Source organism: Pseudomonas sp. S2_C03 (genome assembly GCF_054668405.1).
The window spans coordinates 1040888-1154525 of sequence record NZ_CP162766.1 but is presented as its reverse complement, the minus strand read 5'-3'; the positions used below and the strand labels follow the sequence as shown (position 1 = coordinate 1154525).

The 113638-nt window shown below is 61.2% G+C and carries 103 protein-coding genes, 4 tRNA genes and 3 pseudogenes (2 of these 110 cut by a window edge); 61 read left to right on the top strand and 49 right to left on the bottom strand.

The annotated features are described in order from the left end of the window. On the top strand, positions 1-378 hold the final stretch of the coding sequence (locus AB4N64_RS05180; RefSeq protein ID WP_460122563.1) for a protein kinase. Its footprint begins 924 nt before the window's first position; only the last 378 of its 1302 coding nucleotides appear in the window; its start codon lies beyond the left edge, outside the window; the stop codon is at positions 376-378. 92 nt (positions 379-470) lie between these two features. Here the strand turns inward: AB4N64_RS05180 and AB4N64_RS05175 are convergent, their stop codons facing one another. Next, the gene (locus AB4N64_RS05175; protein WP_460122561.1) at positions 471-1175 is read right to left on the bottom strand and encodes a YebC/PmpR family DNA-binding transcriptional regulator; all 705 of its coding nucleotides are present in this window, start codon (positions 1173-1175) and stop codon (positions 471-473) included. Positions 1176-1394: 219 nt separating this feature from the next. On the opposite strand from AB4N64_RS05175, the gene AB4N64_RS05170 reads away from it, so the two are divergent. Further along, entirely contained in the window at positions 1395-2726 is a 1332-nt protein-coding gene (locus AB4N64_RS05170; protein ID WP_460122559.1) for a type VI secretion system Vgr family protein, read from the top strand. A 41-nt stretch (positions 2727-2767) separates the two neighbouring features. On the opposite strand, the gene AB4N64_RS05165 is transcribed toward AB4N64_RS05170, so the two are convergent. Beyond that, a complete protein-coding gene (locus tag AB4N64_RS05165) occupies positions 2768-3628 on the bottom strand; it encodes a LysR substrate-binding domain-containing protein (protein WP_460122557.1) in 861 nt (286 codons plus the stop codon). 109 nt (positions 3629-3737) lie between these two features. Between AB4N64_RS05165 and AB4N64_RS05160 the strand changes: the two genes are divergently transcribed. From AB4N64_RS05160 to AB4N64_RS05150, 3 genes are all read left to right on the top strand, one after another. Beyond that, positions 3738-4847, top strand: a complete 1110-nt coding sequence (locus AB4N64_RS05160; protein ID WP_460122555.1) for a 2-aminoethylphosphonate--pyruvate transaminase — start codon at positions 3738-3740, stop codon at positions 4845-4847. A 141-nt stretch (positions 4848-4988) separates the two neighbouring features. Next, positions 4989-5816, top strand: a complete 828-nt coding sequence (gene phnX / locus AB4N64_RS05155; RefSeq protein WP_460122553.1) for a phosphonoacetaldehyde hydrolase — start codon at positions 4989-4991, stop codon at positions 5814-5816. A gap of 119 nt (positions 5817-5935) precedes the next feature. Beyond that, entirely contained in the window at positions 5936-6484 is a 549-nt protein-coding gene (locus AB4N64_RS05150) for a cytochrome b (RefSeq protein ID WP_460122552.1), read from the top strand. 7 nt (positions 6485-6491) lie between these two features. On the opposite strand, the gene AB4N64_RS05145 is transcribed toward AB4N64_RS05150, so the two are convergent. Beyond that, on the bottom strand, positions 6492-7388 hold the full coding sequence (locus AB4N64_RS05145) for a 1-aminocyclopropane-1-carboxylate deaminase/D-cysteine desulfhydrase (protein WP_460122550.1): 897 nt from the start codon (positions 7386-7388) through the stop codon (positions 6492-6494). Between the two features lie 170 nt (positions 7389-7558). Further along, entirely contained in the window at positions 7559-9598 is a 2040-nt protein-coding gene (locus AB4N64_RS05140) for an oxidoreductase (RefSeq protein WP_460122548.1), read from the bottom strand. 224 nt (positions 9599-9822) lie between these two features. On the opposite strand from AB4N64_RS05140, the gene AB4N64_RS05135 reads away from it, so the two are divergent. The 16 genes and pseudogenes from AB4N64_RS05135 (at position 9823) to AB4N64_RS05060 (ending at position 27087) form a co-directional block, all read left to right on the top strand. Continuing rightward, positions 9823-10494: a GntR family transcriptional regulator gene (locus AB4N64_RS05135; RefSeq protein ID WP_460122546.1), complete on the top strand. Its 672-nt coding sequence runs from the start codon at positions 9823-9825 to the stop codon at positions 10492-10494. 115 nt (positions 10495-10609) lie between these two features. Then, a complete protein-coding gene (locus AB4N64_RS05130; protein ID WP_460122544.1) occupies positions 10610-11542 on the top strand; it encodes a 4-hydroxyproline epimerase in 933 nt (310 codons plus the stop codon). After that, complete coding sequence (locus AB4N64_RS05125) at positions 11539-12654, top strand: NAD(P)/FAD-dependent oxidoreductase (RefSeq protein ID WP_460122542.1); 1116 nt, start codon at positions 11539-11541, stop codon at positions 12652-12654. The genes AB4N64_RS05130 and AB4N64_RS05125 overlap by 4 nt, the downstream gene beginning before the upstream one ends. After that, positions 12647-12883, top strand: a complete 237-nt coding sequence (locus AB4N64_RS05120) for a 2Fe-2S iron-sulfur cluster-binding protein (protein WP_460122540.1) — start codon at positions 12647-12649, stop codon at positions 12881-12883. Before AB4N64_RS05125 ends, AB4N64_RS05120 begins: the two co-directional genes overlap by 8 nt. Next, complete coding sequence (locus tag AB4N64_RS05115; RefSeq protein ID WP_460122539.1) at positions 12880-14136, top strand: FAD-dependent oxidoreductase; 1257 nt, start codon at positions 12880-12882, stop codon at positions 14134-14136. Before AB4N64_RS05120 ends, AB4N64_RS05115 begins: the two co-directional genes overlap by 4 nt. Positions 14137-15120: 984 nt before the next feature. Then, entirely contained in the window at positions 15121-15423 is a 303-nt protein-coding gene (locus tag AB4N64_RS05110) for a DUF3077 domain-containing protein (RefSeq protein ID WP_460122538.1), read from the top strand. A 706-nt stretch (positions 15424-16129) separates the two neighbouring features. Continuing rightward, the gene (locus AB4N64_RS05105; protein ID WP_460122536.1) at positions 16130-16882 is read left to right on the top strand and encodes a helix-turn-helix domain-containing protein; all 753 of its coding nucleotides are present in this window, start codon (positions 16130-16132) and stop codon (positions 16880-16882) included. Positions 16883-17112: 230 nt separating this feature from the next. Further along, positions 17113-17931 carry an ABC transporter substrate-binding protein gene (locus tag AB4N64_RS05100; protein WP_460122535.1) on the top strand — a complete coding sequence of 273 codons (819 nt, stop codon included), beginning with the start codon at positions 17113-17115 and terminating at the stop codon, positions 17929-17931. A 10-nt stretch (positions 17932-17941) separates the two neighbouring features. Then, positions 17942-19714: a cis-3-hydroxy-L-proline dehydratase gene (gene lhpI, locus AB4N64_RS05095; RefSeq protein WP_460122534.1), complete on the top strand. Its 1773-nt coding sequence runs from the start codon at positions 17942-17944 to the stop codon at positions 19712-19714. Next, entirely contained in the window at positions 19707-20372 is a 666-nt protein-coding gene (locus AB4N64_RS05090) for an amino acid ABC transporter permease (RefSeq protein WP_460122532.1), read from the top strand. Before lhpI ends, AB4N64_RS05090 begins: the two co-directional genes overlap by 8 nt. A gap of 10 nt (positions 20373-20382) precedes the next feature. After that, on the top strand, positions 20383-21033 hold the full coding sequence (locus AB4N64_RS05085; RefSeq protein ID WP_460122530.1) for an amino acid ABC transporter permease: 651 nt from the start codon (positions 20383-20385) through the stop codon (positions 21031-21033). Continuing rightward, a complete protein-coding gene (locus AB4N64_RS05080) occupies positions 21026-21748 on the top strand; it encodes an amino acid ABC transporter ATP-binding protein (RefSeq protein WP_460122528.1) in 723 nt (240 codons plus the stop codon). The genes AB4N64_RS05085 and AB4N64_RS05080 overlap by 8 nt, the downstream gene beginning before the upstream one ends. Before the next feature lie 154 nt (positions 21749-21902). Next, entirely contained in the window at positions 21903-22931 is a 1029-nt protein-coding gene (locus tag AB4N64_RS05075; RefSeq protein ID WP_460122526.1) for a trans-3-hydroxy-L-proline dehydratase, read from the top strand. 127 nt (positions 22932-23058) lie between these two features. Further along, positions 23059-23976, top strand: a complete 918-nt coding sequence (locus AB4N64_RS05070) for a dihydrodipicolinate synthase family protein (protein WP_460122524.1) — start codon at positions 23059-23061, stop codon at positions 23974-23976. Positions 23977-24049: 73 nt separating this feature from the next. Continuing rightward, complete coding sequence (abaF, locus tag AB4N64_RS05065; RefSeq protein ID WP_460122522.1) at positions 24050-25438, top strand: fosfomycin efflux MFS transporter AbaF; 1389 nt, start codon at positions 24050-24052, stop codon at positions 25436-25438. A 69-nt stretch (positions 25439-25507) separates the two neighbouring features. Next, positions 25508-27087: pseudogene (locus AB4N64_RS05060) on the top strand (aldehyde dehydrogenase (NADP(+))). 36 nt (positions 27088-27123) lie between these two features. Here the strand turns inward: AB4N64_RS05060 and AB4N64_RS05055 are convergent. Together AB4N64_RS05055 and AB4N64_RS05050 are read right to left on the bottom strand one after the other, a co-directional pair. After that, complete coding sequence (locus tag AB4N64_RS05055) at positions 27124-28131, bottom strand: Ldh family oxidoreductase (RefSeq protein ID WP_460126615.1); 1008 nt, start codon at positions 28129-28131, stop codon at positions 27124-27126. 273 nt (positions 28132-28404) lie between these two features. Beyond that, positions 28405-28725 (bottom strand): DUF6124 family protein, encoded by a 321-nt coding sequence (locus AB4N64_RS05050; RefSeq protein WP_460122520.1) that lies wholly within the window; start codon positions 28723-28725, stop codon positions 28405-28407. 976 nt (positions 28726-29701) lie between these two features. Here AB4N64_RS05050 and AB4N64_RS05045 point away from each other — a divergent pair. The 5 genes and pseudogenes from AB4N64_RS05045 (at position 29702) to AB4N64_RS05025 (ending at position 37094) form a co-directional block, all read left to right on the top strand. After that, positions 29702-30829, top strand: a complete 1128-nt coding sequence (locus tag AB4N64_RS05045) for a carbon-nitrogen hydrolase family protein (protein ID WP_460122518.1) — start codon at positions 29702-29704, stop codon at positions 30827-30829. Positions 30830-30832: 3 nt separating this feature from the next. Further along, positions 30833-31873 (top strand): AraC family transcriptional regulator, encoded by a 1041-nt coding sequence (locus AB4N64_RS05040; RefSeq protein WP_460122516.1) that lies wholly within the window; start codon positions 30833-30835, stop codon positions 31871-31873. A 596-nt stretch (positions 31874-32469) separates the two neighbouring features. Next, positions 32470-34926: pseudogene (locus tag AB4N64_RS05035) on the top strand (type VI secretion system Vgr family protein); the annotation flags it as partial. Between the two features lie 444 nt (positions 34927-35370). Beyond that, positions 35371-36459, top strand: coding sequence for a T6SS phospholipase effector Tle1-like catalytic domain-containing protein (locus AB4N64_RS05030; protein ID WP_460126613.1), 1089 nt, complete (start codon positions 35371-35373; stop codon positions 36457-36459). After that, the gene (locus AB4N64_RS05025) at positions 36456-37094 is read left to right on the top strand and encodes a DUF2931 family protein (protein ID WP_460122514.1); all 639 of its coding nucleotides are present in this window, start codon (positions 36456-36458) and stop codon (positions 37092-37094) included. The genes AB4N64_RS05030 and AB4N64_RS05025 overlap by 4 nt, the downstream gene beginning before the upstream one ends. 120 nt (positions 37095-37214) lie before the next feature. On the opposite strand, the gene AB4N64_RS05020 is transcribed toward AB4N64_RS05025, so the two are convergent. From AB4N64_RS05020 to AB4N64_RS04970, 11 genes are all read right to left on the bottom strand, one after another. After that, entirely contained in the window at positions 37215-38021 is an 807-nt protein-coding gene (locus AB4N64_RS05020) for a DUF2242 domain-containing protein (protein ID WP_460122512.1), read from the bottom strand. 230 nt (positions 38022-38251) lie between these two features. Further along, on the bottom strand, positions 38252-40123 hold the full coding sequence (locus AB4N64_RS05015) for a SurA N-terminal domain-containing protein (protein WP_460122510.1): 1872 nt from the start codon (positions 40121-40123) through the stop codon (positions 38252-38254). A 235-nt stretch (positions 40124-40358) separates the two neighbouring features. Continuing rightward, entirely contained in the window at positions 40359-40631 is a 273-nt protein-coding gene (locus AB4N64_RS05010) for an HU family DNA-binding protein (protein WP_460122508.1), read from the bottom strand. Positions 40632-40780: 149 nt separating this feature from the next. Continuing rightward, complete coding sequence (gene lon / locus AB4N64_RS05005) at positions 40781-43177, bottom strand: endopeptidase La (protein WP_460122507.1); 2397 nt, start codon at positions 43175-43177, stop codon at positions 40781-40783. A gap of 161 nt (positions 43178-43338) precedes the next feature. Continuing rightward, positions 43339-44622, bottom strand: a complete 1284-nt coding sequence (clpX, locus tag AB4N64_RS05000; RefSeq protein ID WP_460122505.1) for an ATP-dependent Clp protease ATP-binding subunit ClpX — start codon at positions 44620-44622, stop codon at positions 43339-43341. A gap of 113 nt (positions 44623-44735) precedes the next feature. After that, positions 44736-45371 (bottom strand): ATP-dependent Clp endopeptidase proteolytic subunit ClpP, encoded by a 636-nt coding sequence (gene clpP / locus AB4N64_RS04995; RefSeq protein ID WP_460122503.1) that lies wholly within the window; start codon positions 45369-45371, stop codon positions 44736-44738. A gap of 92 nt (positions 45372-45463) precedes the next feature. After that, positions 45464-46774: a trigger factor gene (tig, locus tag AB4N64_RS04990; RefSeq protein ID WP_460122501.1), complete on the bottom strand. Its 1311-nt coding sequence runs from the start codon at positions 46772-46774 to the stop codon at positions 45464-45466. A 374-nt stretch (positions 46775-47148) separates the two neighbouring features. Further along, a tRNA-His gene (locus AB4N64_RS04985) sits at positions 47149-47224 on the bottom strand. Positions 47225-47300: 76 nt separating this feature from the next. Further along, positions 47301-47385 (bottom strand) — tRNA-Leu (locus AB4N64_RS04980). Positions 47386-47441: 56 nt separating this feature from the next. Beyond that, positions 47442-47517: transfer RNA gene (locus tag AB4N64_RS04975), tRNA-His, on the bottom strand. A 32-nt stretch (positions 47518-47549) separates the two neighbouring features. Beyond that, positions 47550-47626, bottom strand: a tRNA-Arg gene (locus AB4N64_RS04970). 275 nt (positions 47627-47901) lie between these two features. Here AB4N64_RS04970 and folD point away from each other — a divergent pair. Next, positions 47902-48756: a bifunctional methylenetetrahydrofolate dehydrogenase/methenyltetrahydrofolate cyclohydrolase FolD gene (gene folD / locus AB4N64_RS04965; protein WP_460122499.1), complete on the top strand. Its 855-nt coding sequence runs from the start codon at positions 47902-47904 to the stop codon at positions 48754-48756. A gap of 237 nt (positions 48757-48993) precedes the next feature. Then, on the top strand, positions 48994-49932 hold the full coding sequence (gene pbpG, locus AB4N64_RS04960) for a D-alanyl-D-alanine endopeptidase (RefSeq protein ID WP_460122497.1): 939 nt from the start codon (positions 48994-48996) through the stop codon (positions 49930-49932). Positions 49933-49982: 50 nt separating this feature from the next. Here pbpG and AB4N64_RS04955 read toward each other — a convergent pair whose 3' ends face one another. The 3 genes from AB4N64_RS04955 to AB4N64_RS04945 form a co-directional block, all read right to left on the bottom strand. Continuing rightward, positions 49983-50180 carry a hypothetical protein gene (locus AB4N64_RS04955; RefSeq protein ID WP_460122495.1) on the bottom strand — a complete coding sequence of 66 codons (198 nt, stop codon included), beginning with the start codon at positions 50178-50180 and terminating at the stop codon, positions 49983-49985. Between the two features lie 18 nt (positions 50181-50198). Then, complete coding sequence (locus AB4N64_RS04950) at positions 50199-50405, bottom strand: DUF6021 family protein (RefSeq protein WP_460122493.1); 207 nt, start codon at positions 50403-50405, stop codon at positions 50199-50201. Positions 50406-50500: 95 nt separating this feature from the next. After that, positions 50501-51169 (bottom strand): peptidase C39 family protein, encoded by a 669-nt coding sequence (locus AB4N64_RS04945; RefSeq protein ID WP_460126611.1) that lies wholly within the window; start codon positions 51167-51169, stop codon positions 50501-50503. 204 nt (positions 51170-51373) lie between these two features. Here AB4N64_RS04945 and AB4N64_RS04940 point away from each other — a divergent pair, with 204 nt between their 5' ends. Next, the gene (locus tag AB4N64_RS04940; RefSeq protein WP_460122491.1) at positions 51374-51538 is read left to right on the top strand and encodes a hypothetical protein; all 165 of its coding nucleotides are present in this window, start codon (positions 51374-51376) and stop codon (positions 51536-51538) included. A 77-nt stretch (positions 51539-51615) separates the two neighbouring features. On the opposite strand, the gene AB4N64_RS04935 is transcribed toward AB4N64_RS04940, so the two are convergent. Beyond that, positions 51616-52365 (bottom strand): TerC family protein, encoded by a 750-nt coding sequence (locus tag AB4N64_RS04935; protein ID WP_460122489.1) that lies wholly within the window; start codon positions 52363-52365, stop codon positions 51616-51618. Between the two features lie 28 nt (positions 52366-52393). Then, a complete protein-coding gene (locus AB4N64_RS04930; RefSeq protein WP_460122487.1) occupies positions 52394-52633 on the bottom strand; it encodes a hypothetical protein in 240 nt (79 codons plus the stop codon). A gap of 135 nt (positions 52634-52768) precedes the next feature. Here AB4N64_RS04930 and nhaR point away from each other — a divergent pair, with 135 nt between their 5' ends. Continuing rightward, entirely contained in the window at positions 52769-53668 is a 900-nt protein-coding gene (nhaR, locus tag AB4N64_RS04925; protein ID WP_460122485.1) for a transcriptional activator NhaR, read from the top strand. A 4-nt stretch (positions 53669-53672) separates the two neighbouring features. Here the strand turns inward: nhaR and AB4N64_RS04920 are convergent, their stop codons facing one another. Further along, positions 53673-54827, bottom strand: a complete 1155-nt coding sequence (locus AB4N64_RS04920) for an MFS transporter (RefSeq protein WP_460122483.1) — start codon at positions 54825-54827, stop codon at positions 53673-53675. 275 nt (positions 54828-55102) lie between these two features. Between AB4N64_RS04920 and sstT the strand changes: the two genes are divergently transcribed. Then, entirely contained in the window at positions 55103-56323 is a 1221-nt protein-coding gene (gene sstT, locus AB4N64_RS04915; RefSeq protein ID WP_460122481.1) for a serine/threonine transporter SstT, read from the top strand. A 178-nt stretch (positions 56324-56501) separates the two neighbouring features. Here sstT and AB4N64_RS04910 read toward each other — a convergent pair whose 3' ends face one another. Further along, positions 56502-57011 (bottom strand): DUF1993 domain-containing protein, encoded by a 510-nt coding sequence (locus tag AB4N64_RS04910; RefSeq protein WP_460122479.1) that lies wholly within the window; start codon positions 57009-57011, stop codon positions 56502-56504. A gap of 208 nt (positions 57012-57219) precedes the next feature. Between AB4N64_RS04910 and AB4N64_RS04905 the strand changes: the two genes are divergently transcribed. Beyond that, positions 57220-57864, top strand: a complete 645-nt coding sequence (locus AB4N64_RS04905; RefSeq protein WP_460122477.1) for a YceH family protein — start codon at positions 57220-57222, stop codon at positions 57862-57864. Between the two features lie 119 nt (positions 57865-57983). On the opposite strand, the gene AB4N64_RS04900 is transcribed toward AB4N64_RS04905, so the two are convergent. Further along, positions 57984-58802 (bottom strand): shikimate 5-dehydrogenase, encoded by an 819-nt coding sequence (locus AB4N64_RS04900; protein WP_460122475.1) that lies wholly within the window; start codon positions 58800-58802, stop codon positions 57984-57986. A 190-nt stretch (positions 58803-58992) separates the two neighbouring features. On the opposite strand from AB4N64_RS04900, the gene AB4N64_RS04895 reads away from it, so the two are divergent. The 3 genes from AB4N64_RS04895 (at position 58993) to AB4N64_RS04885 (ending at position 60089) form a co-directional block, all read left to right on the top strand. Next, positions 58993-59364: a hypothetical protein gene (locus tag AB4N64_RS04895; RefSeq protein WP_460122473.1), complete on the top strand. Its 372-nt coding sequence runs from the start codon at positions 58993-58995 to the stop codon at positions 59362-59364. Between the two features lie 235 nt (positions 59365-59599). After that, positions 59600-59794, top strand: a complete 195-nt coding sequence (locus tag AB4N64_RS04890) for a hypothetical protein (RefSeq protein WP_460122471.1) — start codon at positions 59600-59602, stop codon at positions 59792-59794. A 112-nt stretch (positions 59795-59906) separates the two neighbouring features. Beyond that, entirely contained in the window at positions 59907-60089 is a 183-nt protein-coding gene (locus tag AB4N64_RS04885) for a hypothetical protein (RefSeq protein ID WP_460122469.1), read from the top strand. Here AB4N64_RS04885 and AB4N64_RS04880 read toward each other — a convergent pair. Beyond that, a complete protein-coding gene (locus AB4N64_RS04880; RefSeq protein ID WP_460122467.1) occupies positions 60086-61147 on the bottom strand; it encodes an AI-2E family transporter in 1062 nt (353 codons plus the stop codon). The genes AB4N64_RS04885 and AB4N64_RS04880 overlap by 4 nt on opposite strands. Before the next feature lie 162 nt (positions 61148-61309). On the opposite strand from AB4N64_RS04880, the gene trhP reads away from it, so the two are divergent. Beyond that, complete coding sequence (gene trhP / locus AB4N64_RS04875) at positions 61310-62635, top strand: prephenate-dependent tRNA uridine(34) hydroxylase TrhP (RefSeq protein WP_460122465.1); 1326 nt, start codon at positions 61310-61312, stop codon at positions 62633-62635. 10 nt (positions 62636-62645) lie between these two features. On the opposite strand, the gene AB4N64_RS04870 is transcribed toward trhP, so the two are convergent. Further along, entirely contained in the window at positions 62646-63509 is an 864-nt protein-coding gene (locus tag AB4N64_RS04870) for a LysR family transcriptional regulator (RefSeq protein WP_460122463.1), read from the bottom strand. A 96-nt stretch (positions 63510-63605) separates the two neighbouring features. On the opposite strand from AB4N64_RS04870, the gene AB4N64_RS04865 reads away from it, so the two are divergent. Both AB4N64_RS04865 and AB4N64_RS04860 read left to right on the top strand, forming a co-directional pair. Next, complete coding sequence (locus AB4N64_RS04865) at positions 63606-64520, top strand: DMT family transporter (RefSeq protein ID WP_460122461.1); 915 nt, start codon at positions 63606-63608, stop codon at positions 64518-64520. 281 nt (positions 64521-64801) lie between these two features. Beyond that, positions 64802-65563: pseudogene (locus AB4N64_RS04860) on the top strand (methyl-accepting chemotaxis protein); the annotation flags it as partial. A 13-nt stretch (positions 65564-65576) separates the two neighbouring features. On the opposite strand, the gene AB4N64_RS04855 reads toward AB4N64_RS04860, so the two are convergent. Beyond that, entirely contained in the window at positions 65577-66293 is a 717-nt protein-coding gene (locus AB4N64_RS04855; protein ID WP_460122459.1) for a FadR/GntR family transcriptional regulator, read from the bottom strand. 300 nt (positions 66294-66593) lie between these two features. On the opposite strand from AB4N64_RS04855, the gene AB4N64_RS04850 reads away from it, so the two are divergent. Then, the gene (locus AB4N64_RS04850; RefSeq protein ID WP_460126609.1) at positions 66594-67919 is read left to right on the top strand and encodes an MFS transporter; all 1326 of its coding nucleotides are present in this window, start codon (positions 66594-66596) and stop codon (positions 67917-67919) included. Positions 67920-67944: 25 nt separating this feature from the next. Continuing rightward, positions 67945-69288 carry a glucarate dehydratase gene (gene gudD, locus AB4N64_RS04845; protein WP_460122457.1) on the top strand — a complete coding sequence of 448 codons (1344 nt, stop codon included), beginning with the start codon at positions 67945-67947 and terminating at the stop codon, positions 69286-69288. 63 nt (positions 69289-69351) lie between these two features. Here gudD and AB4N64_RS04840 read toward each other — a convergent pair whose 3' ends face one another. Beyond that, positions 69352-70227 (bottom strand): LysR family transcriptional regulator, encoded by an 876-nt coding sequence (locus AB4N64_RS04840; RefSeq protein WP_460122455.1) that lies wholly within the window; start codon positions 70225-70227, stop codon positions 69352-69354. Positions 70228-70387: 160 nt separating this feature from the next. Between AB4N64_RS04840 and ampC the strand changes: the two genes are divergently transcribed. Further along, positions 70388-71554 carry a class C beta-lactamase gene (ampC, locus tag AB4N64_RS04835; protein ID WP_460122453.1) on the top strand — a complete coding sequence of 389 codons (1167 nt, stop codon included), beginning with the start codon at positions 70388-70390 and terminating at the stop codon, positions 71552-71554. A gap of 93 nt (positions 71555-71647) precedes the next feature. Here the strand turns inward: ampC and AB4N64_RS04830 are convergent, their stop codons facing one another. Further along, on the bottom strand, positions 71648-72211 hold the full coding sequence (locus AB4N64_RS04830; RefSeq protein WP_460122451.1) for a DUF4174 domain-containing protein: 564 nt from the start codon (positions 72209-72211) through the stop codon (positions 71648-71650). Positions 72212-72516: 305 nt separating this feature from the next. Here AB4N64_RS04830 and AB4N64_RS04825 point away from each other — a divergent pair, with 305 nt between their 5' ends. The 5 genes from AB4N64_RS04825 to AB4N64_RS04805 all read left to right on the top strand — a co-directional run bounded on the left by AB4N64_RS04825 (position 72517) and on the right by AB4N64_RS04805 (position 80194). Next, on the top strand, positions 72517-74124 hold the full coding sequence (locus AB4N64_RS04825; protein ID WP_460122449.1) for an ABC-F family ATP-binding cassette domain-containing protein: 1608 nt from the start codon (positions 72517-72519) through the stop codon (positions 74122-74124). A gap of 1297 nt (positions 74125-75421) precedes the next feature. Beyond that, positions 75422-76171, top strand: a complete 750-nt coding sequence (locus AB4N64_RS04820) for a creatininase family protein (RefSeq protein WP_460122447.1) — start codon at positions 75422-75424, stop codon at positions 76169-76171. A 167-nt stretch (positions 76172-76338) separates the two neighbouring features. Next, the gene (locus AB4N64_RS04815) at positions 76339-76737 is read left to right on the top strand and encodes a sigma factor (protein ID WP_460122445.1); all 399 of its coding nucleotides are present in this window, start codon (positions 76339-76341) and stop codon (positions 76735-76737) included. A gap of 42 nt (positions 76738-76779) precedes the next feature. Next, entirely contained in the window at positions 76780-77196 is a 417-nt protein-coding gene (locus AB4N64_RS04810; protein WP_460122443.1) for an organic hydroperoxide resistance protein, read from the top strand. A gap of 106 nt (positions 77197-77302) precedes the next feature. Further along, positions 77303-80194, top strand: a complete 2892-nt coding sequence (locus tag AB4N64_RS04805) for an ATP-binding protein (RefSeq protein WP_460122441.1) — start codon at positions 77303-77305, stop codon at positions 80192-80194. Between the two features lie 13 nt (positions 80195-80207). Here AB4N64_RS04805 and AB4N64_RS04800 read toward each other — a convergent pair whose 3' ends face one another. Genes AB4N64_RS04800 through AB4N64_RS04790 form a run of 3 tightly spaced genes read right to left on the bottom strand, consistent with a single transcriptional unit; the run spans position 80208 to position 84096 of the window. Then, the gene (locus AB4N64_RS04800; RefSeq protein ID WP_460122439.1) at positions 80208-80858 is read right to left on the bottom strand and encodes a response regulator transcription factor; all 651 of its coding nucleotides are present in this window, start codon (positions 80856-80858) and stop codon (positions 80208-80210) included. A gap of 29 nt (positions 80859-80887) precedes the next feature. Next, positions 80888-81259, bottom strand: a complete 372-nt coding sequence (locus tag AB4N64_RS04795; RefSeq protein ID WP_460126606.1) for a response regulator — start codon at positions 81257-81259, stop codon at positions 80888-80890. Beyond that, the gene (locus AB4N64_RS04790) at positions 81259-84096 is read right to left on the bottom strand and encodes a PAS domain-containing protein (protein ID WP_460122437.1); all 2838 of its coding nucleotides are present in this window, start codon (positions 84094-84096) and stop codon (positions 81259-81261) included. Before AB4N64_RS04790 ends, AB4N64_RS04795 begins: the two co-directional genes overlap by 1 nt. A gap of 222 nt (positions 84097-84318) precedes the next feature. On the opposite strand from AB4N64_RS04790, the gene AB4N64_RS04785 reads away from it, so the two are divergent. Next, on the top strand, positions 84319-84744 hold the full coding sequence (locus AB4N64_RS04785; protein ID WP_460122435.1) for an organic hydroperoxide resistance protein: 426 nt from the start codon (positions 84319-84321) through the stop codon (positions 84742-84744). Between the two features lie 75 nt (positions 84745-84819). Further along, positions 84820-86253: a catalase gene (locus AB4N64_RS04780; RefSeq protein WP_460122433.1), complete on the top strand. Its 1434-nt coding sequence runs from the start codon at positions 84820-84822 to the stop codon at positions 86251-86253. Positions 86254-86369: 116 nt separating this feature from the next. Here AB4N64_RS04780 and AB4N64_RS04775 read toward each other — a convergent pair whose 3' ends face one another. Continuing rightward, on the bottom strand, positions 86370-87185 hold the full coding sequence (locus AB4N64_RS04775) for an AraC family transcriptional regulator (protein WP_460122431.1): 816 nt from the start codon (positions 87183-87185) through the stop codon (positions 86370-86372). Between the two features lie 142 nt (positions 87186-87327). Here AB4N64_RS04775 and AB4N64_RS04770 point away from each other — a divergent pair, with 142 nt between their 5' ends. After that, positions 87328-88542 carry an MFS transporter gene (locus AB4N64_RS04770; protein ID WP_460122430.1) on the top strand — a complete coding sequence of 405 codons (1215 nt, stop codon included), beginning with the start codon at positions 87328-87330 and terminating at the stop codon, positions 88540-88542. Between the two features lie 49 nt (positions 88543-88591). Here AB4N64_RS04770 and AB4N64_RS04765 read toward each other — a convergent pair whose 3' ends face one another. From AB4N64_RS04765 to AB4N64_RS04745, 5 genes are read right to left on the bottom strand one after another with little or no spacing between them, the layout of a single operon-like run. Next, positions 88592-89344, bottom strand: a complete 753-nt coding sequence (locus AB4N64_RS04765; RefSeq protein WP_460122428.1) for a 3-oxoacyl-ACP reductase family protein — start codon at positions 89342-89344, stop codon at positions 88592-88594. Positions 89345-89374: 30 nt separating this feature from the next. Next, positions 89375-90154, bottom strand: coding sequence for an alpha/beta fold hydrolase (locus tag AB4N64_RS04760; RefSeq protein WP_460122427.1), 780 nt, complete (start codon positions 90152-90154; stop codon positions 89375-89377). A gap of 18 nt (positions 90155-90172) precedes the next feature. Next, complete coding sequence (locus AB4N64_RS04755; protein WP_460122425.1) at positions 90173-90676, bottom strand: cytochrome P460 family protein; 504 nt, start codon at positions 90674-90676, stop codon at positions 90173-90175. Positions 90677-90698: 22 nt separating this feature from the next. After that, positions 90699-91769, bottom strand: coding sequence for an alpha/beta fold hydrolase (locus AB4N64_RS04750; RefSeq protein ID WP_460122423.1), 1071 nt, complete (start codon positions 91767-91769; stop codon positions 90699-90701). 49 nt (positions 91770-91818) lie between these two features. Beyond that, positions 91819-93168 carry an epoxide hydrolase family protein gene (locus tag AB4N64_RS04745; protein ID WP_460122421.1) on the bottom strand — a complete coding sequence of 450 codons (1350 nt, stop codon included), beginning with the start codon at positions 93166-93168 and terminating at the stop codon, positions 91819-91821. Between the two features lie 309 nt (positions 93169-93477). Here AB4N64_RS04745 and AB4N64_RS04740 point away from each other — a divergent pair, with 309 nt between their 5' ends. Beyond that, entirely contained in the window at positions 93478-94692 is a 1215-nt protein-coding gene (locus tag AB4N64_RS04740) for an MFS transporter (protein WP_460122419.1), read from the top strand. Here the strand turns inward: AB4N64_RS04740 and AB4N64_RS04735 are convergent. Next, the gene (locus AB4N64_RS04735; protein WP_460122417.1) at positions 94689-95474 is read right to left on the bottom strand and encodes a sulfite exporter TauE/SafE family protein; all 786 of its coding nucleotides are present in this window, start codon (positions 95472-95474) and stop codon (positions 94689-94691) included. The two genes, AB4N64_RS04740 and AB4N64_RS04735, sit on opposite strands and share 4 nt — an antisense overlap. 132 nt (positions 95475-95606) lie before the next feature. Further along, on the bottom strand, positions 95607-96356 hold the full coding sequence (locus AB4N64_RS04730; RefSeq protein WP_460122415.1) for a hypothetical protein: 750 nt from the start codon (positions 96354-96356) through the stop codon (positions 95607-95609). A gap of 238 nt (positions 96357-96594) precedes the next feature. On the opposite strand from AB4N64_RS04730, the gene AB4N64_RS04725 reads away from it, so the two are divergent. The 3 genes from AB4N64_RS04725 (at position 96595) to AB4N64_RS04715 (ending at position 99167) form a co-directional block, all read left to right on the top strand. Then, complete coding sequence (locus AB4N64_RS04725) at positions 96595-97743, top strand: aldose epimerase family protein (protein WP_460122413.1); 1149 nt, start codon at positions 96595-96597, stop codon at positions 97741-97743. 102 nt (positions 97744-97845) lie between these two features. Then, positions 97846-98667: an aldo/keto reductase gene (locus AB4N64_RS04720; RefSeq protein ID WP_460122411.1), complete on the top strand. Its 822-nt coding sequence runs from the start codon at positions 97846-97848 to the stop codon at positions 98665-98667. 29 nt (positions 98668-98696) lie between these two features. Further along, a complete protein-coding gene (locus tag AB4N64_RS04715; protein ID WP_460122409.1) occupies positions 98697-99167 on the top strand; it encodes a DUF1810 domain-containing protein in 471 nt (156 codons plus the stop codon). On the opposite strand, the gene AB4N64_RS04710 is transcribed toward AB4N64_RS04715, so the two are convergent. Then, the gene (locus AB4N64_RS04710) at positions 99132-101492 is read right to left on the bottom strand and encodes a DNA polymerase II (RefSeq protein WP_460122407.1); all 2361 of its coding nucleotides are present in this window, start codon (positions 101490-101492) and stop codon (positions 99132-99134) included. The genes AB4N64_RS04715 and AB4N64_RS04710 overlap by 36 nt on opposite strands. 152 nt (positions 101493-101644) lie before the next feature. On the opposite strand from AB4N64_RS04710, the gene AB4N64_RS04705 reads away from it, so the two are divergent. Further along, a complete protein-coding gene (locus tag AB4N64_RS04705) occupies positions 101645-102085 on the top strand; it encodes a CBS domain-containing protein (RefSeq protein WP_460122405.1) in 441 nt (146 codons plus the stop codon). A gap of 129 nt (positions 102086-102214) precedes the next feature. Here AB4N64_RS04705 and AB4N64_RS04700 read toward each other — a convergent pair whose 3' ends face one another. Continuing rightward, on the bottom strand, positions 102215-102835 hold the full coding sequence (locus AB4N64_RS04700) for a glutathione S-transferase (protein ID WP_460122403.1): 621 nt from the start codon (positions 102833-102835) through the stop codon (positions 102215-102217). Positions 102836-102992: 157 nt separating this feature from the next. Here AB4N64_RS04700 and AB4N64_RS04695 point away from each other — a divergent pair, with 157 nt between their 5' ends. From AB4N64_RS04695 to AB4N64_RS04685, 3 genes are all read left to right on the top strand, one after another. Continuing rightward, on the top strand, positions 102993-103514 hold the full coding sequence (locus AB4N64_RS04695; RefSeq protein ID WP_460122401.1) for a DUF3455 domain-containing protein: 522 nt from the start codon (positions 102993-102995) through the stop codon (positions 103512-103514). A 169-nt stretch (positions 103515-103683) separates the two neighbouring features. Next, positions 103684-104211 (top strand): sigma-70 family RNA polymerase sigma factor, encoded by a 528-nt coding sequence (locus AB4N64_RS04690; protein ID WP_460126602.1) that lies wholly within the window; start codon positions 103684-103686, stop codon positions 104209-104211. Further along, on the top strand, positions 104208-104921 hold the full coding sequence (locus tag AB4N64_RS04685; protein ID WP_460122399.1) for an anti-sigma factor: 714 nt from the start codon (positions 104208-104210) through the stop codon (positions 104919-104921). The genes AB4N64_RS04690 and AB4N64_RS04685 overlap by 4 nt, the downstream gene beginning before the upstream one ends. Before the next feature lie 23 nt (positions 104922-104944). Here the strand turns inward: AB4N64_RS04685 and AB4N64_RS04680 are convergent, their stop codons facing one another. Continuing rightward, entirely contained in the window at positions 104945-106039 is a 1095-nt protein-coding gene (locus AB4N64_RS04680; RefSeq protein WP_460122397.1) for a DUF1615 domain-containing protein, read from the bottom strand. Positions 106040-106194: 155 nt separating this feature from the next. Here AB4N64_RS04680 and AB4N64_RS04675 point away from each other — a divergent pair, with 155 nt between their 5' ends. Continuing rightward, positions 106195-107730 carry an FAD-dependent monooxygenase gene (locus AB4N64_RS04675; protein ID WP_460122395.1) on the top strand — a complete coding sequence of 512 codons (1536 nt, stop codon included), beginning with the start codon at positions 106195-106197 and terminating at the stop codon, positions 107728-107730. Between the two features lie 44 nt (positions 107731-107774). On the opposite strand, the gene hemB is transcribed toward AB4N64_RS04675, so the two are convergent. Together hemB and AB4N64_RS04665 are read right to left on the bottom strand one after the other, a co-directional pair. Continuing rightward, on the bottom strand, positions 107775-108749 hold the full coding sequence (gene hemB / locus AB4N64_RS04670) for a porphobilinogen synthase (RefSeq protein ID WP_460122393.1): 975 nt from the start codon (positions 108747-108749) through the stop codon (positions 107775-107777). Positions 108750-109005: 256 nt separating this feature from the next. Further along, complete coding sequence (locus tag AB4N64_RS04665) at positions 109006-109713, bottom strand: glutathione binding-like protein (protein ID WP_460122392.1); 708 nt, start codon at positions 109711-109713, stop codon at positions 109006-109008. 359 nt (positions 109714-110072) lie between these two features. Between AB4N64_RS04665 and AB4N64_RS04660 the strand changes: the two genes are divergently transcribed. Next, positions 110073-110747, top strand: coding sequence for a histidine phosphatase family protein (locus AB4N64_RS04660; RefSeq protein ID WP_460122390.1), 675 nt, complete (start codon positions 110073-110075; stop codon positions 110745-110747). Positions 110748-110809: 62 nt separating this feature from the next. Here AB4N64_RS04660 and AB4N64_RS04655 read toward each other — a convergent pair whose 3' ends face one another. The 3 genes from AB4N64_RS04655 to AB4N64_RS04645 form a co-directional block, all read right to left on the bottom strand. Beyond that, complete coding sequence (locus tag AB4N64_RS04655) at positions 110810-111766, bottom strand: quinone oxidoreductase family protein (RefSeq protein WP_460122388.1); 957 nt, start codon at positions 111764-111766, stop codon at positions 110810-110812. Between the two features lie 31 nt (positions 111767-111797). Beyond that, a complete protein-coding gene (locus AB4N64_RS04650; RefSeq protein ID WP_460122387.1) occupies positions 111798-111971 on the bottom strand; it encodes a DUF1427 family protein in 174 nt (57 codons plus the stop codon). Between the two features lie 206 nt (positions 111972-112177). Further along, positions 112178-112963, bottom strand: coding sequence for an AraC family transcriptional regulator (locus tag AB4N64_RS04645; protein WP_460122385.1), 786 nt, complete (start codon positions 112961-112963; stop codon positions 112178-112180). 147 nt (positions 112964-113110) lie between these two features. Between AB4N64_RS04645 and AB4N64_RS04640 the strand changes: the two genes are divergently transcribed. Together AB4N64_RS04640 and AB4N64_RS04635 are read left to right on the top strand one after the other, a co-directional pair. Then, a complete protein-coding gene (locus tag AB4N64_RS04640) occupies positions 113111-113338 on the top strand; it encodes a DUF6555 family protein (protein WP_460122383.1) in 228 nt (75 codons plus the stop codon). 25 nt (positions 113339-113363) lie between these two features. Further along, positions 113364-113638, top strand: the 5' portion of a protein-coding gene (locus tag AB4N64_RS04635; protein ID WP_460122381.1) for a hypothetical protein. Its footprint extends 4 nt past the window's final position; the window shows 275 of its 279 coding nt (coding positions 1-275); the start codon lies at positions 113364-113366; the stop codon falls past the right edge of the window.

Here is a 113638-nt window from a genome sequence, read left to right as displayed (position 1 = left end):
CGATTCAGTGCGGATGTGGCGCTGCGCATCGCCCGTGGCATCGCCTCGGTGGGTGAGCACTTGCACCGTCAGGGCATCACCCACGGTGACCTTTACGGCCACAACATCCTGTGGAACGAGCACGGTGATTGCCTGCTGGGGGACTTTGGCGCGGCGTCATTCCATGCCACGCAGGACAGTTTCGAGAGCCGTGCCCTGCAGCGCATCGAAGTGCGCGCGTTTGGGGTGCTGTTGGGGGAGTTGCTGGAGCGGATCGACTCGGGGTTGAGCGATCAGGCGCGAGAGCGGTTGGAGGACTTGCAGCGCCGCTGCTGTCAGGGCGACGTGCTGGCGCGGCCGGGGTTCAGCGAGATAGTGATCGAGTTGGATCGTTTTTGAGCGCATTTCATTGTGGGAGCGGCCTGCCCCGGGCGGCGTGCCGACGATGAGGGCCTGCCAGACGGCAAAGCCCTCACCAATGACTCAATACATCAACCCGCCAACCCGACAAACATGTCCTGCACATCATCGTGGTTATCGAGGCCTTCGAGGAAGGCTTCGACTTCAGCCATCTGCTCATCGCTCAGGCCGGTGACCGGGTTCTTCGGTTTGTAGCCCAGCTTCGCCGACAACACGGTGAAACCCTGCTCAGGCAAAGCCTTCTGCACCGAATCCAGATCGGTCGCTTCAGTGATGAACAGCGTTGCGCCCTCTTCACCTGGCTCGAAATCCTGGGCGCCGGCCTCGATGGCGGCCAGTTCCGGATCGGCGTCGGGGCTGTCCGGGGACGCCTCGATCAAGCCGACGTGGTCGAAGTCCCAGGCCACGGAACCGGAGGCGCCCAGCTGCCCCTTGCGGAACGCAACGCGAATCTCGGCAACGGTACGGTTGATGTTGTCGGTCACACACTCAACGATCAACGGCACCTGGTGCGGCGCGAACCCTTCATAGGTCACGCGATGGTATTGCACGGTTTCGCCGAGCTGACCCGAGCCTTTCTTGATCGCACGTTCCAGGGTTTCGCGGGGCATCGAGGCTTTCTTGGCCTGTTCAACCACCAGGCGCAGGTGTGCGTTGGTGGCGACATCGGCGCCGTTGCGCGCAGCAATGGTGATTTCCTTCACCAGTTTGCCGAAGATTTTCCCCTTGGCGTTGGCTGCCGCTTCTTTGTGTTTAACCTTCCACTGTGCGCCCATTACTCACTCTCTTGGTCTATGGCGCCGAAACATCTATTGGCCGACGCATCGCGCAAGTTTATACGGCCTAAAGGTGGCAATCGACCAAAAATTCCATCGTGCCGAATCGACATCTTCACCTCTTGTTGTAGGGCAATTCGGAAATCTGCTTTGCGATGACTCTAAACGGCTGTGGTTTCGTACCCTCTGCGCCTGTACTTCCTGGCCGAGGCGCGTTCGATGCATAACGATAAGGAAACCCCCTACACCCTGACCCTGCTCAATGGTGATCTCAGCCTGCAGGTCTTGCAGTTCAATGGTCGAGAAGCGCTCAACCAGCCCTTTCGGTTCGAGATCGAAGTGATCGGCCTGGCGCCCGCCATCAACCTCGATCGCCTGCTGCAACAACCGGTTTTTTTCAGCTTCGCCGATGGCCTGGGCGTGCACGGCATCATTCACAGCGCCAGCCGCGAACACCGGGGCACGCAACGGATCGACTATCGGCTGGTGCTGGTGCCCTGGCTTCAAAACCTCGACCGGCAACCCTCGCGTCGGGTCTTTTATCAACGGAGTGTTCCCGCGATCCTGCGCCAGTTGCTGGAAGAAAACGGCCTGCCCGAAAACAGCTATCGTATTGAACTGCAGGACGGGCACTATCCTGCCAAGCCGTTCTGCATCCAGTTCGACGAAAGCGACCTGGCCTTTCTGCAACGGCTGTGCGAAGAGGAAGGTATCCACTTTCACTTCGAGCACGAGCGCGAGCGCCATGTACTGGTGCTGGCGGATGACAGCCAGAGTTTCCCTGCAGAGCCGCTGTTGATGCGTTTCAACGGCGACGCGACGCAAGACCAACAGGCTCCGGTGATCAGCGAATTGTTCCAGCGCCACACTTCGCCACCGCAGGCCTCGCATCCCACTGCGCCACCGCTCGATCAGGAACGGCTCAGCCGCCGGATACTCGAGCGCCTGCGTTGCCGACACGGCCAGTTGCAGGGTCGCAGCAACCAGTGTGCCCTGCGCACCGGCGCCATTCTCCAGGTGTCGGAACACCCGTTGGCGCACTTCAACGACCAGTGGCTGTTGATCGAAATCCGCCATCAGGGCCAGCAGCCTTCGATTCTCGAACGCCGTGATACCGAGCGGGCACGTCAATACGGCAATCAATTCACCGCCATTGTCTGGTCAACGGTGTTTCGCCCCGCGCTGACCCAGGCCCGTCCCGCGATTCCGGGGTTTCAACCGGCGAGAGTGCTGGGCCCGGTGGGCGAACCCGCTCAGTTGGACGATCAAGGTCGGGTGAAGGTGCGGTTATGGCCAACGGCGCAGGCCGATGAGGATCAACACAGCGGATTGTGGTTACCCATGGTGGTCACCACCCCCGATGGCCGAGTGGACCCTTCTCGCGTGCCGCTTGCGGGCAGCGAAGTGCTCGTCAGTTTTCTCGACAGCGACCCGGACCGCCCGGTGCTGTACGCCACGGCGAGCCATCCGCCTACGCCGCGGCCAGCCCGGCAGTCCAGATGCGATGACCGGTTGTTGCTCGACTGGCTGATCCGGCCGATGGACACATAAATGGCGGGCGGGCGGCTTGCCCGCGGACGCTGCAACGCGGCTTACCGCTCAGGCGCCAACCCAAAAAAGGCCTGAATCAAGCGTAAATCTCGCCGCCGTTCCATGCACCCCATCATGTGGCAGTTCACCAAGCCCTCCCCCATGATCGGCACCGCCGCCACCCGCGGGTCATGGCTGACTTCCACCGACGACACCACGCCAACCCCCAGTTGAGCCGCCACCGCCTCGGTCACGGCTTCGCGGCTATCCAGTTCCAGCAGCACCCGAGGGTTCACATTGGCCTGGTTGCAGGCTTGATCGAAGGTCCGCCGAGTGATCGAACCGGGTTCGCGCAGCACCATGATCACCTGATCCAGATCCTCGAGCGAAACGCCCCGGGTCTTCGCCCATGGATGGCCGGCCGGCACCAAGGCACACAGGCGTGACTCGCAGAGCGCCTGCAAATGCAGCCCCTTGCGCGGCTCGACCTCGGTCAGCACCGCCACGTCGGCATGCTCGGACAACAGCGCCGCGAGGGTTTCCTGGGCGTTGCCCAGGCGCAGGTTCACGGTGATCCCCGGATAACGGACGCGCAAGCTCGCCAGCATCGGCATGACCAAGTGCGGTCCGTCCGCCGCGACTTCCAGGCGCCCGGTGAGCAACTGCCGGTTCGCCTCCAGCATCACCTGCGCTTCCTCGGCGAGCCCGAACATCGCCCGGGTGATCGCCGCCAGCCTGGTGCCCTCTTCCGTCAATTCCACCCGTCGCGCGGTTCGGCGCAACAGCGTGACCTGGTAATGCTCCTCGAGGGCCTTGATGTGCCCGGTCACGGCCGGCTGACTGATGAACAGGCGCGCAGCCGCCCGGGTAAAGCTGCCCTCGCGGGCCACCGCATCGAAGGCACGCAACTGAAACAGGTTCATGAATAATTCCTACTGATGGCTCGCATAACAACAAACAATTTGATTGATAAGTCGGCAAATTGCAATTTAGGCCCCGTAGCTTCACCCCATCGATTGCGAGGACACGAGATTGAGTACCGCCGCACCCATCCTGCTCACCCCCGGCCCATTGACCACGTCCACCCGCACGCGCCAGGCGATGATGGTCGATTGGGGTTCATGGGATGACCGCTTCAACCAACTGACCGCCAACCTGTGCGAGCAACTGCTGACAATCATCAATGGCGGCGCCAGTCACCATTGCGTGCCCCTGCAAGGCAGCGGCACCTTTGCGGTAGAAGCGGCAATCGGCACGCTGGTGCCCCGTGACGGTAAAGTTCTGGTGTTGATCAATGGCGCCTACGGCAAGCGCCTGGCGAAAATCTGCGAAGTGCTCGGTCGCGCATTCAGCACCTTCGAAACCGCCGAAGACGAACCGGTCACCGCCGCCAACGTCGACCGCCTGTTGCGCGGCGATACCGGCATCAGCCACGTTGCGCTGATCCATTGCGAAACCAGCACGGGCATCCTCAATCCCTTGGCGGACATTGCCCAGGTGGTGCATCGACAGGGCAAGCGCCTGATCATCGACGCCATGAGTTCCTTCGGTGCCCTGCCGATCAATGCGCAGCAGATCCCGTTCGACGCGCTGATCGCGGCCTCGGGCAAATGCCTGGAAGGCGCCCCGGGCATGGGTTTCGTGTTTGCCCGAAAGGAAGCGCTGGCCACTGCCGCCGGCCATTCGCATTCGTTGGCGATGGATCTGCACGACCAGCACGCCTACATGATGAAGACCGGCCAATGGCGCTTCACCCCGCCAACCCACGTGGTCGCGGCGCTGCACGAGGCCTTGCTGCAATACGTCGAAGAAGGCGGCCTGCCGGCGCGGCATGCGCGTTATGCCGCCAACTGCCAGGCGCTGATGGAAGAGACGAGCAGGCTGGGCTTGCGCAGCTTTCTGCCCGCATCCATACAGGCGCCGATCATCGCCACCTTCCATGCACCGAAGGACCCGCGTTACCAGTTCAAGGAATTTTATGAACGGGTCAAGGCCAAGGGTTACATCCTCTATCCCGGAAAATTGACCCAGGTCGAAACCTTCCGCGTCGGCTGCATCGGCCACGTGCAACCGGCCGACATCCGTGCCGCCGTGGCGGCAATCGGCGAAGTGCTGCAAGAGATGGAAGTGACAGTCATCTAGACCCCAACCCATTCCCCCTGTAGGAGCGAGCATGCTCGCGATAGCAGTGTGTCAGGCAACATCCATGCTGAATGACAGACAGCAATCGCGAGCATGCTCGCTCCTACAGAGCGCTCAAACTCACCACAGGACTCGACCACCATGAACTACACCCACCCCACACAACTCCAGGCTGCCATCCTCGACTGGGCCGGCACCGTGGTCGACTTCGGCTCGTTTGCGCCGACGCAGATTTTCGTCGAAGCCTTCGCCGAGTTTGACGTTCAGATTTGCATCGAAGAAGCCCGGGGCCCGATGGGCATGGGCAAGTGGGACCATATCCGCACACTGTGCAATCTGCCGGAGGTTGCCGAACGCTATCGCAAGGTATTCGGTCGCACGCCGAACGACGATGACGTCACCGCGATCTATCAACGCTTCATGCCGCTGCAAATCGAAAAAATCGCCGAGCACTCGGCGTTGATTCCAGGCGCCCTGGACACCATCGCCCACCTGCGCCAGCAAGGGATCAAGATCGGCTCCTGCTCCGGCTACCCGAAGCAGGTCATGGACAAGGTCGTGGAACTGGCCGCCCACAACGGTTACGTCGCCGACCATGTGGTGGCCACCGATGAAGTCCCCAACGGCCGACCATGGCCAGCCCAGGCACTGGCCAACGTGATCGCACTGGGTATCGAGGACGTGGCGGCGTGCGTGAAGATCGATGACACCGTGCCTGGCATCCTTGAAGGTCGCCGTGCCGGGATGTGGACCGTCGCTCTGCTCTGCTCGGGCAATGCGCTGGGCCTTGACTACGAAGGTTATCGAGCCCTCAACGGCGAGCAACTGGCCAGCGAACGCAAGCGCATCCAGGCCCTGTTCGCAAACTCACGCCCGCACTACATGATCGACACCATCGTCGAATTGCCGTCCGTGATCGCCGACATCAACCGGCGCCTGGCCAATGGTGAGATGCCGCAGAGCGCGTGATTCTGTGGGGGCGGGGTTTGTTGACCTGGCGCACAGGCAAAGACGCTTAAACAGGATTACAGTTAAGGCACACCGTCGCCCAAGAACGGTGGCTTGAGTTAACCCGTGAGGAACGTCGCATGCCCTGGAAAAACTCCGAGTCCCGCTACAGCACGGTCTCGATCACACTGCACTGGTTGATGCTGGTCCTGCTGGCACTGGTTTACGCCTGCATCGAATTTCGCGGAATCTTTCCCAAAGGCAGCGGCGGTCGAACGTTGATCGTCGAGTCGCACTTCATGCTCGGCCTCACGGTGTTCGTACTGGTGTGGCTCAGGTTGTTGGCCCGCAGCCTGGGCCCTGCACCGCAGATCTTCCCTGCCTCGCCGAAGTGGCAAACCACCCTCGCCCGGTTGATGCACTGGGCGCTGTACCTGTTCATGATCGTAATGCCGATTCTCGGGTGGCTGGTCACCAGTGCCAAAGGCAATCAAGTGATGTTCTACGGTTTTGACCTGCCGATGCTGGTCTCTGAAGACAAAGCACTGGCCAGGCAGATCCAGAACTGGCATGAACTGGGTGGCACCCTCGGCTACTGGCTGATCGGCCTGCATGCACTGGCGGGGCTTTATCATCACTATGTGGTGCGTGATAACACGTTGCTGCGCATGATGCCCAAGCGTAACTGATCACCTATCAGGCAAACCCTCGGCGGCCCTGCAAGCCGCCGGTGTGGATGAAGATCAAACGCATCCCTGTCTTGAATCGCCCAGCTTCGACTTGTTGCTTGAGCGCCAGCAGTGCCTTGCCGGTGTACAGCGGTTCGAGGGGAATGCCGCTGGCCGCTTCGGTCTGGGCGATAAACTCCAGCAACCCTGGATCAACGTTGCCGAAGCCTCCCCGGCTGGCGTCGAACAACTCATAGTGCGCTGGCGGCACTTGCGCCTCTCGGGCAATGGCTTCGACCTGCTGCGCCACACCATGATCATCAGGCACCGCCAGGGCTCCGTACACCGGATGCTCACCGGCTTCAGCCAGCATCAACCCTGCCAGCGTGGTGCCGGTGCCACACGCCAGCCACGAGCCGTCATAGTCGCTCCAGCCCAGGCCCTTCAGTTGCGCGCCGACCATCGCCTTCAGCGGCATGCAGCCAATGGCGCCCGGCAAACCGCCGCCCCCTTCGGGCACCGGCCACAGGTCGGGGTACTGCGTCTGCCAGGGTTCCCAAAAACCCGGCTGATGCCGCGCGCGATAACCGCCGTAGCCCAACCAGTGCAACTGCATGCCCATCGCCTGCAAGTCGTTGACCGTTGGCGTGTCCTGCGCATGGCCGCGCAACAGCCCCACGGTGCGAAAACCCAGGCGTTGACCGGCGGCAGCCAATGCGTGCAAATGATTGGAATGGGCACCGCCCAGGCTGATGATGCCCTTTGCACCGGCGCGCTCAGCGGCCTTGAGGTGTTCGGTGAGCTTGAACCATTTATTGCCGCTGATGAGCGGGTCGATCTGGTCGAGGCGCAGGATGGCGAGTTCGATGTTGGCGGGGGTGAGCCAGTCCAGGTGGAGGCGTTCCAGGGGGGGTGGGGGAAACATGAGGCTGGCTCTGGGTTAAGAGCCGGCATTTTAACAGTCTTCAAGGACTGCCATCGTCGGAACGCCGCCCGGAGCAAGCCCGCTCCTACAATGGTCAGGTGATCCCTGTAGGAGCGGGCTTGCCCCGGGCGGCGTTCCGACGATAGCCATTGGCAGGAAGACCCTGCCTGTTACAACTCAGCCGCCAACCGCGACCCCTGATTGATCGCCCGCTTGGCATCCAACTCCGCCGCCACGTCCGCGCCGCCGATCAGGTGCACATTTTGCCCCGCCGCCACCAGGCCGTCGTGCAGCTCACGCAACGGGTCCTGCCCGGCGCAGATGACGACGTTGTCCACCGCCAGCACCTGCGGTTCGCCGCTTTCGCCGATGCGAATGTGCAGGCCTTCGTCGTCGATCTTCAAGTATTCGACGCTGTTGAGCATCTGCACCTGCTTGTTCTTCAGCCCCGTGCGGTGGATCCAGCCGGTGGTCTTGCCAAGGCCGTCACCGACCTTGGATTTCTTGCGTTGCAGCAGGAACACTTCACGGGCCGGGGCATGGGGCTGGGCCTTGACGCCGGCCACGCCGCCGCGCGCCTCAAGGTGGGTATCAATGCCCCACTCCTTCCAGAACGCCTCACGGTCCAGGCTGGTCGCCACGCCCTGGTGCACCAGGAACTCCGACACGTCGAAGCCAATGCCACCGGCACCGATGACCGCAACGCGCTTGCCAACCGGCTTGCGCTCCAGGATCACGTCCAGGTAGCTAAGCACCTTGGCATTGTCGACCCCTTCAATCGCCGGGGTACGCGGGGCGATACCGGTGGCCAGGATGATTTCGTCATAACCGCCTTCGACCAGTTGCGCGACGTCGACGCGGGTGTTCAGGCACACCTCGACGTTGCTGGTCTGCAACTTGCGGTTGAAGTAGCGCAGGGTTTCATAGAACTCTTCCTTGCCCGGCACACGCTTGGCCACGTTGAACTGGCCGCCGATCTCGCTGGCCGAATCGAACAGCGTCACCTGATGGCCACGCTCGGCGGCCACGGTGGCGGCCGACAAGCCCGCCGGGCCTGCACCGACCACGGCGATCTTCTTCAGGGTTTGCACCGGCAGGTAGTTGAGTTCGGTTTCGTGGCAGGCACGCGGGTTGACCAGGCAGCTGGTCAGCTTGCCGCCGAAGGTGTGGTCCAGGCACGCCTGGTTGCAACCGATGCAGGTGTTGATTTCATCGGCGCGGCCAGCGGCGGCCTTGTTCACGAAGTCCGGGTCGGCGAGGAACGGCCGCGCCATCGACACCATGTCAGCGTCGCCTTCGGCAAGAATCTGCTCGGCCACTTCCGGGGTATTGATGCGGTTGGTGGTGATCAGCGGAATGCTCACCGAACCGCGCAGTTTGGCCGTGACCTTGCTGAACGCCGCACGCGGCACCTTGGTGGCGATGGTCGGAATGCGCGCTTCGTGCCAGCCGATACCGGTGTTGATGAGGGTCGCGCCAGCCTGTTCGATGGCCTTGGCCAGGGTGACGATTTCTTCCCAGGCGCTGCCGCCTTCCACCAGATCGAGCATCGACAGGCGGAAGATAATGATGAAATTCGGCCCCACCGCCTCACGCACCCGGCGCACGATTTCCACCGGCAGGCGCATGCGGTTTTCGTAGCTGCCGCCCCAACGGTCGGTGCGGTGGTTGGTGTGCGCGGCGAGGAACTGGTTAATGAAATACCCTTCCGAGCCCATGATCTCGACGCCGTCGTATTCGGCTTTCTGCGCCAGCACGGAGCAGGTGACGAAATCGCTGATTTGCTTCTCGATGCCTTCCTCGTCCAGCTCTTTAGGCTTGAACGGGTTGATCGGCGCCTGGATGGCGCTGGGCGCGACCTGCTTGGGACTGTAGGCATAACGGCCAGCGTGGAGGATCTGCATGCAGATCTTGCCGCCCGCCTCGTGCACCGCACGGGTGACGATCTGGTGCTTGAGCGCCTCTTCCTCGGTGGTCAGCTTGGCCGCACCCGAGTACACCCCGCCCTCGTCGTTCGGGCCGATGCCGCCGGTCACCATCAGGCCCACACCGCCACGGGCGCGCTCGGCAAAATACGCCGCCATGCGTTCGAAGCCACCCGGCTTTTCTTCAAGGCCCGTATGCATCGAGCCCATCAGGGTGCGGTTGCGCAGCGTGGTGAAGCCCAGGTCCAGCGGGGCCAGCAGGTGCGGGTAATGAGCGGCGGTCATCGGAAACTCCACGTCGAGCGATCACGGATAAAGTGGGGGTGTTCTTTGGCACCCCTCTGTCATGAGCAACAGATTATGGGCACTCAGGTGACGGCTCAATGACCATAACTGACAACTTGATGACCTAATCGTGCAGCTAATGGTCGCATGGCGTCTCAGGCGCAGTGAGTCCTGCACCTGAATTCGTATACCATATGCGCAAATCAGTCCGAACGATCGCCACCGTGACCCAACCCAAATTCAACGCTCCCGACCTGGGCAACGCGCCCTCGACCTCGGAAATCATTACCCGCCACCTGCGTGACGCCATCGTCGCCGGGCATTTCGCCGAGGACGAACCGATTCGCCAGGACGACATCGCCCGCCAGTTCAATGTCAGCAAGATTCCCGTGCGCGAAGCACTCAAGCGCCTGGAAGCTGAAGGCCTGGTGATGTTCCAGCGCAATCGCGGCGCGATGGTTACGCGGGTGTCGGATGCCGAATTGGCGCAAATGTTCGAAGTGCGCATGCTGCTCGAAGACAAGGTGCTGCGCCTGGCCATTCCCAACATGACCGAGGCTACCTTCGCCCGGGCCGAGCGCATCTGTCAGGAGTTTGTCGGCGAGGATGACGTCGGGCGCTGGGCCGAGCTCAACTGGGAACTGCACGCCTGCCTGTATGAGCCGGCGCAACGGCCGTTTTTGGTGAACCTGATCCGCTCGGTCAATGACAAGCTCGAGCGTTACCTGCGCATGCAGATGAGCCTGTCCGCCGGCAAGGAACGCGCCGACCACGAACACCGCGAGATCATTGCCGCCTGCCGTGCCGGTGATGTCGACCGCGCGGTTAGCCTGCTCGACGAACACATCGCCGGGGTGTGCCAAACCCTGTTCGAGCACCTGCCCCACCATCATTGACGGCTGGCTGTCCTGTGCCGATTTCGTCATCGGTGCAGAATAAATCCATCAAGCCGCCACGCCTCATACACGCCACGCTTGCGTTCATCTATCCGAACGCGAGAGTGGTCCCTTCATGAAACGCATCAGCGTGATCGACTCCCACACCGGCGGCGAACCCACCCGCCTGGTGACCGCCGGTTTTCCCGACCTGGGCAACGGCAGCATGGCCGAACGCCGCCAGCTTCTGGCCGAACAACACGACGACTGGCGCACCGCCTGCGTACTCGAACCACGGGGCAGCGACGTGCTGGTGGGCGCGCTGCTGTGCGAGCCGGTCGACCCCAGCGCCTGTGCCGGGGTGATCTTCTTCAACAACACCGGTTACCTGGGCATGTGCGGCCACGGCACCATCGGCCTGGTGGCTTCGCTGGCGCACCTGGGCAAAATCGGTCCGGGCGTGCATAGCATCGAGACGCCGGTGGGCACGGTGCAGGCTACCCTGCACGCCGACCACAGCGTCAGCGTGCGCAACGTGCCGGCCTACCGTTATCGTAAGGCGGTGACGTTGCAGGTGCCGGGCATCGGTGAGGTGACAGGAGACATCGCCTGGGGCGGCAACTGGTTTTTCCTCATCGCCGAGCATGGCCTGCGGGTGGCCGGGGACAATCTCGATGCGCTGACGGCTTACACCTACGCTGTGCAACAGGCGCTGGACGTGCAAGGCATTCGCGGTGAAGACGGCGGCTTGATCGACCACGTCGAGTTGTTCGCCGACGACGCCCAGGCCGACAGCCGCAACTTCGTGCTCTGCCCCGGCAAGGCCTACGACCGCTCCCCCTGCGGCACCGGCACCAGCGCCAAGCTGGCGTGCCTGGCCGCCGACGACAAATTGCAGCCGGGACAGATCTGGCGCCAGGCCAGCGTGATCGGCAGCGAGTTCGAAGGCTCCTACGAGTGGCAAGGCGAGCGCATCGTCCCGACGATTCGTGGCCGTGCGTTCATCAGCGCCGAGGCGAGCCTCATCATCGAGCAGGACGATCCGTTCGCCTGGGGCATTCGTCCATGAGCCAAAGCCAGGTGGCCGATGTGATCGTGATCGGCGCCGGCATCATCGGCGCCGCCTGCGCCCAGGCCCTGGCCCGGCGTGGCCTGCGCGTGCTGGTGCTCGACGCCGGCCTGCACGGGGCCACCGCGGCCGGCATGGGCCACTTGCTGGTGCTGGACGACAACCCGGCCGAACTGGCCCTGAGCCAATACTCATTGCAACGCTGGCGCGAACAGGCGCCGCAATTGCCCGACGACTGCGCCTACCGCAGCAACGGCACCCTGTGGCTGGCGGCCAACCCCGAAGAAATGGCCGTGGCCGAAAGCAAATGCCTCAACCTGCAAGCCCAGGGCGTGGCCTGCGAATTGGTTCCGCGCCACGCCTTGCGCGAACGCGAACCGGCCCTGCGCGAAGGCCTGGAAGGCGGCTTGCTGATCAATGGCGACGGCATTCTATACGCGCCAGCCACCGCCCGCTGGATGCTCGACCACGCCAACATCGAACAACGGCGGGCACGGGTCAGCGAGGTGGACGGCAATCGCGTACGCCTCGAAGACGGCCAGTGGCTGCACGCCGAAGCGGTCATCCTGGCCAACGGCATCCAGGCTAACGAGCTGTGCCCGGAGTTGCCCATCGAACCGAAAAAGGGCCATCTGCTGATCACCGACCGCTACCCCGGCACCGTCACCCACACGCTGGTGGAACTGGGTTATGTCACCAGCGCCCACAACGCCAAGGGCCCGTCCACCGCCTGCAACATCCAGCCACGGCCGACCGGGCAATTGTTCATCGGCGCCTCGCGGCAGTTCGGCACCACCGACCCGCAAGTCGAGGGCTGGATGCTGGCGAAGATGCTCAAGCGCGCCACCGAATACATGCCGGACCTGGCCCACCTCAACGGCATTCGCGCCTGGACCGGTTTTCGCGCCGCCAGCCCCGACGGCCTGCCGCTGGTGGGCCAGCACCCCCAACGCAAAGGCCTGTGGCTGGCGGTCGGACACGAAGGACTGGGGGTCACCACGGCGCCCGGCACCGCCGACCTGCTGGTCGCGCAGCTGTTCAACGAAGCGTCGCCGCTGGCGGCGCCACCCTATTTACCAGAACGTTTCCTCGGGGAGGTCGTGCATGCCTGACGTGATTGTGGATGGCCGCGCCCTGCACGTGGCCGAAGGCACCACCGTGGCCGCCGCCCTCGCCCTGGCGGGTGACGGCACCACCCGCACCTCCGTTGCCGGCCAGCGCCGTGCGCCGCTGTGCGGCATGGGCATCTGCCAGGAATGCCGCGTCACCATCAACGGCCGCCGCCGGCTGGCCTGCCAGACCCTGTGCCAAAACGACATGCACGTGCAGACCCGACCATGAACGAATACGCCGACCTTTTGATCATTGGCGCCGGCCCCGCCGGCATGAGCGCCGCGCTCGCCGCCGCGCCCAGTGGCGCGCGCATCGTGGTGCTCGACGACAACCCGCTGTCCGGCGGCCAGATCTGGCGCGACGGCCCCCAGGCCAGCCTGCCGAAACAGGCACGGCAACTGCGCGAGCGCCTGCACGCCTGCGCCAACATCCGTCATCACCCGGGCACTCGGGTCATTGCCTGCCCGGGGCACAAACAGCTGCTGGTGGAAGATGCTGATCGCGGCTGGCTGATCGACTACGACAAACTGATCCTGTGCACCGGCGCCCGAGAATTGCTGCTGCCCTTCCCCGGCTGGACATTGCCGGGCGTCACCGGGGCCGGCGGGCTCCAGGCCCTGATCAAGGGCGGCCTGCCGATGCAAGGCGAACGGGTAGTCGTCGCCGGCAGCGGCCCGCTGTTGCTCGCCAGTGCTGCCACCGCCAAACACAATGGAGCGCAGGTGGTGCGCATCGCCGAGCAGGCGTCTTTGGCCGCCGTCGCGGGATTCGCGCTGCAACTGCCGCGTTGGCCGGGCAAGCTTGTGCAGTCCCTGTATCTGTTCGATCGCCAGTACCGCACCGACACCCATGTGGTGGCGGCATTGGGCAGCGACCGCCTGGAAGGTGTACGCCTGAGCCAGCAGGGCAAGATTGTCGAACTGGACTGTGATCGACTCGCCTGTGGTTTTGGCTTGATTCCCAACGTTCAGCTGGGTCAGGCGTTGGGCTGCGAGGTGACGGGCTCCGCGCTGGCGGTAGATGCCTGGCAAGCGACGAGTCTGGCCGATCATTATGCAGCGGGGGAATGCACCGGGTTCGGGGGCAGTGAACTGGCGTTGGTCGAGGGGGAAATTGCCGGGCTTGCGGCGGTTGGCGAAACCTCTGCCGCTGAACAGCTTTGGCCACGACGGGCGCGCTGGCAGGGGTTTGCACGGGCGTTGAATGGGGCGTTTCGGCTTGATCCCAAGCTTAAGGCGTTGGCCCAGGCCGATACTCTGGTGTGCCGCTGTGAAGACGTGCCTTACGCCGCCATCGCCGGGCACCGCGACTGGCGTGAGGCCAAACTGGCCAGCCGTTGCGGCATGGGTGCCTGTCAGGGGCGGGTGTGTGGTGGGGCGTTGCAATACCTGTTCGACTGGCAACCCTCGCCCCCACGCCCGCCCTTCAGCCCGGCGCGGATCGAAACGTTTTTATGTGTGGATGAGACTCCGCCTGCTTGAATGGCTGACGCCGGGTTTTCTGACCTGTGCGTCCCCCCCCCTGTAGGAGCGGGCTTGCCCGCGATGGCGACCTTCGGGCCGACCGTTTTTTTTGGATTGAGTACATATATCCATTGCTGCGGTAACGGCCGCTTATGGTTCCGCTCTTACAGCGGGTCACTTTTTTCAAACGCCCGGAATGCCGGCCCAGAAAAAAGTAAGCAAAAAACGCTAGCCCCAAGCGTACGGTCCCTCGCCTAGGCTCGGGATACCCTCGCTCCGGCATCCATCCGGGGACATCGCCTCCGGTTTGCTTCGCTGCACCTCCTCTCGATGTGTGCGGCTACGCCGCACGGCGCTGCGCGCCCACTCCCCGGATGAATGCCTCCACTCAGCCTTCCGAAGGGGCGGGTGGATCAAACGCCTGCAAGGCGAGCTAACGCTCGGCCTCGTGGTTTGGTTTGACTGGCGCAGTCCTTGTGGGAGCGGCGGTGCGACGATTCGACTTGCTCGCGAAAGCGATCTTGCAATCGCCACTGCATCTGCTGGTGTACACCATCCCTGTAGGAGCGAGCATGCTCGCGATGGACGTCAACGATGACGCTGGCTGCCTGATACCCCGCGGTGCCCGAACCACCATCGCGAGCATGCTCGCTCCTACAGGAGAAGAGGTTTACGTTTAACGGTGATGGTGAAATATCGGATAGCGCCTACAAGTCTTTGTAGGCAAACTCCGAATCTTGCTGTTGGGCACTTTGATGCCTTGTTGCGTGTTTTTTCGGGGGATAGTCTCGGGTCGTCGCTGGGTATTCAGCGATCGGGCTTGGAAACCCGTCAGATCACAACGCAAGGCGCCCATGGCACGATTGAAGTGTTAAGGCAGCTGTGCGTGGGACGCCTACGGGCGTGCCGGATTTGTGGTCTCCGGTTTCCAACCTGCGCACAGCCGCCACCCACTCGCTTGGAAACGAACGTGGCGAATTCTCTTACTGTTGGAGAAAGACCATGTCAAAAAATAATTCCCGCCGCACCGCAGACCTCAAAACCATCGGCCTCACGCCCCTCATCTACTGCTCCGACAACCCCCTGTTCCACGTCACCCGCAACGTCCCGCTCGCCGATGCACTGTCCATGGCCTCCGATTTCCTGTTTCTCGCCAAAGGTCTGACCCAGGACGCCGCCTTCGTCCGCGATACCGACCGGCACGCCTGGGCTGCGCATTACCTGACGCAACTGAGCAAGGCGCTGGTGGATGATGTGGTGAAGGTCCTGACACCATCGCCAACAAAACCTCAAACCAGCCAATAACCACCGCCCCCTGTAGGAGCGAGCTTGCTCGCGATGGAGGTCAACGATAACGCGGGCCATCTGACACCCCACGTTGTCCGAACCACCATCGCGAGCAAGCTCGCTCCTACAGGGACGGTGTACACCAGCCGATGCTGGGGCGATTGCAAGATCGCCTTCGCGGGCAAGTCGAATCGTCGCACCGCCGCTCCCACAGGGACAGCGCCAACCCAACCAAACCACAAGGTCGAGCGTTAGCTCGCCTTGAAAGCTTTTGATCTTGCTCTTGATCCACCCGCCCCTTCGGCAGGCTGAGTGGAGGCATTCATCCGGGGAGTGGGCGCGCAGCGCCGTGCGGCGCAGCCGCACACATCGAGAGGAGGTGCAGCGCAGCAAACCGTAGGCGATGTCCCCGGATGGATGCCGGAGCGAGGGTATCCCGAGCCTAGGCGAGGGACCGTACGCTTGGGGCAGCCTTTTTGGTTACTTTTTTCTGGGCCGGCATTCCGGGCGTTTGAAAAAAGTGACCCGCTGTAAGAGCGGAACCATAAGCGGCCGTTACCGCAGCAATGGATATGTACTCAATCCGAAAAAAACGGTCGGCCCGAAGGCCGCTATCGCGGGCAAGCCCGCTCCCACAGGGGACCGTGTCCAAGAGGACAAATCAGGTCGACCAAGACGCCACCGAGCCTCTATGATCCAGGTGTCGCCACCAGACCCACAAACCATGTTCCCCTCACTCAACACCTTCAAACCCTGCGACCTGCCCACCCTGCTCAGCAGCCTGGACCCCATCGCCACGCTGCTCGATACCCTGTCGGATGTCGCTTTCTTCATCAAGGATTGTGAAGCCCGCTACGTCTTCGTCAACCAGACCCTGGCCCTGCGCTGCGGCTTCAAACACCGCGAAGACCTGCTCGGGCTCACCGCCGACCAGGTCTTCCCCGCCCATTACGGCCCGCTCTACACCGAGCAGGACCGGCGAGTGCTATCCACCGGACGCGAACTGGCTGACCAACTGGAATTGCACCTGTACCTGGGCAACCAACCGGTGTGGTGCCTGACCCACAAACTCGCCCTGCACAATGAGCAAGGCCAGATCGTGGGATTGGCCGGCATCTCCCGCGATCTGCAACTCCCCCAGTCCAACCATCCGGCGTTTCAGAAACTCGCGGCGGTGGACGCCCATATCCGCCGTCACTTCGCCCGGCCCATCAGCCTGGCCGAACTGACCGCCATCGCCGGCTTCTCAGTGGCGCAACTCGAACGCCATTGCAAACGGGTATTCCAACTCACGCCCCGGCAGATGATCCACAAGGCGCGTCTCGAGGAAGGCTCGCGGCTCTTGCTCGAGACCGACTTGCCCATCACCGAAATCGCCCTGCGGTGTGGCTACACCGACCACAGCGCCTTCAGCCGCCAGTTCCGCGCACTGACCAGCCTCTCCCCCAGCCAATACCGTGAAGGTCGTCGCCAATAATAATGTTCCGTTAGGGGGCGCTGCGCACTTGGCGTGCTCCTTTCCGTAACACCTCCCAACCTCCGCCCTCGCGGCCAAAGATTCCATTCCCCCTGCAACCGCACTGTTTAGCGGCCTACTGGCCTTTCGCCAAAAAAACACAAAACCGGCACGCCACTTGCTAACAGTTAATATCGTATACGAAATCCTCAATACGATATCTAACAGCACTTTCCGACCACGAGGCTTCTATGAAAAACCCCGCATTTGCCGTAGCCCTCAGCGCTGTTCTCAGTACCTCCTTCGTCGCTACCGCCCAGGCCGACAAGCTCGATGACATCATCGGCTCCGGCAAGCTGCGCTGCGCCGTGACCCTGGACTTCCCGCCCATGGGCTTTCGCGATGCCAGCAACAAACCCGTCGGCTTCGACGTGGACTACTGCAACGACCTGGCGAAGATCCTCGGGGTCGAGGCTGAAGTGGTTGAAACGCCGTTCCCGGACCGCATTCCAGCGCTGATTTCCGGGCGTGCCGATGTGATCGTCGCGTCCACTTCCGACACCCTCGAACGTGCCAAGACCGTTGGCCTCACCGTGCCGTACTTCGCCTTTCAGATGGTCGTGCTGACTCGCGACAACACCGGCATCAACAGTTTCGACGACCTCAAGGGCAAGGCACTGGGTAACACCAGCGGCACCTTTGAAGCCATCGCCCTGGAAGGCGATGTGAAGAAATGGGGCAGCGGCACCTTCCGCGCCTATCAGTCGCAAAACGACACGCTGCTGGCTGTGGCCCAGGGTCACATCGACGCCACCGTCGTCACCAACACCGTGGCGGCCGCCACCATCAAGTCGGGTAAATACAAAAACCTGAAAGTCGCCGGTAACGCGCCCTACACCATCGACTACGTGTCCCTGGCTGCCAAGCGCAGCGAGTACGGCCTGCTCAACTACCTCAACCTGTTCGTCAACCAGCAGGTGCGTAGCGGCCGGTACAACGAGTTGTTCACAAAGTGGGTCGGCACCGAGATCCCGCCGACCGACCTGACCGTGCCGAAGGTCTACTACTAAGGTGTCCGGCATGCCTTTGCCACTGCACGGTCGCAGCCTGATGGCCGGCTACGCCCAGGGTCCGCTTCTGTTCGCTGATGTGGGCTTGAGCTTCTGGGGCGGGGTCGACCCCTTCAGCGGTGAGGTCATCGACCGTCACCATCCGCTCAGCGGCGAACAGTTGAGCGGTCGGGTGCTGGCCATTCCCAGCGGACGCGGCTCGTGCACCGGCAGCAGCGTGATGATGGAACTGATCAGCAACGGTCATGCGCCGGCCGCGCTGGTGTTGGCCGAAGCCGATGAGATCCTGACCCTGGGTGTGCTGGTGGCACAGGCGATTTTCGGGCGTTCCCTGCCGGTGCTGTGCATCGGCCGGGAAGCCTTCGCCACCTTGCGCGGCAAGGCCTTTGCCCGTATCGAGAACACCGGGTTGAGCCTGTTCGACCAGGCGCCCGCCGATGCCTGGCAAGCGCTCGGCACGCCATTGCAAACCCATGAAAGCGGCGGCCACATCGAGCTCAGTGAGCTCGATCATACCCTGCTCGATGGCAAGCACGGCAAAGCTGCGCAGATGGCCATGCAGATCGTCTTGCGCATGGCCGAACTGCAAGGCGCACCACGCTTGCTGGACGTGACCCAGGCGCACATCGACGGCTGCATCTACACGGGCCCGGCAAGCCTGCGTTTTGCCGAACAACTGGTGCAGTGGGGCGCGAAGGTTCGTGTGCCCACCACCCTCAATTCAATCTCCGTGGACCAGCGCCGCTGGCGCGAGCTGGGTATCGAGCCTGCATTGGGCGAACCCGCCAGCGCCCTGGGTGATGCCTACATGGCGATGGGCGCCAGCCTGAGTTTCACCTGTGCCCCGTACTTGCTCGACAGTGCCCCCAAGGCCGGCGAGCAGATCGTCTGGGCCGAATCCAACGCGGTAGTCTACGCCAACAGCGTGCTCGGCGCGCGCACCCTCAAGTACCCGGACTACCTGGACATCTGCATTGCCCTGACCGGCCGTGCCCCCATGATCGGCTGCCACCTGGACGCGCCACGCAAGGCGCAACTGCTGATCGAACTGCCGCCGTTGACTGAACTCGACGACGCGTTCTACCCCTTGCTCGGCTACCACGTCGGCGCCCTTGCCGGCACCCGGATTCCGCTGGTGCTGGGCCTCGAACAACAGGCGCCAGACCTCGATGACCTGAAAGCCTTCGGCGCGGCATTCGCCACCACGTCCGCTGCGCCGATGTTCCATATCGCGGGAGTCACCCCCGAAGCCTTGGATCCAACGCAGGTGCTGGACGGCGACACGGCGCTGCCCGAGGAACAGATCCAGTTGCAGGACCTGTTGCGCAGCTGGCGTGAACTCAACAGTGCCACGAATGCGCACGTGGACATTGTGTCCCTGGGCAATCCGCACTTCTCGCTCAGCGAATTCGCTCACCTGGCGCGCCTGTGCAGTGGCAAAAGCAAACACGCCACAACGGTGCTGGCGATTACCTGCGGTCGCGCCGTGCTGGAACAGGCCCGCGCCGCCGGCCACATCGACGAGATTGAACGCTTTGGCGCCACCCTGGTGACCGACACCTGCTGGTGCATGCTCGGCGAGCCGGTGATCCCGCCAGGCGCCACCACCCTGATGACCAACTCGGGCAAATTTGCCCATTACGCACCGGGCCTGGTAGGGCGCACGGTGCATTTCGCCAACCTCGCCGAATGCGTCGAAGCCGCTCGCACTGGCACTGCAAGCGGACGACTGCCCACCTGGCTGCAACCTGCCCTGCCGACGGAGACCCCTGCGCATGTTTGACTATACCTTCCAATGGCGCGCGGCCCTGCGCGCCCTGCCGGACATGCTCGCCGGCGCCTGGGTCACGTTCGAGACCGCGGCGTTGTCGATGATCTTCGGCGTGCTGATCGCCCTGGCCCTGACGGTCATGCGCGAGACCAAACAACCGCTGCTGCGCGCCATCGGCAACGGCTGGGTGTCGATCGCCCGTAACACCCCGTCGCTGTTCCAGATCTACATCCTGTATTTCGGCCTCGGCTCCATGGGCCTGCACGTCAGTTCGTGGATCGCCCTGCTGGCGGGGATCACCTTCAACAACGCCGGTTATCTGGCGGAAAACTTTCGCGGCGGACTCAAGGCCGTGCCCGGCACGCAGGTGCGCGCCGCCCGTTCACTGGGCATGAGCGCCTTCCAGGCCTACCGGCTGATCATCGTCCCGCAACTGTTGCGGATCGTGTTCTACCCGTTGAGCAACCAGATGGTCTGGGCGGTACTGATGACTTCGCTGGGGGTGATCGTCGGACTCAACAACGACCTGACCGGCGTGACCCAGGACTACAACGTCAAGACGTTCCGCACCTTCGAATATTTCGCCATCGCGGCGGTGCTGTATTACCTGATCGCGAAGGCGATTGTCGCGACAGCCCGGCTGATGGCCTGGCGGTTGTTCCGTTACTGAGGACGTGACCATGCTATCAACCAGTTTTACCTGGAACGATCTGTTGTTCCTGCTCGACGGCGCCTGGGTCACGCTGCAACTGACCTGCTGGGCGATTTTGCTGGGCACGTTCGCAGGGCTTATTTTCGGTTTGCTGCGCGCCCTGCTGCCACGGGCCACCCTGCCCCTGGCCTGGGTGCTGGACGTGTTTCGCAGCGTGCCGTTGTTGATCCAGTTCGTGCTGTTCAACTCGCTCAAGAGCATCGCCGGCCTGAACATCAGCGCCTTCTCCGTGGGCTGCATCGTACTGGGTGTCTACGCGGCCGCGTACTTCACCGAGATCGTGCGCGGTGGCGTGCTGGCGGTGCCGCTGACCTTGCGCCGGGCCAGCCGTTCGCTGGGCATGAGTTTCTTCCAGGACCTGCGCTTTGTCGTGCTGCCGATTGCCACGCGGGTCGCCTTCCCTGGCTGGCTCAACCTGGTGCTGGGCGTGATGAAAGACACCGCGCTGGTGATGTGGATCGGCATCGTCGAATTGCTGCGCGCCTCCCAAACCATCGTGACCCGCATCCAGGAACCGCTGCTGGTGCTGTGCATCGCGGGCCTCATTTACTACGTCATGAGCCTGGTGGTCGCACGCCTCGGCGCTCGTCTGGAAACAAGGTGGCAAGAAAATGATTGAGATCGAAAACGTACACAAATCCTTTGGCGACCTCGACGTGGTCAAGGGGGTCAGCCTGACCGTCAACAAGGGCGAAGTGGTTTCGATCATCGGCGGCTCGGGCTCGGGCAAATCGACCCTGCTGATGTGCATCAACGGCCTGGAACCGATCCAGAAAGGCAGCATCCGCGTCGACGGCATCGAGGTTCACGACCGTGCCACCGACCTCAATCGACTGCGGCAGAAGATCGGTATCGTGTTCCAGCAGTGGAATGCCTTCCCGCACCTGACCGTCCTGGAAAACGTGATGCTGGCGCCGCGCAAGGTGCTGGGCAAGAGCAAGGCCGAAGCCGAGGCGCTGGCCGTACAGCAACTGACCCACGTGGGCCTGGGCGACAAGCTCAAGGTGTTCCCCGGCAAGCTGTCGGGCGGCCAGCAACAGCGCATGGCCATCGCCCGCGCCCTGGCCATGTCACCGGACTACATGCTGTTCGACGAAGCCACCTCGGCCCTCGACCCGCAACTGGTGGGCGAAGTGCTGGACACCATGCGCATGCTCGCCGAGGACGGCATGACCATGGTGCTGGTGACCCACGAGATCCGCTTCGCCCGCGACGTGTCCGACCGCGTGGCGTTCTTCCGCAATGGCCTGGTGCATGAGATCGGCTCGCCGGACCAGGTGATCGGCAATCCGGTGCATGCCGAGACGGCGGCGTTTCTCAAGTCGGTGAAATAGCTGATGGCCCTATCGCGAGCAGGCTCGCTCCCACAGGGTTTTTCTGTGAATTAGAGATCCAAATCTCACCAGGGATCTTCTGTACAACAGAGGTCCCCTGTGGGAGCGGGCTTGCCCGCGATAGGGCCCGAAAGAACAACACAAGGAGCAACCCATGCGCTCATCAAAAGTCATCCACGTAGTCAGCTGCCACGCCGAAGGCGAAGTCGGCGACGTGATCGTCGGCGGCGTCGCCCCGCCACCCGGTGCGACGGTGTGGGAGCAATCCCGCTGGATCGCCCGGGATGAAACCCTGCGCAACTTCGTGCTCAACGAACCCCGTGGCGGCGTGTTTCGTCACGTCAACCTGCTGGTGCCAGCCAAGGATCCACGGGCGCAGATGGCCTGGATCATCATGGAACCGGCCGACACGCCGCCCATGTCCGGTTCCAATTCCCTGTGTGTGGCCACCGTGCTCCTCGACACCGGCATCCTGCCGATGACCGAACCGCAAACCCGGCTGGTGCTCGAAGCCCCCGGCGGCCTGATTGAAGCCGTGGCCGACTGCCGTGACGGCAAGGTCGAGCGTGTTGAGGTGAAGAATGTGCCGTCCTTCGCCGACCGCCTCGACGCGTGGATCGAAGTCGAAGGGCTGGGTTCGCTCAAGGTCGACACCGCCTATGGCGGCGACAGTTTCGTGATCGCCGATGCTCAGGGCCTGGGCTTTGCCATCCGCCCCGATGAGGCCGCCGACCTGGTGGCGGTCGGGCTGAAAATCACCCGCGCTGCCAACGAGCAACTGGGCTTCACTCATCCGTTGAACCCGGAGTGGTCGCACATTTCCTTCTGCCAGATTGCCGCCCCCGTCGTCATGGAAAACGGCATCGCCACCGGCGCCAATGCGGTGGTGATCCAACCGGGCAAGATCGACCGCTCGCCCACCGGCACCGGCTGCTCCGCACGCATGGCGGTATTGCAGGCCAAGGGCCTGATGCAGGTGGGCGAGCGCTTCATCGGTCGCTCGATCATCGGCTCCGAGTTCCACTGCCGCATCGACTCACTGACTGAAGTGGCCGGCCGCCCTGCTATCTACCCGTGTATTTCCGGGCGGGCCTGGGTCACGGGCACCCACCAACTGCTGCTCGATCCGAGCGATCCATGGCCACAAGGCTATCGACTGTCGGACACCTGGCCGGGCGCCTGACCGCGAGCGCGCTCGACACCCGGACCAACGGCGAAGAAAAAGCCTGCAAAAACAGAAATAGCACTAGCCGAGCATTGTCATTTTAAATATCGTATACGAAATACAATAAACAACCCCGGAGGCAACAATGAGCAAGCGCATTAACTGGAGTGGTGTTTTCCCCGCAGTGACCACCCAATTCAACGATGACTTCACCATCAACCTGGAAAAGACCCACGAAGTGATTTCCAACGTCATTCGTGACGGCGTGTCGGGCCTGGTGGTGTGTGGTTCGGTGGGCGAGAACACCTCGCTGACCGCCGAAGAAAAAATCGCCGTGACCGAAGTCGCGGTCGACGCCTCCCGTGGCCGTGTACCGGTCATCTGTGGCGTGGCCGAGTTCACCAGCGTGCAAGCGGCGAAAGTGGCCAACTCGGTGCGCAAGGTCGGCGTCGATGGCGTGATGCTGATGCCGGCGCTGGTCTACGGTTCCAAGCCGTTCGAGACCGCCGAGCACTACCGCTACGTGGCGAAAAACGCCGACGTGCCGTTGATGGTCTACAACAACCCGCCGATCTACAAAAACGACGTGACCCCGGACATCCTGATTTCCCTGGCCGACTGCGACAACGTGGTGTGCTTCAAGGATTCCTCGGGCGACACCCGCCGTTTCATCGACGTGCGCAATGAAGTGGGCGACCGTTTTGTGTTGTTCGCCGGCCTCGACGACGTGGTCCTGGAAAGCATTGCCGTGGGCGCCGAGGGCTGGGTCTCGGGCATGTCCAACGTATTCCCGAAAGAAGGCGAAACCATCTTCCGCCTGGCCAAGGCCGGTCGTTTTGCCGAAGCCATGCCGATCTACGAATGGCTGATGCCGATCCTGCACCTGGACGCCCGTGCCGACCTGGTCCAGTGCATCAAGCTGTGCGAAGCCATCGCCGGTCGCGGCAGCGCGCTGACCCGTCCACCGCGCCTGGCCCTGCCGGAAGCCGATCGTGTGTTCGTCGAGCAGATCATGGCCAAGGCCCTGGCCAACCGTCCGCACCTGCCCGACGTCGGCCTCTGAGTGATTGCCGGGCGGGTCCTCGCGGACCCGGCCCGGTTGCCTGTTTTTATGCGCCACTACAGGAAACGCGAGCATGTCCACCACTCAACACGCAACCACACCGGCCGGCCTCAAGCGCGTCGTGGCCGCCGCCATGGCCGGCACCGTCGCCGAATGGTATGAATTCTTTCTGTATGGCACTGCCTCGGCGCTGGTCTTCGGCCAGTTGTTCTTCCGCCAGACCGGCAACGCCATCGACGGCATCATCGCCGCCTTCGCCCTCTATGCCGTCGGCTTTCTCGCCCGCCCATTGGGCGGCCTTGTGTTCGGTCACTATGGTGACAAATTCGGGCGCAAGCGCCTGCTGCAACTGAGCCTGGTGGTCGTCGGTATCACCACCTTCCTGATGGGTTGCCTGCCCGGCTTCAACGAAATCGGCTACGCCGCACCCGTGCTGCTGGTGCTGCTGCGCCTGATCCAGGGTTTCGCCTTCGGCGGCGAATGGGGCGGCGCAATCCTGCTGGTGTCCGAACACTGTCCGGACAATCGCCGGGGCTTCTGGGCCAGTTGGCCGCAGGCGGGTGTGCCGGCGGGCAACCTGCTGGCAACCGTTGCCTTGCTGGCGTTGTCGTCGAGTCTGTCGGAGGAACAATTCCTTGCCTGGGGCTGGCGTGTGGCGTTCTGGCTGTCGGCCGTGGTCGTGCTGATCGGCTACTGGATTCGCACCAGCGTCGATGACGCACCGATTTTCAAGGAGGCCCAGGCCAAACAGGCACAGACCAAACAGCAGCAACTGGGGGTGGTGGAAGTGCTGCGCCATCACTGGCGCTCGGTGTTGGTCGGCATCGGCGCGCGATTCGCCGAGAACATTCTTTACTACACCGTCGTGACGTTCTCGATCACCTACCTGAAACTGGTAGTGCACAAGGACACCACGCAAATCCTGCTCCTGATGTTCGGCGCGCACCTGCTGCACTTCTTCCTGATTCCGCTGATGGGTTACCTGTCCGATCTGGTCGGGCGCAAACCGGTGTACCTGACCGGCGCGGTGCTCACGGCGTTCTGGGGTTTCGTCGGTTTCCCGATGATGGACACCGGCAACAACTGGCTGATCATGGCCGCCATCACCCTCGGCCTGGCCATCGAATCGATGACCTATGCGCCCTACTCGGCCTTGATGGCGGAGATGTTCCCGACCCACGTGCGCTACACCGCGTTGTCGCTGTGTTACCAGGTGGCGCCGATCTTCGCCGGCTCACTGGCCCCGCTGATCGCCATCACCCTGCTCAACAAGTACCAGAGTTCGACACCCATCGCGCTCTATCTGGTGGCCGCAGCGCTGATCTCCATCGTTGCCGTTGGCCTGACCCGGGAAACCCGTGGCAAGTCGCTGCACCTGGTCGACAGCGAGGCCGCCGCCCGTGTCGCCGCCACCGTGAAGGTCGAAGCGGCGGGCACCCGCCGCAGCGACTCGCTGGCCTGACGTGACGCCCCTGCCGGAGGCGCCTTCGCGTCTCCGGCAGGACACGCCACATTTCCAACAGGAGTTTTCATGTCCGAGATCATCGGCCACAACTACATCGGTGGCGCGCGCAGCGCTACCGGCACCATCACCGTGCACAGCCACGATGCCGTCACGGGTGAAGCGCTGCCCTTTACCTTCACTCAGGCGACTGCGGCAGAAGTCGATGCTGCAGCCCAAGCCGCCGCAACCGCTTACCCGACCTTTCGTGGCCTTTCGGCCAGCCGCCGTGCCGAATTCCTCGAAGCCATCGCCACGCAACTCGAAGCGTTGGACGACGACTTCGTCACGCTGGTGACCCGCGAGACCGCACTGCCCACCGCCCGCATCCAGGGCGAGCGCCTGCGCACCAGCAACCAGATGCGCCTGTTCGCTCAGGTACTGCGCCGTGGTGATTTTTACGCGGCGCGTATCGACCGCGCACTGCCCGAGCGCCAGCCGCTGCCACGTGTGGACCTGCGCCAATATCGGATCGGCGTCGGCCCGGTGGCGGTGTTCGGCGCCAGCAACTTCCCACTGGCCTTCTCCACCGCCGGCGGCGATACCGCTGCCGCACTGGCTGCCGGTTGCCCGGTGGTGTTCAAGGCCCACAGCGGGCACATGGCGACCGCCGAGCGGGTGGCGGACGCCATCCTCCGCGCCGCCGAGCAGACCGGCATGCCCAAGGGCGTGTTCAACATGATCTACGGCGCCGGCGTTGGTGAAGCACTGGTCAAGCATCCGGCGATCCAGGCGGTGGGTTTCACCGGGTCGCTCAAGGGGGGCGCGCATTGTGCGACATGGCCGCCGCACGAGCGCAACCCATCCCGGTGTTCGCGGAGATGAGCAGCATCAATCCGGTGGTGATCCTGCCCGACGCGTTGCAGGCAAGGGGCGAGAAAATTGCCAACGAACTGGCCGCCTCGGTGGTGCAGGGCTGTGGTCAGTTCTGTACCAACCCGGGCCTGGTGATCGGTATCCGTTCCCCGGCCTTCAGTGCATTTACCGCCTCGCTGACCGGACTGATGGCCGGGCAACCCGCGCAAACCATGCTCAACCACGGGACGCTGAACAGCTACGCCAAGGGCGTACAGACCTTGCTCGCACAACCGGGCATCGAACATCTGGCCGGACGTGAACAACAAGGCAGGCAGGCACAACCACAACTGTTCAAGGCAGACGTCAGCCTGTTGCTCGAAGGCAACCCGTTGTTGCAGGAAGAAGTGTTTGGCCCGACGACGGTGCTGGTGGAGGTCGCTGACGATGCCCAGTTGCAACAGGCATTACGCAGCCTCAACGGGCAACTCACGGCCACCTTGATTGCCGAGGCCGGCGACCTGCAACAGCACGCCGCGTTGCTGCCGCTGCTGGAGCAAAAGGTCGGTCGGGTGCTGTTCAATGGCTACCCCACCGGCGTCGAAGTCTGCGACGCCATGGTGCATGGCGGGCCCTACCCGGCCACTTCCGATGCCCGTGGCACGTCAGTGGGCAGCCTGGCCATCGAACGTTTCCTGCGCCCGGTTTGCTACCAGAACTGCCCCGACGCGCTGCTGCCCGAGCCACTGAAAAACGCCAACCCGCTGGGCATCGCACGACTGGTGGACGGTGCAAGCACGCGCGACGCGCTGTAAAAAAAGCGCCACCGATGGTTCGGTGGCGCTTTGCCGTTATCCCAGCAGTGCCTTCAGATCGCTGTACAACCCCTCTGGAATCTGCACGCCCTCCTCCAGGCTGCGCGCCCGCGCTTCATAGCGTCGCTGCGACGGCAAGCGGGCGCCCTGCCCCTGAATGCTCTCGAACAGCACCTCGGCACGCGCCAGGTGCTGCTCGCTGGTGCCGCCGAGGAAACGTTGCGGATCGAAGGCGATGATCAGTTCACCATGGTAAGGCGACGACTTGCTGCCCGCGTCATAGACCAGGGACTCGGCGCTGGTGAGGTCACCAATCAGGGGACCTGCGATCAGCTCGACCATCGCCGCCAGCGCCGAGCCCTTATGCCCACCGAAAGTCAGCATCGCGCCGGCATCGAGCACCACGTTGGCATCGGTGCTCGGCTGGCCGTGCCCATCCACACCCCAGCCTTCAGGAATGGCCTTGCCCGCGCGGCGATGCAACTCGATGTCACCGCGAGCAATCGCACTGGTGGCGAAGTCGAACACAAAGGGATCCTTGCCCGGACGCGGCCAGCCGAATGCAATGGGGTTGGTGCCAAACACCGGTTGATGCCCACCCGCTGGCGCGACCCAGGCATGGCTGGGATTACAGGCCAGCGCCACGAGGCCGGCGGCGGTCAGTTGCTCGATCTCGACCCACAACGCCGAGAAGTGCACACAATGGTTGATCGCCAGAGCGGCAATGCCGTTGGCCCGGGTCTTCTCCATCAACGATGCAAGCCCTGCCTGAAACGCCAGTTGCGAAAAACCACCGGCGGCATCGACCCGCACAATCGAAGGCGCCTGATCGATCACCTGCGGCTCGGCATCGGCCGACACCTTTCCGGCCCTGAGCGAATTCACACAACCCAACACCCGGTACAAGCCATGGGAAGCGCAGCCATCACGCTCACCGGCAATCACCGTGGCGGTCACAGCCTGGGCGTGGGCCAGGTTGAAACCGTTATGCAACAAGATCGATTCGGCCAGCTCGCGAGCCTCGGCCAGGGTCAGTCGGATCATAATCCACTCCTTGAACAGACCGACCAGCCTGGCGCAGATGCACCGCAAAGGCTTGATCGGTTTAGCCAGGGGGAATGACGAATTCGGCACATCCGACATCCATGGCGATTGAACCACCGCATTCGCGAGCAAGCCCGCTCCCACAAAGGCCGCGGATGACCCTGTAGGAGCGAGCATGCTCGCGATGGTGGTCGGAACACCGCGAGGTGTCAGGCTGCCAGCGTTATCGTTGACGACCATCGCGAGCATGCTCGCTCCTACAGGGGGATATGTTTAGCCTGCAGGGACGAGGTTATCCAGCGCCCGATTCACCGCCAGGTCCGCCAGCATGATGATCTGTTGGATGCCCAACAACATGCTGCGCTGCGGCCCGTCCACGAATACCGCAAGATCACCGGCCAGGATGCTCGCCGAGGCCAGGGATTCGCAAGCACTGGCCAGCAGGGTTTCGGTGTCGATGTCCGGGGCAATCTGGAACAGGGTGCTGGGGGTGTGGGGGGATGCGGATTTCAGCAGCGCTGGGTCGAAACCGAGGTCGTCTACAGGATCTGTGTGCGGGGATGATTCGGGGGGATTTGGGGTTGGTTTTGGCATGGAAGTCTCCTATGAATTTTCTTCGCCACCATGACCTATCGCTAAACAAGTAAGGGTGGCAGCTATGCGCGGGTTAGCGATCCGGGACATAGGAATCCCGGGTAGACCCGAAGGTCTCCCACGCACAGCCGCCATAACACGCCATCGCAGACACAAAAGTCTGTGAGTGTTAGGAGCGGTGTGATGCCTATGTGGAGTCGGATCGCTAAACCCGATCGCTGAATTGGCAGCGATACGCAGACATTAGGGACCGGAGCCAAGCCACACAAGCCGGCGGATTCTGGCGGAGTTGTAGGCAAAGGCGCAAGACAAGGCAAATTCGGAACGTTCTGACAGAACCGCCCCCTGTAGGAGCGAGCTTGCTCGCGATGGTGGTCGGAACACCGCGGGGTGTCAGGCTGCCAGCGTTATCGTTGACGTCCATCGCGACGGTTCGACGCCTCGACATGCTCGCTCCTACAGGGACAGCGCCAGCCAAACCAAACCAAACCAAACCACGAGGTCGAGCGTTAGCTCGCCTCGCAGGCTTTTGATCCACCCGCCCCTTCGGCAGGCTGAGTGGAGGCATTCATCCGGGGAGTGGGCGCGTAGCGCCGTGCGGCGAAGCCGCACACATCGAGAGGAGGTGCAGCGAAGCAAACCGGAGGCGATGTCCCCGGAGGGATGCCGGAGCGAAGGAACCACGAGCCTCAGCGAGAGGCCGTACGCTGGGGCCAGCGTTTTTTTGCTTACTTTTTTTTGGCGCTTGTAAAAAAAGTGAGTCGCCGTAAGGGCGAAACCATAGGCGGCCGTTACCGCAGGAATGGATATGTACGCCGTAAGGCCGCCATCGCGAGCAAGCTCGCTCCTACAGAAAGACAACAAAAAAACCAAAAAAACACCGCCTTCATTTCCCCCTGCCCGTTGTTTTGCCGTAGCCTCGAACTCACACGGGTTCCAGACCCCAAACCTGCACAAGGCTGTCGACTGTTTTTCCATGCGCAAACTTCTGTACCTGACCTTCTCCATGGCGTTGATCGCCGCCCTGACCACCTACGCCATGTGGGCCGCCGATCGACCGGCGGGGCATTACCTGTCGGACCTGCGGATCAACCTCGCCGTCGACCAGGGCACGCCAGCCGATCGCGGCAACCTGTTGGGCATCCAGCCCGAGCTGTTCCCCACCGACTATCAAAGCCCCGACCGCCTGCGCCGCAAGCTGGCCGCCTATCTTCAAAATGCCCAGAACCAGGGCCTGGTCAACGAAAAGACCATCGTCGTACTGCCCGAGCACATCGGCACCTGGCTGATGATCAGCGGTGAAAAGGACGAGCTGTACCAAGCCAATACCATCAGGGAAGCCATGAACTGGCTGGCGGTAAGCAACCCCGTGCACTTCCTGCGCGCCCTGATAAGCGCCACCGGCGACAATCGCCTGGACGATGCGCACCTGCGCATGAAAGCCAAAGAGATGGCCAGGGACTACCAGACGCTGTTCGGTGGCCTGGCGAAAGAGTTTCGGGTGACGCTGGTCGCCGGCTCCATCGTGCTGCCCGAACCGAGCGTCATCGACGGCATCCTGAAGGTCGGCCACGGTGCGCTGTACAACAGCAGCGTCGTGTTCGGTCGCGACGGCCTGCCGATTGGCCAGCCGCAGCGCCAGATGCATCCGGTCTTCAACCGGCAGGATGTGTTACAGGCCAACGTCGGTGAGTCGCTCACCGTCGTCGACACCCCGGCCGGACGCCTCGGCGTGCTGATCGGCCGTGATAGCTGGTATCCGGACAACTATCGCCTGCTCGACGATCAGGGCGCGCAACTGGTGGCCGTCCCGGCATTCGTCAACGGTCGCAATACGTGGGACCAGCCTTGGCAAGGCTACAAGGGACAGACGCCCACGGTCGTCAGCCTCAAGGTCGGTGAAATCAGTGAAGGCCAAGCCTGGCAACGCCTGACGCTGACAGCGCAACCACCCGCCAGCCAAGCCATCGCCGGCATCAGCGTTTTCCTGCGTGGCCAGTTCTGGGATCAGGGCAGCGCCGGACAAAGTTTCCTCACCCGTGACGGGCAGCATTTCGCCAGCGATCCGGTGCGTGGCGCCCGCTTGCTGAACCTGTGGTTGTAACCGATGAAACCCTCGCCGATGCGCCTGGGCGATCTGTCGGTGGGCTTTGTTCACAGCCTGGCCGATGCGGTACGCAGCCATGGCATTGACCCGCAGCCCTTGCTCGAACAATACGGCCTCGACTCGGCCCGACTTGGTGAGGCCTGCGGTCGCTTGTCGATCCCACGCTATATGCGCCTGGGACACAGCGCGATTCAACTGACAGACAACCCCGCGCTGGGTTTGCGCATGGGCCAGCTCAGCCGCCTGAACCAGGTCGGCCTGGCCGGGGTCACCGCCGCGCAGGCGCCGACAGTGCGGGAAGCAGCGCGCTGCCTGACGCGCTTCGAAGCCCTGTACGGCTCCAACTATCGTGGCCAGTCGAGCTTTCATGAAGACGCCCAGGGCGCCTGGCTGCGGTTTTACTCCATCAGCCCGTACAACGCCTACAACCGCTTCGTGGTGGATTCGATCATCGCTGGCTGGCTGCAGCAATTGTCCAGCGTCAGCGCAACCTCACTGCGTGCCGAGCGCATCGACATCGAGTTCGAGGCACCGGCCTATCGTGAAGCCTATGGGGAAATGGGCGACTGCCCGATTCAGTTCGCAGCCGAGCACAACCAGCTTCGCCTGAGCCTGGCCAGCCTCGCCCTGCGCAACCCGGTGCATTGCCCGAGCACGTGGCGGCACCTGCTGCAACTGTGTGAACGGGAACTGGAGCAACTGACACGCACCCGCAGCCTGCGTGAACGCATCATTGCGTTGCTGGGGCCGTTGCTCAATGGTGGTCGGGAACCCGACCTCGAAGAAGTGGCGGCACGCCTGAAACTGCCGACCTGGACCTTGCGCCGCCGCTTGGCCGAGGAAGGTACGCAATTTCGCGCAATCCTCAACGACACCCGTCGCGACCTGGCCATGACTTACATACGCGATACCGAACTGGCGTTCGGTGAAATTGCCTACCTGCTGGGCTTTGCCTCAGCCGAGGCCTTTCAACGCGCATTCAAACGCTGGAGCGGTCAGACACCCGGCGAATTTCGCCGCAGCCGCAGAGGGACAGTTTGAATCTGCGAGCCTCAGGCTTACAGCTCGGTAGCGTCTTCCGCAGGCTCAACGGGGTCGAGTTCAAAGGCCTGGAACTCGAGCAACTCTTCCTGATATTCGTCCATGGTGCTTCCTCTTCTTAAGTGGTCTGGATAACTGACCTGCCACTTGAGCCTAAAGTGCCAACGTGAAAGAAAAATGACGCACCCACGACAGCTCATCGCTACTGAATAAAACGTAGCAGCGGGTCAGGAATTTATCACGGGATTTTTTGCTTCGTGACGCACGCCCCCCTGTAGGAGCGAGCTTGCTCCGGGCGGCGTTCCGACGATGGTCGTCAACGATGACGTTGGGCAACTGACACCCCGCGGGGTCTGAGCGTCCATCGCAAGCATTCGAGCATCGACCGGCTGCGCCTACAAAAAGCTTGTTTTCCGGGACTCACAGCAGCTTGGAAACATCCTACAGATCCCGCGCCATAACATTTGGACGCATCCTACGCGCCTATCAGAACCGTCCTATTTCCACAATTTTCAGCTTCTAGAACACTGACCCGCACCCAACGCGGGTGGATAAAAACCTCCCCGCCAGTCCATCCAGGCCAGGGAGGCTTGACCATGAGTTCACTGCCGATTTTCTTCGACCACAGCCGCCACAAACTCTGGGTGCGCAACCTCGAGCCCTCCCTCGACGTGCTGGCCTTCCACGGCGAAGAGCGCCTCAGCCAACCCTTTTGCTACCACATCGAATTCACCAGCACCGAGCAGGACCTGGCCGCCCAGCAACTGCTCGGCCAGGACGCCGGCTTCAGCCTGCATTCCATACCGATCGCGGTGATGCCCTGGGAAACGCTGACCATCGAACCGCTGCGCACCCTGCAAGGAGTGATCACCGGTTTCCAGCGCCTGTCCGCCTCCAAGGACGAAGCGCGCTACGAAATCACCCTGCAACCGCGCCTGCAACTGCTCGGCCTCGGCCGGCAATACCGCATCTACCAACATAAGTCGGTGCCGGAAATCGTCGAGAGCATCCTGCGCAGCCGACACGACATGCGTGGCCATGAGTTCTTGTTTCGCCTCAAACGCGAATACCCCCGGCGCGAGCAGGTCATGCAATACGGCGAGAGCGACCTGGCATTCATCAACCGCCTGCTGGCGGAGGTCGGCATCTGGTACCGCTTTGTCAGCAACGAGCGTCTGCGCTTCGATGTGGTGGAGTTCTGCGATAACCAGTGCGGTTACCAGTTCGACGTGCAGTTGCCGCACCGCCCGCCAGCGGGGTTGGGCAGCGACGAGGTCGGCGTGTGGGCCCTGCAAAACCGCCACCGGGTGGTGGAACAACACGTCAACGTGCGCACCTATCAGCACCGCGACGCCAAGGCCCGGCTCGATGCCGAGGTCGATCATACCCGTGGCGCGCCGGGCACTTACGGCGAGGCCTACCACTACGCCGAACCCTATCGGGCGCTGGGCGATCCTTACGAGCGCCACGAAAAACAGCTCGGTGAAAGCGGCTACTTCTTCGCCCGCCTGCGCCACGAGCGATACCTCAACGACCAGACGCACCTGAGTGGCACCAGCAACAGCCCGACCCTGGCGCCAGGCCAGGTGCTGGCCATCAGCGACGGCGCCCCACTAGCCTTCAACCCGAGCTGCGCGGTCATCGCCGTCAGCATCCGCGCCAGCCGCGATGGCGCGTTCATCTGCCAGTTCCAGGCCATGCCCTACAGCGAAGAGCTGTGTTTCCGCCCGCCGTTGTTGCCCAAACCGCAGATCGCCGGCACCGTGCCCGCCCGCGTCACCAGCGGCCTGGCCCACGACCGCTACGCCGAAATCGACAAGGAAGGCCGCTACAAGGTCAACTTCCTGTTCGACCGCGACACCTGGCCACTCGGCCGCGAAAGCGCCTGGCTTCGCCTGGCCCGGCCCTACGCCGGCGACACCCACGGCCTGCACCTGCCGCTGATCTGCGGCACCGAAGTGGCCATCGCCTTCGAACAGGGCGACCCCGACCGCCCCTACATCGCCCACGCCCTGCACGACAGCGAACACCCCGACCACGTCACCCTCAACGCCCGCAACTACAAGCGCAACGTGCTGCGCACCCCGGCCAACAACAAGCTGCGCATGGACGACAGCCGAGGCCAGGAGCACGTCAAGCTGAGCACCGAGTATGGCGGCAAGAGCCAGTTGAATCTGGGGCATCTGGTGGATGCGCAGCAGAAAAAGCGCGGGGAAGGGTTTGAGCTGAGGACCGATGATTGGGGCAGTGTGCGGGCGGGTAAGGGGGTGTTCATCAGTGCGGATGCGCAGAGCAAAGCCCAAGGCCCGGTCCTCGACATGAGCGCTGCCGTCAACCGTCTGCAACAGGCCGGTAAACAACTGCAAAAGCTCTCCACCGACGCCCAGGCCGCCCACGCCGAACCGGCGGATGTGGCGGCGCAATTGCACCTGCTGCGCCAGGACCTGGAACAACTGAAATCCTCGGTGCTGCTGCTCAGCGCCCCACAAGGTATCGCCCTCACCAGCGGCCAGCACCTGCAACTGGCCGCGCAGGACAACCTGATGTTCAACGCCGGCGGCGAAGCGGACATCAGCGTGGTCAAGCGCCTGTTCATCGGCGTGGGCCAGGGCTTGAGTCTGTTCGTGCGCAAGCTGGGTATCAAGCTGATCGCCAATCAGGGCGCGGTGAGCATCCAGGCGCAGAACGACAAGTTGCAAGTGCTGGCCCGGCATGGTTTGGACATCACCAGTACCGAAGATGAAGTGCGCATTACGGCCAAAAAGAAAATCATCCTGAATGCCGGTGGCAGTTACCTGACCCTGGAAAAGTGTGGGATCGAGTCCGGCACCGCGGGGGACTACAAGGTCAAGTCGGCCTATTACGGATACACCCAAACCAAGGCCACCCAGCCGATGCGCCAATCCTGGTTGCCGGCAAAGATCGACCCGCCGCTGGAGTTCGACGAGCAGTTCCGGATATTCACCGCCGATGACCAGCCCTGGGCTAACACGCGGTACAAGATCACCGCCGCCTCCGGCCAGACCTGGAAAGGCACCACCGACAGTCAGGGGTTTACCGAGCGCGTCTACACACAGACGCCGCAAGCGCTGTCGTTGAGTTATGACCTGGAGGAAGAGGAAGAAGAGGAAGAGCAGGAGGGGATCACGCTGCGGATCGGGCTGTTCTTTGATGGGACCGGGAATAACCTGGGTAACTCAGCGCATACCGCAGATTGCCGTCTTGAGAATGTCGGGCATAGCCAGCGGGAGATCGAGAGCATCCTCAAGCAGTGCATTGAAAGCGGATTTGGCGATTTTGACGGTGAAGCGTTTGGCAGTGCCCCGGATAACAGTTATGGGAATGCGCCGAGTAATGTGGCGCATCTGCATGGTTTGTATCCGGACCATGCCAGTGATGCCTTGCTAGAGGGAAGTGAGATTGGTTATGTGAAGGTCTATTTGGATGGGATCGGCACCACCAGTGAAAAAGCTGATTCGGTCTACATTGGGCAAGGCATGGGGCTTGGGGAGACCGGGGTAGTGGCGCGGGTCATGCAGGCGCCGACTCTCATTGAAAGGCAGTTGGAGCGCCTTCACAAAGCTAATCCCGAGACATGCATTCGACGTGTCGAGTTCGACATCTTGGGCTTCAGCCGCGGCGCAGCCGCTGCTCGACATTGCGCCAACGAGCTGCTCAAGCCTGGGTTTGGGGTATTCAAGGAATTGCTAAAGCCAGGTCACTTCGGCTTGTTGAAGAGTTTCGATCCGGGCATGGATGTCTGCATCAACTTCATCGGCCTATTCGACACTGTCGCCGCCATCTTCGACCTCCCCGAGCTTCTCGATGGTGACTTGGGTGTGCACAACGACAACAACCCCGGTGTGAACCTGTACCTGCCGCCCAACTGTGCGCGCAAGGTTATTCAGCTACAGGCGCGGGACGAGCGCCGCCAAAACTTTGCGCTGAACAGCGTGCTGGAAGATCACCAGCAAATCATTCTGCCCGGGGTGCACTCGGACATTGGCGGCGGCTACTTGCCCAAGGCTCGCGAGCGGGTGTGGCTGACCAAACCACGGCGTTTCACCGTACCGGCCAATCGCCCAGTGGACGCACAGCTTGCGTGGGCAGAAGCGCGCTTCAAGAAGGTTCAGTTGGAGGGCACCGGTGTCGCGGTTGACGGCCAACTCAACATCAAGGCCTGGCCGATCGCCCAGGCACCTCGGGGGCCACAGGAACCGCAAAACGAAGACTATTTCCTGATCATCGAACTGGACCGGCCGGTGCGTGGTGAGCTTTCGTTGATTCCATTGCGGGTGATGCGTGAGTTGGCGGTGCGGTATGGGGTTCCGTTCAAAACCGTAGAGGGTCGAACGGACCTGAAACTACCTGAAGAGTTGAAGCCGATCGCCGAGCGCATTCTGGATCAGGTGCTGGGTGAACTTGAGGTCAGCCTTCATCGCGACCAGGAAAGTTTGCTGCGTCGTCGCTACATCCACCAGTCTGCGCATTGGGTGCCCAGTGGACCTTTTCTCGTAAGCAAACCGACAGAAAACGGGCAGCGCAACGTTTACCCCAACCTGCCGCAGAAGGGGTATCCACAATGATGCGTCTCGTCTTGCTCATGGGACTGTTGGTCAGTTTGAGTGCATGTGCCAGTGGGCCAAAAGTGCCCCCTCGCCCCCAGTTGCCTTACGACAGTTGGTACGTCGCTTTGGCTGCTCCACGTTTTATGGAAGTGTGGGTCGAAGGCGTGGATGTACTCGATCAGCGCCGGCTGGCGTTCTACCGCGTGACTGGTGGCGTGGCCAGCTACACCCGCCAGCCAGAAGGCTGGCACAAGGGTGGAGGTGGGGGTATGCCAATGAACAATGTCGACTTGCCAGTGGAGCTTTTCCTGCGCTGGCAATCACTGGTGGAACCGCAGACCTACAAGATCGGCATCAAGATCCCGCAGAGGGTGCGCGATGAGATGGTCCGACCGGAGCGGGTATTTTGCCAAGGCTCAAGAAAATGGAAGCATGATTATCGCGACACCATCACCCTCGGCATGGCCCCCGGCGGCATCGTCAAGGTCTGGTTCGGTGGGCCTTGCCTGGATTTTAGGGAAGTCGGTCGCTTTCAGGCCGAGATCGAGCCGCTGGGACCTTACCGAGGTGGTAGCGAAGGTCAGTACGTCACCATCGAACCCGAAAACAAAGCTTACGTCGAAAAACACGGGATTCCTTATGGGAGTTGGTAACGAGTGATCGGTGCTTAGCGAGTTGTCGTTGATCCCGTTGCGCGCGCGGTCATGACGCGCATCAAGACCAGAGGCATCCGGGGGCGCAGGGCTGGCAGCGGTCCCCGGAACGCAGGTGACTTACAGCGCCGGAATCGGCTCGCTCGGCGGTGGCAGGTCCGAGGCTGGCGGTGGCGTGATGGTCTCGGTCTGCGGTGCCGGTTCGGCACTTGGCGTCGGAGCCACAGGGGCAGGCTCAGGCGGCGCAGCCACCGGTTGCGAGGCGGCAGGCTCGGGGGTGGGGGTCGGCTCGGCAGCAGGCGCAGGTTGCGGCGTTGCCGGCGCGGCTGGCGTCACCGGGGCCTCAGGCACGCCCAGGTCGGTTTTTGGTTTCTCTTCGATGTGCGCCGCTTTCTTCGCTTCCGGCGGCAGGAACAGCTCGACCAGGGCAAAGAAACGTTCGTAGAACTTGGCCGATGAGACCGTCTCACTGGCCACCTTGACCATGGAGTCATCCGAGGAGCCAATCGGCATCGATACGGAGCCCAGCACGCCCACGCCGACACTGGCGGAGTTGCTGCTCTTCTTCAGCGCATAACTGTCCTGAAGCGCGTTGGCGAACACGGTCGCATGATGCCCTTCGCTGCCGTCATCGGCGCAAACCACACTGAAGCTGATCTCCATGTGCGTCTCGCCGGTCTGCTGGAAGCTCTTGTGACCGGAAATCAGTTTTGGATCGCTGCTGGTGATGATGTAACCCTGGCTGAGCAACGCACGACGGGCGGCTTCACAGCTTTGTTTGTCGGTCACCGGGTAATTGCGCGAAAAGGTTCCGGAGTCGTCAAAGTTCTCATGCTCATAGATCGCGGCTTTCTTCGACGAGCAACCGGCTGCGGCGGCCAGCACCAACGCCAGCCCGACAACCCGTGCGGGAGATGATTTAAACATTGAGCATCCTGATGAAAACGGTTCGGCGCGTATTGTGCAACATAACGTTGCTTAGCGTGGCATCGATTAGTGTCTTGAAACATTTACAAGTGTACTGACTGCGATTTACCGGAAAAAGTCGTTCGACGAATATTTCAGGTGACGGACAGCATCAGTGAATTTTCGAGCGCCCATAAAAAACCCCGACCTTTCGGTCGGGGTTTTCATACCGCGCGAAACTCAACCAGGCGTCAGTAGCGCTGGATGTCCGCTTCGGCTTCCAGTTGCTTGCGATACGCCGCGAAGTCCTGCTGACCGATGCGCGAAGCAAGGAAGCGACGGTATTGCGTCTTTTCTTCCTCGCTAGGCGCGGCGGCTTCATTGACACCGTTCAGACGCACGATCACCAGGCTGCCATCCGCCAGGGTCACGCTGGTGAACGTCGGCTTGTCCTTGCTGGCCGGTTTCGGCATGCGGAACAACGCTTGCAACACCGTCGGGTCAACCCCTTCCTGAGCCCGAGTGGCTGCGGCCGTCACTTTCCAGCTCTGGCCGTCGATAGCCTTGTCCAGTGGCGCCTTGCCGTCGCGCAGATCGGCGATCAGCTTTTCAGCCTTGGTCTTGGCGGCAGCGCTGGCGTGCTCTTTGGTCAACTGGCTGCGGATCGCAGCAGACACGCTTTCCAGAGGCAATTGCGACGGTTTCAGGTGTTCCTTGGCGCGCAACACGATCACGGTTTCCGGATCGAGTTCGATGGCGGTGCTGTTGGCACCCTCATCCAGCACTTCAGGACTGAAAGCAGCCGTCAACACGGCACGGTTGGCGGCAATACCTTCGCCCCCTTCCCGGCCAAATGGCTTGGAGGTGTGTACGGTCAGTTTCAGGTCCTGCGCCGGCTGGGCGAGGTCTGAGGACTCGAACGACGAATCTTCCAGCTGCTTGGTCGCCTCGACGAAACGCTGTTCGACCTGTTGGGTTTTCAGCTCACGGGTCAGCTTGTCTTTCAGGCTGGCGAAGGTCGGTACTTCCGGTGCTTCGACACCCAGCAGCTTGATCAGGTGAAAACCGAAGTCGGTGCGCACCGGCGCGGACACCTGGTCCTTGGCCAGCGCATACAGCGCGGTTTCGAACGCTGGATCGTAAACGCCCGGGCCGGCAAAGCCGAGGTCGCCGCCGTTGTTGGCCGAGCCTGGGTCCTGGGAAAATTCCTTGGCCAGGGCTTCGAACTTCTCGCCTTTGGCCAGGCGTGCCTGGATGTCTTCGATCTTGGCCTTGGCTTGCGCCTCGGTCATTTTGTCGTTCACTTCGATCAGAATGTGCGCAGCCCGACGTTGCTCGGACAGGTTGGCAATTTCTTTCTGATACGCCGCTTGCAGGTCTTCGTCTTTGACGGCGACCTGATCGAAGAAGGACGACTTCTTCAATTCGATGTAATCGATGACCACCTGATCCGGGGTCATGAATTCCTTGGCGTGCTCGTCGTAGTAAGCCTTGACCTCATCATCGGTCAGCTTCACGGCAGCCGGAGCAGCCTTGACGTCCAGGGAAGCGAAGTCGCGGGTCTGCTTTTCCAGGCGGGCGAAAGCCAACACCTGGGCGTCGGTAACGAAACCGCTGCCTGCCAGGCCGGCACGCAGCTGGCCGATCAGCATTTCCTGGGCCAGCATCTGGCGGAATTGCATGCGGCTGTAGCCGAGTTGACGGATGACCTGGTCGAAACGCTCAGGACTGAACTTGCCGTCCACCTGGAATTCAGGCGTCTGCAGAATCACTTGGTCCAACGCGCCTTCGGAGAAAGCGAACTTGGATTTTTCTGCGCCTTGCAGCAGCAACTTGCGATCGATCAGGCCTTTGAGGGCCGATTCGCGCAGCATTTTTTCGTCGAGCAAGGACGCATCGAAATCCTTGCCCAGCTGTTGCATGAGCTGACGGCGTTGCATATCGACCGCCTGGCTCAGCTCGTTCTGGCTGATTTCGTCGCCGTTGACCTTGGCCGCATCATTCTTGTGCGTCGTAGCCTGAAAAATCGCGTCGAAACCGGTCAGGGCCATCAGTACAACGATGACCCCGATAATGGTCTTGGCAATCCAGCCTTGTGAATTGTCCCTGATATTTTGCAGCATGCGTCCCCCAGAAACGGTTGAACTTCAAAAATTTAGGCAACCGTGGAGTGTGGGTAGAATCCGGATAGAAGAAAGGCGCATCCGAGGATGCGCCTTCTCGTAACTGGCGGAGCGGACCAAGAATTCGAATTTGCGACCCTTGGTGTCTCGGACCGGCAATTTGCCGGTTGGCCTACCGCCCCGCTACCAGATCAGGCATGACCCCGACCCGGACAGGTAAAAACCTGAATCAAACTTAGTTGACAGCTTCTTTCAGCGCTTTACCGGCTTTGAAACCTGGCTTTTTAGCGGCTGCGATTTGCAGTTGCTTGCCGGTCTGTGGGTTACGACCCACGCGAGCTGGACGATCAGTCACGGAGAAAGTACCGAAGCCAACCAGAACAACGGAGTCGCCAGCCTTGAGAGCGCCAGTGACGGATTCGATTACAGCGTCCAGCGCACGGCCAGCAGCAGCTTTCGGGATATCAGCGGATGCAGCGATAGCATCAATCAGTTCCGACTTGTTCACTCTAAAGTCCCCTTATATCTATTTGAGTATGATTCTAAGTTTTTTGGTGAAAGCAAAAACGAGTGCTGAATGGCCTACAGACACTATAAGAGCCGCTTTATAACAAGGGCTCTAAAAAGCTGTCAACAAGCCCCCCAGGCAAATGCGTATTAATGCGTGCTAATTCTTTCCTTAGAGTCAGACTCGCGTTTTTCGTCCTTCGCGACTATCTCCGGAGCTACATCGGGCAAGGGCTCCGGCGCGTATTGCAGCGCAATTTGCAGGACCTCGTCAATCCATTTAACCGGTTTAATCTGCAGATCCTGCTTGATATTGTCCGGAATTTCCTTGAGATCACGCACATTCTCTTCAGGAATGATCACGGTCTTGATACCACCACGGTGAGCCGCAAGCAGCTTTTCTTTCAGACCGCCAATCGCCAATACCTGACCCCGCAAAGTAATTTCGCCGGTCATTGCGACATCTGCGCGCACCGGAATGCCGGTCAACGCCGAGACAAGGGCCGTGCACATGCCCACACCGGCGCTTGGGCCGTCCTTCGGGGTTGCCCCTTCCGGCATGTGGATATGCGTGTCGCGCTTCTCGTGGAAGTCCAGGGGGATCCCCAGGCTCTTCGCACGGCTGCGGACAACGGTCTGGGCTGCGGTGATCGATTCGACCATCACGTCACCCAACGAACCAGTCTTGATCAGTTGGCCTTTGCCTGGAACGACGGCGGCCTCGATGGTCAGCAATTCGCCGCCCACCTGGGTCCATGCCAGCCCGGTCACCTGACCGATCTGGTCCTGGGATTCAGCCAGGCCATAGCGGAATTTGCGCACGCCCAGGAAGTCTTCGAGCATCGACGCGGCCACCTTCACCGAGAAGCGTTTTTCCAGTGCATGCTCTTTGACCGCCTTGCGGCAGACCTTGGCAATCTGGCGCTCCAGTCCACGTACACCGGCTTCGCGGGTGTAGTAGCGAATGATGTCACGGATCGCCTCTTCCTCGAATTCCAGCTCGCCTTTTTTCAGGCCGTTAGCCGCGATCTGCTTGGGCGAAAGGTATTTGACGGCAATGTTGATTTTCTCGTCTTCGGTGTAGCCCGGCAGACGAATGACTTCCATCCGGTCGAGCAGCGCCGGTGGAATGTTCATGGAGTTGGAGGTGCACAGGAACATCACATCCGACAGGTCGTAGTCGACTTCCAGATAGTGATCGTTGAAGTTGTGGTTCTGCTCGGGGTCGAGCACTTCCAGCAACGCCGACGCCGGATCGCCGCGCATGTCGCTGCCCATTTTGTCGATTTCATCGAGCAGAAACAGCGGGTTGCGCACACCCACTTTTGTCATCTTTTGAATCAATCTTCCTGGCATCGAACCGATGTACGTGCGGCGATGACCACGGATTTCAGCCTCATCACGCACACCACCCAAGGCCATGCGCACAAACTTGCGGTTGGTAGCGTGTGCAATCGACTCGGCCAGGGACGTTTTACCCACCCCAGGAGGACCGACCAGGCACAACACCGGACCACGAATCTTCTTCACGCGTTTCTGCACGGCGAGGTATTCAAGGATGCGTTCCTTGACCTCTTCCAGGCCGTAGTGATCGGCGTCGAGGATGTCCTCTGCACGCGCCAGGTCAAGGCGCACCTTGCTCTGGGCCTTCCACGGCACCTGCACCAGCCAGTCGATGTACGAACGCACCACGGTGGCTTCTGCGGACATCGGGGACATCTGCTTGAGCTTGTTCAGCTCACCCTGGGCCTTGGCCAGCGCGTCTTTGGGCAGGCCAGCCGCATCGATGCGCTTTTTCAGGTCTTCGATTTCATTGTGACCTTCGTCACTGTCGCCCAGCTCTTTCTGAATGGCCTTCATCTGCTCATTCAGGTAGTACTCGCGCTGGCTGCGCTCCATTTGTTTCTTGACGCGACCACGAATGCGTTTTTCGACTTGCAGCAGGTCGATCTCGGCATCCAGCAGCGCCAGGACGTGCTCGACCCGCGCCGACAAATCGATGATCTCGAGGATTTCCTGCTTCTGCTCGATCTTCAGGGCCATGTGGGCGGCCATGGTGTCGACCAGGCGACCGGGCTCATCGATGCTGTTGAGCGACGACAGGACTTCAGCCGGGACTTTCTTGCCCAACTGCACATACTGCTCGAATTGAGACAGCAAGCTGCGCACGAACACTTCCGACTCACGCTCAGGTGCGTCGACTTCTTCGATCAACGAGACTTCGGCGCGGCAGTGGCCGTCAACTTCGCTGAAGCGCTCCACGGTGCCACGCTGCTCACCCTCAACCAGAACCTTGACGGTGCCATCTGGCAGCTTCAGCAGTTGCAGGACGGTGGCAATGGTACCTACGCGATAAAGTGCATCTTCACCCGGATCGTCGTCAGCAGGGTTTCTCTGGGCCAGCAGAAGGATCTGCTTGTCACCCGTCATCGCCGCTTCAAGGGCTTCAATTGACTTCTCGCGCCCCACGAACAGCGGGATAACCATGTGCGGATAAACCACGACATCACGCAATGGCAAGAGAGGCAATTCGATGGTCGTCTTCATGATTTCGCCTCGACGGCGGCCACAAGGCCGTAAACAGATGGAATTGAGCTTGAAACCAAGATGGGGGCTGCCTGCAAAAAAAACAAGCGCAAAGAGATGGTTAAAACGCGGAAAAAGCAAAGGGGCCCGAAGGCCCCTTCCCTGTTCCAGCTGCGAGACGCTTAAGCGTCTGGCGCGGCCTTGGCAGTCGGCTCACTGTTTTCGTAGATATACAGTGGCTTGGACTTGCCTTCTATGACGCTTTCATCGATCACCACTTTACTCACCTCGGACTGCGAGGGGATTTCATACATGGTGTCGAGCAATACACCTTCAAGAATCGATCGCAGGCCACGGGCACCGGTCTTGCGTTCCAGGGCGCGCTTGGCAACCGATTTCAGTGCGTCGGCCCGGAATTCCAGGTCCACGCCTTCCATCTCGAACAGCTTGGCGTACTGCTTGGTCAGAGCGTTTTTCGGCTCGGTGAGGATCTGCATCAATGCAGCCTCGTCAAGCTCGTCCAGCGTGGCGAGAACCGGCAGACGACCAACGAATTCCGGGATCAGACCGAACTTGACCAGATCGTCAGGCTCGACTTCACGCAGGGCTTCGCCCACCTTCTTGCCTTCTTCCTTGCTGCGAACTTCTGCGTTAAAGCCAATGCCACCTTTGGTGGAACGGTTTTGGATGACTTTCTCGAGGCCCGAGAATGCACCACCGCAGATGAACAGGATGTTACGGGTGTCGACCTGAAGGAATTCCTGCTGCGGATGCTTGCGACCACCCTGGGGCGGAACGGAAGCGACCGTACCTTCGATCAACTTGAGCAGGGCCTGCTGTACGCCTTCACCGGAAACGTCCCGGGTGATCGACGGGTTGTCGGACTTGCGCGAGATCTTGTCGATCTCGTCGATGTAGACAATGCCCATCTGGGCCTTTTCCACGTCGTAGTCGCACTTCTGCAGCAGCTTCTGAATGATGTTCTCGACATCCTCACCCACGTAACCCGCCTCGGTGAGGGTGGTTGCATCGGCGATGGTGAACGGAACGTTCAGCAAGCGGGCCAGTGTTTCGGCAAGCAGGGTTTTACCCGAGCCTGTCGGGCCGATCAGCAAGATGTTGCTCTTGCCGAGTTCGACGTCGTCATTCTTTTTGTCACGCTGATTGAGGCGCTTGTAGTGGTTGTATACCGCTACGGCCAGAATCTTCTTCGCGCGTTCCTGACCAATGACATATTGATCAAGAATGCCGCTGATTTCTTTAGGCGAAGGCAATTTATGCGCGCTGCTTTCGGCCTGTGCTTCCTGCACCTCCTCACGGATGATGTCATTGCACAGGTCGACGCACTCGTCGCAGATAAAGACCGAGGGGCCGGCAATCAACTTGCGTACTTCATGCTGGCTTTTGCCACAGAAGGAGCAATAGAGCAGCTTGCCGTTGTCCTCGCCGTTGCGGGTGTCAGTCATTCGTTCGATCCAAATCCGATAGGCTTGCAACACAAGATGAAGGCTATTGCGGGCTTTTTCAAGCCCGCCGATGATCGAACACGCCGACCACGCCCTGTTTTGTGCCGCTTATTTTACGCTGGGCGTTGGGTGATCACTTCATCGATCAGACCGTATTCACGCGCTGCTTCTGCACTCATGAAGTTGTCGCGGTTGGTGTCGCGCTCGATTTCTTCGAGGGTACGCCCGCTGTGCTGAGCCATCAGCTTGTTCAAACGCTCGCGAATGAACAGGATTTCCTTGGCATGGATCTCGATGTCCGAGGCCTGACCCTGGAAACCGCCCAGTGGCTGGTGAATCATCACGCGCGAGTTCGGCAGGCAGTAACGCTTGCCTGGAGCACCTGCGGTCAGCAGGAATGCGCCCATGCTGCACGCCTGGCCGATGCAGGTGGTGGAGACGTTGGGTTTGATGAATTGCATGGTGTCGTAGATCGACATGCCCGCTGTCACCGAACCGCCCGGCGAGTTGATATACAGATGGATGTCCTTGTCCGGGTTTTCCGCTTCAAGGAACAGCAATTGCGCACAGATCAGGTTGGCCATGTAGTCCTCTACAGGACCTACCAGAAAGATCACGCGCTCCTTGAGAAGACGCGAATAAATATCATAGGCGCGCTCGCCACGAGCAGATTGCTCGACAACCATCGGGACCAGGCCGCCTGCGGCCTGGACATCAGAGTTCTGCTGAATATAAGAATTACGGAACATGCTCTGCAGTCACTCCCAAAATAGTTATGTCTTGAAAACGCATAAGCCAGCACGAATGCTGGCTTATGGTGTACGTCTTAACGCAGGAACAATCAGTCGGCTTGTGGAGCTTCTACCGGCTTGACTGCTTCTTCGTAAGAGACCGATTTATCGGTCACGCTAGCTTTCTGCAGAACAGTATCCACAACTTGCTCTTCCAGCACAACAGAACGGACTTCGTTCAGTTGCTGGTCGTTCTTGTAGTACCAGGACACCACTTGCTCAGGCTCCTGATAGGCCGAAGCCATTTCCTGGATCATGTCGCGAACGCGTGCTTCGTCAGGCTTGAGCTCGTACTGCTTGACCACTTCGGCCACGATCAGACCCAGGACAACGCGACGCTTGGCTTGCTCTTCGAACAGCTCGGCCGGCAGTTGGTCAGGCTTGATGTTGCCGCCGAACTGCTGGACGGCCTGCACGCGCAGACGGTCAACTTCGTTGGACAGCAGGGCCTTTGGCACTTCGATCGGGTTGGTGGCCAGCAGACCATCCATGACCTGGTTCTTGACCTTCGACTTGATGGCCTGACGCAGTTCACGCTCCATGTTCTTGCGAACTTCGGCGCGGAAGCCTTCCAGACCCGTTTCCTTGATGCCGAATTGAGCGAAGAACTCTTCGTTCAGCTCTGGCAGGGTTGGCGCGGAAACGGTGTTCACGGTAACGGTGAACTCGGCAGTCTTGCCGGCCAGGTCGAGGTTCTGGTAGTCCTCAGGGAAGGTCAGGTTCAGGACGCGCTCTTCGCCGGCTTTAGCGCCAACCAGACCGTCTTCGAAACCCGGGATCATGCGGCCGGAACCCAGCACCAGCTGAGTACCCTTGGCGGAACCGCCAGCGAACACTTCACCGTCGACCTTGCCAACGAAATCGATGTTGAGCTGGTCATCGTTCTGGGCGGCGCGATCGGCCACTTCGAAACGGGTGTTCTGCTTGCGCAGCACGTCCAGCATCTTGTCCAGGTCGGCGTCAGCCACGTCAGCGCTCAGGCGCTCGACGGCGATACCTTCGAAACCGGCAACGGTAAACTCAGGGAACACTTCGAATACGGCAACGTATTCCAGGTCCTTGCCTGCTTCCAGGGATTTTGGCTCGATCGACGGCGAACCCGCCGGGTTCAGCTTCTGCTCAACCACGGCTTCGTAGAAGGAAGCCTGGATCACGTCACCCACAGCTTCCTGACGCGCATCAGCACCGAAACGGCGCTTGATTTCGCTCATTGGCACTTTGCCTGGACGGAAGCCGGCAATCTTGGCCTTTTGGGCAGTCTGCTGCAGACGCTTGTTGACCTGAGTCTCGATGCGCTCAGCCGGCACGGTGATGCTCATGCGGCGCTCAAGAGCAGAAGTATTTTCAACAGAAACTTGCATGGATATTCCTCGTTGCACAGACGTTAGCCGGCCGTTACCGACCCAAGAATCAAGGGCATGCATTCTAGAGGGTCAAACTCAAGAAGTCACCCTACTGAAAAGGGGTAAAAAAACGGCAGGCATTTTTGAGGAGCGAAGGCACCCATGCGCCCCGCTCCGACAGCCAATACAGTCGATCACGCCAGGGCTCTGCATCAACCCTTCTATATATAGAAGAGCTCGCGACCCCACACCCCGGCGGCCGCTGCGCAAACAGCAGCGGCGAGCAGTGCGGCATCATCGGGTAACATTTATACGACGAAACGCCCTGCGCTTTTCAGACCGCCAAAACTAAAAAAGGCGCCAGACTGTTAAATCTGGCGCCTCTCGAAATATGGGGTGGACGATGGGGATCGAACCCACGACAACGGGAGTCACAATCCCGTGCTCTACCAACTGAGCTACGCCCACCATATTGCAGCGCAAAAAAACCAAACGGCCTCTTTGCTTGACTCCAGCCCGGCCTGCGACCGGAATGAAGCTTGTTTGGTGCGGATGAAGAGACTCGAACTCTTACGCCTCGCGGCGCTGGAACCTAAATCCAGTGTGTCTACCAATTCCACCACATCCGCGGATGAAGCTGTTAAAGCAAAGGCGCCAGACTGTTAATCTGGCGCCTTTCGAAATATGGGGTGGACGATGGGGATCGAACCCACGACAACGGGAGTCACAATCCCGTGCTCTACCAACTGAGCTACGCCCACCATATCGCGCTACTTGTGCCAATGCTGCCTAATGGCGCACCCGGCAGGACTCGAACCTGCGACCATCCGCTTAGAAGGCGGATGCTCTATCCAGCTGAGCTACGGGCGCCTTATTAATCTGTACTCTTGGAGGACTACAAACTAAGTGCTTTTCAGTCTCGCAAAACCGTAATTTCGCTCGACCTTCTTAACCAGTGCTAGGCTGTGCCCGACAAGTGCGACGAATAGTATAGAGCGCCCCCAAGGTCGTCAAATCCTTTTTATAAAAAATTCATTTAATTAAAGGGCTTAGGGGAATTTGCAGACCAAGCGCCTTTGCCCTCACCGCATGACATGCGAGAATGCATTCTCTTTTTTCCCCCTCTCGATGGTTAATCACGCGCAATGACTGCACAACTAATCGACGGCAAATCGATCGCCGCCAGCCTGCGCCAGCAGATCGCCCAACGCGTCAGCGAGCGCCGCCAGCAAGGCCTGCGCACTCCTGGCCTCGCGGTGATCCTGGTCGGCAGCGATCCAGCCTCTCAGGTTTATGTCTCGCACAAGCGTAAAGACTGTGAAGAGGTCGGCTTCATCTCCCAAGCCTACGACCTGCCTGCGCAAACCACTCAGCAAGCGCTGACCGATCTGATCGATCGCCTCAACGAAGACCCGGCAATCGACGGCGTCCTGCTGCAGTTGCCGCTGCCTGAACACCTGGACGCCTCCAAACTGCTGGAGCGTATCCGCCCGGACAAGGACGTCGACGGCTTCCACCCTTACAACGTCGGTCGCCTGGCCCAGCGAATTCCATTGCTGCGCCCCTGCACACCGAAAGGGATCATGGCGCTGCTGGAAAGCACCGGCGCGGACCTCTACGGAATGGATGCGGTCGTCGTCGGCGCGTCGAACATCGTCGGCCGCCCAATGGCCATGGAACTGCTGCTCGCCGGCTGTACCGTGACCGTTACCCACCGCTTCACCAAGGATTTGGCCGGCCATGTCGGCCGGGCCGACCTGGTGGTGGTGGCTGCCGGCAAGCCGGGCCTGGTCAAGGGTGAGTGGGTCAAGGAAGGCGCGATCGTGATCGACGTCGGGATCAACCGCCAGGACGACGGCAAGCTGGTCGGCGATGTTGTCTATGAAACCGCCCTGCCCCGCGCCGGCTGGATCACGCCCGTGCCGGGTGGCGTAGGCCCCATGACACGTGCCTGCCTGCTGGAAAACACCCTGTACGCCGCGGAAACCCTGCACGGCTGAGTGTTGCCATGCCTGCACCGACGCGTAAAGGAACCCCGCCCATGGCGGGGTTCTTTTTATTTGCAGGAACGACATGACCATTCGCCGGAAACCTGCTGTTTTGTGAGGCTTTTCAAGGAGTTTCACCTGTCAATCGAACAACCATCGACAGTTCTTCAGCCATACTCCTAAAATGCCTCGGTTTTAAGAAACAGCCCGTTACAAAACGGCTAATCCACATCTTATGAGTCTGCCAGCGTGAAAATCCGTCTTTCCATCCTGAGTCTGTTTTTCGCATTTACTACAGGGACGTTCCTCACGCCATTGGTCGATGCTGCGGAAATCGCAGCTCCGCGCGACACCAAACAACTGAAAATCGCTTCCGGCAGCGCCTTGCTGATGGATCTGCAGACCAACAAAGTCATTTACGCCAGCAACCCAGACGTCGTGGTTCCGATTGCCTCGGTCAGTAAATTGATGACAGCGCTGGTCGTCGTCGAAGCCCGCCAGAACATGGATGAGTACATTTCCATCGATATCAGCGACACGCCGGAAATGAAAGGTGTGTTTTCACGGGTCAAGCTCAAGAGCGAAATGCCCCGTCGGGAAATGCTGCTGATCGCCTTGATGTCCTCCGAAAACCGCGCAGCCGCCAGCCTCGCGCACCACTATCCGGGCGGTTACGCCGCCTTCATCGCCGCAATGAACGCCAAGGCAAAGGCATTGGGCATGACCAGCACGCACTATGTCGAACCGACTGGCCTGTCGCCGCGTAACGTCTCCACGGCAAGGGACCTGAGCAAACTGCTGGTCGCGGCGCACAAATACCCGATCCTCACGGAACTGAGCACCACCAAGGAAAAAACCGTGTCGTTCCGCAAGCCCAATTACAGCTTGGGCTTTCGTAACACCGACCACCTGGTGGGCAAGCCGAACTGGGACATTTCCCTGACCAAGACGGGCTTCACCAACGAAGCCGGCCACTGTCTGGTGCTGGTGACACGCATGGGTAATCGTCCGGTGGCGCTGGTGATTCTGGACGCCTTTGGCAAGTACACCCACTTTGCGGATGCAAGCCGCATTCGCAACTGGGTCGAGACCGGCAAGAGCGCCGATGTGCCTTCGGTGGCCTTGCAGTACAAGTCAGAGAAGAACCTGAAACAGCGTCAGGGTGGCGTGGCTGAGGCGTCCAAATAAGCTGAACCCCTACCCCCGCTCCCACAGGGGGGTTGTGACACGCTCCACCCTCAATCATTCGGCAACGGCATCTGATCATCATCCGGGATACCGTCTCCCGCACTGGGCTCCTTCGGCGCCACCGCCGGCCGGGCCAGCGGGTCGCGCAGCGGACTGTCCGGATCCAACACCGGATCAACGTTTTTTTCCGGAGTGGTGGGAACACTGTCCGGCTGTTTTTTGTCATCGAAACTCGAATCGGTCGACATACACACCTCACTTGAACGTCAGGGTTTCAGGTCAGCCAGCGGGTCGTACGGTTTGGCGGGGGCCTTGTTGTCCTCTTCCGGATCCACATCCAGTGGCGCCTTGGCAGGACCGACAGGATCGACCTGCGGATCGTCGAGGTCCGGCGAGTCGGGATCGAATCCAAGCTCTTTGTCAGAAGAGTGCTCGGATGAATGCGGGCCCGAAGGATGTTTGGAATCTGCCATGGTTGCCTCCTTGGTGTGGCCCGCACAATACAGGCACTTACACCTCTGAGGACAATCGCACAGTGCCGTGCGACGCAGATGACGAACGGAGGGTGTTACGGAGCAAGCGCCTTCTTCGCGCGAGCCGCAGCCTGCTCCTGACCAGCCTGGGCGAGGTCATTGGCGGCGTTCAACCAGCGCTGCCGATCAACGTTGGCCGGAATCTGATTCGGCTTCTGGATCAGCACCGCCCACCCGCCGGCACTCGTGAACGCCGATTCGAACGAACCGAAACTCATCAACTCCCGGCGATCCATCCCGGCTCGCAACAATACGGTCTGCTTCTGACGGTCGTACCCGGCCAGGATGGCGTAACGCTGCTCGGCCCAGAACGCCGAGCCTTCGGTGAAGCGCACCATCACCGGATACCCGGCAGCGACCTGAGTCAGCAAGGCCGGCAGGTTGTTGTCCAGCGGGTAGACGACCATGCCGTACTCGCGCGCCAGGTTTTGCATGTTCTTTTGCAACTGCGCTTCGGCTCCAGGCAGATGCAAGGGCTTTTCCAGCAGGCCAGGGGTGATGACCACACCCAATTGAGACAACAGGCTCGCCAGCACCTGCGGCCCGCTTTGATAACTCACACCTCGGTAAAACGTGCCGCTGAGCTCCACCCGTTGCGGCAGACGCTGCACCTCAGGCGCCACGCTGCCGGCGCACCCGGCAAGCCCCGCCACACACCCTGCAATCAATGCCGCCACTCGAATCCGCGAAATAAGCCGAACCATCATCTCTCTCTGCCTGTCCCTGTTAATACTGGCGATCATAGGACGCCCACCGGCAGCGGTATAGCCTTTACCCGCAGTTAGGCACTCTCGATAGAGCGAACTGGTTGGTGACAGGCGACCTTTGGTCAATAGCTTGAAACACGGCAGCGACTAGACTGTGAATTGTAGAGGGTATGCCCGCCGCAGGGCGAAGAGGAGGCACTGATGAGCCTGACAATGACCATCGTGATGTTGATTTCCGGCTGGCTGGCCGTTGCCACCGCCATGCTGTGGGGGGTCCTGCGCATTGCACGCCGGCACCATCACCACCCTGCCCCAGCGGCGCGGGTGGTCAAAGATCCGACCGTACGCCACGCCACTGCACACTGACGCTCATTGAAGGATGGATGTAACACGGCCGCCTGGGCTCTTTCGAGCGCAGGCGGCCGTTTCATTTACGTTGTGGTTCAAGCCTCGGCGCTGACGCGCTTCTGCTTGGCCCGCCGGGACATCATGTTCAACACCTCGATCGCTGCCGAGAACGCCATGGCCGCATAGACGTAGCCTTTGGGTACATGGGCGCCAAAGCCTTCGGCAATGAGCGTCATGCCGATCATGATCAAGAAGCCCAGCGCCAGCATCACCACCGTCGGGTTGTCGTTGATGAACTTGGCCAGCGGGTCAGCGGCCAACAACATCACCAGTACCGAAGCCACGACCGCAATGATCATGATCGGCAAATGCTCGGTCATGCCGACTGCGGTAATGATGCTGTCGATGGAGAACACCATATCCAGCATCAGGATCTGCCCGATAGCCGCAGCGAAACCCAGGGTGACGGTCGAGGTGGCGCTTTTCGGGTCCTCTGGCGCCGGGTCCATGCTGTGGTGGATCTCGGTGGTTGCCTTCCACAACAGGAACAGACCACCGGCGATCAGGATCATGTCCTTCCAGGAGAACGCGTGGCCAAGTATCTCGATGACAGGCGCCGTCAACTGCACGATGAACGCGATGGTGCTCAACAACGCCAGGCGCATGATCAATGCCATGCCGATACCCAGGCGCCGCGCTTTCTGGCGATATTGCTCCGGCAGTTTATTGGTCAGGATCGAGATGAAGATCAGGTTGTCGATGCCGAGCACGATCTCCATCACCACCAGCGTGGCCAGGGCGACCCAGGCGGTGGGGCTTGCAGCAAGTTCTAAAAGGTATTCCATGGGTCAGTCCTGACTCGATTAAGACGGTTTAGATTTCCTGGGAAGATTCGGTTTTTTCTTTATCTTCGCCTGATGACTCTTTCTTGCTGATGAGCCCGCCGGTGGCGTCGCTGAGCGCCTGCTCGGCTGCTTTGTGCGTGTCGTCGATGGCCTGCTTGGCACTTTCGGCTGCCTTGCCCATCAGTTGCTGGGCGCTTTTTTCGGCCTGGTCGCAACCGGCCAGTATCAGTAAAGACGCGATTAACAATGCCGTGGTTTTAAGCTTCATGATCCTTTTCCTCGATAAAACAGAACGGGCCGAATCATGGCCCGCTGATAGCGAGGCATTCTAGGGAGATGAACACTTCAGTAAAATTCGTATTTTTAGCGGCTATACTTCGATTTTTACGAACTGTAGGGCGCCATGATCAACTATCGTCAATTGCATTACTTTTGGGTGGTGGCCAAGACCGGCAGCATCGTACGTGCCTGTGAGCAACTGAACCTGACGCCACAGACCATCAGCGGACAGATTTCACTGCTCGAACAGACCTACGGCATCGAATTGTTTCGCCGGGTCGGTCGGCAACTGGAACTCACCGAGGCCGGGCGCCAGGCATTGCCCTATGCCGAACAGATGTTTCAGATCGCAGGTGAGCTGGAATTGATGCTGCGGGCACAACCCAATGAGCAGCAGATCCTGTTTCGGGTCGGCGTGGCCGATGTCGTGCCCAAATCCATCGTGTATCGACTGATCGCCCCAACCATGGAGTTGCACGAACCCCTGCGCATCACCTGTCGCGAGGACAAACTCGAACGCTTGCTCGCCGACCTGGCGATCCAGCGGCTGGACCTGGTGATTTCCGACAGCCCGATGCCCTCGCACCTGGATATCAAGGGCTACAGTCAGAAGCTGGGTGAATGCGGCATCAGTTTTTTCGCCACGACAGAACTGGCGGGGCAATACGGCCAGGATTTTCCCCGTAGCCTGCACGGTGCCCCACTGTTGATTCCGGGCCCGGAAACCGTCGTGCGCAGCCGTTTGCAGCGCTGGTTCGCCGAACAGCAGATTCAACCCCGGATTGTCGGCGAGTTCGATGACAGCGCCTTGATGCAGGCGTTCGGGCAATCGGGGAGTGGGATCTTCATCGGCCCGAGCGTGATTGCCGATGAAGTAAAGCGCCAGTACGGCGTGGAGCTGCTGGGCCAGACTGACGCGGTGACCGAGTCGTTCTATGCCATTTCGGTGGAACGCAAGGTCAAGCACCCCGGCATCGTTGCAATTACCGAAGGTGCCCGACGCGAGCTGTTTACTGCGCTCTGACGCCTCAGGCGCAGACGTGCCGGGGCTTGAAGGTCATCAGCGCCATGGCCAGCAGAATCGACATCAGGATCAGCCCCGCCGCCGCGAACCCCAGGCCTTGCAGGCCGACGCTGTCGATCACCCGGCCACCGATCATCGCCCCCAGCCCAATGCCGAGATTGGCCCCGGCGATGTTCAGCGACGCGGCAAACGCCGGTGCCTCGGGCGCGGCCTTCATCAAGCGCACATGGCTGACCAGGAACAACGCCGCCTGGGTCACCCCCCAAATGCCCATCGCCGCGGCCAGGCCCAGCGGCGAGTGAATGTTCGGCACCAGCGTCACCATGCCGGCGATCATGAACGCACAAAACGTCATCGAGGCGATCAACGGATGACGATCCACCGCGCGCCCACCCAGCGAGTTGCCGATCAATCCCACCGCACCGAAGCCCATCAGGCACCAGCCGACCACCGTGCCGTTGAAACCGGCGAGGCGTTCCAGAATGTCCGCCAGGTAGGTGTAGGCGGTGAACATGCCACTGAACACGATGATCGACAGCAGCACGTGGCCCATCATCAAGGGGCTGCGCAAGATCTTGAACTGCGAACGCAGACTCACCTGATGCTGATGCAGGCTGGTTTTGGGCAGGTACACAAACAGCAGCAAAGCCTTGGCGAAGGCGATCACCGCAAGGATGCCGAAAGCACTGCGCCATCCAAAGGCGTCGGAAATCAGCGTGCCGACCGGAATGCCGAACACCGTTGCGCAGACGATGCCAAAACCAATCTTGGCGATGGCGCGCCCAGCGTAATCCGGCCCGACGATGTCCACCGCCGTCTCACTGGCCAGGGCCCAGAACACCGGCAGCCCCAGGGCGGGAATCAGCCGCGCGAACGCCATGACCCAGATGTTCGACGCGAATGCCGCCAGGGTATTGGCCAGGCCGAACATGATCAGCACCGAAATGAACAGCTTGCGCCGCTCGAAGCGGGCGAAGTACGCCGTCAGAAAAGGCCCGAACGCCGCCACAGTGAAGGCGAACAACGTCACCAGCAAACCCGCCTGGGGAATCGTGACCTCAAGGTCCCGAGCGATGGCCGGCAACAGGCCGACGATGACAAATTCCGTGGTCAGCACCGTAAAACCGGCGGCGGACAACAGAAGAATGGGCAACAGCATGCAGAACTCCAGAAAAACGACAGCACCAGCGATAGCCCGAAGGCCCACTGGCAGAGATGAAAATGAGGATGGCCAATGTTAACAGAGTGTGTCCGAAAGTGGTTGCACCAACCTGCAAATCAGGTGCTCATCGGGTGACAGTTGGTCACGGGCCTGATGGAAGACCACGACTGGCGCTGTGATAAAATCCGCGCCCTGCGATTTCCACCCCCTGCTCATCAGCTCGCGATCGGCCTCGATGTCGCGACCACCTGAACATTCAGAGATGTTGTTTTATGACTGCTTCGTCCCCTTCACTGTTGCAACGCTTGAAAGGCTTGAGCCTGGTTTCACAAATCATCATCGGCCTGATCGCTGGTATTGCCCTGGCCCTGCTGGCGCCAGAGGTGGCAAAGTCCACGGCATTCATCGGAAAGGTATTCGTTTCGGCGCTCAAAGCCGTCGCGCCGATCCTGGTGTTCGTCCTGGTGATGGCGTCGATCGCCAATCACAAACACGGCCAGGAAACCCACATCCGGCCGATCCTCTTCCTTTATCTGCTGGGCACCTTTGGCGCGGCGGTCGTAGCGGTTGTCGCCAGCATGATGTTCCCGTCGAGCCTGGTGCTCAGCACCCAGGATGTCGCCGTGACCGCGCCGGGTGGCATCAGCGAAGTGTTGCAGAGTCTGCTGTTGAGCGTGGTGGACAACCCGGTCAGTGCGCTGATGAATGCCAACTTCATCGGAATCCTGGCCTGGGCTATCGGCATGGGCATCGCGATTCGCCACGCGGGCGACACCACACGCGAGGTCCTTGATGACCTTTCCAACGGTGTGACGTTGATCGTGCGCCTGGTGATCCGTTTTGCACCGCTCGGGATTTTCGGCCTGGTGGCCTCGACCCTGGCGACTTCAGGTTTCGGCGCGCTGATCGGCTATGTGCACCTGCTGGCCGTGCTGCTGGGCTGCATGGTGTTCGTGGCACTGGTCATGAACCCACTGATTGTGTTCTGGAAACTGCGTCGCAACCCCTTCCCGCTGGTGATCATGTGCCTGCGCGAAAGCGGGATCACCGCGTTCTTCACCCGCAGTTCGGCGGCGAACATTCCGGTCAACCTGGAGCTGAGCAAGCGCCTCGGCCTGCACGAAGACACCTATTCGGTGTCGATCCCACTGGGCGCGACCATCAACATGGCGGGCGCGGCGATTACCATCACCGTCCTGACCCTGGCGGCGGTGCACACTCTGGGCATCGCCGTGGACATTCCCACCGCCATTTTGCTGAGTGTCGTCGCCGCCATCTGCGCCTGCGGCGCATCGGGCGTGGCGGGCGGTTCGCTGCTGTTGATTCCCCTGGCGTGCAGCCTGTTCGGGATCCCCAGCGAAATCGCGATGCAGGTGGTGGCGGTCGGCTTCATCATCGGTGTGTTGCAGGACTCGGCAGAGACTGCGCTGAACTCGTCCACTGATGTGTTGTTCACGGCGGCGGCTTGCCTGGGTGAAGAGCAGAAGGCTTAGATTGCACGGATGAAAAAAAACCGCAGCCAATTGGCTGCGGTTTTTTTTGGCTTTCTGCTTTCTGTAGGAGCGAGCTTGCTCGCGATGGTGGTTCAGACACCGCAGGGTGTCAGTTTCCTTGCGTTATCGTTAACCACCATCGCGAGCAAGCTCGCTCCTACAGAGCAATGGGTGTGCGTCAGAACGCGCCCATATAGTCCCGCTTGCCCACTTCCACGCCATTGTGACGCAGCAGCGCGTAGGCGGTGGTGACGTGGAAGAAGAACTGCGGCAAGCCATAGCTCAGCAGGTAAGCCTGGCCGCTGAAGCGCTTCTCTTTTGGCGTGCCCGGACGCGTCACGATCTCGATGCCTTCCTTGCCATTGATCTGCGCAGGCTTGATCTCGTCGATGTAGGCCAGAACCTTGGTCAACAGCGCTTGCAGCTCGGCGAAAGTGGTTTCGGTGTCGTCGTACTTCGGCACTTCAACCTCGGCCAGGCGGGAGGAAACGCCCTTGGCAAAATCCACCGCGATCTGCACCTGACGCACCAGCGGGAACATGTCCGGGAACAGACGCGCTTGCAGGAAAGCATTGGCGTCGATGTTTTTGGCGGTGGCGTGGGCTTCGGCCTTGTGCAGGACGTCGCTCAGGGCGGTGAGCATTTGCTTGAAAACCGGAATGGATGCGTCGTACAGGGAAATGGTCATGGCAGTCTCGTGTGATGACAGGAGTGAAACGTGGGAGCGATTATAGCGAGCTGCGAATCCTGCGGCGTCTGCCCGCAGATAAAAATAACGGCATGAAACAATGGCGTTTTGATGACTGTTTGCTGCGAATTCAGTTGCCATTGGCGCGCGCCGGCCTAAAGTGCATGCCAGCAGGATCAGATTATGAATCGCGTAAGGACGCAGCCTCATGAGTGAGCAAGAAACCACGTTCGAAGAGCCACGGCTCAACAGCACGGAAATCCGCATTCTGGGCTCGTTGATAGAGAAGCAGGCCACCAGCCCGGAAACCTATCCGCTGACGCTCAATGCGCTGGTCATTGCCTGCAATCAGAAAACCAGTCGTGAACCGGTGATGAACCTGACTCAAGGTCAGGTCGGCCAGAGCCTGCGCGCTCTCGAAGGTCGAGGCTTTGCCAAATTGGTCATGGGCAGCCGTGCCGACCGCTGGGAACACAAAGTCGATAAGGCGCTGGAACTGGTGCCAGCCCAGGTGATTCTCACCGGATTGATGTTTCTGCGCGGACCGCAGACTGTCAACGAGCTGTTGACCCGCAGTGGGCGCATGCATGATTTCGAAGATGCCGAACAGGTGGTGCACCAACTGGAACGCCTGATCGCCCGAGGTCTGGCCGTACTGATCCCGCGCCAGGCCGGGCAGCGCGAAGATCGTTATACCCACGCTCTGGGCGATCCGGCGGACATCGAAGCGATCCTCGCCGCCCGCCAGAACCCGACCGAGCGCAGCGCTGGCGGTGGTGTTTCGTTGGAGCGGATCGAAGAACTGGAAGCGCGGATTGCGGCGCTGGAAGAACGGTTGGCGCGGCTGGAATAACCTGATGTTCTGATGTTGACTGTCCCGGCCCCATCGCGAGCAGGCTCTCTCCCACAGGGATCACCGATAGCCTGCTCGCGATGGGGCCGGTACAGCCACCGCATCACTACCAGACAGAATCACCCCCGAGCAAACGCCACGGCCTTTTCAAACTGCTCAACCGTCGGGCGCACCCCGGTGTACAGCACAAACTGCTCGAGCGCCTGGATCGCAATGACTTCCAGGCCAGTGATCACCCGCTTGCCTTCGGCGCGCGCCCGCACGATCAACGGTGTTTCGCTAGGAACAGCCACCACATCGAAGACCGTCTGTGCGGCTGCAATCGTCTCGGCGTCGAAGGCCAGTTGATCGGCCTCGGGTCCCCCAGCCATGCCGATCGGGGTGACATTGATCAGCATTTGCGGGTTGCGCGCCCCCAGTTCGGCTTGCCACTCGTAACCCAGCGATTGCGCCAGCGCGCGCCCGGCGCTTTCGTTTCGGGCGACGATCAAGCCGTTCTTGTACCCGCCATCGCGCAGCGCACTGGCTACGGCCTTGGCCATACCGCCGCTGCCACGCAGGGCAAAGGTTGAGTCCTTGGGCACCCGATGGGTGTCCAGCAGTTGCGCGACAGCGATGTAATCGGTGTTGTAGGCCTTGAGGTGGCCGTTGGTATTGACGATGGTATTGATCGATTGGATGGCTGCGGCGGAGGCGTCCAACTCGTCAACCAGTGCAATGCACGCTTCCTTGAACGGCATCGACACCCCGCACCCGCGAATGCCCAGTGCGCGGATGCCAGCCACCGCGCCGGTCAGGTCCTGGCTGCTGAAGGCCTTGTAATAGAAATTCAAGCCCAACTGCTCGTACAGATGGTTGTGGAATCGCAGGCCGAAGTTGCCAGGGCGCCCAGACAGGGACATGCACAGTTGGGTGTCTTTGTTGGGGTTCATCTGCATGAGACATCTCCTTCATGGGTACGCGCCTGCGCCGGGCAGTGCGATGTAAAAAAACCGGTACAGACCTTACACAAAATTTACCCAACGGCTGTGCAGAATTTCGAAGAAGCGCTGTCTTATAGGTATCCCCGCGACAATCCCTGGGTCTATCGCAGACACCGGCGCCGGGCTGAAGAATCGAGGAACTATCATGATCCGTAAAATCCCCGCAGTGGCCCTGCTGATCGGCGCTCTGGCTGTCGCAGGACAGGCTCAAGCGCATGGCGGTGGCGGCTGGCAAGGTCCGGCGGTATTTGGCGCGATCGTCGGGTCGGCCATCGTCGGCTCGGCCATTATCAACAGCAACCGCCCGGTCTATGTCGCTCCGCAACCTGTCTATGCAGAGCCGGCGCCGGTGTATTACGCACCACCGCCGCCACCGGTTTATTACCAGCCAGCGCCGGTGTACGTACAACAACCCATTTATTACCGCCCGGCTCCGGTCTACTACGGGCCGCCGCGTGGTTATTACGGCCCGCCCCGTGGCTATTATGGCCCGCCACATGGATACGGCCGCTGGTAACAACCTCAATTAAAGCCCTGCCTCAAGCAGGGCTTTTTTAGGCCTGTGGATCCGTATTGGATGGACTCGCCGCTTCGACTTTTCGCAACCATTCATCGCCAAGGTCTGAATACCTTTCGTCGAGGTCGCTGTCGGGACAGTGCCGGTTGGGCAAGGCGTTCATATTTTTGTCATGACAGGTCCGCAAGCTGGTTCTGTCCGCCCACAATTGCTTGATAACAACAAGGACGAGCCCATGCCCACGCAAAACCCCCATCGCGATACCAGCTTGTGCACTTGCGACAAGGTGTACAGCGCCCTGACCGAACTCAAGCAGCTCGAGGGTCATCGCAACGCCAAGTTCCTTTCGCTGATGGCTGAAAACCTGGTACGCAAGGGCCTGCTCAACGAGCAGGAAGTGATGCACCTGCTGGATCTTGTAGTGGATTGACCGACAGACGGTCGCTTGGCCTCACTTGCATCAATGACCACTATTGAAAGCGTTGATTTCTCGTCCAGGCACCAGGCTCGTAATGTAGCTCCATAGATTGATGGAGGTACTTATGTCCCAGGTTAAAATCATGTCCGTTATCGGCAGCGCCGTTCCCGCCTCGCTCAGGGAGGTCGGCTTGCTCGCCTGCTGGTATTTGATGCAGGACGGCGAACCGATCAGCGGTCCGCTCACCTCGCTCAATGCCGCCCAGGCCTTGTCTCGACGCCTCGACACCGAGCGATTCAGCGCTTAAGGCAACTGCACCCGCGGTTGCGTTTCGATGAAAATCGCCCAGCTCGACATGAACAGTGCCGCGATGAGGGGCCCGATCACAAAGCCGTTGAGGCCGAAAATGGCCAGGCCACCCAACGTCGAGATGAGAATCAGGTAATCCGGCATCTTGGTGTCCTTGCCCACGAGTATCGGGCGCAACACATTGTCCACCAGGCCGATCACGAACACACCGAACAGCCCGAGCACCACGCCCTGCCAAATCGCCCCGCTGAACAGGAAAAACGCCGCCACCGGCGCCCAGACAATCCCCGCTCCGACGGCCGGTAGCAACGACAGAAACGCCATGAGCACCGCCCAGAGCAACGCGCTGGGAATATCGAGAAACCAGAAAATCAGCCCGCCCAGCGCACCTTGCGTCATGGCCACCACCAGGTTGCCCTTGACTGTGGCCCGCACCACCCGATTGAACTTGAGCTGCAAACGGCGCTTCTGGTGTTCTTCCAGCGGTATGGCGGTGCGCATTTTGCGCGCCAGTTCGGCACCGTCGCGCAGAAAAAAGAACAGCAGGTAGAGCATGATGAAGAAGCTCACCAGGAAATCGAATGTGCCCTGGCCGAAGCTGAACGCCTGACTGGTGATGAATTCATTGCCGCTCACGGCACTCTTGATGATTTTCTCGCGCAGTCCCTCCAGCTCACCGACCCCGGCCCGATCGAGCAAATGCTGGAAGTACGCCGGCAGGCTGTGCTTGAAATGCGTGACATAACCGGCGATGTCCAGCTCGCCGCTTTCGATGCGCTTGTACACCGTAGCGCCTTCCTGGACCAACAACATGCCGAGAATGATCATCGGCAAAATGGCGATCACCAGGCAGATGCCCAAGGTCAGCGCTGACGTAAAGTTGCGCTGCCATCCCAGCTTCAACTGCAGCCGCCGCTGCATGGGCGCAAACAGGATGCCAAGGATCACCGCCCAGAACACCGCGCCGTAGAACGGCAGCAGAATCCAGATAAAAGCCGCCGTCACCAGTCCAAGCAGGACCACCAGCGACTTGTTGTGTACCGTCTGTTCGTTCATGTCCGATCCATGTCAGTCCAAGGCGACGCAGGTCGCGTCCTGTTGCTTAGTCCACCACGGTTCGCGCGAGTGCCATCGGTTTGTTCACCAAGCATAGATCCAGATCAATGAAACCCGCAGGCAAGGCCGTTACCCTGCCCGGCTTTTGCGATCGACACGCCCATGACCCTCGCCAAGCCCGAACTGCTCGCCCCCGCCGGCACCCTGAAAAACATGCGCTATGCCTTCGCCTATGGCGCCGACGCCGTGTACGCCGGCCAGCCGCGCTACAGCCTGCGAGTGCGCAATAACGAATTCGACCACGCCAACCTCGCACTCGGCATCCGCGAGGCACAGGGCCAGGGCAAGCGGTTCTACGTGGTGGTCAACATCGCGCCGCACAACGCCAAGCTCAAGACATTCCTCAAGGATCTGGAGCCGGTGATTGCCATGGCGCCGGATGCGCTGATCATGTCCGACCCCGGCCTGATCATGCTGGTACGCCGGCATTTCCCACAGATGCCGATTCACCTCTCGGTGCAGGCCAACACGGTCAACTGGGCAAGCGTCGAGTTCTGGCAGTCGCAAGGGGTGAGCCGGATCATTCTGTCGCGGGAGCTGTCGCTGGAGGAAATCGAGGAAATTCGCCAACAAGTGCCAGCCATGGAACTGGAAGTGTTTGTCCACGGCGCCTTGTGCATGGCCTACTCCGGACGCTGCCTGCTGTCGGGTTACATGAACAAGCGCGATGCCAACCAAGGCACCTGCACCAACGCCTGCCGCTGGAAATACTCGGCGCAGGAGGCGGCAGAAAACGTCGTCGGCGATATCGTCCAGACCTTCGAGCCCGAACCCACGCTGGGCATCGGCGCGCCGACCGACCAGGTGTTCCTGTTGCAGGAAGCCAATCGCCCCGACGAATTGATGCCCGCCTTCGAGGACGAACACGGTACCTACATCATGAACGCCAAGGATCTGCGCGCCGTGCAGCACGTCGAACGCCTGACCCGCATGGGCGTGCACTCGCTGAAAATCGAAGGCCGCACCAAATCCCATTTCTATTGCGCGCGCACCACCCAGGTTTACCGGCAGGCCATCGATGATGCCGTGGCCGGGCGTGAATTCGATCGCAACCTGATGACCCACCTGGAATCCCTCGCTCAGCGCGGTTACACCGAAGGCTTCCTGCGCCGCCACGTCCATGACGAGTACCAGAATTATCAGAACGGCAGTTCGGTGTCGGAGCGCCAGCAGTTCGTCGGCGAACTGACCGGTTCAAGGCGTGAGGGGTTGGCGGAGGTGAAAGTGAAAAACCGCTTCGCCCTCGGTGATCACATGGAATTGATGACCCCCAACGGCAACGTCCATTTCGACCTGCACCAGTTGCACAACCTCAAGGGCGAATCCATCGACGTCGCGCCGGGTGATGGCCACACGGTGTACCTGCCGATCCCGGAAACGGTGGATTTGGCGTATGGATTGTTGATGCGAGATGTGGCGAAGCCCTGACCCCACATCATCACGCAAACTCTTCACGCAACATTGCCACAAACGCCTCTCGCGCCGGGTGGACCCCGGCGTTTTCGTGCCAGTAAAACAGGTTGTCGATGGCCGTCAGGTCGGGAAATTCGTACCCCGCGCAACCGGCGCCCTTGGCGTACTGATCGAAAACGCCCTTGGGCACCAACGCAACGCCTGCCCCCGCGCTCACGCAACCGACAATCGCGCCGTAACTGGCCAGGCTGACAATCGGCAGTGCATGGCCCTGGCGCAATAGCCAGTGTTCCAACGCCGCGCGATAAGGGCAGCCCTGGGGCCACATGAACACGGTTTTGTCCCGCAGGTCGTTGATGTCACGCACCGGCCCCATCGATGTCGAGGCGATCAACAGCAAGTCCTCGCGGTACATCGGCGTGCGCTTGAGGTGCGAGCGCTCGACATCCACCGCGACTATCGCTCCGTCGAGCCGATGTCCAACCGTGTCATCGAGCAGTTGCCCCCAACTGCCAGTCGTCAGCTCCAACGCCACCGCCGGATAACGCTTGTGGAACTTGGCCAGCAGACGCGGCAAGCGACCCGTCGCGGACGATTCTATTGCCCCGATGCGCAACGGGCCGGACGGCTCGGCGGCGGGGTCCAATGCCCGCTTGGCTTCGGCGGTGAGCGCAAGGATCTTCGAGGCGTAAGCCAGAAACGTCTGCCCTGACGCACTGATGCGCAGCCCCCTGCCCTCGCGCAAAAACAACGCGACGCCCAACTCTGCCTCCAGTGCCTTGATCCGCGCCGTAACGTTCGACGGCACACAATGCAGCAACTCAGCCGCGCGGGCGATGCTGCCCACGTCGGCAACGGTCTTGAACATACGAATCTGGGCCAGCTCCATACATCACCTAGAGTGAACGTTTTGAGCAGTATAAGTCAGTTGTGGCGAATGGTTCGCCTTACGATACTCCAGGCATCTGCCAACCGGTGCCCGACCATGTCAACGCTCGCCACTGCTTCCCCCCTCAAAATCACCCTGGCCATGGCCTTTGTCGTGGCGTGCTGGGGGTATTCTCCCAGCGGCATTCACATCGGCCTGCAAGCTTACGACCCCGGACACCTGGCGCTGCTGCGGTTTGTGCTGGCCTCTGCGCTCATGGCCCTGATCGCCTTGATCAAGGGCATCAGCCTGCCATGCCTGCGCGATGTGCCGCTGCTGTTCGGCCTCGGCTTTTTTGCCGTGAGCCTGCATCACGTGGCGATCAACTTCGGCCAGCAAGGCGTGAGAGCCGGGGCATCAAGTGTCCTGGCGCAAACGACCCCCCTGTTCAGCACGTTGCTGGCACGGTTTGTTTTCAAAGATCAGGTGAGCGCCTGGCGCTGGGGCTGTGTATTGCTCGGGCTGATCGGCGTGATGATCGTGGTCGCAGGTGACCGTGGTTTGGGCAGCCTCGACGCCCATGGTCTGTTGATCCTGCTCGCCGCGCTGTCCTGGAGTCTTTACTTTGCCTTGCAGAAACTTCATTGCGCGCGTTACAGCGGGCTGACACTCGTGTGTTACACGGTGTGGTCCGGAACTGTGTTGCTGCTGGTGTACCTGCCAGGGCTGGCGGCGCAAGTGGCCACCGCACCCGCCCGTGTGCAACTGGCTGTACTGGCGCTGGGCGTGTTTCCCAGTGCGCTCGCCTATCTTGCCTGGGCATTCGTGCTCGCGCACGTTGACCTGAGTCGGGCGACGATGACCCTGTACCTGGTGCCACCGACAGCGATGGTGATGGCGTCTTTCGCCTTGGGCGAGCGCCCCAGCCTGATGATCGTCGTCGGCGCCCTGGTCGTGCTGATCAGCGTGCTGGCGCTGAACCTGGAGCGCAAGACTCTGATCATCGACTCATCGACTACCTGTGATAAATGACACTTTTTTGATCCATATCAAAGCAATCGGACATTGACCCCCCAGGCAAACTATTGGCGCCAGATTCAAGGCGATAGCACTTAGCCATTGCCGTAACATCGAGCACAGGTGTGCGCGGATAAAAATAGCGGTACGACAACTGAGCGCCTCAATGAATTTAATTGGAATGAGGGTTAAGGGCCATGCTGAAAAATGCCCCGCTACGTTTGAAACTGCTATTGATCCTGGCACTGCCCCTTCTCGGGTTTCTATTGCTGTCGGGCCTGTTTGTATCGAGCAAGAGCGTTGACCAGCAGCGCCAGGGCACCGAACAGGTCGCTACCGCGATCAATGAAATGAGCGCCACGGTGCGTGAAGTCGCGCAAAGCACCAACGACGCTGCGCAGATGTCGCGGCAGATCAACCTCAGCACCGAGCAAGGTCGCGCCGAGATCGAAAGCACCATCAGCCTGATCCGCCAATTGTCAGGCCAAGCCGAGGACACCGCGCAGATCATCGGCAATCTCAAGGATGAAAGCCACGCGATTTCCTCGGTGCTCGACGTTATTCGCGGCATCGCCGAACAGACCAATCTGCTGGCACTGAACGCAGCAATCGAAGCGGCCCGGGCTGGAGAGTTCGGTCGCGGTTTTGCCGTGGTCGCCTCCGAAGTGCGCACCCTGGCGCAGAAAACCCAGGAATCCACAGGCAACATCCAGCAGATGATCAGCAACCTGCAAGCCGGGTCGGATCACGCGGTCATTTCCATGCAGGAAACGCTCGACAAGGCGCAGGACGGCGCAAGCAAAGTTGAACGCGCAGGTGAATTGCTGGTGGAGATCGCCGACGGCGTCGCCCGTATCAACGACCGCAACATTCAGATCGCCTCGGCTGCCGAAGAGCAGAGCGCGGTGTCGGAGGACATCAACCGCAACGTGAACGAGATCAATGACCTGGTGATTCAGGTCAGTGCCGGCGCCGAGCAGACGGCGATCACCAGCCAGGAGCTGGCCCGCCTGGCCGAATACCAGCAACAACTGGTCAACCGGTTCAAGATGGCCTAGCCGTCAGTGCACGTCAGTCGCGAGCGGCGAGAAACCGGTCGCGACTATTGGTCAGGTGCAGCCACATCGCAGCCCGCGCCGCATCGGCGTCCTGGCGCTTGATGGCATTGAGAATGGCCTCATGCTCCAGGTTGGCAAGCTGTCCCAACTTGCTCAGATCCGTGGCGCCGCGTTCGACGGCGTTGACCCGGGTGCGGGGAATCATGGCGCTGCCCAGGTGCTGCATGATTTCACTGAAACAGGCGTTGCCGGTGGCCTCTGCAATCAACAAATGAAAGCGCCGGTCGGCCTCGACGCAACTGTCGTTGTTGGCCAGCAAACGTTGATAATCGTCCAGGGCCTGGCGCATTTGGACCAGTTGCGAATCGGTTCGCCGCGTGGCTGCCAGCGCTGCGGCCTGGGTTTCCAGGCCCAGACGCAATTCCAGGATGCTGCGCACTCCCAGTGCGGTGTCGACATTCAGCCGCAACCCCTGCTCCGGCGCACGTTCGATGACGAAGGTGCCGATGCCGTGCCGCGTCTCCACCAACCCCGACGCCTGCAACTTCGAGATGGCCTCGCGCACCACCGTGCGACTGACGCCGTGCTCGGCAACGATGCTGTTTTCCGATGGCAGCTTGTCCCCCGGCAGCATCTGGCCGAGCAGGATGCTCTGGGTCAACTTGCTCACCAGGTCATGAGCCAGGTTGTGAGTGCGCTTGCGGGCAGGCGCGTCGAGTTCTTCTTGCATGGGCTCATCCGAAAGCGCAATTGACGCCATCGTAGCACTGCGGATGAGCGGAAGCCGGAATAAACACGCGCCAACTTGTATGACAACACTCAACAAACTCGCCGTAAGCCGCCAAAAAACACTGAAAACAAAACCACAAAAAGACGGGGTATCCCGATAAAACCCAAGATTACTGGGATGCAACCCCTTGCAGAACAAAAAAACGCAGTTGTATGATGTCTCTCAACAAGCAGCACCCAGCAATACCCCGCATAAAAATAATCAGTGGGAGACAATCAAGTGAACACACCCCTTACCGGGATGCACGACGGCGTCAATCCGGTCCTGCAATCCGCCATCGCGAAAGTGAAACGCCACGTTCTGCCCCTGTTCGTCATCATGTTCATCGTCAACTACATCGATCGCGTGAACATCGGTTTCGTCCGCACTCACATGGAACACGACCTGGGTATCGGCGCTGCCGCCTACGGATTCGGTGCCGGTCTGTTCTTCATCGGTTATGCATTGTTCGAAGTCCCCTCCAACCTGCTTTTGCAAAAAGTCGGTGCCCGAGTCTGGCTGACTCGCATCATGCTGACCTGGGGCCTGGTCGCCGCCAGCATGGCCTTCATCCAGAACGAAACCCACTTCTACATCCTGCGTTTTCTGCTGGGCGTGGCGGAAGCCGGTTTCTTTCCGGGGGTGATCTACTACTTCACTCGCTGGCTGCCCGGCGCCGAGCGTGGCAAGGCCATCGCGATTTTCCTGAGTGGGTCGGCCGTGGCATCGCTGATCTCCGGCCCACTGTCTGGGCTGCTCTTGCAAATCAACGGGCTTGGGATGCACGGTTGGCAATGGATGTATTTCATTGAAGGCATGTTCTCGGTAGGCCTGTGCGTGTTCGTGTGGTTCTGGCTGGATTCAAAGCCCCATGACGCCAAATGGCTGAACCGCCAAGAACAGGACGCGCTGGTTCAGGCCATCGACGCCGAACAACTGGCCCGCGAAGCCGCCTCACCGGTCAAACCCTCCCTGGGGACGCTGCTCAAGGATCGCCAGATCATTCTGTTCTGCCTGATCTATTTCTTCATCCAGTTGACCATCTACGCCGCGACGTTCTGGCTGCCGAGCATCATCAAGAAAATGGGCGACCTCAGCGACATTCAGGTCGGCCTGTTCAACTCGATCCCGTGGTTACTGTCGATCGTCGGCATGTACGCCTTTGCCTCCCTGTCGACGAAATGGAAACACCAGCAAGCCTGGGTGGCTGCGGCACTGCTGATCGCCGCAGCCGGGATGTTCATGTCCACAACGGGCGGGCCGATCTTCGCATTCGTGGCCATCTGTTTCGCGGCGCTGGGTTTCAAGTCCGCGTCTTCGCTGTACTGGCCGATTCCCCAGGCCTACCTGGATGCGCGAATCGCCGCCGGGGTGATTGCGCTGATCAACTCGGTGGGCAACCTCGGCGGCTTCGTCGCGCCGACCACTTTTGGCCTTTTGGAACAACACACCGGCTCGATCCAGGGCGGGTTGTACGGATTGGCCGCCACTTCGATCATCGCCGCAATCATCGTTTTCGCGGCCCGCAATACACCCAAAACCGCACCGCCGGTGGCTGCTGAAAAACCTGCGCCACAGCACGCCTGACATGGCCTCTGATAAGGACAACAACATGACCGCACATGACACCGCCAAAGCCCCGATCATCACCAGCATGCAGGTGGTCCCAGTAGCCGGCCACGACGGCATGCTGCTCAACCTGAGCGGCGCCCATGGCCCCTTCTTTACTCGCAACGTGGTGATCCTCAAGGACAACGCCGGCCACACCGGCGTCGGCGAAGTGCCGGGCGGCGAGCGAATTCGCCAGACCCTGGAAGATGCCCGCTCGCTGGTGGTGGGCAGTCCGATCGGCAGTTATCAGAAGATTCTCAATCAGGTGCGCCAGACCTTCGCCGACCGAGATGCCGGCGGTCGCGGCCTGCAGACATTCGACCTGCGCATCACCATCCACGCCGTCACCGGCCTGGAAGCCGCGCTCCTGGATTTGCTCGGCCAGTACCTGGACGTTCCGGTGGCCGCCCTGCTCGGCGAAGGCCAGCAGCGTGACGAAGTGAAGATGCTCGGTTACCTGTTTTATGTCGGCGACCGGGAACAGACCAATCTGGACTATCGCAGCGAAGCGGACGCTGACAACGATTGGTTTCGCCTGCGTCACGAAAAGGCCATGACCGCCGAGGCAGTGGTGCGCCTGGCACAAGCCGCTCACGCGCGGTATGGCTTCCAGGACTTCAAGCTCAAAGGTGGCGTACTGAGCGGCGATGCCGAGATCGAAGCCGTGACTGCGCTGGCCGAAACCTTCCCGCAGGCGCGCATTACCCTCGACCCTAACGGTGCATGGTCACTCAAGGAAGCGATTCGCTTGTGCCGCGATCAGCATCAAGTGCTGGCCTACGCCGAGGACCCTTGTGGCGCGGAAAACGGTTACTCGGGACGCGAAGTCATGGCTGAGTTCCGCCGTGCCACCGGCCTTAAAACCGCCACCAACATGATCGCCACCGACTGGCGGGAAATGGGGCACGCCATCCAGTTGCAATCGGTGGACATCCCGTTGGCCGATCCGCACTTCTGGACCATGCAGGGCTCGGTTCGGGTCGCGCAGATGTGCCATGAGTGGGGCCTGACCTGGGGCTCGCATTCCAACAACCACTTCGACATTTCCCTGGCCATGTTCACCCACGTCGCCGCCGCGGCACCGGGCGACATCACCGCCATCGACACGCACTGGATCTGGCAGGACGGTCAGCGCCTGACTCGCGAACCGCTGCAGATCGTCGGTGGTTGCGTACAGGTGCCGAACAAACCTGGGCTGGGCGTCGAGCTGGACATGGATCAGTTGGCCAAGGCCCACGAGCTGTACAAGGGCATGGGGCTCGGAGCGCGAGATGACAGCGTGGCGATGCAGTTCCTGATTCCGGGGTGGAAGTTTGATAACAAGCGGCCGTGCCTGGTGCGTTGAGACACACCTCTGTAGCAGCGAGCATGTCGACGCCTCGACAAGCTCGCTGCTACGGGGATTGGGTCAAGACAGGGCAGCCTGCAATACCCACCCTCTGAACGCCGCCATCGCCGAGGTTTCGGGCCGAGACTGCAAACGTGTCAGCCAGTAGCTGCCGGTGGTGATGCCAATGGCGAACGGTTGCTCGATGGCCCCGGCCGTCAATTGCCGGGCGAACATCAGCGGGGGTGCCAACGCCACCCCCGCGCCTTGCAGTGCCGCTTCCATCATCGCCAGTGAAGAGTCGAAGACGATACTGCGCGGCGGCGCGACATGGGGCGCAAGACCGGTGGCCTGAAACCACTGCGGCCATTCGTCCGTGCGGTAGGAACGCAATAACGTTTGCTGCAACAGATCGTCCGGAGTCTGCAATTGCCGGGCAATCTGCGGTACGCACAACACCGACAACGGCGCCTCGATCAGGCGCACCGCCTCAATGCCGTGCCAGGCCCCGGCACCGAAGCGGATCGCATAGTCCAAACCTTCGGCGGCAACATCCACACGATTGTTATGGGTCGACAGGCGGAGATCTATGAAGGGATATTTCGCCTGGAAGTCCGCCAACCTCGGCATCAGCCACCCCACCGCGAACGTCCCCACTGCCCCCACCGTCAACACTTCACGAAAATGCCCTCCCTCGAAACGCTCCAGTGTGGCGGCGATGCGGTCGAAAGACTCACGCAGCACCGGCAACAGGGTTTCCCCTTCACTGGTCAGCATCAGCCCCCGGGGCAAGCGTTTAAACAGTGTCACCTTGAGCTGGGCTTCCAGGCTCTTGACGTGATGACTGACCGCCGCCTGCGTCACACACAGTTCCACCGCCGCTCGGGTGAAGCTCAGATGCCGGGCCGATGCCTCGAAGGCGCGAAGCGCATTGAGTGGCAATTGCGGGCGAATCATGCGGACTCCCAAATTTTTCTAATGATCAGACCCAAATAACATCGTTTGTCCCATGGCGGAAAAGTGAATAGATTTTCGCCACGCTCATTGGCGGCCCCTTGGGAATCGCTTGATCCGAACGGGCACACCTGACAAAAACCTCATGGACAGCGGCGCACGCATGCACAACTTAAAGCTCAGCAAGGCCTTATCCTACAGCGCTTTCGGACTTCTCCTCAGCACAGGGTACGGCATGGCCGCAAATGCAACGGACGCGCAGATTGAAGCGACAGTCAACAGCATCGTCAGGCCACTCATGCAGCAGCAAGGCATCCCTGGCTTGGCAGTCGCCGTCACCGTGAACGGCAAGCCACATTACTTTAATTACGGCGTAGCCTCGAAGGAAACCGGTGAGAAGGTCAGCGAAAACACACTGTTCGAGATCGGCTCGGTCAGCAAGACGTTCACCGCTACCCTCGCCGCATACGCCCAGGCCAGTGGCAAACTGTCCCTGACCGACAAGGCCAGCCAGATCTGGCCCGCCCTGCTAGGCAGTGCGTTCGATAACGTCAGCGTGCTGCAACTGGGCACCTATTCCGGCGGTGGGTTGCCGTTGCAGTTTCCCGCCGAGGCGGACACGCCGGACAGGATGGTCGGCTATTTCAAACACTGGAAACCGGTGTACGCCGCGGGCAGCCATCGCCAGTACTCCAACCCGAGTCTTGGGCTGTTCGGTTACCTGGCCGCGCAAGGTCTTGGCTTGCCGTTCGATGAGGCCATGGAAAAAACCCTGTTGCCCAAACTCGGTCTGAAGCACACCTTCCTCAAGGTCCCGCAGGATCAACTGGGGCTTTACGCCCAGGGCTACAACAAGGATGACAAGCCGGTACGGGTCGGCCCGGGAGCGCTGGACTCGGAAGCCTATGGGGTGAAGACCAGCGCGGCGGACCTGATCCGCTACGTCCAGGCGAACATGCAACCGGCGCAACTGGAAAAGCCCTTGCAACAGGCCATCGCCCTCACCCACACCGGCTACTACCAGGTAGGCGACACGACTCAGGGTCTGGGCTGGGAGTTCTATCCTTATCCGGTCAAGCTCGATACCTTGCTGGCGGGCAATTCGGCGCAGATGGCCTATGAGGCCAACCCGGTGCGATGGCTCAATCCTCCCCAACCTCCTCGTCAGGATGCACTGTTCAACAAGACCGGCTCAACCAGCGGATTTGGCGCCTATGTCGCGTATGTTCCCGCGAAGCAGATTGGGATTGTGATGTTGGCCAACCGCAATTATCCAAATGCCGAGCGAATCAAAATCGCCCATGCGGTATTGGAGGCATTGGGTCATTGATTTCAGGAATGGACGGGCTGAGCCCAGATACCCCCTGCCCCTCAACCTGCAGGAGGTTCACGAATCGACGAATAGGTCGGGACTCACGCCCGCTCAATCATCCGGCTGCTCGGGCGGCTTGGACGGTTTCGCCGGCTTGGCGGGTTTTGCATTCTTCGCACCTTTGGCCGGGACCGGTTCGGCAGCGGGAGGAGGTGGCGCGGCGGCTGCGGCTTCCTTCTCGGCCATGGGCATGGCGTCGATGGTATCGAAGATTTTCTTCAAGTCCGTAGATTTGGCTTCTTCACCTGAGCTCTCGAACTTCTTCTCGCCGTCCTTACCGATCAATATCACTTTGGGCAACGCCCCCGCCCCCAGTTTCAACGCACGAATCAGCGCCATGGTGTCCTGCTGGCCGATGTCCTTGCCATCAAGCTGGCCGGACATGTTCAGCACGCTGTACACCTTGATGTTGCGATCAGCGATCCCCTGCTTGTTGGCCGGGTCTTCCAGGGATTTTTTCAGGTTGACCCAGACAGGGTCCACCGTGCTTTGGGCGATGACGATCAGCGGTCGGGACAGGCCTTTCTGGACATCCAACGGCGAATCACCATCAGCAGCGAGCAAGGGACCGGCGAAGGCCAGCAAGGTTGTCAGGGTCAGTGACCTGATGAGCATGCGCATCTCCTTTTGATATCCACGCTCTAGTGATTGCGCATCGCGGCGTTCGTTCCGGGTGAGCACCGCAATTGTGTTTCGCCATGTCCCAAGCTTAGGTCAGGGCAGTCAATGCGCAACCAGTGCCGATGCTGACAATCGGTGGTTGCCCTTCCCGGTCAGGCCCTTCCATAATCGACGCTCTTTGGCTCCTGTGAGGTGTTCGTCCGATGCGCAATTGATGCCGCCGTCCTGTTTGACGGTCCCGACTTCATGTTTTCCCATTCTGTGGGGAAGTGATCGCTGGCATCCATTGAGAAACACCCATGCCCCATTCCCGCCTGACGCTGGACAGCGTTTCCTTGACCTTGCCCGATGGCCGGGTTGTTTTTTCCGATCTTTGCATTGAATTTGATCAACACGCCACTGGCCTGGTAGGCCGCAATGGTGTGGGCAAGAGTTTGCTCGCGCGAATACTGGCCGGCCAGATGGAGCCCAGCAGTGGCCGATGCGTGCGCGATGGCTCTGTGCACTACCTGACGCAACAGGTCGATACAACCCGAAGTGTTGCCGATCTGATGGGTGTCGAGCCAGTGCTGGCGGCCCTGCAACGTATCGAAGCCGGCAGTGTCGAGCCTGCGGATTTCGACATCGTCGCGGATCGCTGGGATATCCGCAGGCTTGTGCAGACCGAGTTGCAGGCTCAGGGCCTGGGCCACCTTTCGCTTGAGCAACCTGCCGGGAAGCTCAGTGGTGGCCAGGCCATGCGCGTGGCGCTGGTGGGAGCCTGGGTCGCCAACCCTGACTGGCTGATACTCGATGAGCCGACCAATCACCTTGATCGCGCCAGTCGCCTGACTTTGATGAATCAACTGAGCCAGTGGCCCAAAGGCTTGCTGGTGATCAGCCATGACCGGCAGTTGTTGCGGCGTATGTCGCGCATCGTCGAACTGTCGTCTCTGGGCCTGCAAAGCTATGGCGGCAACTACGATTTTTATCAGCAGGCCAAGTCCCTGGAACGTGAAAACGCCGCGCGTCTATTGCAGCAGCGCAAGCACGAACGCAAGCGCGGCGAGCAGGTGATGGCCGAACAGCGCGAGCGTCAGGAACGCCGAAACGCCCAGGGCAACCGCAGTGCACGCGCGGCCAATCAGGCGCCGATTCTGCTGGGGCGGCGCAAGGAGCAAAGTGAGAACAGTCTGGGTAAATCAAGGACCCAGGAAGCCGCCGCTCGCGAACAGATGAACCGACAGGTGCGCGAGGCAGCGCAACAGGTCGAGCAAGATGCGTTGATTCGTTTGTATTCGACTCAGGATTCATCGCCCCATCGCCGTCAGGTCGCCAGGCTTGAGGCATTGCGACTGCCCTTCAGGCCTGAGAGCGCCTGCGCAATCGACCTGAGCATTGGCGGCGGGCAGCGCATTGGCGTGATGGGCGATAACGGCGTGGGCAAGTCAACATTGTTGAAGGTACTGGCGGGGCAATTGCAGCCGCAATCGGGGGAATGTTCGGTGCAGGTGCCGGTGGCCTGGCTCGATCAACAGACAAGTACCCTGGACCCGCAAAAGTCGGTGCTCGAACAGTTATTGCAAGTGAACCACCGCAGCAGCGAGGGCGAGTTGCGTACGCGCCTGGCCCACCTGGACCTGGATGCCGGGAAACTGCTGCAACCCAGCGGGTCGCTCAGTGGCGGCGAACGCCTCAAGGCCGCCCTGGCCTGCGTGCTCTACGCCGACGAACCTGCGCATTTGTTGCTGCTGGATGAACCGGGCAACCACCTGGACCTGGCGTCGCTACAGGCGCTGGAAACCATGCTGAGCCAATATCAGGGCGCCTTGATGATCGCCTCCCACGACGAAGACCTCCTCTCGCGCTTGCAACTCACCCACCTCCTGCACCTGCACAGCCACACCTGGGAAATACAAATCCTGTAGGCGCGAGCATGCTCCGATGGTAGCCGGGCCACCGCGGGCATTCAGACAGCCAGCGTCATCGTTAACGACCATCGCGAGCGTGCTCGCTCCTACAGAAGATCTAGATCAAAAGCGAAACACGATTCCTGTAGGAGCGAGCATGCTCGCGATGGTAGCCCAGACACCGCGGGCCTCCAGGCAGCCCGCGTCATCGTTGACGACCATCGCGAGCGTGCTCGCTCCTACAGAAGATCTAGATCAAAAGCGAAACACGACCCCTGTAGGAGCGAGCATGCTCGCGATGGTAGCCCAGACACCGCGGGCGTCCAGGTAGCCAGCGTTATCGTTAACGACCATCGCGAGCGTGCTCGCTCCTACAGAAGATCTAGATCAAAAGCGAAACACGATTCCTGTAGGAGCGAGCATGCTCGCGATGGTAGACCAGGCGCCGCGGGCATCCAGACAGCCCGCGTCATCGTTAACGACCATCGCGAGCGTGCTCGCTCCTACAGAAGATCAAGATCAAAAGCCGAGCACGATCCCCTGTAGGAGCGAGCATGCTCGCGATGGTGGCCCAGGCACCGCGGGCCTTCAGGAAGCCCGCGTCATCGTTAACGACCATCGCGAGCGTGCTCGCTCCTACAGAAGATCTAGATCAAAAGCGAAACACGATTCCTGTAGGAGCGAGCATGCTCGCGATGGTAGACCAGGCGCCGCGGGCATCCAGACAGCCCGCGTCATCGTTAACGACCATCGCGAGCGTGCTCGCTCCTACAGAAGATCTAGATCAAAAGCGGGGCACGATTCCTGTAGGAGCGAGCATGCTCGCGATGGTAGACCAGGCACCGCGGGCCTCCAGGCAGCCCGCGTCATCGTTGACGACCATCGCGAGCGTGCTCGCTCCTACAGAAGATCAAGATCAAAAGCCGAGCACGATCCCCTGTAGGAGCGAGCTTGCTCGCGATGGTAGACCAGGCACCGCGGGCATCCAGGCAGCCCGCGTCATCGTTAACGACCATCGCGAGCGTGCTCGCTCCTACAGAAGATCAAGATCAAAAGCCGAGCACGATCCCCTGTAGGAGCGAGCTTGCTCGCGATGTCAGCCCAGCCACCGCGGGCATCCAGACAGCCAGCGTCATCGTTGACGACCATCGCGACGGTTCGACGCCTCGACAAGCCCATCGACACCATCGTGTAATGTCCTGCGTGTATCCCCCGTGCTGTCATGGTTGTGCGGGCAATCGGGATCTGCACCCGACATTGTCACGCCCCAAGATGTCCCACGCTCCGCCAGGAGCCGTCGATTAGCGAGGCTGAAATGTTACTACCCCTGTCTACCTGGTCCGAGATCGAGCAATTTCTCGAGCGCTCGCGCACCATCGTCATTCCCATTGGCTCCAACGAGCAGCATGGCCCGATCGGTCTGCTGGGCACCGACTGGATGTGCCCGGAGATCATCGCCCACGAAGCACAGAAAACCGCGGATATCCTGATCGCTCCGACCTTCAACATCGGCATGGCCCAGCATCACCTTGGGTTCCCCGGTACCATCACCCTGCGCCCCTCGACCTTCATCGCCGCCATCGGCGACTGGGTGCGCTCGCTGGCGGCCCATGGTTTCGAGAAGATCTTTTTCCTCAACGGTCACGGCGGCAACATCGCCTCGATCGAGGCGGCGTTCTCCGAGCTTTATGCCGAAGCCAGCTTTGCCCGCCGTTCGGCAGGGTTCTCGTTGAAACTGTGCAACTGGTGGGACCTGGAAGGCGTCACCGCGTTGGCCAACCAGCAATTCCCGACCGGCCACGGCATTCATGCCACGCCTTCGGAAATTGCCGTGACCCAGTGGGCCTACCCGGACTCCATCAAGTCGGCGCCCTATTCGCCGCCGATCGCCAACTGGGGCCCGATCCGCGAAGCCCATGACTTTCGCGCCCGCCACCCCGACGGCCGCATGGGTTCTGACCCGGCCCAGGCATCGCCGGAAAAAGGCCACCAGTTGGTGATGCTGGCCGCGCAGGGCCTGATCCGCGAACTGGATCTGTTCAGCAGCGAGCAAGCGCCGCGCTAGAACGTCGTATCAGCCATGTGCCACAGCTAACAAGCGCTAACAGCACATAACTGGTGATCCTGGCCCTGCGGTATCACTCTTGAGTCTGACCACTGCTGGCATGCCGACCCCGATAATCGGGCGTCCGGCATGCCCAGTCGAACTGATGGCTCAAGAGGGATCCGATCATGGCCGAACGTTATTGCGGTAGCTGCCTCGACAGAGTCCACCGTCCCGCCAACGCCGAACTGTGCGCGTTGATGGACGATGTCCTGGAACACGACACACCCGCCTCATTGCAACTGATCGCCACGGTCACCCCGCTGCTGCTGGCGTTTTTCGAAGGCCAGGTCCAGGCCGAACGGGTCGAGCGCGACAGCGTCGACACCCTGGTGCAACAGGCGTTCATGACATTGTATCGGCGCCGCGCCGATTACGATGTGAACACTCCGTTTCGCGCGTGGTTGATCGACACGGCCCGCGACACCCTGCTCGAGCATTTGCGCAGCCAGCGTGGCGCGCAGATCGTTACTCCGGTGGCCAGCAACCTCCTGTTGAACGGCCATCAATCCCCGCGGGCCATTTGAAAGTCCATCGCGAATCTCGTTGGCGCCTATCAGGAAGTCTCCATGATCAATGTCGAAAAAGTCCTTTACACCGGCCATACCCACACCACCGGGGGGCGGGAAGGGACGGGACGCAGCCAGGACGGCCGACTGGACCTCACACTCTCCGCCCCCGGTGCGCCGGGCCAGGGCACCAACCCCGAGCAATTGTTCGCGGTCTGTTGGTCGGCGTGTTTCCTGGGATCTCTGCGTCACGCCTGCAACGCTCGCAAAATCGGCTTTCCGATGGACGCCGCAGTCGATGCCCAGATCGATCTGATGCATGGTGAACAGGGCTTTTTCCTGCAAGCCCGGCTCGCCGTTTCACTGCCAGAGATTGCCCCGGACATTGCCCGGCAACTGATCGAGGCGGCGCACCAGAACTGCCCCTACTCCAAGGCGACTCGCCGCAACATCGACGTCGACCTCCGCCTGGTCTGATCGATTGCGGTGCCGCTCTCCCGGCACCCTCGCAGCACTTGAACGTTGAACCAAAACCCCTATGATGCAGACTAGCACACAGCCCACTTTTCAGAGAGCCTTCCCTGTGGAGTCTGCCCCGGACGATTTGCATGAATCCCTGAACCTGCAACTCGCCTTCGGTCCTTTCTGCGTCACGCCGGGCAAGCGCCTGCTCACCCGACGCGGCCACGCCGTGGAGATCGGCGGACGGGCCCTGGACCTGCTGATCACCTTGCTGGAACGTCCCGGTCGTGTACTGTCCAAACACGAGCTGATCAAGCTGGTCTGGCCCAACATCGTGGTGTCCGAAGGCAGCCTGCGTTTTCACATGACCGGCCTGCGAAAGATCCTCCGGGATGGCGAAGACGGCGCGCGGTACATCTCCACGCAAGTAGGCGTGGGTTACGCCTTCGTCGCCCCCATTGAACGCTTGCAGGTCAGCCAGCATCCGTCGATTGCAGCCATGCCCTCGATCACAGGCGAACAACGACTTGGCAGCGTCGGTAACCTGCCGCCAAGGGCTCGACTCGTGGGGCGCGACGACGACGCGCAAATGCTCGTCGAGCGAGCGCTGGAACCCAGGCTCTTTACCATCGTCGGCCCGGGCGGGGTCGGCAAGACCAGCCTGGCAATCGAGGTCGGGCACCGCATTGGCGCCGGCCAATCCGAACGCGTGCGCTTCGTCGACCTGGCCCAGGTCGAGGACGCCACGCTGGTGACGTCCTCCCTGGCAGCGGCACTGGGCATTCCCGTACAGGCCGAAGACCCGCTGCAGGTACTGCTGGCGCATCTGCGGACACAGCGGCTGCTGCTGATCATCGACAACTGCGAGCACCTCATCGACGCCGTGTCGGCGATCGTCGAACAGATCCGCGAGGCAGCCCCTGATGTGGCGCTGCTGGCCACCAGCCGCGAACCACTGCGCGCCCTTGGCGAACACATTCACTGGCTCAGTCCATTAGGTTTTCCTGGGGAGACGCAGACCCTGAGCGTCGAAGAACTGCTGGCGTTTCCGGCCGTGAACCTGTTCGTCGAGCGCGCGTCGTCAGGCAATGCGGCCCTGCTGCTGCAAGCCGGCGATGCGCAGTTGATCGCCGACATGTGCAGACGCCTGGAAGGCATGGCCTTGCCCATCGAACTGGCCGCCATGCGCGTGGCGAGCCACGGCGTGCAAGCCACCCACGCCCTGCTCGGCGAGCGTTTCTCCCTTGGTTGGTCCGGGCGGCGCACCGCATTGCCGCGCCACCAGACCCTGCGCGCGATGCTCGACTGGAGCTACGCCCTGCTCTGCCCCCAGGAACAGTTGGTGTTTGATCGCTTGGCGATTTTCGTCGGACCGTTCTCGCTGGAAGCCGCGTCGCACATTCTCGCGGACGGACAAATCGATTCGATCACTGCCGCAGCGGCGCTGGATGAACTGGCTGCCAAGGGCCTGGTCACCGTCGATCACGGCAGTTCCCTGGCCACCTATCGTCTGCTGGAAATGACCCGCGCCTATGCCCGGGAAAAACTCGTGGTGCGCGGGGAAATCGAGGCCCATGCGCTGTCTTTCAGGCACGCCGCCTATTTCACTGCACTGCTCGATCATTTGGGGGCAACGCCCGGCGACATCTATGACAGTTGCTCACGCCTTGCCTGCCAGCTCGGCAACATCAGGAGCGCGCTGGAATGGAGCTTCGGCCCCCAGGGCGATCCCGGGCTCGCGCTACCCTTGGCGGCGGCCAGCGCGCCGTTGTTCCTGCATTTTTCATTGATGGTCGAGTGCCGCGCCTGGTGTTCACGCGCCACCGAGTTGCTGGAGCTGGGTTATTTCGGCACACCCACCGAAATGGAGTTGCAGGCGGCTCTGGGGTTGGTGCTGATGTTTACCCGTGGCAACAGCGACGCGGCGCACAAGGCATTGCTCAGGGCGCTGGACATCGCACAGGCGCTCGGCGATCACTGGTCGCAACTGCGCTTGTTGGGTCGCTTGCAGATTTTTTCCGAACGTATCGGCGACTTCCCTTCATCGCTGGCCTGGGCTGAACAAGCCGTGGCAGTCGGTCATGTGATCGGTAAACCCGAGGCCATTGCCGTGGCCGCCTCGTTGGCCGGCATCTCCCACCACTTGCTCGGCAATCAGCAGCTGGCGCGCAAGGAACTGGAAAAGTCCCTGCGCTACAGCTTGCCGTCCGAACGCAGCAGCACCGTTCATTACGGTTTCGACCACCGCAACCGCACCGGGCTGGCACTCGCGCGCACCCTCTGGTTGCTGGGCTTTCCCGATCAGGCCAGGCGCTGGGCCGAGCAGGTCGAGGCCGAGGCTGCGGCGCTGGACCATTCAGTGACCTATTGCATCGCCCTCGTCTGGACACTGTGTATCCACATCTGGACCGGCGATCTGGACAAGGCCTCGGCTGGCCTGGAGACCTTCAGCAAGATCGCCGAGGCCAATGCCCTGGCGCCCTACATCGCGGCGACGCTGGGCGTGCAAGGGGCGATTGCGATTCGTGCCGGACAGCCGGGCAACGCCGTGGCCCTGCTCGAGGAAAGCCTGGCCCGCCTGCAAGGCATGCGCTATGAACTGCTGACCACCTCGTTCGAAACGTCGCTGACCGAAGGCCTGGTGTTGAATGGTCAGTATGAAAAAGCCTTGTGTCAGGTCGAGTCCACGATCAGCCACTGCCGTCACAGCGGCGATGCCTACGCCCTGCCCGAGCTGTTGCGGATCAAGGCAAATATTCTCAAGATCCTAGCGCCTGCTACCCCCGGTGTCGTCCATGACCTGCTCGATGAATCGATCACGCTGAGTCGCCAGCAAGGCGCCCGCTCATGGGAACTGCGTACCTCGATGGACCTCGCGCGTCTTTGGCTGGAACAGGGCAAGCCGGCTGATGCCAGGGAACTGCTGACGGCCTGTCGTGAGCGGATGACGGAGGGCTACGATAGCCTCGACCTGCGTCAACTGGAACGTCTCTGGCAAAGCCTGCCGGGCTGAGCGGCAGGCCGATTCAGTCGGACCGAGGTGAAAGCTGCCCGACTTTTTTCACCAGATCGGCCAGGGACCGGGCCTTCATCTTGCGCATGACCTTGCCACGATGGGCTTTGACCGTGATCTCGCTGATGCCCAGGTCCGAGGCAATGACCTTGTTCATTCGCCCGGCCACCACCATGTCCAGTACCTCGTGCTCGCGGGGCGTCAGGGTGGCATGGTTGTCGCGCAATACGCGCAGGTCCCCCTCGCGATCGAGCGCCGCACGACTGCTTTGCAGCGCATCGGCGATGGCCGAGAGCAACACTTCATCGTCGAATGGCTTGGTCAAAAACTCCACGGCCCCGGCTTTCATTGCCCGCACCGAGCGCGGCACATCGCCGTAGCCGGTGATGAAAATGATCGGCATGTCGGGTCGCTCGCCTGCAATTGCATTCTGCAAATCCAGCCCATTGAGGTCCGGCAGATTGATGTCGAGCACCAGGCAACTGGGCACCAATGGACGCGGATGGTCGAGGAATGCCTGCGCTGATTCAAACAGCTTCGGCCGCCACTGCGCCTGGCCGATCAGCAGCTCCAGCGACTCTCGCACGGAAATATCGTCATCGACCACAAACACGATCGGCGTGTTGTTCGCAGGCTTGGGGGCGGGCTCGTGATTGGCGTTCACCACACATTTCCTCAAAAGTTGATCGACGTTCAGCTGACCGGTAGCGCGGCGCTGAGCGCCTTGAGCAGCTCCGCCTCGCTGAACGGCTTGAGCAGGCAATCCACCGCACCCTGACTGATCAGAAACGGGCGCTGTCCGACATCGCCCAGCGCCGTGATAAAGATGATCGGAATCGCGTAGTGCTGCGATGTGAGCCGCTTTTGCAGTTCGGGGCCGGACATGCCCGGCATGGCGACATCCAGAATCAAACAGCGCGTCTGTTCGAGGTAATCGGAGGCCAGAAAGGCCTGCGCTGAAGAAAAGGCCTGCACCGCAAAGCCGAATTCCCTGAGCAGATCCGGTAACGCTTCACGCACGGACTCATCGTCGTCAACCACCGATATGAGTAAAGGCTTGTCCATCAAAAACCCTCTCTGGTGTGATCGCGGCCGCTTCCCGCGTCCGGCCTGGGGGCGTCATCCCTACCGGTCGGCTGATCATGGTCAGACGAGTACGGAAGCGAAAAACGAAAGATTGCACCGGGCCCGATATCGTTCACGCAGGCCCACAACCGGCCGTCATGACTGTCGATAATCGAATGGCTGACCGACAAACCAATGCCCATGCCCGATTGTTTGGTGGTGAAGAACGCGTTGAACAGGCGCTCGGCGTCTTTCGGGTCGAAACCGGTGCCGTTGTCCCTGACCTCCAGATACACCTGCTGATCCTGTACCCCGGTGCTGACCTGCAGGTGCCGAGACCGGTCGGTAACGCTGCTCATCGCCTCCTTGGCATTGAGGATCAAGTTGAGAATGACCTGTTGCAACTGCACGCGATCGCCCTTGACCAGCGGCAGGCCGTCGGCGAACACAGGATTGACGATGACCCGGCCCCGCTGCAGTTCGCCCAGTAACAGGGCGATCACCTCGCGCGCCGCTTCGTTGAGGTTAACGTCTTCCAGGGCGATGCTGTCTTTGGAAAACAACACCCGCAGACGCTTGATGACATCCGCGGCACGATTGCCGTCACGAATGGTGCGGCGAGCCGTTTCGAGTGCGCCCGCGACGTTTGGCGGACTGGCGCCGAGCATGCGCAGGCAAGTGCTGGCATTGGTGATGATCCCGGCCAGCGGCTGATTGACTTCGTGGGCAATGGACGCGGTCAACGCGCCCAGGCTGGCGACCCGCGCCAAATGGGCCAGCTCCGAGCGAACCTCGCCCAGGACGGTCTCGGAATGGCGGCGCTGTGTGACATCCTGCAAGGCGGCAATGTACTCCAGGCCACCGCCTTCATCCGGCATCGCATGGGCCACCAGGTGAACATGCTTGACCGTACCGTCGAGCAGTTGCAGGCGATGTTCGTGTTCGAAGTCGCCACCTTTCTTGCGCTGGCAACGAATCATCTCCTTGTAGCTGGAGAGATCCTCCGGATGGATACGTGTGTAGAGCAAGTCGAAGGTGGGTCTGATGCCGGGGTCCAGGTCGAGTATGCGGTAAGTCTCCTCGGACCAGATGATGTCGTTCGAACCGGCGTGCCAGGAAAACGTGCCGGTGGAACTCAGACGCTGCGCCTTGGCCAGGAACGCCTCACTCTGGCGCAGCGCCGCTTCGCCGCGCGCGCGGTCAATGGCGATGCTGGCGAGGTGGGTAAACTGGGCGATCAGATTCTGCTGGGTGGCATCGGGCCTGCCCGCCTCTCTGAACAGCAGCGAGAGCACGCCGATCACCGTGCCATTGATGGAGGTGACTGGCGTCGACCAATTGGTCCGCAGGCCATGACTCAATACGCTGGCACACCAGCGGGGCCAACGCTGCTCACGAGCCAGGTCCGGGCAAATCACCTGCTGGTTGCGAATGGCGACCAGGGCGGCCGGACAACCGGCTGCATCCACCGGACGCCCGTCAGCGGCGATGGTCAGGTCGGGCGGCAGGTTCGGCGCGGCGCCCGGCACTATGCGTGGGACGGCCTTGGGCACCCGATACGAGCCATTGGGATCGATCTGCACGATGCTGCACACACCGCCGTCGATGCTCGCTTCGACCAGCTCGCACAGGGCTTCGAGAATGAGCCTGAGCGGTGTACCGCCGGCGATCAGGCCGAGCAGATGTTTTTCGCCCTCCAGCAGCATCTCGGCGCGCTTGCGATCTTCGATGTCAGTATTTTCCCCGTACCAGCGCACCACTCGTCCCCGGTCGTCGCGCTCCGGTACGGCGCGCACCAGGAACCAGCGGAAGACGCCGTCGACGCGCCGCAGCCGCGCCTCGAATTCGCCGGGTTGCTCCGATGCCAGTATTCGCCGATAGGACGCCAACGTGTCCTGATCGTCCGGGTGCACCGAGGCCGTCCAGCCATCGCCGCACGCCTCCTGCAGCGCGATTCCGGTGTAATCGCACCAGCGCTGGTTGAGGAAACTGACGTAGCCATCTGGCGCCGCACTCCAGACGAAACCAGGGACCGCGTTGATCAGGCTGCGAAACCGTGCTTCCGACGCACTGATCTCCACCAGCGCCTGGGCGATCAGTGCCTTGTCGCGCTTGTGTTCATCGATGTCCACGGTAATGACCCACCAGCGGGTGATGCGACCGCAGTCGTCGCGCATCGGTATGCCATTGGCCACGAACCAGTGGTAGGCACCGTCGGCACGGCGGATACGTTGCTCCGCGCGAAACGGCTCGCCGGTGGTGACCGAGTGCGTCCAGCTTTGCAGGATATGGGGCTTGTCCTCGGGGTGGATGATGTCGCTGGTGCTCCAGCCCTTGAGCGCTTCAAGGGTGGTGCCCATGTATTGGAGGTTGTGGCTGTTCACGTACTCCAACTCGCCGTTGGGGCCCATCAGCGAAACCAGCGCAGGAATGTTGTCGATGAGGGTGCGCAGATCGGGCTCGATCGCGAGGGGTGGCGGGGCCACCTCACAGTGATCCTCGATGTCGGTGCCAATCCCGCACCATTTGTGAAGGTCGCCAGCGGCGTCCGGCAATGGGCTGACGCGCAGCAGGAAACGACGGTACGCACCATCGGCGCGGCGCAGGCGCGCGCTGATGTCGCGAGGCTCGCCAGTTCCCAGGATCGTCTGCCAGGCCTGCGACACGTGCGCGCGATCATCGGGATGGATGGACAACTGCCAACCGGCATCCATGGCCTCACAGCGGTCACGGCCGGTGTAGCGGCACCAGTACTGATTGACGTAATCGACACGACCATCGGCGAGCGCGGTCCATGCCACACATGGCAGCACGTCGATGATGCTCTGGTTGTCCATACCGATCCTGTGTGTGCGGTCGCCGTTTGGCGAGGATGGCCCTGCTGGCGGGGCAAAGCCAATCATACCTTGGTGTCGCATGCCGGCATCAGTCTAGACGCGGGTGTGCACGTTCGCGGCCCCCCCACTGCGAGGCGCACTAACACCTAGGTGCAATTGAGCGCGCGTCGGGGGATTTGGTGAGATGAAGTTTCATCAAACATCCATAAAAAGGAAAACGCCATGCCTGCTCCGACCGCCCCCGAGAACGTGCTCTACACCGCCAACGTCCACACCACCGGTGGCCGTGACGGTCATGCTCGCAGCAATGACGGGCGCCTCGAGATCAATCTTTCCAGCCCTGGCTCGTCGGGTGCCGGCACCAACCCGGAGCAACTGTTCGCCGCTGGCTGGTCCGCGTGCTTCGAAGGTGCGCTGCGCCTGGCGGCACGGCGCATGAGCATCAATCTGCCACAGCCCGTGGCCATCGATGCGCAGGTCGACCTGTGCTCCGCCGAGGGCAGCTACTTCCTGCAAGCGCGCCTGAACGTCAGCGTGCCGGGTGTGGAGCGCGAATCGGCCCTGGCCTTGGTGAATGCCGCGCATGAGACCTGCCCGTACTCGAAGCTGTCGCGCAATAACATTGCCGTCCAGATCACCCTGGTCTGAGTGCTTCGAAGCCGTTCGAACCGGGCCGCCTGAACCAGGGGTCCGGTTCCGCCCCATAACCGTGAGGAGCTGATGATGAACAAGCTGACAACCGCCGCCGGCGCACCGGTAGTCGATAACAACAATGTGCAGACGGCGGGCCCCAGAGGCCCGATGTTGTTGCAGGACGTGTGGCTGCTGGAAAAGCTCGCGCACTTTGATCGAGAGGTCATTCCCGAGCGACGCATGCACGCCAAGGGATCGGGCGCCCACGGCACCTTTACGGTGACCCATGACATCACCCGCTACACCAAGGCCAAACTGTTTTCCCAGGTGGGCAAGACCACTGACATTTTCATACGGTTTTCCACCGTGGCTGGCGAGCGTGGCGCGGCCGATGCCGAGCGGGACATTCGCGGGTTTGCCATCAAGTTCTACACCGAACAGGGCAACTGGGACCTGGTGGGCAACAACACGCCAGTGTTCTTCCTGCGCGACCCGTTGAAATTCCCGGACCTCAACCACGCGGTCAAGCGTGATCCGCGCACGAACATGCGCAGCGCCAACAACAACTGGGATTTCTGGACCTTGCTGCCCGAAGCCCTGCATCAAGTCACCATCGTCATGAGCGACCGAGGCCTGCCCCAATCCTACCGGCACATGCACGGGTTCGGCAGCCACACGTTCAGTTTCATCAGCCCGGACAACCAGCGCTCCTGGGTCAAATTCACCTGGAAGACCGAACAAGGCATCGCCAACCTCACCGACGCCGAAGCCGGCGCCGTGATCGCCGCCGACCGCGAGAGCGCACAGCGCGACCTGTATGACAGCATCGAGAAAGGCGACTTTCCGCGTTGGAAACTGTTCGTGCAGGTGATGCCCGAGCTGGATGCGGCCACCTACCCGATCAATCCGTTCGACCTGACCAAAGTCTGGCCCCATGCCGACTACCCGCTGATCGAAGTGGGCGTACTGGAGCTCAACCGCAATCCCGAGAACTATTTCGCCGACGTTGAACAGGCGGCGTTCAACCCGGCCAACGTGGTGCCGGGCATCAGCTTCTCGCCGGACAAGATGTTGCAGGCGCGGTTGTTTTCCTACGGCGACGCCCAGCGTTACCGAGTGGGGGTCAACCATCACCAGATCCCGGTGAACGCGGCTCGCTGCCCGGTGAACAGCTACCACCGCGACGGGCAGATGCGCATCAACGCCAATGCCGGCAGCACGCTTGGTTACGAGCCCAACAGCTATGGCGAGTGGGCTGAACAACCGGACTTTCGCGAGCCGCCACTGGCGCTGCACGGTAGCGCCGACCACTGGAACCACCGCGAGGACGATGACTATTTCTCCCAGCCCGCAGCCCTGTTCCGCCTGATGAGTCCGGCCCAGCAACAGGTGCTGTTCGACAATACCGCCCGCGCCATCCAGGGCGCATCGGCACAGGTCAAGCAGCGTCATATCGACAACTGCACCCAGGCCGATCCGGCGTATGGCGCAGGTGTAGCGCAGGCGATTGAAGCCTTGGGTTGATCAAAAGCTGGCCACACAAAACCCCTGTGGTAGCGAGCTTGCTCGCGATGGCGTCCGGTCAGTCGCCCTTGTATCGCCTGACATGGCGCAATCGCGAGCAAGCTCGCTCCTGCCGATCAGCTGCGGGCCATGAACTCTCTTGGGGATTCGCCCATCACTCGGCGGAACATGGCGCTGAAGGCGCTTTGGCTGTCGTAGCCCAGGGCGTGGGCGATGTGACCGATGGGGTGGCCCCGGTCGAGCCGGTCGATGGCGGTGGCCAGGCGGACCTGCTGTACCCAGTGGCGGAAATTCAACCCGGTTTCATGCTGGAAAAGTCGGATCAATGTCCTTGAACTGGCACCGACCCTGTCCGCCCAGTAATCGACCGAATGGGCCTGTTCGGGATTCTCCAGGATGGCGGTGCACACAGTGACCAGCCGTCGATCCCGAGGCCATGGGACCTGCAACGGCAATGTCCGCGCACGCTCGAGCTCACTGAGAATCAGTGCCACCACATGAGCATTGCGCCCTTCCTGAGGGTATTCGATCGACTGTTCTGCCAGCGCCAGAATCAGCTCGCGCAGCAACGACGAGATCTCCACCACCTTGCAGCTGTCGCCGAAACGCCCTGCGGCCTCTGGCTCGATGTAGACCGAGCGCATCTGCACCAGGCTGAGCATGCGCTGGTCATGGACGACCTGCGGTGGAATCCACAACGCCCGCCTGGGCGGCAAAACCCACAACCCGGTCGGCGTCGCCACCCGCATCACGCCACTGGCGGCGTACAGCAATTGCCCGTGCCGATGGCTGTGCGGTTCGTTGTACTGACCGGTGTCCTGGTCGCGCACCAGCACAGTCATCAGCCGTGGCACGTCCTGGTAATCCAGGTAATCCTCGCTGCGCAGGACGCAGTTTGCTCGCTCGGCAACGGTTCGGTCTGCTCGTTTCACTGGCCAAGAGCCCCAAGTCGTGTGTCGTAAACCATCAAAACATGGCCGATCACCAGTTGTCACTTTTGCGACAAAAGATGGCATATGCCGCCTTCCAGCCATGGATAGCCTTGTCTTCGTTCATCCCAACGAGGCCGCCCACATGGCAAACACTCAAAACCATAGCGACTCCCAATACAGCATCGCCGCCGTCATCGGCCTGCTGGTGCTGTCCATCGCACTGCGCCCCGCGATCATCTCGGTGGGGCCGATCCTGTTGCTGATCCAGCAGCACTTCCACTTGAGCTACACCCAGGCCGCCCTGCTCACCTCCATCCCCGACGTGTGCATGGGCGTTTTCGCCCTGATGGTGCCCAACCTCACACGGCGCTTCGGTATCGACCGCTGCGTGGTGGTGGCCCTGCTGCTGCTCGGCGTCGCCACCCTGCTGCGGGCCCTGTCGCCCAATGGTTTTTTGCTGCTGGGCAGCACGTTTGCTGCCAGCGTCGGTATCGCCATTGCCGGGGCCATGACCGGTGGCTGGATCAAGACTCACTTCCCCCACCGCGCCGCTTTGTTCATGGGTATTTACGCCGCGGGGCTGAGCGTGGGTGCCACCCTCGCGGCAGTGTTCAGCGCACCGATTGCCGAATGGGCGCAGAGCTGGCGAGTCAGCGCTGGGGTCTGGAGTGTGTTGAGCCTGACCGCCGTAGCCAGCTGGATCTGGATGACCCGGACCTTCGCCACACCCGCCACCGCCGCTCACGCACGCCCTGCCCTGAGCACTCGCCTGCCCTGGCGCACCCCGCAAGCCTGGTGGGTGGCGTTGAACTTCGGCGCCGGACAGTTCGTGGTCTACGCCCTTTTCGCCTGGATGGCGCCCGCCTCTGCGGAGGCGGCTATATCGACCTGGTCCCCTGGTACGCTGCTCGGCGTCTTCACCGCCGTGTTCGCCGTCGCCAGTGTCAGCGCCGGCCTGATTCCCGGTAAAGCCCATGATCGTCGTGGCTTGCTCGCGTGCTCGACGCTACTGGCGACACTGGGCGTGGCTGGCATGGCGTTCTTCGCACAGTCCTTGCCGATTCTGTATGTGGTAGTGGCGGCCGTCGGCCTGGGTATGGGGTTTACCCTTGCCATGACCTTGCCGTTGGATAACGCCGGCAATGCTGAGCAGGCGGGCTTGTGGACCGTGTTCATGTTGTTCATCGGTTACCTGGTGGCAGCGCTGGGTCCATTGCTGTTTGGCGCCTTGCGGGACTACAGCGGCCATTTCGGCCCGGCCTACACAATGCTGTTTGCAGTATTGCTGGTAATGCTATGCATCACGCCGCTGCTCAAACCGGCGACGGAGCAGTCACCGCAGGCGTCGGTGGCCTGAAACGCCCGACGCCGTTGAGCACTGGCACAACGGCGTCGGGCAGGCCCGGTCAGGCCAGGTAACCCCCATCGACCGTCAGGCTCGAACCGGTGACAAACGAAGCATCGTCACTGGCCAGATACGCCGCCATACCGGCAATTTCATCGGCACGGCCCAGGCGCCCCAGCGGCACACGACTGATGACGTGTTCCAGATACGGTGCATCGGCCGGGTTCATGTCGGTCGCCGTCGGACCAGGCTGGATGTTGTTGACCGTAATACCCCGCGCGGCGAAGTCCTGGGCCAGGCCCCGGACCAGGCCGATCATCGCGGCCTTGCTCATGCAATAGCCGCTGGAGCCGGGAAAGCCGCTCCGTTCGCCGGCCACGCTGCCGATGGTGATGATTCGGTCGCCGCGCTGCATGACCTTGGCACAGGCCCGGGCAGCAATGTAAGCCGCTCGCACGTTCACCGCGTACAACTCGTCCAGCGCCTCGACAGTGAAGTCATCGACCGTGCCCAGCGCGAGGATGCCGGCGTTGTTCACCAGAATGTTCAACGCACCGAACTTCTGCACGGTGAAGCTGACCGCGTGCTCGATGTCGTCGGCGAACTTGCTGTTGGCCTTGATGGCGAGGGCGGTACCACCCTCGCCTTCGACGCTGTGCACCAATGCCTCGGCCTTCTCATCGGAGGCTGAGTAGGTGAAGGCGACCCTTGCGCCTTCCCTGGCCAGACGGCGGACGATGGCCGCACCGATGCCCCGCGAGCCCCCGGTCACTAATGCGGTCTTGCCAGTGAAACGTTGTAGATGGGTGGACATATGCAATACCTGCTCTGAAAGGGATACGAATTACCGGGAAGCGGAGGCGGCCTTTTCAATCAACCGGGCAACCGGTTCGGGGTTGGAAACCATCACCACGTGGGACGCCCCACTCACCACTTCTACCCCTTTGGCGCCGGCACGCTTGGCCATGAACGCCATGGCTTGCGGCGGTATGTTCTTGTCCTGGTCGCCGTAGATGAACCACGAAGGCACTTTCTTCCAGGCGGGCGTACCCGCCTTCTCGTTCAACGCCGCATCGGTGACCGGACGTTGGGTGGCAGCCATCAGAGCCGCCTCCGGTGACGGAACGTCTGCGGCAAACTGGTCGTGAAACTTGTCTTGCTGGATGTACAGATCCTTGCCTCCATCGGCCAGGGCAACCGGCGCGGCCAGGGTCGGGCCCAGCGTGCTTCCGGGGAATTTGCCCGCCAGACCGGCAACGGTTTCGCCCGTTTCGGGCGCAAAGGCACTGACATAGACCAGCGCCTTGACGCCCGGATGGTCATTCGCCGCCGCGCTGATCACATTGCCGCCGTAGGAATGGCCGACCAGTACCACAGGTGTCTTGATGCTCGACAGCAACGCCGACACCGACGCGCCATCGCTTTTCACGCTGCGCAACGGGTTGGCGGCAGCGACCACCGTGTAACCATCCTGCTCGAGAATTTTCACCACGCCGTTCCAGCTCGACGCATCGGCAAAGGCACCGTGCACCAGTACTACCGTGGGTTTTTCAGGCTGGGCAAACGCGCTGCCGCAGGCCATCAGGCTGGCGGTGATCGCCAGCGCCGTCATGACTTTTTTCATAGGGTGACTCCTTCAGGTTCAAAAGGCGTATCGGGTGAAGACATAGTCGTGGTTCTGTACACGCGCCTGATGGCAGGCGAAGCAGGTCTGGTGCTGGGCCTCATCGGCCGGTTTGCCGTTGATGAAGCGACCGAATCCCCAGCCGCCGGTGGATGCATATTTCTTCGAGTCCTTGACCATCACCTGAACAGTGGTCGCCGCACCGGGGATGGCAGCGGGCTCGAACTCCGGCGACTGCACGCGTTTCCAGGCCAACTTGACCAGCACCGTGCCGTCAGGAAACGGCAGCGTCGAAGCCTGGTAGGCCTTGATCGCCTTTTCATTGCCGACCACCACGCGCAGCTCATCCAGCGGTGGGGCTTCCAGCGCCGGGGCAATGAACTGCCATTGGCGATAACCGTCGGGCAGCTTCACGCCGTAGATCGGAGACGCATCACCGCTGTCGCCCAGGGCAACGCCGGTGGCTACCAGTGCCGCCGAGGCAATCGCCGCGGACAGCACGGCCATGTGAGTCAGTTTCATCTCGGTTCTCCTGTGCGGCCGATCAAAGATGATCAGCGTCGATCACCGCCTGGGCGAAGGCCTGTGGCGCTTCCTGCGGCAGGTTGTGGCCGACGCCGCCGTCGATCAGGCGATGCTCGTATTGGCCGGTGAAGCGTTTGGCATAAGCCTCGGCGGGTGGATGCGGAGCACCATTGGCGTCGCCTTCCAGGGTGATGGTGGGCACGCTGATGGACGGGGATTGCGCCAGTTTTTTCTCCAACGCGTCATAGCGGGCCTCGCCCTTGATCAGGCCCAGACGCCAGCGGTAATTGAAAATGGAGACGGCGACGTGATCGGGGTTTTGCAGGGCGGCGGCGCTGCGATCGTAGGTCGCGTCGTCGAAGTCCCATTTCGGTGAGGCCAGTTTCCAGATCAGCTTGGCGAAGTCGTGGGTGTTTTTCTCGTAGCCCAGACGGCCGCGCTCGGTCGCAAAGTAAAACTGGTACCACCACTGCAACTCGGCCGCCGGTGGCAGCGGTGCTTTGCCAGCGTCCTGGCTGCCGATGAGGTAACCGCTGACCGCCACCAATGCCTTCACCCGCTCCGGCCACAGGGCGGCGACGATATCCGCCGTGCGCGCGCCCCAGTCATACCCGCCAAAGACCGCCTGCTTGATGTGCAGCGCGTCCATGAAATCGATCACGTCCTTGGCCAACGCGGCGGGCTGGCCATTGCGCACGGTTTTGGCGGACAGGAATTGTGTATCGCCATAACCCCGCGCATAGGGGACCAACACCCGGTAGCCCTTCTCGGCCAAGGCAGGCGCCACGTCAGCGTAGCTGTGTATGTCGTAGGGCCAGCCATGCAACAGAATCACCACGGGCCCGTCAGCTGGGCCGAGCTCGGCGTAGGCGACATCCAGCAGGCCGGCTTTGACATGTTTCAGTGCCCCCAGAGACGTATGCCCGCCCGGTGTCAGCGTGCCGATGGTGCCGGCAGGGACAGCAGCGGCATTGGCGTGTGACGAAGCCATGCCCAACGCCCCGACTTGCAGGAAAGCCACTGCCAGCGCCGTGCAGGCGAAAAAACGCAGATGACGCGAAACCGCTTGAGGATCGATCGAGATGTTCATGCAGAGTCTCCCGTGCGGTGACCACCGGGCCACCGCGTGATGGAATGGATTAAGGAGCCGTCTTCGCCACGGTTTTGTTGACCTCGGCGCGCAGCGGTCGGAACGCGGCGCGCAGCTCTTCGCTGAACAGTTGTGGCTGTTCCCAGGAGGCAAAGTGGCCGCCCTTGCTCACTTCGTTGAAGTAGAAAAGCGTCGGATAAGCTTTCTGCGCCCAGCTTCTGGGTGCGCGATAGATCTCGCCAGGGAACACGGTGATCGCCACCGGTATCTTGATCGAGGCGGTCTTCTGCGCCTCGGCACTGAAGTTATTGTTGTTGTTCTCCCAGTAGAAACGAGAGGACGACGCGCCGGAGTTGGTCAGCCAGTACAGGCTGATGTCGTCAAGCATTTCATCGCGGCTCAGCACGCGCTCCGGCTTGCCGTCGCTGTCGGTCCAGGCGGCGAACTTCTCGTACATCCAGGCCGCCGTACCCGCTGGTGAATCGGCCAACAGGTAACCGATGGTTTGCGGACGGGTGACCATCATTGCGCCGTAGGCGGCATTGCGCCCGAAGAAGGTGCTCAGCGAGTTGAAGGCGTTACGCTCCGGCACGGTCAGCCCGGCCGGGGCCGGATCGCCGCCGAAGATCGGTTTCACCAGCTCCGGTGGGATGGTCGCCGGCATATTGAGGTGGATCCCCAGCAATCCCGGCGGCGCGAGGCGGCCCAGCGCATCGGACACCACCGAACCATGGTCGCCGCCCTGGGACACGTAATGGCTGTAGCCCAGGCGCTTCATCAGCACGTCCCAGGCCTTGGCCACTCGGTCAGGGTTCCAACCCAGTTCAGTGGGTTTTCCGGAAAAACCGTGGCCGGGAATCGACGGGATCACCACGTCAAAGGAGTCTTCAATACGCCCGCCGTACGCAACGGGGTCGGTCAATGGGCCGATGGTCTTGAGGAACTCGAATTGCGAACCTGGCCAACCGTGGGTGAGGATCAGCGGCATGGCATTGGGGTTGCGCGAACGGACGTGAATGAACTGGATGTCGACGCCGTCAATGGTGGTAATGAACTCGGGCAAGGCATTGAGTTTCGCCTCCGCCTTGCGCCAGTCGTAATCGGTGCCCCAGTACTTCACCAACGCTTGCACCGGGTCCAGTTGCACGCCCTGGCTGACGTCCTTGACGAGCTCCTTGTCGGGCCAGCGGGTGTCGGCGATGCGTTTGCGCAGGTCAATCAGTTGCGACTCATCGACATGGATGCGATACGGACGAATGGCCTCCGAAGCAGCGCTGGCCGAAGGGGCGGCAGCCCATGCACCACTACTGCCAGCCAGCAGGGCAAGACCGAGCACATGGAGTCTGGCGGATGACGCCAGGCATCGGTGCCAGGTGAGAACGGACGAAACTGCAAGCATGATCAATCTCCTTTGAGTAAGTGGCCTACAGGCGCAGCGCGAGTTGCCGGATCGAATGACGCGCGCAGGCTCAAGGCCGCGGTTGTTGCGTCAGTCCAGCCCTCGCCAGGCTTGATAAGACCACCCTGATCCCCTTGGGACGATTGCACGTAGGTGTCGGTCGATACCTAAGTATCACTTGCCAGCACGGGCCCTGAATGTTGTCGTCAGCAGCGCGGGAGGCAGGCATTGCCTGCTCGCATGACAATAAGATTCGATGGATGGCGGATGAGTGTGACAACGCTTGCAGAGGGTATGAAGGACACGACCATGGCGCCCACTCGCTGGGCGGTGGTCGGGCTATGCATGCTGTTCAACCTGGTCGATGGCCTTGACGTCATGGCCATGGCGTTCACCGGTGCCAGCGTGTTGGCGCAGTGGGGTTTGAATGCGATCGAGCTGGGCCTGCTGCTCAGCGCCAGTCTGGTGGGGATGGCAGGCGGTTCAGTGCTCGCCGGGCCCTTCGCTGACCGGCATGGGCGTCGCCCCCTGCTGCTGGTAGCGCTGTCGCTGAGCAGCCTGTGCATGCTGCTGTCGTTTTGGAGTCCGGGCCTGTACCCATTGATGCTGCTGCGCACCCTGACCGGTGTCGGCCTGGGCGCGGTACTGGTGGGCGCCAACGTACTGACCCACGAGCATGCAAGCCTGCACCGGCGAGGCCTGGCCATCGCTCTGCAATCGCTGGCGTTCGCCCTCGGCGTAAGCCTGGGTGGTGGGTTGGCGCATGTGTTCAATGAAGGCCTGGGTTGGCGTTATGTCTTTCTCACGGGGGGACTGTTCACGCTCGCCGCCACCCTCGCCGGCGTACTGTGGCTGCACGAATCCCCCGAGTTCCTGGCGCTGCGCCAGTTGGGGCGCCCCCCGCCACCGTCATCAGCGTGTCTGCCAGCATTCCAGGCCGGTATGCCCTATCGGCAGTTGTTCGTGGCGGGTCAGTGGCGGCAGACGCTGGCCCTGGCATTGGCTTTTTTCCTCGTCATGTTCTGCTTTTACTTCGTGACCAGTTGGACCCCGACGCTGCTGGTGCAGAACGGTTTTTCGCAGAAGGAAGGTGCCGCGGGCGGAATGTTGCTTGGCCTCGGCGGAATGCTCGGTGCCTTGCTGATGGGGCTTGGGGCGCATCGCTTTGGCTGCAGGCGCTTGTTGCTGGGGTTCGTGCTGCTCAACGCCGGGCTGATGGCGTTGATGGTGCCGGCAACGAGCTCGCGGGGCCTGGCGGTGGTCGTCAGTTTCAGTACCGGGCTGTTGCTGTATGGCGCAATCGCCGCGCTGTTCATCCTGGCGCCTCAAGCATTTGCCACGTCCGTGCGCACCCAGGGCGTGGGCCTGGTGCTGGCATTGGGGCGTCTTGGCGCGATTCTGTCGCCGGCCGTCGCGGGCGTGCTGCTGGACGCCCGGTGGAGCCCGCTGGGCCTGTTCGGTTTTTTTGCCGCCAGTCAGTTGCTGGCCGCGTGGCTGATCTGGCGTGGCGCGCGGGTGGCTTAAAACGCCAGCTTGTAGCCGATCAGCAACAGCATGCTGGCCAGGCAAGGGCGCAGCCAATCGTCGGAAATGCGCCCGGTCAGGTGGCTGCCCAGGTAAATCCCCGGCAGTGAGCCGACCAGCAGAAAGCCCAGCACTCCCCAGTCCATGTTGCCCATGCTCGCATGGCCAAGGCCGGCCACCAGGGTCAGCGGCACGGCGTGAGCAATTTCGGTCCCCACCAGGCGGCGTGTTGGCAGCAGCGGATAGAGGATAAACAACGCCACCGTGCCCAAGGCACCGGCGCCGATGGAGGTCAGCGCGACCATGGTGCCGAGGATCAGGCCGGTGACCACGGTCAGCACGTTCAGGCGTTTGCCGCTGGGGTTGTAATGACCACCCGCACGGTTGTGCGCGAAGTCGAGCAAGCGCTTCTTGAAGAAAATCGCCAGTGCGGTAGCGAACAGCACAAAACCCAACGCCTGCTTGATGATCGCGTTCATCGCATCGGGTGAAGTTTGCAGGGTGCTCAGGAACCACAACGTCAGCGCCACCGCCGGCACACTGCCCAGGGTCAGCCAGCCGGTGATGGCCCAGTCGATGTTCTTGTTCTTGCGGTGCACCAGCACGCCGCTGGATTTGGTAATCGCCGCGTACAGCAGGTCAGTACCCACGGCGGTCGCCGGATTGACGCCGAACCACAGCAGGATGGGGGTCATCAACGAACCACCCCCGACGCCGGTCATGCCGACGATGAAGCCCACTACCAGACCTGCCACGACCAGGCCGAAATCACCGAATTCCATCAACACGCCCACACCGCAGGAAAAATCTGGCCCGCAGGATAGCGATTTTTCTTATAACCACTTATATCGATGCGATCTATCTTTATTCCACTGTTTGATATCAGCCTGGTTTGCTCTGTGGGAGTGGGGTGTTTATTGGACAGGCAGGAAATTGAGGAACAGCAAGCTTTGTGCGTAATTCAAGCCGATCCTGCGATAGCGCTCGTCGAGCATCTGGGTCATCAGGTCCAGGCGGGCGACCATCTTGCCGAACTCGGTGGCGAAACTCAGGTTGCTGCCCTCCTCCGAGATTTCATTTGAGAACAACATGGGCTGGCCGTCGGCAGTCTGCCGCTGGCTGAGAATCCAGGTGGCCTTTTCGATGTTGCGCGCGGCGTTGTTGACGAAGGTCGGGTTGATCGAATCGGTCATATAGAACTCCAGCCGGTTGCCATGGGCCGTCACCAGCATGCTGCCGATGGCGTAGATGAACGCCCCGACCCGATCGCCCAGAAACTCCGGGCTCATGGCGAAACTCAGCGCCGCCAGGTCCTTGCGGCCGCCAAGAGCCGGCAATGGCTGTTGCTGCTCGATGGCCATGCGCACCTGTTTAACCGCCGTGCGCGAATCGAGAAAACCGGACTTCTTCAACTCCTGGGGATTGCGCAGGTACAGCTTGCCCATCAGCAGGTAGAGGCTGTCGAGGTTGTCGCGCATGGCCAGGGTCGCCATGCGGTCGACGCTGGTCTGCAGGAACTCCTGGGGCCGGCCCTCGCGAAACTGGCTGATGATGTCTTTTCCATCCTGATGGCTGCAGCCGCTGGTAAACAGCATCGACAGCACGGCGAGCAGCAGGCCAAGACGGCGGATGGACACAACAGTTGAAGGTGAAACTCGAGCCATGGGTGCTTGGACTTGGGCATGGGCCGACGGTGGGGATCGCCGCAGGCTGGCCAAGGATAGAGCCGGGAATTTCGAAAAAGTGCAGTGCCGACCATCCTGGCAATGACACTCAAAACTTAATAGTCATACTTTATTAGCGCAAACCTCTTAAAACCAGCTATAAAACCCTGCAAGTCGTTTTAAAAATCGACTTCTAGTATGACTACTTATCCAAAAACAACAAAAAGGAAGGTTGACCATGCTTCAATCCCGCTATTCCCTGTGCCTCCTTGGACTGTCCATGATGATCGCCACCCTCCCCACTCAGGCCGCCGGGCTGTCCAGCGACATGAAAACATTCGGCAAGACCGCAGATGGTACGGCCGTTGAGCAATATGTGTTGCGCAACAGCCACGGCATGCAGGCCAGCGTCATCACCTACGGAGCCACCCTTCAAGCGCTTGAAGTGCCGGACAAGAACGGCAAAGTCGCGGACGTGGTGCTCGGCTTCGACGATGTGCAGGGCTATCAGAACGGCAAGGCTTACTTCGGCGCCACCATTGGCCGTTTCGGCAATCGCCTGGCCAACGGTGCCTTCGAGCTCGACGGCAAACGCTATCAGGTGCCGCAAAACGACGGTTCCAACTCACTGCATGGCGGCCCGCTGGGTTTCGACAAGCGTGTCTGGAAAGCCGAGCCGGTAAAAACCGGGGACAGCGTCGGTGTCACGCTGACGTACCTGTCGGCGGACGGCGAAATGGGCTTCCCCGGCAATCTCAAAACCGAGGTTACCTACAGCCTCAATGATCGCAACGAACTGCGCATCGACTACAAGGCCTCCACCGATAAACCCACGGTGCTGAACCTGACCAACCACAGCTACTTCAACCTGGCTGGAGCGGGGAACGGCGACATACTGCAACAATTGGCGACGTTACACGCCAGTCACTACGCGCCAGTGAATGCAAAGCTGATCCCCACCGGCGAGTTGGCACCGGTGGCCGGCACGCCAATGGATTTCACCCAGCCCACCGCCATCGGCAAACATATCAAGGCTGATCACCCGCAACTGAAGTTCGCCGAACCCAAGCAAGGCGGGTTTGATTTCAACTGGGTACTGGACAGCAAGGGCGACGTAGGCAAACTCGCCGCGCAAGTCAGCGACCCGCAGTCCGGACGGCAGTTGCAGCTCTACACCAGCGAACCTGGCGTGCAGTTCTACACCAGCAACTTCCTCGACGGAACGGTCAAGGGCAAGGCAGGCAAGACCTACAACCATTGGAGCGCGTTTACCCTGGAAACTCAGCACTATCCTGACGCCCCCAATCAGCCGAACTTCCCATCCACACGCCTGGATCCAGGCAAGACCTACACCCAGAGTACTGTCCTGAAGTTCTCTGCCCACTAAGCCCTTTGCCTGTAGTCGCCGCCATGCCGGCGACTACAGGCAAGGGAACCGCTGAGCTATTCTGGTGCCAACTGGATAACCCATTGTTCACCGGAGGTATTCATGCGGTCTCTCGAACTGGCTGGCGTCCAGGTCCCAGTCATTGGCCAGGGCACCTGGCGAATGGGCGAGGATCACGCCCGTCACGCTGAAGAAGTCGCTGCCCTGCGCCAGGGCATCGAGCTGGGCATGACCCTGATCGACACCGCCGAGATGTACGCTGAAGGGGGCGCCGAAGAGGTGGTCGGCGAAGCGATCGCCGGTCGACGCGATCAGGTATTCCTGGTCAGCAAGGTCTACCCGCACAACGCCAGCCGTCAAGGCATTCCCCAGGCCTGCGAGCGCAGCCTGCGCCGTTTGAATACCGATTACATCGACCTGTACTTGCTGCACTGGCGCGGCCAGTATCCGCTTGCAGAGACCGTCGACGCCTTCGAACGCCTGCGCGAGGAAGGCAAGATCGGCCGCTGGGGCGTGTCCAACTTCGACGTCGATGACTTGGCGCAATTGGCCTCGCCAGCCTGTGCCACCAACCAGGTGCTGTACAACCTGGAGGAACGAGGCATCGAATTCGACTTGCTGCCCTGGTGCCAGCAGCACCGGCTGCCCCTGATGGCGTACTGCCCGATCGGCCAGGGCGGCCAAATGCTCGCCCATCCGACGCTCAAGCAGGTGGCCGCTCGTCATGCCGCCACCCCCGCACAGGTAGCGCTGGCGTGGATTGTGCGACACGATGGCGTGATTGCCATCCCCAAGGCGGTTCGCCCTGAACACGTGCGCCTGAACGCACAAGCCGCGCAATTGCAACTTGAAGCCGGGGATCTCGAGGCGCTGGACCACGCGTTTCGCGCGCCACAACGCAAACAGCGACTGGCCATGGTCTGAGCCATCGCGGTTCTGTCGGAGGGCTTCGGATGAGAAGCACCGATCAGCTCGACGCCTTCAACCTGCAGCGCTTTGTCCTGGCGCAGGACCCGGTGATCGAGCGCGTAAAAAACGAACTCGGCGCCGGCCTCAAGCGCAGTCACTGGATGTGGTTCGTCTTTCCGCAACTCTCGGGGCTGGGAGACAGTGAAATGTCCCGGCGCTTTGCCATTCGCTCCGGCGCAGAAGCGTCGGCCTACCTGCAACATGACCTGCTGGGCCCACGCCTGCGCACGTGCACGCAACTGGTGCTGGATATCCCGCAACGCTCGATTGCCCAGGTATTTGGTCATCCGGATAACCTGAAATTCCATTCTTCCATGACCCTGTTCGCCCAGTTTGCCCCGCCGGGAAGCCTGTACCATCAAGCGCTGGAGCGAAACTTCCACGGCATCCCGGACGGATGGACGCTGAGCCTGCTGGATTCAAAACAGGCCCAGTTGCCCCCCAATCAGGGTTGAGAAATCGTCGTCGACAAACGGCAGGATCGCATCGGCCACTGGCTGCAGCTGACGTGTGACGTAGTGGTCGTAGTCGATGGGCGTGCTGCGCACTTCCAGCGGCTCGGGCCCTGCGACGCTGATCACGTAGCTGATCCAGCCACCGTTCTGGTACTGGCGCGGGCGGCCTTGCTGATCATTGTATTCGTCGGCAATGCGCGCCGCGCGAACATGCGGCGGTACGTTGCGTTCGTAATCGTCGAGAGTGCGACGCAGACGCTTGCGGTAGACGAGCCGATCATCGAACTCGCCCGACAGGGTCTTGCGCACGTACTCACGCACGTAGTCCTGATAGGGCTTGTGGTGAAAGATCAGCGAATAAAGCTCCTGCTGAAACTGGCGGGCCAGGAGCGACCAGTCGGTGCGCACGCTTTCCAGCCCCTTGTAGACCATTTCGTCGCTGCCATCGGCGCGCGTCACCAGCCCGGCATAGCGTTTTTTGCTGCCCTCCTCGGCCCCGCGGATGGTCGGCATCAAAAAGCGCTTGTAGTGGGTTTCGAACTGCAATTCCAGCGCGCTTTGCAACCCGTACTCCTGCTGCACGTGCTCGCGCCACCACTGGTTGACGTGATCGACCAGAGCCTGGCCGATCTGCGCCGCTTCCTGCTGGCCGTGGGCACGGCGCAGCCAGACGAACGTCGAATCGGTGTCGCCGTAGATCACGGTATGGCCCTGGGCTTCGATCAATTGCCGCGTGCGCAACATGATTTCGTGGCCCCGCAGGGTGATCGACGAGGCCAGCCGCGTATCGAAAAAGCGGCAGCCGCTTGAGCCGAGCACGCCGTAGAAGGCATTCATGATGATCTTGAGTGCCTGGGACAGCGGCGCGTTGTGCTCGCGCTTGGCGGTTTCGCGGCCCTCGGCGACCCGCGCGACGATGGCCGGCAGGCAATGCCGGGTCCTCGAGAAACGTGCACCGCGAAAACCTGGCACCGATGCACTGTCTTCCGGGTGGCGCAAACCTTCGATCAACCCCACGGGGTCGATGAGAAAGGTACGAATGATCGACGGATACAGGCTTTTGTAGTCGAGCACCAGCACGGACTCGTACAGGCCCGGTTGCGAGTCCATGACAAATCCGCCGGGGCTGGCCTGCGCCGGCTTGCTGCCCACATTCGGCGCGACGAAACCCTGGCGGTGCATCAGCGGCATGTAAAGGTGCGTGAACGCCGCCACCGAGCCGCCGCTGCGATCCGCTGGCAGGCCGGTGACACTGGCCCGCTCCAGGAGAAACGTGAGCAACTGGGTCTTGGCGAAAATCCGCGTGACCAGTTCGCAGTCCTTGAGGTTGTAGGTGGCCAGGGCCGGCTTGTCCTCGGCGAACATGCGGTTGATTTCGTCCATGCGCTGGTACGGCGTGCTGATCGCCTTGCCTTCGCCGAGCAACGTTTGCGCGACGTTTTCCAGGCTGAACGAAGGGAAGCTCCAGGTGGCCGAGCGCAGGGATTCGATGCCATCGATGATCAGCCTCCCGGCGGCCGAGGCGAAGTAATGGTTGCGGCTGCCATGTTCGCGCCACTGCATCTCTTCGCCGCCACGCCCCAGCCTCAAAGGCACTGCCAGCCGTCGAGCGTGTTCGTGCAGCACGCGCAGGTCGAACTGCACGACATTCCAACCGATGATGGCGTCCGGGTCGTGGCGGGCAAACCATTCATTGAGCTTTTTCAACAAGGCGGCGCGCGAATCGCAGTACTCGAGCTGGAAATCCACCCCACTGTCGTCGCCATTGGGCGGGCCGAGCATGTACACCTGCCGTTCGCCGCAGCCTTCCAGGGCGATGGAGTACAGCTCGCCTTGCGCGGTGGTCTCGATGTCCAGTGACACCAGCCGCAGGTTTGGGCGGTAATCGGGGTCGGGCTTCATCTGCGCATCGAGCAGCAGGCCGTCGGCATCGGGAGTGCCACCGAAGATGACGGGCGCGGTGATGAACCGCTCCATCATGTAGCGTTCGGGCGGACGCACATCGCCCTCGAACATCTCGACGCCGGACTTGCGCAGCGTGGTTTCCAGGCGCATCAGTTGCGCGTGCTGCTGGCAGTAGAGGCCGAGGACTGGGCGGTGGTCGAAATCCAGCAGGGCCAGGGGTTTGAGCTTGACGTTTTTTTCGTCGTGCAGCACCCGCTCCACCTGTTCACGCTGCTCGGCCGCGATAAACGCCACCGACGGCTGATGAGGCAGCCGAATGCGCCGGGGCCCGTCGTCGGTCGCCAGCCAGAATTCGACTTCGGTGCCGGTCGGGGTATCGCGCCAATGTCGGGTCAGGACGAAGCCCCGCTGTAAATCCACCGCTGCAACCTCAGATTTGATTTCCGTGGGCAATTCTACGAAAAAAACCGTCGGATGACGTTTTTTGCGCGTTATCTGCCGCTTTACGTCTTGCTCTCAGGGCTCGGGTCTACGATTCTTCAGGAACAACGCCAATCCCCTGGACAGCCATCATGAAAACCGTCGCCCAACTGCTCAAGTTGAAAGATCAGAAAAACCAGGAAGTTCACCAGATCAAGCCGGACCACATGGTGCTCGAAGCCCTGATGAAGATGGCCGAGAAAAACGTCGGAGCCTTGCTGGTGGTGGAAAACGAAGAAGTACTGGGCATCATCAGCGAGCGCGACTACGCGCGCAAACTGGTGTTGCATGGCCGCTCGTCGGTGGGCACGCCGGTGCGCGACATCATGGTCTCGCCCGTCATCACAGTGGACACCAAACAAACCGTAGACACGTGTCTTGGCATCATGTCCGACAAGCGCCTGCGCCACTTGCCCGTGGTGGAAAACGGCAAGCTGATCGGCCTGCTGTCGATCGGCGACCTGGTCAAGGAAGCCATCGCCGAACAGGCTGACCTGATCAAGCAGTTGGAGCAGTACATTCGCGGGGAGTAACTCTCCCTCGTCCCCCCGTAGGAGCGAGCATGTCGAGGCGTCGAACCGTCGCGATGGCGGTGTTTCAGTTGGAAAATGTTTGGCTGACACACCGCTATCGCGAGCAAGCTCGCTCCTACAAGGGCACGGTCAACTCCAATGCCGCGCAAACACCGGCGCCAGCGTCGGGTGTCGGTCGATCCGCTCAAGCCAGGCATGAAAGCCCGGCCGGGCGGCGCGCAGATGTTCTCGCGTCCCGGCCCACCGTGTGACGACCGCGGCCAGGACGTCCAACGCACCGGGCGTCTCCTCCCCCAGGTACAACTCACCGGAAAACTGGTCGGCGAACACCTCCCAGCACCAGTGCAGGCGTTGACGCGCACCGGCCACGAGGTTTTCCCGGCTGGAGTGATCCGACGCAATCAACCAGCGCTCCGGGTAATCGATGATGCCGATGGCCGGGTAGCAATTACTGACGATGAACACCAGGCCCCGCAGCGCTTGGTCGCGTTCAGCAGTCACTTTGGGCAGCAGGCTCGACTCGGGAAAGCTCAACCCCAAATGGATCAGGATGGCCGCGCTCTCGGTGAGAATGCTGCCGTCGGGCAATTGCAGGGTCGGAATCTGCTTGAGCGGGTTGAGCTTCTGCAGTTCCAGGGCTGCCTCCATGGACAGCTCGACGTCGATGAACCGATAAGCCACCTCGCACAGCTCCAGGGCGGCCTCGATGGCAGCGGCACCCGAGTTCTTGTGTCCGTAGAGTTGGTACATAAACACCTCCCTTTTGGTGTTCTCTTTGTAGCAGCTGACTACGGCCGTGCCGTGAAAATTCTTTTTTTTGTCCTGCATCCAAAACCCTTTCCGACGGGTAGTACCTGTAGCAGCCCCAATGACTGCATAGCGAATCACTCATGACGGAGAGAATTTCATGAATCCCAAACAGCTGATATGCCTTGCCGGTTTGCTCCTTGCCACGCCTGCGGCGTTCGCACAAAGCGCTCTACCTGACAGCATCAAGGTGCCGGACGGCCACAAAGTGGCAATGGAAACTACCGGCGTGGGTGAAATCACCTACGAATGCCGCGACAAGGCCAATGCCGTCGGGCAAACAGAATGGTTCTTCGTCGGCCCCAAGGCAGTCCTCAATGATCGCAGCGGCAAACAGGTCGGCACCTACTTCGGCCCACCCGCCACCTGGCAAGCGCAGGATGGCTCGAAGGTCACCGGCACCCAGTTGGCCGTCGCGCCATCCAGCTCCGGCAACCTTCCCTATCAACTGGTCAAGGCCAACCCCGCCGAAGGAAAAGGCGCGATGAGCGGCGTCAGCTACATCCAGCGCGTGGCGCTCAAGGGTGGCGTCCCACCCAGCGCCGAATGCACGGCCGCCAACAAGGGCAAGCAGGAAGTGGTGAAGTACCAGGCGGATTATATTTTCTGGTCGGCGAGCTGAAAGCGCTTTCTGTAGGAGCGAGCTCGCTCGCGATGGTAGTCCAGACACCGCGGGCAATCAGACAGCCAGCGTTATCGTTGACGACCATCGCGACGGTTCGACATGCTCGCTCCTACAGGGTCCTCTGCTAGATTCATGGCATCCGGATTTATTTTGACGGTTGAGCACATTGTCATTGCCCGAACCTATTTTCGACTACGAAGCCCACCTCGCCGCCTGTGCCCGGGGCGAGCGCCAGGCCCTGCGGGCCTTGTATGTGCAGGAAAGCCCGCGTTTGCTCGGCGTGGCCCGCAGGCTGGTGCACGACACGGCGCTGGCCGAGGACATCGTGCATGATGCGTTCCTGAAGATCTGGGCCGGCGCCGCGCGTTTCGACCCGTCGCGCGGGACAGCAAGAGGCTGGATGTTCAGCGTGACGCGACATCTGGCGCTCAATTTCATCCGCGACAACCCGCGTGAAATCCAGGGCGATATCGACACGCACCCCAGCGTTGAAATAGTCGATGCCGAAGTCCACTCATCGCGCATTCATCTGTGCCTGGAACAGCTGGAACCGGCACGGCGCACATGCATCCTGCACGCCTACGTCGACGGTTATTCCCATGCGCAGATTTCACACAAGCTCGGCACACCGCTGGGCACCGTCAAAGCCTGGATCAAACGCAGCCTGATGGCCTTGCGGGAGTGCATGGGATGACCACCCGACCTGTGGATGAAACCCCCGAGGAACTTGACGAGCTCGCCAGTGAATACGTACTGGGTACACTTTCGGCAGAGCAGCGCACCGAGGTCCGGCGACGCCTGCGCGACGAAACCCGATTGCGCACGGCGGTCGATGGTTGGGAGCGTCGTTTGCTGGGCCTGACTGATCTTGCCGAACCCGAAACACCATCGCCCCATCTGTGGCACCGCATCGAACGCAGCCTCAACGCGTCGAACGTGAAACCGGTCGCGTCCCCAGCGTCCTCCTGGTGGGATCGGCTGGCGCTATGGCGAGGTCTCGCGGGGGCCGGGCTGGCAGCAACACTCGTACTCGGCGCGTTGCTGCTGACGCAAACCACGGTCAAACCGACCTATCTGGTGGTGTTGGTCGCGCCGCAGGACAACGCCCCCGGCTGGGTGATCCAGGCCAGCAATCCCAGGGAGATCCAGCTGATTCCGTTGGGGGTTGCGCAGGTTCCAGAGGACAAGGCGCTGGAGTTCTGGACCAAGGGCGAGGGTTGGCAAGGGCCAGTGTCCCTGGGCCTGGTGAAACCGGGGCAAACCCTGTCGGTGCCGCTGGACAAACTGCCGCCGCTGGAGGCAAACCAGTTGTTCGAGCTAACCCTGGAAAACCGCACGGGCTCGCCGATTGGCAAACCGACAGGGCCGATCCAGGCCATTGGGCGTGCGGTGAAGGTGATTTGACCCACCCGTATCCCACCGCGTAATCATTTGCCCGCTTGTTTCATGCATCGCTGATACCGCTCATCAACCCGCTTGGCGAACCACGCCGTGGTGAGTTTGCGGGTGATTTTCGGGCTTTGCAGTACGATGCCCGGCAACACCGCCCGGGGTAACTGACGACCGTCGGCCTTTTCCGCCAGGTCGAACACCCGCTGATACAGCTCCGTCTCTTCAAAATCCAGGCTCTTGCCCTTCTCCAGTTGATCCCTGATGACCGGGTTGCGCATACCCAGGCGTTTACCCAGGCTTCGTGCGGCCAGTTCGGTGCTGCCGGGCATGATCGAGCCGTAGCGCACCAGGTCGCCATCCAGCGCCAGGGGGATGCCCGAAGCGCGACTCAACGCATTCTGAAAGGCCGCGTTGCGGCTCGCGTACCAGCCGGCGTTGAAATCGGCAAAGCGGTACAGCGGCTGGGTGTAGTTCACCGGATAACCGAGCAAGTGGGCGATGCCAAAGTACATGCCGCCGCGACGGCTGAACACTTCACGGCGAATGGTGCCGTCCACCGGGTACGGATAATTGCGGGCCTGCTGTTCGGCAAACTCGATGCTGACCTGCATCGGCCCGCCGGTGTGCACCGGGTTGAAGCTGCCGAACAGCGTGCGCCCCATGGGCACCATGCCAATGAAATCATCGAAAATCGCACTCAACTCTTTTTCGCTGCGCGCGCTACTCAATCGGTCGCTGTAGCTTTTGCCGTTGCTGGAGCGCACTTGCAACGCAGCACTCACCAAAAGGCCAGGCACGTGGGCCTTGGCGGCGCGACGGTCGATCTCGTCCCGGGCGATCTTGCCCAGGCCCGGCACGGGCGGGTCCACCTGGAAGGTGGATTCCTGCTCGGTGACCGCGAGCACCGAACACAGGTTTTGCGTTGAGGTCTCGATGCCCTGGGCGGCGAACGCGGCGTAGATGTCCGTGGCCCAACCCTGGCGATCCACGGTTTTGGCCGGCAGCAGGCGCACGATCTCTGCCCTGACTTCGGCAGGCGGCCGGGGCGCCGTCTGCTGGGGACGCTGCGTGCCGCAACCGGCCAGCACCAGCAGCGCGATGCTACTCAGGATCACTCGATAGACTTGCATGCGGCTCCATCCAATGCGTTGAACCTTGCTCACCATACGATCAATGGCATGGCGCAAGCTATGACTGCAAGTGGTGACCGGCGTTCACGGCCCGGGAAAAACAGCCCACCGTGCGCTTTAATGGAGACAGGGGCGTGAAAACGAGGGACCCAGGTATGAACCGCTGCGACGTGCTGGTCGTCGGCGCCGGCCCCACCGGGCTGGTGCTCGCGCTGTGGCTCAGCAAGTTGAAGATTCGCGTAAGGATCATTGACAGGACTTTCACCCCTGGCACCACATCGCGGGCACTGGCCGTGCAGGCGCGAACGCTGGAGCTGTACCGGCAACTGGACCTGAGCCACGCGGTGATCAAAGGCGGCCATCGCGTGGCGGCGGCCAACTTCTGGGTCAGGGGCGAACCGGTCACACGCCTGCCGTTGAGTACGGTGGGTGAAGGACTGACGCCCTATGCCTTCCTCGAGATTTTCCCCCAGGACGAGCACGAGAAGCTGCTGATCGAGCGCCTGGAGACGTTCGGTGTGCACGTCGAGCGCAATACCTCGCTTGAGCATTTCGAGGAAACCGGCGACACCCTGACCGCCCGCCTGCGCCTGGCCGACGGTCAGGAGGAAATCTGCCAGGCATGCTATCTCGCCGGTTGTGACGGCGCCCGTTCGATTGTGCGCAAGACCCTGGACACCGGGTTTCCCGGGGGTACTTACCAACAGATCTTCTACGTGGCCGATGTGCAGGCCAAAGGACCGGCCCTCAATGGCGAGTTGCACCTGGACCTGGATGAAGCGGACTTTCTCGCGGTGTTCCCCTTGGCCGGCGAAGGTCGCGCGCGGCTGATCGGCACAGTACGCGATGACCGCGCCGAACACGCCGACACCCTGCAGTTCGAGGACGTCAGCAGCCGGGCCATCGAACATTTGAAAGTGCAGATCGAACGGGTCAACTGGTTTTCCACCTATCGCGTTCACCATCGCGTGGCTGAGCACTTTCGTCGCGGCCGCGCCTTTCTGCTCGGCGACGCTGCCCATGTACACAGTCCGGCGGGCGGCCAGGGCATGAACACCGGGATTGGCGATGCCATTAACCTGGCGTGGAAACTGGCTGCCGTCCTCAATGGCAGCGCCACGCCAGCGCTGCTCGACACCTACGAAACCGAGCGCATCGCGTTCGCACGCAAACTGGTCGCCACCACCGACCGGGTGTTCAGCTTCGTCACCGCCGAAGGGCGTATGGCCGATCTGCTGCGCACGCGCCTGGCGCCGTTTCTGCTGCCCAAAGCGGCCTCTTTCGCTGCCTCCCGCGAGTTCCTGTTTCGGACCGTGTCACAGATCACCGTGAATTATCGCGGCATGCCCTTGAGCACCGGCATCGCCGGACAGGTGCACGGCGGCGACCGGTTGCCCTGGGCGCATGACGGTGAAGGAGATAACTATGAAGCGCTGAAGTGTCTGAACTGGCAGGTGCATGTGTATGGCGACACCAGCGACGAAATGATCGCCTGGTGCAACGAACACCATGTGCCCTTGCACGTGTTCGATTGGCGGCCGGCGTTTGATGCGGCGGGGCTTGGGCGCAATGGCTTTTACCTGCTGCGCCCGGACACCTATGTGGCGATTGCCGAGACCTGTTCGGACCCGAAAGTCATCGAACGATACTTTCGGCAGCACGGGATCCGCCCCTATTTTGCAGATCACTGACACCCTGCATTCCCCGCTCCCACAGGGAGGAATGCGTGTGTGTTTCAGATCCCCGCCAACGCCAGGTCCATCGCGAAGTAAGTGAAGATCAGGTCCGCCCCTGCCCGCTTGATCGCGCCAAGGCTTTCGCGCACCACGCGATCTTCGTCGATGGCCCCGGCCTGGGCGCCGAACTTGATCATCGCGTACTCGCCGCTGACCTGATACGCCGACAGCGGCAGATTCGACGCCTCGCGGATGTCGCGGATGATGTCCAGGTAGGCGCCGGCCGGTTTGACCATCAGTGCGTCGGCGCCTTCCTGCTCGTCCAGCAGCGATTCACGCAGAGCTTCGCGGCGGTTCATCGGGTTCATCTGGTAGCTTTTGCGGTCACCCTTGAGGGCGCTGCCACCGGCTTCACGAAACGGGCCGTAGAGCGCCGAGGCGAATTTGGTCGAGTAAGCCATGATCGCGGTCTGGGTAAAACCGGCGGCGTCCAGGGCCCGGCGGATCGCCTGCACTTGGCCGTCCATGGCGGCCGACGGGGCAATCACATCCGCCCCCGCACGCGCGGCGGCCACGGCTTGTTTGCCGAGGTTGACCAGGGTCTGGTCGTTGTCCACCTCATGGTTATGCATCACGCCGCAATGCCCGTGATCGGTGTATTCACAAAAGCAGGTGTCGGACATGACGATCATCTCCGGCACCGCGTCCTTGGCAATGCGCGACATGCGCGACACCAGTCCGTTCTCGCTCCAGGTGTCGCTGCCGTTGCTGTCCAGATGATGGGATACGCCGAAGGTCATCACCGACTTGATCCCGGCCCGGGCATAACGCTCGATCTCGCCGGCCAGTTTTGATTCCGGAATGCGCATCACACCGGGCATGCTCTTGATTGGCACGAAGTCGTCGATCTCTTCTTCAACGAAAATCGGCAACACCAGGTCATTGAGGCTGAACGCGGTTTCCTGGAACAGGCTGCGCAGGCTCGCATTGCGACGCAGACGGCGTGGACGTGCTTCGGGGAACTGGCTGGACATGAACCTTCCTGAGGACAAGACGAAAGTCGTAGGGGGCAAAAGCTTATGCCTGTGGCACCCGGTGGTACAAACCCGTCAGGAGGAAAAACCGTTACTGCTTTGGCAATAATCCACGTTAGCCATGGTATGGAATGGCTCTTTGTGGGAGCGGGCTTGCTCGCGATGACTGTGGCACATCGAACATCCATGTTGCCTGGCACACCGCAATCGCGGGCAAGCCCGCTCCCACAGGCAATTGCAGTGATCTCGGGGGCGGTCAGGAAACCGGTTTAGGGATCTCCAGCCCGCGTACCACCGCTGGCCGTGCCAGGAAGCGCTCGAGCACCCGGGTCACGTTGGGGAAGTTGTGAATGCCCACCAGCTCGCCGGCTTCATAAAACCCGAGCAGATTGCGCACCCACGGGAAGATGGCGATGTCGGCGATGGTGTAGCGCTCACCCATGATCCAGTCGCGCCCTTGCAGACGGGTGTCGAGGACTTTGAGCAGGCGTTTGCTTTCTTCGACGTAGCGGTCACGTGGACGCTTGTCTTCGTAGTCCTTGCCGGCAAACTTGTTGAAGAAACCGAGCTGGCCGAACATCGGGCCAATGCCCCCCATCTGGAACATCAGCCACTGGATCGTTTCGTAACGCGCGGCGGCATCCTGGGGCAGCAGTTGCCCGCTTTTGTCGGCGAGGTAGATGAGGATCGCCCCGGACTCGAACAGCGCCAGCGGTTTTTCGCCCGGGCCGTGGGGGTCGAGGATCGCAGGGATCTTGTTATTGGGGCTCAGCGAAAGAAACTCGGGAGAAAACTGATCGTTGCTCTCGAAACCCACGCGATGCGGCTCGTAAGGCAAGCCGATCTCCTCGAGCATGATCGACACCTTGACGCCATTGGGGGTTGGCAGCGAGTAGAGCTGAATCCACTCAGGGTATTGGGCCGGCCACTTGCGGGTGATGGGGAACGCAGACAGATCAGTCATCACGGGGATCCACGAAAAGATTGAGAGGGACGATCATAGTGGCAACCGCGCCATTTGACGCATCAATAATGCTGATAGGCAAGATCAGCACAATGCAGGTTTCATCAGCCCCTGCCCCGAGTACCGTGTCCACAATTTCGCAACATCCTGTCGATAACCTCTGCAGCAAGACGTTTGAGGTTGTCGGTACATTGCTGCGCACGCAACCGGCATCGAACCAAATGAGCGTCAGTGGACTCTGAGTCTTACCTTTTTTTGGAAACGGACCAGTTGCACGACATGGAAACCACCTGACGCCGGGAGCGCGGGTGCAAAGGTTTGTCAGCCTTAACCGAATGCGCTGAAGAATCACTCATTCCATGATGAACCCGATCAAATACCTGCAATGCCTCAAGCCTCGTGCCTGGCTCTTGCTACCCTCCCTGCTGGCAGTCAGTGGGCTGTTCCTGTCGCTGGAATCCAGCGAAAGCCGCGCTCAACCGAAGAACGGCACCCAGACGCTGGTGTTCCTGCGCCACGCCGAAAAACCCGAGGGTGGCCTCGGCCAGCTCAACTGCCAGGGCCTGAACCGGGCCATCGACCTGGCGACGCTGCTGCCCGAAAAATTCGGCAAGGCCAATTACGTATTTGCCGCGAACCCGACGCGCAATGTCGAGGAAGGCGAACTGGACAATTCCTACAGCTACATCCGTCCCCTGATGACCATCAGCCCCAGCGCAATCAAGCTCGGCCTGCCGGTGAACATCGATTATTCCGCCAACGACACCAATGACCTGGCCAACGAACTGCTGAGCAACAAGTACCACAACTCGGTGATCTACACGGCCTGGTCCCATGGTTACCTGCCCGAACTGATCAACAAGGTCGCGGGCAAGGCCGTGGGCAAAAAGCAGAACATCACCGATGACTGGGAATCCGGCGACTTCGACTCGCTGTATGTGCTGACCCTGACCTGGCATAACGGTAAAGCCAGCTTGCAGAGTCATAGCTACAAACAGGGGTTGGATAATGGACAGCGAACTTGTCCGACTTGAGGTATCGGGTGCGGATCGGGCCCCATCGCTGGCGAGCCCTTTCCTGCAAGGGACATGATTGATCAGGGCACCAGGATGACCTTGTCACTGCTGCCCTGATTGACCTCGGCATAGCGCGCGAGCCCTTCGGCCAACGGCGCTTCCACCAACCCCTGGGGCAGCGGCAACAGTCCCTCATCGAAGAACGTGCCGAACTGATCGAGCATCGCCGCACAGGCCTGCACGCCGTAGAGCAACGAGTTGATACCCACCACGGAACCGCCCTTGCGGTACAGCGCCAGCGCCGGCATTTGCACCATGCCATCCACCGGTGCGGCGATGATGGCGATTCGGCCGAAGGTAGCCAATGCCGGGACGGAAGCCGGCAGCCAGAAGCCGGTGGTGTCGAAGATCACCTCGGCGCCGCCGCTGAACACCTCATTAACCTGGGCGCCGAGCGCCTCTGGCTGTGCAAGTTGCAGCGTTTGATAACCTTGTTCCTGCAAGGCCTTGACCTGCTCCGGTCGGCGCGCCGCGGCCAGCAGTTTCGCGCCACGCACTTTCGCCAGGGCCAGCGCCGCTGTGGCAACCGCTCCGCCACCGATCACCAGCAACCGGGTGTCCGCCTTTACCAGGCTGCGCTCCAGAGCATCCCAGGCGGTGGTGTAAGGCACGCCGAGGCTGGCGGCCTGGGCGAAACTCAGGTGCGAGGGTTTGAGCGCAACGCCGTTGGCCGGCAGTTTGACGAATTGCGCATGGGCGCCGTCAGCGAAAAAGCCCAGTTCACGGCCGGTGCCCCATACTTCCTGACCGACCAACGCCTGCGGGCCCTGCACCACGATGCCGGCAAAATCACGGCCGGGAATGCGCGGCAGCGTTGTGTAAGGGAAACGCCCCAGTACGTTCTTCACATCACTGGGGTTGAGGCCCGCAGCCTTGATCTGTACCAGCACTTCATCGGCGCCGCAAACAGGCGTGGGGACTTCGGCCAGGCGCAGGGCCGAGAGGTCACCGGTTTTATCGAACTGCAATGCTTTCATGAACGTGTCCATTAAACAGGAGGAAGGAAATTCAGGAGATCCAGCCAGCGACCAGTTGCCGGCCCATCGGCCACAACTTTTCGCCGGCCAGCATGCCCAGCAGGCCGATCAACGCGATGGCTGGCGGCGCGGGGGAACGAAAATCCAGCGCGCCATAGATCAGGCCGACGCCCAGGCCGATGGCCAGCGAAACGAGGTAACTCATGACAGACTCCGCAGGATGTGAGGTATGCGCAGAGTCTAGGGAGAAGCGGCGAATGGCATCGGACAGGTGCTTCTGAATTTCGGACAAAACCACCCCGGACACACCGCCCCCTGTAGGAGCGAGCTTGCTCGCGATGGTGGCTCAGTCACCGCGGGGTGTCAGGTTGACAGCGTCATCGTTGACGCCCATCGCGAGCGTGCTCGCTCCTACAGGGTTGAGGCGTGGGGATTGAGGGCAAACTGCGAAGGCGCCATCCCCAATTCGCGGCGGAACATGTCGCTGAAGCTGCTCGGCGAATAACCCAGCTCCCGGGCAATGCGGCTGACAGCCACGCCCTGGATCAGCTCGGCCGCCGCCATCGCCAATTGCACCTGACGCCGCCATTCGGCGAAGCCCATGCCCAGGCCCTCCTTGAACAGTCGCGCCAGGGTGCGCACGCTCGCCCCGGCATTCTCGGCGTGTTGCTCGAAAGGGATGTCCAGCGATGGCGCGGCCATGACGGCCTGGCACAGATTCATCAGGCGTCGGTCGGAATCGTCCGGCAAAGGCACCTTCAATTGCGAGCGCCGGGCTCGTTGCAGCTCCAGCAGCGCGAGGCCCACCAACGCCTCGTAATACTCCGGTGGCCCGTCCTCGCCTTGCGCCACGAGGCCGACGATCAACTCGCGCAGCAACCCACCCACTTCGATCACCTGCACCGTAGCGTCCAGCGTCGCCGCCAATGACGGGCGCAGGTAGATATTGCGCATCTGCAAATCCGACACCACGCGGATCCCGTGGGGCACGCCCGGCGGCAACCACACCGCCCGCTGCGGCGGCACCACCAGGGCTTCATGCGGCGTCTCGACCCACATCACCCCGCTCATCGCATACAACAACTGGCCCCAGGCATGCTCGTGCGGCTCGATGAACAGTCCACGCGGGTAAGTACGCGCCAGCTGTTGCACGGGCACATCGGTATCACTCAGGTCAGGCGGTGCGGCAAGGGCCATGATCAGCAATCACTGGAGGGTTGGCGGACAGCGCATGGTAACCAGCCGCCGGCCCGCTCGCCACCGATGACGGCCGTCTGACAATCCGACTGAATTTTCCGCAACAGCGGCGATCCCTCTATTACCACAGGGAGGAATACGGGCTTTATGAACAACGCAAAACTTTTCGTCATTGAATACACCCTTCATGGGGCCCCCAAGTCATTCATCATCCGCCAGGAAAAGATGGATAACGCCGAGGCCTGGCATTGGGCGAGCTGCGACGCCGGCGTGGGTCGAATCCCGCGTTTTGGCCGGGAAAAAGTGCAAAAGACCAGTAAACCGATGGCGGAAAAATTCGGCGTGGAGAACGTCACATGGCGCCCGGCAAGTTGATCGGATTCATTGGGGAGATTGGCAGATGAACACTACGCAATCCACCAGCACGGCGCATATCGACTACGGCCTGGACACGCTGTTCGGCCGTATCACCAAAAGCGCGGAATGCCAGGTCGGCCTGGAGCAGATCGAGGATGACCCGAGCCGTTTTGCCCTGCGCGTGCACGCCCCACTGCCGGAGGATCTGGACCAGGCGAAAACCCTATTGGTGGTCGTGCAGGGACGGCGGCTCAATGGCGTCATCCGCTGTACCCAGCGCTTCGATGATCAAAGCCTGAAACTGGAAGTGGAGCCCGA

What these genes read in the sequence shown, in the direction of transcription:
- AB4N64_RS05175 (WP_460122561.1), bottom strand. Translation starts at nt 1,175, where the DNA reads ATGGGCGCACAGTGGAAGGTTAAACACAAAGAAGCGGCAGCCAACGCC.
- AB4N64_RS05170 (WP_460122559.1), top strand. Translation starts at nt 1,395, where the DNA reads ATGCATAACGATAAGGAAACCCCCTACACCCTGACCCTGCTCAATGGT.
- AB4N64_RS05165 (WP_460122557.1), bottom strand. Translation starts at nt 3,628, where the DNA reads ATGAACCTGTTTCAGTTGCGTGCCTTCGATGCGGTGGCCCGCGAGGGC.
- phnX (WP_460122553.1), top strand. Translation starts at nt 4,989, where the DNA reads ATGAACTACACCCACCCCACACAACTCCAGGCTGCCATCCTCGACTGG.
- AB4N64_RS05150 (WP_460122552.1), top strand. Translation starts at nt 5,936, where the DNA reads ATGCCCTGGAAAAACTCCGAGTCCCGCTACAGCACGGTCTCGATCACA.
- AB4N64_RS05145 (WP_460122550.1), bottom strand. Translation starts at nt 7,388, where the DNA reads ATGTTTCCCCCACCCCCCCTGGAACGCCTCCACCTGGACTGGCTCACC.
- AB4N64_RS05140 (WP_460122548.1), bottom strand. Translation starts at nt 9,598, where the DNA reads ATGACCGCCGCTCATTACCCGCACCTGCTGGCCCCGCTGGACCTGGGC.
- AB4N64_RS05130 (WP_460122544.1), top strand. Translation starts at nt 10,610, where the DNA reads ATGAAACGCATCAGCGTGATCGACTCCCACACCGGCGGCGAACCCACC.
- AB4N64_RS05125 (WP_460122542.1), top strand. Translation starts at nt 11,539, where the DNA reads ATGAGCCAAAGCCAGGTGGCCGATGTGATCGTGATCGGCGCCGGCATC.
- AB4N64_RS05120 (WP_460122540.1), top strand. Translation starts at nt 12,647, where the DNA reads ATGCCTGACGTGATTGTGGATGGCCGCGCCCTGCACGTGGCCGAAGGC.
- AB4N64_RS05115 (WP_460122539.1), top strand. Translation starts at nt 12,880, where the DNA reads ATGAACGAATACGCCGACCTTTTGATCATTGGCGCCGGCCCCGCCGGC.
- AB4N64_RS05110 (WP_460122538.1), top strand. Translation starts at nt 15,121, where the DNA reads ATGTCAAAAAATAATTCCCGCCGCACCGCAGACCTCAAAACCATCGGC.
- AB4N64_RS05105 (WP_460122536.1), top strand. Translation starts at nt 16,130, where the DNA reads ATGTTCCCCTCACTCAACACCTTCAAACCCTGCGACCTGCCCACCCTG.
- AB4N64_RS05100 (WP_460122535.1), top strand. Translation starts at nt 17,113, where the DNA reads ATGAAAAACCCCGCATTTGCCGTAGCCCTCAGCGCTGTTCTCAGTACC.
- lhpI (WP_460122534.1), top strand. Translation starts at nt 17,942, where the DNA reads ATGCCTTTGCCACTGCACGGTCGCAGCCTGATGGCCGGCTACGCCCAG.
- AB4N64_RS05090 (WP_460122532.1), top strand. Translation starts at nt 19,707, where the DNA reads ATGTTTGACTATACCTTCCAATGGCGCGCGGCCCTGCGCGCCCTGCCG.
- AB4N64_RS05085 (WP_460122530.1), top strand. Translation starts at nt 20,383, where the DNA reads ATGCTATCAACCAGTTTTACCTGGAACGATCTGTTGTTCCTGCTCGAC.
- AB4N64_RS05080 (WP_460122528.1), top strand. Translation starts at nt 21,026, where the DNA reads ATGATTGAGATCGAAAACGTACACAAATCCTTTGGCGACCTCGACGTG.
- AB4N64_RS05075 (WP_460122526.1), top strand. Translation starts at nt 21,903, where the DNA reads ATGCGCTCATCAAAAGTCATCCACGTAGTCAGCTGCCACGCCGAAGGC.
- AB4N64_RS05070 (WP_460122524.1), top strand. Translation starts at nt 23,059, where the DNA reads ATGAGCAAGCGCATTAACTGGAGTGGTGTTTTCCCCGCAGTGACCACC.
- abaF (WP_460122522.1), top strand. Translation starts at nt 24,050, where the DNA reads ATGTCCACCACTCAACACGCAACCACACCGGCCGGCCTCAAGCGCGTC.
- AB4N64_RS05055 (WP_460126615.1), bottom strand. Translation starts at nt 28,131, where the DNA reads ATGATCCGACTGACCCTGGCCGAGGCTCGCGAGCTGGCCGAATCGATC.
- AB4N64_RS05050 (WP_460122520.1), bottom strand. Translation starts at nt 28,725, where the DNA reads ATGCCAAAACCAACCCCAAATCCCCCCGAATCATCCCCGCACACAGAT.
- AB4N64_RS05045 (WP_460122518.1), top strand. Translation starts at nt 29,702, where the DNA reads ATGCGCAAACTTCTGTACCTGACCTTCTCCATGGCGTTGATCGCCGCC.
- AB4N64_RS05040 (WP_460122516.1), top strand. Translation starts at nt 30,833, where the DNA reads ATGAAACCCTCGCCGATGCGCCTGGGCGATCTGTCGGTGGGCTTTGTT.
- AB4N64_RS05030 (WP_460126613.1), top strand. Translation starts at nt 35,371, where the DNA reads ATGGGGCTTGGGGAGACCGGGGTAGTGGCGCGGGTCATGCAGGCGCCG.
- AB4N64_RS05025 (WP_460122514.1), top strand. Translation starts at nt 36,456, where the DNA reads ATGATGCGTCTCGTCTTGCTCATGGGACTGTTGGTCAGTTTGAGTGCA.
- AB4N64_RS05020 (WP_460122512.1), bottom strand. Translation starts at nt 38,021, where the DNA reads ATGTTTAAATCATCTCCCGCACGGGTTGTCGGGCTGGCGTTGGTGCTG.
- AB4N64_RS05015 (WP_460122510.1), bottom strand. Translation starts at nt 40,123, where the DNA reads ATGCTGCAAAATATCAGGGACAATTCACAAGGCTGGATTGCCAAGACC.
- lon (WP_460122507.1), bottom strand. Translation starts at nt 43,177, where the DNA reads ATGAAGACGACCATCGAATTGCCTCTCTTGCCATTGCGTGATGTCGTG.
- clpX (WP_460122505.1), bottom strand. Translation starts at nt 44,622, where the DNA reads ATGACTGACACCCGCAACGGCGAGGACAACGGCAAGCTGCTCTATTGC.
- clpP (WP_460122503.1), bottom strand. Translation starts at nt 45,371, where the DNA reads ATGTTCCGTAATTCTTATATTCAGCAGAACTCTGATGTCCAGGCCGCA.
- tig (WP_460122501.1), bottom strand. Translation starts at nt 46,774, where the DNA reads ATGCAAGTTTCTGTTGAAAATACTTCTGCTCTTGAGCGCCGCATGAGC.
- folD (WP_460122499.1), top strand. Translation starts at nt 47,902, where the DNA reads ATGACTGCACAACTAATCGACGGCAAATCGATCGCCGCCAGCCTGCGC.
- AB4N64_RS04955 (WP_460122495.1), bottom strand. Translation starts at nt 50,180, where the DNA reads ATGTCGACCGATTCGAGTTTCGATGACAAAAAACAGCCGGACAGTGTT.
- AB4N64_RS04950 (WP_460122493.1), bottom strand. Translation starts at nt 50,405, where the DNA reads ATGGCAGATTCCAAACATCCTTCGGGCCCGCATTCATCCGAGCACTCT.
- AB4N64_RS04945 (WP_460126611.1), bottom strand. Translation starts at nt 51,169, where the DNA reads ATGGTTCGGCTTATTTCGCGGATTCGAGTGGCGGCATTGATTGCAGGG.
- AB4N64_RS04940 (WP_460122491.1), top strand. Translation starts at nt 51,374, where the DNA reads ATGAGCCTGACAATGACCATCGTGATGTTGATTTCCGGCTGGCTGGCC.
- AB4N64_RS04935 (WP_460122489.1), bottom strand. Translation starts at nt 52,365, where the DNA reads ATGGAATACCTTTTAGAACTTGCTGCAAGCCCCACCGCCTGGGTCGCC.
- AB4N64_RS04930 (WP_460122487.1), bottom strand. Translation starts at nt 52,633, where the DNA reads ATGAAGCTTAAAACCACGGCATTGTTAATCGCGTCTTTACTGATACTG.
- nhaR (WP_460122485.1), top strand. Translation starts at nt 52,769, where the DNA reads ATGATCAACTATCGTCAATTGCATTACTTTTGGGTGGTGGCCAAGACC.
- AB4N64_RS04920 (WP_460122483.1), bottom strand. Translation starts at nt 54,827, where the DNA reads ATGCTGTTGCCCATTCTTCTGTTGTCCGCCGCCGGTTTTACGGTGCTG.
- sstT (WP_460122481.1), top strand. Translation starts at nt 55,103, where the DNA reads ATGACTGCTTCGTCCCCTTCACTGTTGCAACGCTTGAAAGGCTTGAGC.
- AB4N64_RS04910 (WP_460122479.1), bottom strand. Translation starts at nt 57,011, where the DNA reads ATGACCATTTCCCTGTACGACGCATCCATTCCGGTTTTCAAGCAAATG.
- AB4N64_RS04905 (WP_460122477.1), top strand. Translation starts at nt 57,220, where the DNA reads ATGAGTGAGCAAGAAACCACGTTCGAAGAGCCACGGCTCAACAGCACG.
- AB4N64_RS04900 (WP_460122475.1), bottom strand. Translation starts at nt 58,802, where the DNA reads ATGCAGATGAACCCCAACAAAGACACCCAACTGTGCATGTCCCTGTCT.
- AB4N64_RS04895 (WP_460122473.1), top strand. Translation starts at nt 58,993, where the DNA reads ATGATCCGTAAAATCCCCGCAGTGGCCCTGCTGATCGGCGCTCTGGCT.
- AB4N64_RS04890 (WP_460122471.1), top strand. Translation starts at nt 59,600, where the DNA reads ATGCCCACGCAAAACCCCCATCGCGATACCAGCTTGTGCACTTGCGAC.
- AB4N64_RS04885 (WP_460122469.1), top strand. Translation starts at nt 59,907, where the DNA reads ATGTCCCAGGTTAAAATCATGTCCGTTATCGGCAGCGCCGTTCCCGCC.
- AB4N64_RS04880 (WP_460122467.1), bottom strand. Translation starts at nt 61,147, where the DNA reads ATGAACGAACAGACGGTACACAACAAGTCGCTGGTGGTCCTGCTTGGA.
- trhP (WP_460122465.1), top strand. Translation starts at nt 61,310, where the DNA reads ATGACCCTCGCCAAGCCCGAACTGCTCGCCCCCGCCGGCACCCTGAAA.
- AB4N64_RS04870 (WP_460122463.1), bottom strand. Translation starts at nt 63,509, where the DNA reads ATGGAGCTGGCCCAGATTCGTATGTTCAAGACCGTTGCCGACGTGGGC.
- AB4N64_RS04865 (WP_460122461.1), top strand. Translation starts at nt 63,606, where the DNA reads ATGTCAACGCTCGCCACTGCTTCCCCCCTCAAAATCACCCTGGCCATG.
- AB4N64_RS04855 (WP_460122459.1), bottom strand. Translation starts at nt 66,293, where the DNA reads ATGCAAGAAGAACTCGACGCGCCTGCCCGCAAGCGCACTCACAACCTG.
- AB4N64_RS04850 (WP_460126609.1), top strand. Translation starts at nt 66,594, where the DNA reads ATGCACGACGGCGTCAATCCGGTCCTGCAATCCGCCATCGCGAAAGTG.
- gudD (WP_460122457.1), top strand. Translation starts at nt 67,945, where the DNA reads ATGACCGCACATGACACCGCCAAAGCCCCGATCATCACCAGCATGCAG.
- AB4N64_RS04840 (WP_460122455.1), bottom strand. Translation starts at nt 70,227, where the DNA reads ATGATTCGCCCGCAATTGCCACTCAATGCGCTTCGCGCCTTCGAGGCA.
- ampC (WP_460122453.1), top strand. Translation starts at nt 70,388, where the DNA reads ATGCACAACTTAAAGCTCAGCAAGGCCTTATCCTACAGCGCTTTCGGA.
- AB4N64_RS04830 (WP_460122451.1), bottom strand. Translation starts at nt 72,211, where the DNA reads ATGCTCATCAGGTCACTGACCCTGACAACCTTGCTGGCCTTCGCCGGT.
- AB4N64_RS04825 (WP_460122449.1), top strand. Translation starts at nt 72,517, where the DNA reads ATGCCCCATTCCCGCCTGACGCTGGACAGCGTTTCCTTGACCTTGCCC.
- AB4N64_RS04820 (WP_460122447.1), top strand. Translation starts at nt 75,422, where the DNA reads ATGTTACTACCCCTGTCTACCTGGTCCGAGATCGAGCAATTTCTCGAG.
- AB4N64_RS04815 (WP_460122445.1), top strand. Translation starts at nt 76,339, where the DNA reads ATGGCCGAACGTTATTGCGGTAGCTGCCTCGACAGAGTCCACCGTCCC.
- AB4N64_RS04810 (WP_460122443.1), top strand. Translation starts at nt 76,780, where the DNA reads ATGATCAATGTCGAAAAAGTCCTTTACACCGGCCATACCCACACCACC.
- AB4N64_RS04795 (WP_460126606.1), bottom strand. Translation starts at nt 81,259, where the DNA reads ATGGACAAGCCTTTACTCATATCGGTGGTTGACGACGATGAGTCCGTG.
- AB4N64_RS04790 (WP_460122437.1), bottom strand. Translation starts at nt 84,096, where the DNA reads ATGGACAACCAGAGCATCATCGACGTGCTGCCATGTGTGGCATGGACC.
- AB4N64_RS04785 (WP_460122435.1), top strand. Translation starts at nt 84,319, where the DNA reads ATGCCTGCTCCGACCGCCCCCGAGAACGTGCTCTACACCGCCAACGTC.
- AB4N64_RS04780 (WP_460122433.1), top strand. Translation starts at nt 84,820, where the DNA reads ATGAACAAGCTGACAACCGCCGCCGGCGCACCGGTAGTCGATAACAAC.
- AB4N64_RS04770 (WP_460122430.1), top strand. Translation starts at nt 87,328, where the DNA reads ATGGCAAACACTCAAAACCATAGCGACTCCCAATACAGCATCGCCGCC.
- AB4N64_RS04765 (WP_460122428.1), bottom strand. Translation starts at nt 89,344, where the DNA reads ATGTCCACCCATCTACAACGTTTCACTGGCAAGACCGCATTAGTGACC.
- AB4N64_RS04760 (WP_460122427.1), bottom strand. Translation starts at nt 90,154, where the DNA reads ATGAAAAAAGTCATGACGGCGCTGGCGATCACCGCCAGCCTGATGGCC.
- AB4N64_RS04755 (WP_460122425.1), bottom strand. Translation starts at nt 90,676, where the DNA reads ATGAAACTGACTCACATGGCCGTGCTGTCCGCGGCGATTGCCTCGGCG.
- AB4N64_RS04750 (WP_460122423.1), bottom strand. Translation starts at nt 91,769, where the DNA reads ATGAACATCTCGATCGATCCTCAAGCGGTTTCGCGTCATCTGCGTTTT.
- AB4N64_RS04745 (WP_460122421.1), bottom strand. Translation starts at nt 93,168, where the DNA reads ATGCTTGCAGTTTCGTCCGTTCTCACCTGGCACCGATGCCTGGCGTCA.
- AB4N64_RS04740 (WP_460122419.1), top strand. Translation starts at nt 93,478, where the DNA reads ATGGCGCCCACTCGCTGGGCGGTGGTCGGGCTATGCATGCTGTTCAAC.
- AB4N64_RS04735 (WP_460122417.1), bottom strand. Translation starts at nt 95,474, where the DNA reads ATGGAATTCGGTGATTTCGGCCTGGTCGTGGCAGGTCTGGTAGTGGGC.
- AB4N64_RS04730 (WP_460122415.1), bottom strand. Translation starts at nt 96,356, where the DNA reads ATGGCTCGAGTTTCACCTTCAACTGTTGTGTCCATCCGCCGTCTTGGC.
- AB4N64_RS04725 (WP_460122413.1), top strand. Translation starts at nt 96,595, where the DNA reads ATGCTTCAATCCCGCTATTCCCTGTGCCTCCTTGGACTGTCCATGATG.
- AB4N64_RS04720 (WP_460122411.1), top strand. Translation starts at nt 97,846, where the DNA reads ATGCGGTCTCTCGAACTGGCTGGCGTCCAGGTCCCAGTCATTGGCCAG.
- AB4N64_RS04715 (WP_460122409.1), top strand. Translation starts at nt 98,697, where the DNA reads ATGAGAAGCACCGATCAGCTCGACGCCTTCAACCTGCAGCGCTTTGTC.
- AB4N64_RS04705 (WP_460122405.1), top strand. Translation starts at nt 101,645, where the DNA reads ATGAAAACCGTCGCCCAACTGCTCAAGTTGAAAGATCAGAAAAACCAG.
- AB4N64_RS04700 (WP_460122403.1), bottom strand. Translation starts at nt 102,835, where the DNA reads ATGTACCAACTCTACGGACACAAGAACTCGGGTGCCGCTGCCATCGAG.
- AB4N64_RS04695 (WP_460122401.1), top strand. Translation starts at nt 102,993, where the DNA reads ATGAATCCCAAACAGCTGATATGCCTTGCCGGTTTGCTCCTTGCCACG.
- AB4N64_RS04685 (WP_460122399.1), top strand. Translation starts at nt 104,208, where the DNA reads ATGACCACCCGACCTGTGGATGAAACCCCCGAGGAACTTGACGAGCTC.
- AB4N64_RS04680 (WP_460122397.1), bottom strand. Translation starts at nt 106,039, where the DNA reads ATGCAAGTCTATCGAGTGATCCTGAGTAGCATCGCGCTGCTGGTGCTG.
- AB4N64_RS04675 (WP_460122395.1), top strand. Translation starts at nt 106,195, where the DNA reads ATGAACCGCTGCGACGTGCTGGTCGTCGGCGCCGGCCCCACCGGGCTG.
- hemB (WP_460122393.1), bottom strand. Translation starts at nt 108,749, where the DNA reads ATGTCCAGCCAGTTCCCCGAAGCACGTCCACGCCGTCTGCGTCGCAAT.
- AB4N64_RS04665 (WP_460122392.1), bottom strand. Translation starts at nt 109,713, where the DNA reads ATGACTGATCTGTCTGCGTTCCCCATCACCCGCAAGTGGCCGGCCCAA.
- AB4N64_RS04660 (WP_460122390.1), top strand. Translation starts at nt 110,073, where the DNA reads ATGATGAACCCGATCAAATACCTGCAATGCCTCAAGCCTCGTGCCTGG.
- AB4N64_RS04655 (WP_460122388.1), bottom strand. Translation starts at nt 111,766, where the DNA reads ATGAAAGCATTGCAGTTCGATAAAACCGGTGACCTCTCGGCCCTGCGC.
- AB4N64_RS04650 (WP_460122387.1), bottom strand. Translation starts at nt 111,971, where the DNA reads ATGAGTTACCTCGTTTCGCTGGCCATCGGCCTGGGCGTCGGCCTGATC.
- AB4N64_RS04645 (WP_460122385.1), bottom strand. Translation starts at nt 112,963, where the DNA reads ATGGCCCTTGCCGCACCGCCTGACCTGAGTGATACCGATGTGCCCGTG.
- AB4N64_RS04640 (WP_460122383.1), top strand. Translation starts at nt 113,111, where the DNA reads ATGAACAACGCAAAACTTTTCGTCATTGAATACACCCTTCATGGGGCC.